Consider the following 115343-nt stretch of genomic DNA (forward strand, 5'->3'; position numbering starts at 1 on the left):
CGGATTGCCGTAGCAGAGCTTGTCCGCCGCGATGCCGAGGCGCACGCACTGGTCGATCTCGCCGACACTGGCGACGTCGAACTCGGCGCCCTCGGCGTCGAGCAGGCTCAGCAACTCGTCGACGGGAGCCGCTTTCACCGCGTACCTGATCCGGGTGCCCTGCTCGCGCTGCGCCGAGACGGCCGCGGCGAGGGTTCGGTAATTGGCACGTACCCGCTCGGGGTAGATGACAAGGTACGGGAATTCGGGCATAGTTGAACTTTCGGTCGGCGGCCGGGAGAGACTATCAGCGGCGCCTACCCAACAACGAATCCGTCAAACATTCGTCATATTGATCATATCGATCAGGTATGACTCAGCCCGCCGCTACCGTGACCTCGTCGAACACCACCTCGCCCGCGGCATCGGATTCCTCGAGGGCCACGATCGCCGTCAGTGCCCAGCCGTGGTCGCCCGCCGGGTCGTCGATCACCTGGCGCACATGCCAGAAACCGGGTCGTTGCTCCACCCGGAACAGTTGTGGGCCGCGCGCGTCGGGGCCGGTGCCGATCGAGTCGTACTCCTCGAAGTAGGGGGCGAACTCCTCGGCCCAGTCGGGACCGCCGAGCTGATCCAGGTCGTACCAGCGTTGCCGCGAGACCAGCTCCACCCGGCGGAACATGGCGTTGCGCACCATGATCCGGAACGCCCGTTCGTTGGCCGTGATCGGGCGCACCTGTTCGGCGCCGAAGGCCACCTGGTCGGTGTCGATCTCGGCGCCCGGGTTGGTGAGCTGCTCCCATTCGTCGAGCAGGCTCGAGTCGACCTGGCGGATCAGTTCGCCGAGCCATTCGGTGAGGTCGTCGAGTTCCTCGGTGCGCGCCGCGTCGGGCACGGTGCGGCGCAGCGCGCGGTAGGCGTCGGCCAGGTAGCGCAGCACCACCCCTTCGGAGCGGGTGAGCTCGTAGAAGGAGATGAGTTCGGCGAAGGTCATGGCGCGCTCGATCATGTCGCGCACCACCGACTTCGGTGACGGCGCGAACTCCGACACCCACGGGTGCCCGGCGCGATAGGTCTCGAACGCGGGCTCGATCAGCTCCGCGAGCGGCTTGGGCCAGGTCACCTCCTCGAGCAGCTCCATGCGCTCCTCGTACTCGATGCCCTCGGCCTTCATCTCGGCAACGGCGGCACCGCGCGCCTTGTGCTGCTGGGCCATCAGCAGCTGGCGTGGATCCTCGAGCGTCGCCTCGATCAGGGAGACGACATCGAGTGTGTAGGTGGGACTTTCGCGGTCGAGCAGCTCGAACGCGGCCAACGCGAACGGCGACAGCGGCTGATCGAGCGCGAAATCCCGTTGCAGGTCGACGGTGAGCCGTGCCATCCGGCCCAAGGCATCGGGCTCGGAGAGTTGTTGCACCACACCGGCATCGCGCAGCGAACGGTAGAGGCGAATGGCGCGCAGGATGTGTTTGCGTTGGGCCGGGCGCGGTTCGTGATTGTCCTCGAGCAGGTGCCGCATGGCGTAGAAGCAGTTGCCCGGCCGGGCGATGACATTGAGCAGCATCGAGTTGGTGACCGCGAACCGCGACACCATCGGTTCGGGTTGCGCGGCGACCAACCGGTCGAAGGTCTCCTCGCTCCACGACACGAAACCCTCGGGCGGCTTGCGACGCTGCACCTTTCGCTGCTTCTTCGGATCGTCGCCCGCCTTGGCGATCAGACGCGCGTTCTCCACCTCGTGCTCGGGCGCCTGCACCACCACGGTGCCCATGGTGTCGAACCCGGCGCGACCGGCGCGTCCGGCGATCTGATGGAACTCGCGGGCCTTGAGCCTGCGGGTGCGCACACCGTCGTATTTGGTCAGACCGGTCAGCAGCACGGTGCGGATCGGCACATTGATCCCGACGCCAAGAGTGTCGGTGCCGCACACCACCTTCAGCAGGCCGTCCTGGGCGAGTTTCTCCACCAGCCTGCGGTACTTGGGCAGCATGCCCGCGTGGTGCACGCCGATGCCGTGGCGGATCAACCGCGACAGGGTCTTGCCGAAGCCGGAGGCGAACCGGAACTCGCCGATCGCGGCGGCGATGGCGTCCTTCTCGGCGCGGGAGGCGAAGTTCACGCTGGTCAGCGCCTGAGCGCGTTCCAGGGCGGCGGCCTGGGTGAAGTGCACCACGTACACGGGGGCCTGATGGGTGGTGACCAGTTCCTCGAGGGTTTCGGTGATGGGGGTGCGCACGTAGGAGAACGTCAGCGGGACCGGGCGTTCGGTGCCCGCGACCACGGCCGTCGGCCTACCGGTGCGCTGTTCGAGGTCGGTGGCGAAGAAGTCGACCTCGCCCAGGGTGGCCGACATCAACAGGAACTGGGCGCGCGGCAGTTCGATGATCGGCACCTGCCACGCCCAGCCCCGATCGGGATCGGCGTAGAAATGGAACTCGTCCATCACCACCTGGCCCACGTCGGCGGCGGCGCCCTCGCGCAACGCCAGATTCGCCAGGATCTCGGCGGTGGCACAGACGATGGGCGCGTCGGCGTTCACCGCGGCGTCACCGGTGACCATGCCGACGTTCTCGGCGCCGAACACCTCGCAGAGCGCGAAGAACTTCTCGCTCACCAGCGCCTTGATGGGTGCGGTGTAGTAGCTGCGTTGCCCGTTGGCCATGGCGAACAGGTGCGCCCCGACCGCCACGAGGGATTTACCGGAGCCGGTCGGGGTCGCGAGAATGACGTTGGAGCCTGACGCCAGCTCCATCAGCGCCTCGTCCTGCGCCGGATACAGGGTGGTGCCCTGCTCGGCGGCCCACAGCGCGAACGACTCGTAGAGCGCGTCGGCGTCGGTACCGGGAATTTCGAGCAGGTCGGTCAGATCCACTCCGACCACCCTAGTGGTCGGGTGCGGCGCGACCGTGCGTCAGTCCCGTCCGGTGTCGTCGTAGCCGCCCTGTTCGGCCAGGAAACGCTCGAACTCCGCGCCGAGCTCCTCGCCGCTCGGTAGCTCGCCGTCACCGGCCAGCAGGCTGGACTGCCTCTCCTGGGCGGTGACGAAGCTGTCGTACTGGCGTTCCAGCGCCGCGACGACCGTCTCCACTTCCTCGTTGCCCGCGATGTGCTCGGCGACCTGCTCGCGCACCCGCGCGGCGGCCTCACCGAGCGCGGCCAGCGGCAGCTCGAGACCGGTGTTGTCGGCGACGCTCTCGAGCAGGGTCTGGGCGGCCTCGGGGTAATCGGTCTGGGCCAGGTAGTGCGGCACGTGCACGGAGAAACCGAGCGATTCGTGGCCGTGCTGGGCCATGCGGAACTCGAGTAGGGACGACGCGCTGCCGGGCACCTGCAGCTCACCGGGCCAGCGCTGGTGCTCCCCGATCAGTGATCGGTCCGAAGAATGCGCGGTGACGCCGAGCGGGCGGGTGTGCGGGATCGCCATCGGAATCGCCGACAGACCGATCGTGCGCCGCACACCGAGCTGTTCGGCCAGCAACCGCACCGCCGTGGTGAACTTCTCCCAGCGCAGATCCGGTTCGAGACCGGCCAGCAGCAGGAACGGGGTGCCCGCCGTGTCGCGCAGCGCCCACAGGTTCAGTTCGGGCTCGGCGTAGTCGGCGAAGTGGTCGGTCTTGAACGTCATGAGGGGGCGACGCGACCGGTAGTCGAGCAGCTCGTCCACATCGAACGACGCGACGAGTTCCGATTCCAGGCTCTCGCGCAGGTGCGTCGTGGCCAGGCGCACCGCGTGACCGGCATCGGTGAAACCTTCCAGCCCGTGCACCAGCACGGGACCGGCGCCGTCGTCCGCGGACAACTGCGGTGCCGGGAACTCCAGTTCGTACATGTGCGACTGGTCATCCATCGCGTTTCTCCTTCCTGCGCGGTCCACCAACGCTCGCGGCGGGGGAGGCTTCTCCATTGTCCCCCATGCGAGCACGACCGACGCACACGGCCGGAGGACGGCTCGTTCTGCTTCCAACAGTCACACCTGTCTCGACATTCCCACCGGCGTGGCGCGCGAGACCCGCTCGCGCCGGTGCGGCACAGTGAAGGGTGTGAACGTGGCGCGTACCTCGCTCAGCAGGGCCGTCGCGGCGACGGCGGGTCGTCGCCGGGTCGCGGCTTGCGCCGTGGTGATGGCGGGTGCGCTGACCGGGTGCGGGGAGCCGGTGAGCGGCATCCCGATCGCGGAGAGCGCCACCTCGATGCATCACGTCGACGCCGCACCCGCTGACCTGCTGCCCGCACCGCACCAGTTCCCGGCCGCCTATCCGGCGGTGGTCCTTCCGCCGCAGGCCGCCGTCGCGGCGGCGGAGGACCTCGACGGTGTCGGGATGGGCGCGACGGTGAGCCCGGTCGAGTGCACGCCGCCGGAGGCCGAGCTCGGCGCCGAGCCGCCCGCGGTGGCGGTCGGCACCGACGAGGCGAGCCGGGCCAGTCTCACCGTCGAGCTGTCGCGGACCACCGAACTGCTGGCCCGGGTGCGTGACCGGTTGCGTGCCTGCGAACAGATCCGGGTGCGCCGGGCAGGCGCGGGAACGACCGTCACCACCGAGGTCTCCGCACACGTTCCGGCAGGTGCCGACGAGGCGATGACCTTGCGGCGCAGGGTGATCCCGGATGTCGGTGGCGTCGGGCTGACGCAGACCATGTACACCTCGGTCGGCCGCGTCGGTGATATCCGGATCACCGTCACCTCGATGACTTTCGGTGCGGCTGAACCCGACAAGGCCGCGGTCGACCAGTTGTTCAGCACGACCGTGAGCACCGTCCGAACGCACTGATCGACCGCTAGCACGCGGCACCGACATCTCCGGGGCGTCGGAACCGGTGTCGGCGATGGTTGTGCACAGATCCACCGGTGTCCACAGGGCAGCGAAAAGCCCAGGTCGCGCGGTCGGTGCCGAGACGGCGGGCGAGGACGCTGAGGCCATGACCTCATCGACCGACCCGATCCGGCGGACCACCCGCACCGGCCCCTTTCCCCGGGCGCTCACCTGTGCCGAAACCGGACCCGGCTACCGGGACCTGCCCACTCCCGCCGTCCGCGTGGACGAGCCAGGTGATCTCATCGCCGCGCTCCCGGCGATGCTCGGCTTCGTTCCCGAACGCTCGCTCGTCGTCGCGGTGCTGCATCCGCACGCCACGGCCGCCGCCGCGATCGACGCGGTGGTGCGGTTCGACCTCGACACCGTCACCGATCCCGACCACTACGAGCACTTCCTCGACTGCCTCGGGTCGATCTGCCTGCGCGAACAGGCCACCGGGGTGTTCGCCGTCCTCGTCGACGACCGACGCCGATCCGTCTCGGCCACCGCCGCGCGGGGCCACGCCCTGCTCGCGGCGATCGGTGCGCAGGGAATCGAGGTCCGTGGGGCGTGGACGGTGCGTGCGATCGCCGCGGGCGCGCGGTACCGCAGTCTGCTCGGAACCGGCGGCGGCCTGGTGGCCGACCCGGATTCCTCGATCGTCTCGCTGTCCCATGTGCTCGACGGCAGGCAGATCCGTCGCTCCCGAGGCGAACTCACCGCGCTCGTCGAACCCGATGAGCAGATGTGCGCGCGGGTGCGTCGCGAGCTCGGGGCGGCCGTCGCCCGCTACCGTGGCGGGCTCGCGACGGCCGGACGGGTGGGGCAGACAGCGGTGTATCAGCGCCGGGCACTGGAGTGGGTGCTGTGGCAGATCGCCGACGCGGCCTCGGGTCCACCCCGCGCCGATCGCGAATTCGCTCGGCTGGCAGCCACTTTGCGCGATCGGGCGGTCCGCGACGCGCTGTACGGGCTCGCGGTCACCGACCACGCCGAGGCCGCCGAAGGACTGTGGGCACAGTTGGCGAGGGCGACCCCGGCGGGGGATCGCGCCGAAGCCGCCGCACTGCTCGGCTTCAGCGCCTACCTGCGCGGGGACGGGCCGTTCGCCGGGATCGCGCTGGCCGCCGCCGTCGACGCCGACGGTGACCATCCGATGGCGGTCCTGTTGGAAACGTCGCTGCAGTCGGGTCTTCGACCCGAACGTCTGCGCACACTGGCCGACTGCGGGCGTCAGATCGCCGCCGACCTCGGGGTCGATCTGGGACCGGTGCGGCCGTGAACGGGCCGCACCGGTCGGCCACCTCAGCGGGCGCTGTGCGCCTTGTCGCCGAGCGACCGCAGGAATTCCCAGGCGTCGGTGACGATCTCGTCGATGTCGTTGTGCTCGGGCGTCCAGCCCAGCTCGGCGATCGCCTGCTCACTCGACGCGATCAGCACCGCCGGGTCACCCGCGCGCCGGGGCGCGTCGACGGCTTCGATGGGCAGGCCGGTGACGCGCTCGCACGCCGAGATCACCTCGCGCACCGAGAAACCGGTGCCCGAACCGAGATTGAGAACGCGGTGCGTTCCCGGCTGCGACGACGCCAGAGCGAGCAGATGCGCCTGCGCCAGATCACGGATGTGGATGTAGTCGCGCACACAGGTGCCGTCCGGCGTCGGCCAGTCGGTGCCGTACACCGAGATGGCCTTGCGGTGACCGAGCGCCACCTGCAACACCAGGGGGATCAAATGGGTTTCCACCACACGGTTCTCGCCGAGCCCGGCGTAGGCACCCGCCACGTTGAAGTAGCGCAGGCTCGTCGCGGCCAGCCCGTAGGCCACCGCGTAGGAGGTGATGGCGTGGTCGATCGCCAGCTTGCTCGCGCCGTAGGGGTTGGTCGGGCGGGTGGGAGACGCCTCGGTGATCGGCACCTGTTCGGGTTCGCCGTAGACCGCCGCGGTCGAGGAGAACACCAGGCGGCCGGTGCCCGTCTCACGCATCGCGTCGAGCAGGGTCAGGGTCTTGGCCACGTTGCCGTGCCAGTACTTGGCCGGTTGTTCCACCGACTCGCCGACCAGCGACTGCGCCGCGAAATGCAGGACACCGTCGAAGGATTCGGCACGCAGCAGCGCCGGGGCCGCCTCGGCGATGTCGCCTTCGACGAAACGCGCGCCCGCCGGGACGCCGTCGGCGTTACCGGTCGACAGGTCGTCGACGACGACCACCTCGTTGCCCTGCTCGAGCAACACCGCGGCGCACACGCCGCCCACATAGCCGGCCCCGCCGGTGACCAGAAGTTTCACGGATCAGACCAGCCTCACCTGGACGGCGTGCGCCATCTCTTCGGACAATTCGAAACCGTGGTGCCCCGGCACCGTGATCAGCACCGCACCCGGCTTGGTCTCCACGGTGACGCGCGCGTCGGGAACCACACCGGCCTCGCGCAATCGCCCGATGACCTCGGGGTCGGTCTGGATGTGCTCGGCCAGCCTGCGGACGACCACCGCGTGCAGCGCGCCGTTGGGCAGGTCGGAGAGGCGGATGAGCTTCTCCTCCACCGGCGGCGGGTCGGCCAGGCCGAGTTCGTCGAGCCCGGGAATGGGGTTGCCGTAGGGCGAGGTGGTCGGGTGGTTGAGCACCTCGATCAGGCGCCGCTCCACCTCCTCGCTCATCACGTGCTCCCAGCGACACGCCTCGGCGTGCACGTTCTGCCAGTCGAGGCCGATGATGTCGACCAGCAACCGCTCGGCGAGGCGGTGCTTGCGCATCACCGCGACCGCCATCGCGCGGCCCTTGTCGGTCAGCTCGAGATGGCGGTCACCCGCGACGAGCAGCAGGCCGTCGCGTTCCATCCGCGCGACCGTCTGGCTCACCGTCGGACCACTCTGCTCGAGTCGCTCGGCGATTCGTGCCCGCAAGGGCACCACGCCCTCTTCCTCGAGGTCGTAGATGGTACGGAGGTACATCTCCGTGGTGTCGACCAGATCTTTCACCTGATAACCCCTTCGTCGGCACGATTCTACCCACGGGCGAACCCCGGTCCGTGCGCTGGACCGGCGGCCCTATTTCTACTGCATGTCAACGTCACACGGGGCCCGCTGCTTCCGGCTAGCGTGGCGAGCATGGTCACTGTGCCACCGAACCGAGCGCCGGGAACTCTCGTGTGGACCGAGCGATTCCTCGGCTACACCTGGAGCCCCGAGCATCCGATGAAACCGGCGCGCCTGCGGTTCACCATGTCGCTGGCCGACAGCCTCGGTCTGCTCGACGGGATCGAACCGCTCGCCCCCGCCGAGGCTACCCAGGGCGAGTTGATGCGCGTGCACAGCAGCGCCTATATCGAGGCGGTTCGCCGCGCCGGTGTGGGCCCGGCCACGCCCGAGGACAGCCTCTACGGCCTGGGAACCGCCGACAATCCGGTCTTCCCGCACATGCACGAGGCGGCGTCGGTGATCGTCGGCGGCACGCTGGCCGCGGCCCGCGAGATCGCGGCGGGCCGGACACGGCGTGCGGTGAGCATCGGCGGGGGGATGCACCACGCCATGCCGGACGCGGCGGCCGGGTTCTGCGTCTACAACGACGCCGCGATCGCCATCTCCTGGTTGTTGGACAACGGATTCGACCGGATCGCGTACGTGGATGTCGATGTCCACCACGGCGACGGTGTGCAGCGCGCCTTCTACGCCGATCCACGGGTTCTCACCGTGTCGCTGCACCAGCACCCGGCGACGCTGTGGCCGAACACGGGCTGGCCGGAGGAGACCGGGCTCGGCAGCGCCGAGGGCACCTCGATCAACCTGCCGCTGCTGCCGGGCACGCGGGATGCGCAGTGGCTGCGCGGTTTTCACGCGGTGGTGCCCGGTGCGATCGCCGCGTTCCGGCCACAGATCATCGTCAGCCAATGCGGGGTGGACACCCATCGTGAGGACCCACTCGCGGACCTGGAGCTGACCGTCGACGGTCAGCGCGCGGCCTTCCTCGCCATGCGCGAGCTGGCCGACCGCCACGCCGAGGGCCGCTGGCTGGCGCTCGGTGGCGGCGGTTACGGGGTGGTGCGGGTGGTGCCGCGCGCGTGGACGCATCTGCTCGCGGCCGCGCTGGATCGGCCGCTGGCACCGGAGACCCCGATTCCCGAGAGCTGGCTCGACCAGGTCCGCGCGGCGGCGCCACGGGTCACCCCGCCGACGACGATGAGCGACGGCGGCGACCCGACCTACCGTCCGTGGGACGGACCGGGCGGCGCCCCCGAGATCGGTGATCCCGACGAGGTCCGGGCCCAGCGTGCGGTCGACACCGCGATCTCGGCCACCCGACGGGCAGGTTTCGCGCTGCTCGGCCTCGACCCGGAGGACCCACGTGACTGAACCACTGCTACCCGACACTCCCGACACCCCGGCGAATCCGCCCGAGCCGCCACCGCAGTTGTTCGGCGATGTGCTCGCGGCCGACGGTGGGGTGGTGCGGATCCGCCCGATCGTGCCCGCCGATGCCGACGCGCTGGCGGACTTCCATGCCCGGCTCTCGGACCGCACCCGCTACCTGCGCTACTTCGGTCCGTATCCCCGGATCTCGCCGAAGGACATGTACCGCACCACCCATGTCGACTATCACGACCGGGTCGGGCTGGTGGCCGTGCTCGGCCCCGCGATCATCGCGGTGGCCCGCTACGAACTGCTCGACCGGCCGGGTCCGCGCGCGGCCGAGGTGGCGTTCGTGGTCGCCGACGAACACCAGGGGCGCGGCCTCGGCTCGATCCTGCTCGAGCATCTGGCGGGCGCCGCGGCCGAGAACGCGGTGGAGACGTTCACCGCCGAGGTCCTGGCCGAGAACGAGGCCATGATCACGGTCTTCCGCGATGCCGGGTACCAGTTGCAGCGCAGCCGCGACGGCTCCGAGGTGCACCTGGAGTTCGCGATCGACCCCACCGAAGCCCTGCGCACCGTGCGTGACGCCCGAGAGGCGGCGTCGGAGGCGCGCAGTGTCGGCAATCTGCTCGCGCCCGGTTCGGTGGCGGTGATCGGCGCCTCGCCGGAAACGACCCGAGTCGGCGGTGCCGTGCTGGCCAACCTGCTTGCCGGGGGATTCGCCGGGCCGGTGTTCCCCGTGAACCCGCACCGCCGGTCGGTGCGCGGGGTACGTGCCTACGCCACCGTCCGCGAGATTCCCGACGAGGTCGATCTCGCCGTGGTTGCGGTGCCGCCCGCCGCGATCGGGTCGGTGCTCGACGACTGTATGGCCAAGGGCGTCAAGGGACTGGTCGTGCTCACCGCCGGATTCGGGGAAACCGGGCCCGCCGGGTTGGCCGCCGAACAGGACCTGGTCGCCGCCGCCCGTGGACACGGGATGCGGGTCGTAGGGCCGAGCGCGCTCGGTATCGCCAACACCGACCCGGCGGTCGGACTCAACGCCACGCTCGCGCCGGTGCTGCCGCAGCGCGGGCGGATCGGCTTCTTCTGCCAATCGGGCCCGCTCGGCGCCGCGATTCTGGCCGAGGCCGCCACCCGCAACCTCGGGGTGTCGACGTTCGTCTCGGCGGGCAACCGCGCCGACGTGTCGGGCAACGACCTGCTGCAGTACTGGGACACCGCCGCCGACACCGAGGTGATCCTGCTCTACCTGGAGAGCTTCGGTAACCCACGGAAGTTCTCCCGCCTCGCCCGGCGGGTGGCCCGCGGCAAACCGATCGTGGCCGTGAGCAGCGGCAGATTGGCCGCCGGTGCCGACATGGATCGCACGGTGGTGCGCGACCTGTTCGCCCAGGCCGGGATCATCCAGGTGGACTCCATCTCCGAACTGTTCGACTGCGCCGCGCTGCTGGCCTGTCAGCCGCTGCCGCGCGGCCCACGCGTGGCGGTCGTCGGCAACAGCGCCGCCCTGAACTGGCTTGCCATCGACGCGGCCACCAGCGAGGGGCTGCGTATCCACCGCCCCGCCACCGCTGTCGATCGCGGCCCCGGCGCCCGACCCACCGAACGCGGACCGAGCGTTGCGCCGCGTCCGAGTGCTCGGCCAACCGAACGCGACACGGGTGGTACACCGATCGGCGTACCACCCGCCGGTGCCCGGCCGACCGAACGTGGCACGGGTGTGGTGCCTGCCGACGCGCCTCGTCGCGGTGCCGGTTCCAGCCGACACGAAGCGGGAGGAAGGGCGGCGGGTGCGACGCGCCCCGGCGGGGGGTCGGCTGATCGCGGACACGGTGGGGTGCCTACCGAGGGGCCGCGTCCGGGCGCTGGATTCGACGCACACGATGGGGCTGGTGGGCCGGTGGATCTGGGGCCGGAGGCGACTCCGGCCGACTACCGGGAGGCAGTGCTCGCGGCATTGCGCAGCGAGGATGTCGATGCGGTGATCGTGGTGGTCGCGCCGCCGGTGCCGGTGTCGATGGGTGGGTTCGCGGACGCGTTGCGGGCGGCCGCGGCCGCGGCACCGGACCGGAACAAGCCCGTGCTGACAACCTTCGTCGCCGAGTCCGGCATCCCCGATCTGCTCGCCGTACGCTCGACCGGCGGAGCGCCCGGTCGCGGGTCCATTCCGTCGTATCCGGACCCGGAACGCGCGGCGAGGGCGCTGGCCAGAGTCGATCGATACGCGCGGTGGCGGGATCGGCCGGTCTCACCGGTGGTGCGCCCGCCCGGTATCGACACCGCCGCGGCGACCGCGCTGGTCGAGCAGTGGTCGGCAGACTCACCCGGACGGTGGCTCACCGACGACGAGGCGGTGCGATTGCTCGAGTGCTACGGCATCGACATCGTCGACTTCCGGGCGGTGCGTGACGCGGACCAGGCGGTGGCCGCGGCCGAGGAGCTGGGTTATCCGGTGGCGGCGAAGGCGACCGGTGAACTGTGGCGACGCAGACCCGATCTGATCGGGATCCGGTTGGATCTGTGGGGGCCCGAGGCAGTCCGCCAGGCGTACACCGATCTGGTCGCGATCTGCGGTGACCCGCTGCTGCACGTGCAGAAGATGGCGACCAAGGGTGTCGGGTGCGTGCTGAGCGTCACCGACGACCCGTCGTTCGGTTCGGTCATCGAGTTCGGCCTGTCCGGCATGATCATGGACCTGCTCGGCGACCGTGCCTACCGCGCGTTGCCGTTGACCGCCGACGAAGCCGCCGCCCTGATCGACGCACCCCGCGCCGCACCACTTCTCTCGCCCGGTCCCGCGGGTCCCGGCGTCGACAAAGCGGCCATCATCGAGCTGGCCCAACGCATTTCGGCCCTCTTCGACGACATCCCTCAGATGCGCGAACTCTCCTGTGATCCCGTCCTGGCCGCACCCGGCTCCGCCGAGATCATCTACGCCCGCGCCCGCATCGGTCCCCAACCCACCCGCTTCGACACCGGCCCCCGCCGCCTCGCATGAGCTTTACGATGCCGACCACCGTGACCCGTCCGACATGCGTTGGGGCGGGTTATGGCCACCGTTTCGACTCCGGCTTCGCCAGCCGGGCGAGCGGCCACAACGGGACCGGCACGTGCTCGGCAATGATTCCGCTCGCTCCGTCACCCCGAGTGGGACGAGTCGCAGATGACATGGTGAACGGACAACGCCGACCGGTTCGCGACCCCGGAGGGGGATGGGAGTCACGGACACCGGTCGGCGTTTCGGAGGACGACCCCTGAGGGCCGTCGGGCTGGGGGCAGCGTCGGCGGTCACCGTCCGCGCGGAAGGCAGCGGCGGGTCTCAGCTCGGCGCCGACAGCGCGCGGTCAGCTCGCGTAGGCGCGCAGGCGGTCGGCGCGCTCACCCTTGCGCAACTTCGACATGACCTCGCGCTCGATCTGACGCACCCGCTCGCGGGACAGGCCGAACAGCTTGCCGATCTGGTCGAGCGTGCGCGGCTGACCGTCGTCGAGGCCGAAGCGCAGGCGGATGACCTGCTGTTCGCGTTCGTCGAGGGTGGCCAGCACGCTGCGGACGTCGTGGTGCAGCAGACCCGCGATCACGGCGCTCTCGGCAGAGGTGGCTTCGGAGTCCTCGATGAAGTCACCGAGCGGGGCCTCCTCGTCGTTGCCGACGGGCATGTCGAGGCTCACCGGGTCGCGGCTGTGGTCGAGCAGGTCGGCGATCTTCTCCACCGGGATGCCCGACTCGTTGGCCAGTTCCGCGTCGGTGGCCTCGCGACCGAGCTGCTGGTGCAGTTCGCGCTTGATCCGGGCGAGCTTGTTCACCTGTTCGACCAGGTGCACGGGCAGCCGGATGGTACGGCTCTGATCGGCCATACCCCGGGTGATCGCCTGGCGGATCCACCAGGTGGCGTAGGTGGAGAACTTGAAGCCCTTGGCGTAGTCGAACTTCTCCATCGCCCGGATGAGGCCGAGGTTGCCCTCCTGGATCAGGTCGAGCAACGGCATGCCGCGGCCGGTGTAGCGCTTGGCCAGCGAAACCACCAGACGCAGGTTGGCTTCGAGCAGGTGCGAGCGGGCGGCTTGCCCCTCGCGGACCAGAACGGCCAGATCGCGTTTGCGGGCGGCCGATAACCGCTTGCCGGTCTCGAGCAGGTGCTGGGCATACAGGCCCGCCTCGATACGCTTGGCCAGCTCGACCTCGTCGGCCGCCGTGAGCAGCGCCGTGCGGCCGATCCCGTTCAGGTACACGCGTACCAGGTCGGCGGCGGGGCTCTGGGCGTCGATATCGGACTCGCTGGGGCGCACTCGAGTAGTGGCGGGGCTTGTCATGACTTGCCTCCTGTCGGTGGTGTCTCACTCCGATCAACGGACCCGACTTACAGAAAGTTCCCGATCCCGCGCGCAATAAACCGCTCTGAGCTGCGGATTCATCCGTGCACGGCTGAGAAGTTCCTGAGAAGGACGCCGTCGTGGAACGCGTGCCCCGTCCGGCGCGGTCTACACCGGCCGAATCAATCCGTGACGGACGAGACCGGCGACCACGCCCAGCGCTCGGGCCGCGAACTCGGGGGTCACCTGCTCGGCTCCGTCGGCGAGCGCGAGCAGTTCGATCAGCTCGTACAACGGCAGGCCGTCGGCTCGCATTCCCGCGACCAGGGCCACCGTCGACTCGTCGACCTCGTGCTGCCAGCGCGGACCGTCGCCGCGGTGCAGTCGTGCCACCTGCTCGGCCCAGCCGTCCTCGCCCGGCAGGTACACCCGTTCCAGTGCGGTCGCCTGGCTCGGCGCGAAACGGGAACGCCAGGCCAGGTTCTCGTCGGCGGCGACCGCGCGCAACCAGGCCGACCGGGCGAAGTAGTCGCCCACCTCGGTCCCGAGCGGGTCGTCGAAACCGTGTGTGAGGTCCTCGGCCAGCAGCTCGGTCGGGCCGTCGATCCTGCGCAGATAGACGAACCCGAAGCCGATGCCGACCACGTCGGCGGCGTCGAAGGCGTCGAGCCAGCGGGTGGCGCGTTCCTGTGCCGCCGGGTCGCGCGGGTCCAGGCCCGCGTCGCGCAACCAGGTGCCCACGTAGAGGCCGGGATCGGCGACGTCGCGTTGCACCACCCAGGCGTCGACACCGTGCGCGGGCAGCCACGACGACACCCGCTGCCGCCAGTCCTGCCCGTCCACGTGCACCCAGGCGGCGAGCATGGCCGCGGTACCGCCGGGTGCGAGCAGTTCGGCGGCCTGCCCGATCACCAGTTCGCTCGCCCCGTCGAGCGCGAGCCCGGAGTCCCGGTAGGTGTGTTCGATGCGGGCGGGCCCGACGACGAACGGCGGATTGGCGACGATCTGATCGAAGCGTCTGCCCGCCACCGGCTCGAACCACGACCCTTCGAGCAGTTCGATCTCGAGTTCGTTGAGCGCCGCGGTGGCTTCGGCCAACCAGAGTGCGCGCGGATTCACATCGGTGGCGGTGATGGTGTCCGCGTACGCGGCCGCGTGTACCGCTTGGACGCCGCACCCGGTGCCCAGATCGAGGACGGTGCCGACCGGGTCGGTGGGGGTGGCCCGCAGCAGCGAGAGCGAGGCGTGGCCGACGCCGAGAACGTGCTCCTCGGTGAGGGTTCGCCGCCGCATCGAGTCGTCGAGGTCGGACAGGATCCAGCGGTTGCCGTGGCCCGCGTCGAGCGGTCGCAGATCGAGGGCGGCGCTCACGCCTTCACCGTTCCTGACGAGCAGCCCGGCCGCGACGGCGTCAACGATGCGCACCGGGGCCAGCGCGGCGGCCACATGGGGTTCGGGCAGCGGGTCGCCGAGCAGCAGCAACCGGATCAGGGTGCCGAGTTCTCCGGCGTCGCGTGCGGCGCGGCGCACCGGCACCGGCTCCGAACGCCCCAGTGCCGCGTGCACATCCGGTCCGAGGGCGTCGACCAGCCCGTCGGCGGTGTAGTCGACCCTGGTCAGCGCCGTGCGCAGAGCCGGGCACAGTGCGGTGAGCAGGGAACCGGTGGTGGTGGGGTTCGTAGGCACCCGACCACTCTGCCAGCCCGGGCGAATCACGGAACCACCCACCCGGAGGGGATGATTCGGGCAGGTCAGGACGGTTTGCGCGAGGTGACGCAGTACGGGATGCCGCTGGGGTCGGTCAGAACGACCCAGAACTCCTCGTCGACGAGTCGGGTGGCGCCCAGTGATTCGTGCCAGCTCGCGACGGCGGACATATCGGTTGCCGCGAAATCGATGTGGGCGCCGGGGTGACGAGGCTCGTCGAGACGTTGCAGCAGGAACCGCAGTGGCTGCCCGGGATCGCGTAGCCGCGTGAACTCCGGCCGCCGCGTCGACTCCGGGGACCACCCGGTGAGCGCCTGCCAGAACGTGGTGTCGGAATCGAGGTCGGTCGGTGCGAGGTCGAGACAGATCTGGTCCAGTGCCGCGACGTTTCCGTCGGGCGCGGTGACGTGTGTCCTCGCCGAGGGCGGGGGCGAGGGGTGCGCGGGCGTGAAGCAGAAGGTCTGCCCCGCAGGCGATTCCAACACGGTGTAGTCGGGATCGACCAGCACGACCTGGGCGCCGAGCGCCGTCGCCTCGGCCACCGCGGCCGGAATGTCGTCCACATCCAGGTCGAGATGGATCCCCCCGTCCCCACCCACCCGCTGCATCTTCACCCAGGCGGGCCCGCTCGACGGCAACAAGGTGACGAATTCCCCGTGCGCCCCGCGCGGCGGCGACACGGTCGACCCGGTCACGGTTGCCCAGAACCGCACACAATCGTCGAAACCGACCGCGGGCCGGTCGATGAACGCCCAGGTCCAACGAATCACGCTGTCTCCCTGTCTGATCGGTAGCCCCGCTCAACACGGTTGTCACGTACTCGCGGGCCTGGCTCCCTTCGCACGGTATGCCGTGCGCGCCACGCTGTCGACCGAGTCGCCGGACCAATTGGCAGGATATCGGCGGAACATGTCACTGCGGCCACTCGTTGAAATCGGGAAGTTGCGTCACACTCATCCGGTGACCGACCTGCGCCCACTCACCGGGGAGAGCCCGACCGAGCCCGAACCGGTGGTAGTCGACCGGGTCGTCGACGAATCGCCCCGACGCCGTCCGCATCCCGCCTGGATCGTCGCGGGCGTCGGCTTCGTGGCGTTGCTCGGTGCGGCGGCGTTCCGGTCGGTGCCCAGTGTGTTGATCCAGCCGCTGCACGACGAGTTCGGTTGGTCGCACGCGACGATCTCGGCGGCCGTCTCGTTGAACATGCTGCTGTACGGCCTGATCTCGCCGTTCGCCGCGGCGCTGATGGACCGCTTCGGCATCCGCCGGGTGGTGTGCGCGGCGCTGGTGCTGATCGCGGCGGGTGCCGGGCTCACGGTGTTCATGACCCAGGCATGGCAACTCGTCGCGACCTGGGGTCTGCTGGTCGGTATCGGCGTCGGGTCGATGTCCATGCCGTTCGTGGCCACGATCACGGGCCGCTGGTTCGTGCGCAGCCGGGGCCTGGTGACGGGCATTCTCACGGCGGCGGGCGCGACCGGACAGCTGGTTTTCCTGCCGCTGGTGTCGGTGCTCGCCCGCGATCACGGCTGGCGCGTGCCGTCGCTGATCGTGGCGGCCGTGGCGCTGTCGGTGGCGCCGCTGGTGTGGTTGTTCGTCCGCGACTACCCCAGCGACGCGGGTGTGCGCGCCTACGGCGCCGGACCGGAGTCGGACGTGGGTGTCCGGCGCCCGGTCGCCGGGGGAGCGGGCCGGGCGCTGCGGGTGCTCGCCACCGCCGCCCGCAGGCCCGGATTCTGGTTGCTCGCAGGTGGTTTCGCCGTGTGCGGCGCCTCGACGAACGGTTTGGTCGGCACCCATTTCGTCACCGCCGCCCACGACCACGGGATGCCGCCGACCACGGCGGCCGGACTGCTGGCGCTGGTCGGCGTCTTCGATGTGGCGGGCACCATCGCCTCGGGCTGGCTGTCGGATCGGGTCGACCCGAGGTATCTGCTGCTCGGCTACTACTCGCTGCGCGGCCTGTCGCTGCTGATCCTGCCGTCCCTGCTCGGTCCGCACACCCAGCCGAGCATGTGGGTGTTCATCGTGTTCTACGGCCTGGACTGGATCGCGACGGTGCCGCCGACGGTGCTGCTGTGCCGGGAACTGTTCGGCGCCGACGGTCCGATCGCCTTCGGCTGGGTCTTCGCCGCCCACCAGGTCGGTGCGGCGATCGCGGCGACCGGTGCGGGCTTCGTCCGCGACCTGAACGGCTCCTACGACCTGGCCTGGTACGTGGCGGGCGGCCTGTGCGGCGCGGCGGCGCTGATGTCGATCCTGATCAGACGGCCCGCCCGCTCACTCGAGGGCCTTGCGTGAGCGTGCCTCGAGGGCGATCTCCTCGCGGCGCCCGTCCCAGCGACTCGGCTCGTCCTTGGTGCGCGGCGGCCGGTCGTTGGCGATCAGTACCGCGACCCACGGCAACGGCACCGACGCCGCGATGATGAGGATCGAGATGAGCGGGTTCTCGAACACGCTGTAGGCGACGGCCGCCAGGATCAGGCACGGGATCCGGAAACCCATGATGAGCATGTAGCGGCGCACCCGGGCGCGATGCTGCTCGTCGAGCGAGGTCGCGGCCTCGGTGATGAGGACCGGGTGCTCCCTCGAATCACGGAAGAACCCCCGGGCGGCACCTGTGCCCGGCAGGTGCACTTCGGGTTCCGGGGTCGGATCACCGGCGCCGGGGGACTCGCCGTTGGACTGCATGCCTCCGAGTCTTCCACTTGCCGTCGCCGGACGCACACGCGGCTGGTCAGCGAGGCGGTGCCCCGATGCGGCATCATGGAAGGCATGAGTACGGACACTCTGGTACGCCCGGAAACCACGACCGACGAGACGACCGGTGACGACGTCCCCAAGTTCTTCCACTACGTGAAGAAGGACCGGATCGCCGAGAGTGCCGTGATGGGCACCATGGTCGTCGCGCTGTGCGGTGAGGTGTTCCCGGTGACCCGTTCGCCCAAGCCGGGTTCGCCGGTCTGCCCCGACTGCAAGAAGGTCTACGACCGCTTGCGCAAGGGCGGCGACTGAGCCGATTCCGCTGACGTCGGCGCCTCGGTGGGGGCGTCGGCGTCTTCGTCGTCGCCGAGCACCTGACTGGTGATCCACTCCTTCACCTGCTCGATGCGGGTGGCGCGCGCGGGCCAGAACTCCTGCACGGCCGCGTTGAACTCCGCGCCGAGGATCACCGCGAAGCCGAGGAAATAGGTGAACAACAGGAACGCGATGGGGGTGGCGAGCGCGCCGTAACTCACCCCGGTGCCGGTGATCCAGGACAGATAGCGGCGCAGCAGGTCGCTGGCGGCCATGAAGAACACCCCCGCGACCAACGCCCCGGCGAACAACCGGTGCCACGGCAGCGACTTGTGCAGCGCGAGTTTGTACAGCGTGGTGAGTCCGACGATGAGCAGCAGACCGACGATCGGGTAGTAGAACGTGTCGATCACGCGCAGCCCCGGTTCGCGCCAGGTGTCGGGCAGTACCCGGCCGATCCGGGTCGGCCCGAGCGCGATCATCGGCAGCAACAACACCGCGGCGACCAGGAACTGCACATACAGCAGCAACGCGAAGATGCGCTGCCACACCGGATGCCGGGCGTCCTGCTGACCGTGCGCCTCGACGATCGCGTCGACGAAGGTCGCCATGGCCGAGGACCCGGCCCACAGCGACAGCACGAAACCGAACGACACCACCGCGCCCCGGCCGCGCCCGAGCACATCGTCGACGGTGGGTTCGATGAGGTCCGACACCACCGACGGGCTGAAGAAGTCCCGGCTGAAGGCGATGATCTTGGCTTCCACGATCTGCACGGTGTCGGGCCCGAACAACCCGCCCACGTAGCCGAGGCTGCCGAGCAGACCGAGCAGCAGCGGCGCCAGCGACAGCGTCTGCCAGAACGCCGCGGCCGCCGACTTGGCGAAAATCGAGTTGTCCCAGCACTTGTGCGCGACCCGAACGACCAGCCGCCACGCCGTCCGCGACCAGGACAGCCACCGCGCGTGTTCGCGCGGATGTTGCCCGCTGGGCACGGGTACGGCTACAGCGCCGCCCCGTCCCGGGGTGGGCGGCGGGTACGCGGCATCGGTCGCGTCGGCCTCGTTGTCGCTCATGTCGCTGTCCAGCATCCCGCACCGATGTCGACCGTGGGGGACGGGACGAGCATCGTGTCGGTGGGTAACAGGTAAATGGCCGGTGACCTCGGCCGGGATGTGACGCCCGTCGCGCACGCCGCGTCGGTGTTGGCGACACGCCCTCCCGGGCGGCTAGGGTCGTCTGCGTGACTGGGTCGGGTGGCGTCGCTGCGGCGAGAGAAGCGGGTACACCGGTCGATTCGGCGGCGGGTGGTGCCTCGGGTGGTTCCCTGCGTGCGTGGCAGCGCCGTGCCCTGACGAAATACCTGGCCACCAGGCCGCGCGACTTCCTCGCGGTGGCCACGCCCGGCGCCGGTAAGACCACCTTCGCGCTGCGGGTTGCCGCCGAGTTGCTGGCTGATCGGACGGTGGACCAGATCACCGTCGTCGCGCCGACCGAGCACCTCAAGCACCAGTGGGCCGCCTCGGCGGCGCGCTCGGGGATCCAGCTCGACTCGCGCTTCTCCAACTCCACCGGCGGCACCTCCGGCGATTACCACGGTGTGGTCGTCACCTACGCGCAGGTCGCCGCGCATCCCACCCGGCACCGTGTGCGCACCGAGAACCGCCGCACCCTGGTGATTCTCGACGAGATCCACCACGCGGGCGACGCCAAATCGTGGGGTGAGGCCACCGAGGAGGCCTTCGGCGACGCCACCCGTCGTCTCGCCCTGACCGGAACGCCGTTCCGCAGCGACGATTCCAAGATCCCCTTCGTCACCTACGAACCCGACGAGTCCGGTTTCCCGAGGTCGCGTGCCGATCACTCCTACGGTTACGCCGACGCTCTCGCCGACGGCGTCGTGCGCCCCGTGGTGTTCCTCGCCTATTCCGGTGACGCGCACTGGCGCGACAGCGCGGGCGAGGAGCACACTGCCCGCCTCGGTGAACCGCTCAGTGCCGAACAGACCGCGCGTGCCTGGCGCACCGCGCTCGACCCCGCCGGTGACTGGATCTCGGCGGTGCTGCGCGCGGCCGACACCCGGCTGCGGCAGCTGCGTTCCTCGGGCATTCCCGACGCGGGCGGCCTGGTCATCGCCACCGATCAGGAACGGGCCCGCGACTACGCCGAACTGCTGGAACACATCTCCGGTGAGCGCCCGGCGCTGGTGCTCTCCGACGACCCGCAGTCCTCGCAGCGCATCGGCGAGTTCGCGAGCAGCACCCAGCCGTGGATGGTCGCGGTGCGCATGGTGTCCGAAGGCGTCGACGTGCCGCGCCTTGCGGTGGGCGTGTACGCCACCAGCGCCTCGACGCCGCTGTACTTCGCCCAGGCCATCGGACGTTTCGTGCGTGCCCGCAGGCCGGGGGAGACCGCGAGCGTGTTTCTGCCGTCGGTGCCGGTCCTGCTCGATCTGGCCGCGCAGCTGGAGTTGCAGCGCGACCACGTGATCGGCAAACCGCACCGCGAGAAGAACGCCCTCGACGACGAACTGCTCACCGAGGCGAACAAGACCAAGGACGAGCCGGGCGAGGAGGAGAAGTCCTTCGTCGCCCTGGCCGCCGACGCCGAACTCGACCAGGTGATCTACGACGGATCCTCGTTCGGGACCGCCACCTTCGCGGGTAGCGACGAGGAAGCCGACTACCTCGGCATCCCCGGCCTGCTCGACGCCGATCAGATGCGCGCACTGCTGCGTGACCGTCAGTCACGTCAGATCTCCGAACGCAGCGCCGCCGTCGCCGCACCGCAACCGGCCGCCGTGGCGGAGCGGGTGGCGACCTCGGACAAGCTGGGTGAGTTGCGTCGCGAACTCAACAGCCTCGTCGCCATGCACCACCACCGCACCGGCAAGCCGCACGGCGTGATCCACGGCGAGCTCCGTCGCGAATGCGGTGGCCCGCCGACGGCTTTGGCCACCGCCGACCAGCTGACGGAACGCATCGCGGCGCTGCGCCGACGGTAGCGGTCCCGCGCGTGGGCGGTGCTCGGCTCGGCGGATCTACGCCGCGCGGGCGGCGTCGAGAATGTCGAGGGCGGAGTCGGCGGCGGCGGTGAGTTCAGCGCGGCTCACGCCGTCTCGGGCCTGGACGGACAGCCCGTAAAGAACTGTGCTGAAGAACGCGGCGAGGGCCGTGGTGTCGGTGCCTGGTTTCAGATCGCCCTCGATCACGCCCCGCGCGAGGCGGGCACCGATGTCGGCCGCCGTGCGTCGACGTGCCTCGGTGAGGAACTCGCGCACCGAGGCATTGCGGGTGGTGTAGGTGGCGCCCGCGAGGACCACCATGCAGCCCTGCGGCAGGCCAGGATCGGTGTACATGGCGATGTTGTCGTGCAGCATCGCCGCGATCGCGGCGTAGGCGGTGGGTTCCTCGCGCAGCGCCCGTGCGGTGCGTGACCCCTCGGCGCGGCCGTAGAGTTCCACGGCTTCCCGGAACAGCGTCTCCTTGTCGCCGAACGCCGCGTAGAGGCTGGGTGAGTTGATGCCCATGGCGGTGGTCAGGTCGTTCATCGATGCGCCCTCGTAGCCGCGTTCCCAGAACACCTCCATGGCTCGACGCAAGGCGAGGTCCCGGTCGAAGGCGCGGGGACGACCACGTTCTGCCATGGGAAACCTTTCTGTGCCGATCGGTAAATATACCGCGACGATGCGGGTCGCGCATTTCTGTGTCGATTGACAAGAAAAACCTTGACGAGGGGTGGCCAGATGCGCTTCGCTCGTTATGTATCGATCACTACAGAATTGGAGCAGCTTCCATGCCGCACAGCACCACCGTCGCCCTGGTGACCGGCGCCAGCCGGGGAATCGGCGCCGCCATCGCCCGCAAACTCGCGTCGACCGGCGCCGATGTGGCGTTCACCTATCAGCGCGACGAGGTCGCCGCGAAGACCGTCGCCGCCGAGATCGAGGCCATGGGCAGGCGCGCTCTGCCGATCCGGGCCGACAGCGCCGACGCCGACGCCGTCGTCGCGGCGGTCGACCGGACCGCGCGCGAACTCGGCGGCCTGCACGTGCTGGTGAACAACGCGGGCATCTTCCCGGCCAAGCCGTACGCGGAGTTCACCCTCGCCGAGATCGATCACGCGCTCGCCGTCCACGCCAGGGCGCCCTTCGTCGCGGGCCAGGCCGCGCTCGCCCATCTCGGCGACGGTGGGCGCATCATCTCCATCGGCTCGAACCTCACCGACCGCGCGCTGTTCGACGGCCTCGCCCTCTACAACCTGAGCAAGTCGGCGCTCAACGGCTACACCAAGGCGCTGGCCAGGGAACTCGGTCCGCGCGGTATCACCGTCAACCTCGTCCAACCCGGCCCCACCGACACCGACATGAACCCGGCCGCCGGTGATCACGCCCACACTCAGCGAGAGTTCAACGCGCTCGGCCGTTTCGGCGCCCCGGACGACATCGCCGACCTGGTCGCCTTCCTGGCTGGACCGTCCGCTCGCACCATCACCGGGGCGATCATCACCGCCGACGGCGGAACCAACGCCTGACTCGGGCACACCGCACCCCCGCCGACGAGCTCGGAAACACCTGAGGACGTGTCAGCTCGTGAGGCTGAAGAAGCGAGCGGGATCGAGGGTGTTCACAGGGGTCCAGGGCGACTCGGCGACGGGCGTCTCCGAGCCGTGAGCGGCATCGAAACAGCCCTGCAATTCCAACGCGAGGCGCGGGTTCTCGTCCACCTGGCGGGCGATCGTGTAGAGCACCGCGAGCACGTGGAGACAGCGCGCGGTGCGCGCGGAGCAGGAGCAATCGGTGCTGACCACGGTGGGGGCGGGGGAGTGGCCCGCGTCGAGCAGGGCGCGGTGCATGTCGTCGGTGACGACGGTGGCATCGGGAATCACCCGCTCGATCGCGGTCACCGCCGCCCGCGACAGCGGCGCCACCTCCACGTGGGCGACGGAGGCCTGTCCGCCGCGATGCAGATGCGCGCGCACCGTGCGACCCTCGATCTCGGTGCGCACCCCGTTGTTGCGGGCGATGCTGCGGGCGCGCGGCAACAACGGTTCGGGACGGGTCTGGCGCAGCGGTTCGGCCAGCCGCACCCAGTCCTTGCCCCACGGGGTGTAGCCGAATTCGTTGTCCGCCATCAGTTCTCTCGCTTCCGTCGCAGGATGTCGACGAGCGCGTCGTCGTCGAGGCGGGCCAGTTCGGCGATGCCCGCGGCATCGGACAGGTCGGTGAGGGCCGACTTGCGGGTGTGCATGGCGGCGATGTGTTCCTCCACCGTCGTCGCACTGGTGAGCGTGGTGACGGTGACCGTGCGCGTCTGCCCGATGCGGTGGGCCCGGTCCGAGGCCTGCGCCTCCACCGCGGGGTTCCACCACCGATCGAAATGGATCACGTCGGCGGCCCGGGTGAGGGTGAGACCGGTACCCGCGGCGCGCAGGCTCAGGACGAGAACCGGTGGGCCCTGCGGTGTTTGGAAGGTGCGAACGATGTCGGCGCGTTGATCGACGTCGAGTCCGCCGTGGAAGAACGGCGCCTCGACGCCGAACTGTTCGGCGAGATGACGCACCAGTAGTTCGCCGGTCTCCCGGTACTGGGTGAAGATCAGGGTCGGGTCACCGGTGTCGAGGTTGATCGCGACGATGTCGGTGCACAGATCGAGTTTGCCTGAGCGCCCGGTCAACTCGCCCAGCTCGCCGGTGACCAATCCCGGATGGTTGCACACCTGTTTGAGGTGGGTGAGTGCCGCGAGCACCCGGCCCTGACGTTGCAGGCCCGAGCCGAAGCCCTCGTCCACGGCGTCGGCGAGCACCGCGTCGTAGACCTTCTCCTGCTCCGGTGTGAGGTCGCACAGCAGGTCGCTGTGGATCTTCGCCGGGAGCGAGGCGGCCACCTGAATCTTCTTGCGGCCCAGCAGCACCGGTTCCACCGCGTCGCGCAACCGCGCGGCCGCGTCGGCCGAGCCGTCCTCGATGGGGCGGACGAACCGGCGCCGGAACTGGGTGCGGTGCGCGAACAATCGGGGCACCGTGAGGTTCAGCAACGCGAACAGTTCGTCGAGATGGTTCTCCACCGGGGTACCAGTCAGCGCGACCCTCGCGTCGGCGGGCACGGCGCGCGCGGCCCGCGACACCTGGGTGCGCGGATTCTTCAACGCCTGTGCTTCGTCGAAGACCACGGTGGCCCACTGTGTTCCGGTGAGGGCCGACCCGTGCAGGCGCAGCGTCGGATATCCGGTGACCACCACCGTCCCCGCGGCGGCGGGTACCGCACCGCCGCGCCACGACACCACCCGCGATCCCGGCGCGAACCGGGCGATCTCGTGCACCCAGTTCCCCACCAGCGAGGTCGGACACACCACGAGCTGGGGCCCGTCGGCGCGACCCCGCAGAAACCCGATCGTCTGCACGGTCTTGCCGAGGCCCATCTCGTCGGCGAGCACCGCCCCGCCGTACGCCGCGACGGTCTCCCGCAACCACCCGACACCACGCACCTGATACGGGCGAAGTGTCGCCTCGAGCATTCCGGCGAGCTCGGAGACCGCGGCCTCGGTCTCCCGGGCCACGCGCAGCGCCCGCGCGGCGGACACCACCGAGGTCCCCACCGCATTGGGCACCGCGTGCGCCGCGATCGGCAGCTCGACCTCCGGCGCGCCCGCCTCGGGGTGCCCACGGTCTTCGCCCGAGGCGCGGGCCTCGTCGAGGAGCAGGCGCCAAGCCAGGGCCGAGGGCGCCAGCTCGGCGACGGGCAGCGCACGCAACTGCGACGACGACACCACCGAGGACGGCACCTCGACGGGCTCGAGCGCGTGTCGCTCGCCGACCGGGAGCGCGAGCGTCAACGTTTCGGCATCCCCGACCCCGGTGGGCGGACGTCCGGCACCGAGCCCACCCCAGGTCCACAGGGCGAACAAATGACGATCGGGCAGATAGGTGGCCTGGATGGCGGGCAGGACATTCTCCTCTGATCGAGCAGTGCGAACAGCCTATTAACGTACACTGTACTGAATTTGTTCCCGACCGCCGGAAGGAAGGAACCGCTTCGTGCCGACCGACGGCAACCCCACCGAGCAGGCCGCCCGGATCGTGCGACTGCTGTGGCGGCACTCCCTGCCCGCCAAGCCCGGTGCTCGCGGCCCCAAACCCGGCCTCACCGTCGACGCGGTGGTCGCCGCGGGCATCGCGCTGGCGGACCGGGAGGGCATCGACAAGCTGACGATCCGCGCGGTGGCCGCCGCCCTCGACGTTCGGGCCATGAGCATCTACACCTACGTGCCGAGCAAGGAGGCGCTGCTGGTGCTGATGGTGGACGCCGTCGCCGCCGAGGACGCGCCGATCCCCGCCGACCTTCCGATCCGCGACCGCATGATCGCCCTCGCCGCCGCCATCCGCGCCGAACTCCTCGCCCATCCGTGGCTGCTCGAGGTGTCGCCGTGGCGTCAGGTCCTCGGCCCGGCGAGGATGCGCCGGTTCGAGAACCAGCTGCGTGCCATCGACGGCGCGGGCCTGTCGGATCTGGCGATGGACCGGGCCATCGCGGTGCTCACCGACTTCGCCACCGGCAACGCCCGCCTCGCCGTCGCCGCGGCGGGCGCGGCCGACCAGCTCAGCGACGCCGACTGGTGGCGGGTCCACGGCCCACTGCTGGCCGAGGTGGTGCCGGTCGACGACTTCCCGCTCGCTTCACGCGTGGGCGCCACGGCTGGCGAGCACTACCAGGCGCCCGCCGACCCCGACGGTGCCTTCGCCTACGGTGTCGCGACGCTGGTCGACGGCATCCTCGCCGACCACGTCTGAGTCCGGATACCACAACAGCGGGCGCCGGAGTCCGGTCGCCCGCTGTCGGGGTTTTCTGTTGTCTGATGTTGTTGTGTTCGGACGCGAGAGGAGTGGTCAGAGAGCGGGAGCCGATTCCGTGTCGATCACGGCTTCGAGCTCGCGCAAGCGGTCCATGTGTTCATTCGCGTGGTGCTGGCAGAAGAGCAACTCGCCACCCGCGGGAAGAACGGCACGCACTCGGGCAGCCGCCCCGCAACGATCGCAACGATCGACCGCGGTCAGTGGGGTGCTGGTCAGGGTTCCTGGCATGACTCCTCCGTCCCGGCTCCCGGCGCTACGTGGCCGTTCGCCTAGGTGTGGGCCCCGTGGTCACTCCACGTGGCTCGCGTCCGCTACTTCCCAGCAGTGGTACGACTACTCTGTCAGACGTTCGGGGTTCAGGCTTTGTTCCCGGAAGTGAATCTTTGTGTTTTCGATAACACGACCTGCGGTTTCGCTGAAAGCGAACACCTGCCGGTCGCCGGTCTCGAGTACCCACCGATCACCCGTGGCGCCGTTTCCCACCTCCTGCTCGATCCCGTCACTCACCGACTGTGTCGCTCGCTGTGGTGTTGCTCGTTACGCCACGAGCCCGATCACCACCGCGCCGCCACACCGCCCACTGTGTGACAGGGTCTTCACCGTCCGAACCTGTTGTCTACCCGGAGATTACCCGTGATATCCGACACTCACACGCTTGTTCACCTGTGTTCTTCCCAAGAGTGGCAACAATTCGCGCACGACGGGCACCGTCGTCCGCCGTCGCTGGCCGAGAGCGGCTTCGTGCACCTGTCCACCCCCGAGCAGGTGCGGCTGCCCGCGAACCGCCTCTTCGCGGGTCGGACGGATCTGGTGTTGCTGTGGCTGGACCCGGCCCGACTCGCGTCGCCGCTGAACTGGGAGCCGGGAGTGCCGGGCGACCCGGAATCGATGCTGTTCCCGCACTTGTACGGACCGCTCCCGGCAGCGGCAGTGCTCGAGGTTTCGCCCTATCTGCCCGGTCCCGACGGCGTGTTCCATACCCCACGCCGACCGGGAGTGGCACAGGACACAGCGCAGCGGTAGACGGGGCTATCGTTGATATGTGAATGTCGATGTCACAGCGCTACCGGGGATCGGAGTGCGCAAGGATTTCGAGGTCAGGTCGGGGCGCCGCGTCGGGGTGGTCGCTCATCGCGACGGTGACATCGATCTGATCGTGTCCAAGCCCGACGACCCCGACGCCATCGCCGCGCAGGTGCCGCTGTCAGTGGACGAGGCCTCGGTGCTCGCCAACCTGCTCGGCGCTCCGCAACTGGTGGCCAAGCTCAACGACGACCACCGCGACCTGCCCGGCATCACCACCCGCCAGCTCGTGCTGCTCGCCGAATCACCGTACGCGGGCCGCACACTCGGCGAGACCGGCATGCGTACCCGCACCAAGACCTCGATCGTGGCCGTGATGCGCGCCGGTCAGCTACACCCCTCACCCGGTCCCGACTTCACCTTCACCGAGGGCGACCTGCTCGTGGTCGTCGGCACGCCGGAAGGCCTTGACGCGGCCGCGAAGATCCTCACGCACGGCTGACGGCCGTGACCGCGCAGGCCCTGGCGCTGCTCGAACTCGGCATCATCTTGTTCGCGCTGGGGATCTGCGGCCGGATCGCGGGCAGGTTCGGGATGTCACCGATCCCGCTGTACCTGCTGGGCGGGCTGGCCTTCGGACGCGGCGGTTTCGTGGAACTGGACGGGGCGATCGAATTCGGTCACGTCGCCAGTGAGATCGGCGTGGTGCTGCTGCTGTTGTTGCTCGGCCTCGAGTACACCGCGCCCGAACTGATGACCGGGCTGCGCCGCTCCTGGACCGCGGGCGTGCTCGACCTGGTCGCCAACGCGGTGCCCGGCGCCGCGGTCGCCCTGATCCTCGGCTGGGGAATCCTCGGTGCCGTGGTGCTCGGCGGCGTCACCTACATCTCGTCCTCGGGCATCGTGGCCAAACTCCTCGACGACCTCGGCCGCCTCGGCAACCGCGAGACGCCGGTGGTGTTGTCCATCCTCGTGTTCGAGGACCTCGCGATGGCGGTGTACCTGCCCATCCTCACCATGATGCTGGCGGGGCTGAGTCTGCTCAGCGGGCTGGTGTCGCTGGCCGTCGCCCTGGCGACGATCACCGTCGTACTGGTGGTGGCGCTGCGGTTCGGACGGGTGGTCTCGGCGGTGCTCGACAGCACCGACCGTGAGGTGTTCCTGCTGCAGCTGATCGGCGCGGCGTTGCTGGTCGCCGGGGCCGCGTCGGCGTTGAACGTGTCGGCGGCGGTCGGCGCGTTCCTGCTCGGTATCGCGATCTCGGGGTCGACCGCGCAGGAGGCGGCGAAACTGCTCGCCCCGCTGCGGGATCTGTTCGCGGCCATCTTCTTCGTTGCCTTCGGGCTGTCCATCGACCCGGCCGCCATCCCGCCGGTGCTCGCGTGGGCGGCGGGTCTGGCCGTGGTCACCACGGCGACCAAGGTGGCCGTGGGCTGGTGGGCCGCGAGCAGGCAGGGCATCGCGCGCGCGGGTCGGGCGCGCGCGGGTGCGGCGCTGGTCGCGCGCGGCGAATTCTCCATCGTCATCGCGGGTCTGGCGGTGAGTTACGGCACCGCCGACCCTCGCCTGGTCGCCCTGGCATCGGCGTACGTGTTGCTGATGGCGGTGCTCGGTCCTGTCCTGGCCCGCGTGATCGAACCAGTGGTCGCGTTCGGTCGAAATCGAACGGGCCGCGGCGAGCTGACTAGTCGATGACGCGGCGCGGCCAGGCACCCGCCACGTCGTAGGCCAGTTCCTCGGTGCGGTATTCGATCTGCTCCTGCGGTCGCACCGGCATCGGCGCCGGTGGTGCGACCGGCGCGACGGTGCGCCCGCGCGGTGCGTGCCGGGAAGTGAGCCACATCCGCGGCAGGGCCTCCTCGTTCTCGATCTCGGTGAGACTCACACTGATCAACACGAGCATGGTGACGATGCTGCTCACCCCGATCAGCGGCGCGAGCAGTTCCATCGCTCCCGCACCCGAGGTCGGCCCCGCATGGTGGCCGGGGTGGGCGCTCATGGCCGCCATGCCGGTGTAGTGCATGCCGGTGACGGCGACACCCATGATCAGCGAGGCGCCGATGGTGGCGAGAAAACCCTTGACGCGCAACGTGAACCACAGCGCGACGATCGAGGCGACCACCGCGATCACCAGCGACAGCATCACGATCATCGCGTCGTAGGACACCGAGGCAGTCGACTTCATCGCGTACATGCCCGCGTAGTGCATGGTGCCCACCCCGAGCCCGGCGATGGTGCCGCCACCCACGAGTGAGCGCAGCGTCGGCTGCGGCTTGTTCACCATGAACAGCCCGATCCCGACGACGACCATCGCCGTGATCGCACTGAGCAGGGTCAGCGGGATGTCGTAGCGGATCTCCGCGCCGCGGATGCTGAATCCGAGCATGGCGATGAAATGCATGACCCAGATACCGGTTCCGCCGATCGCGACGGCGGCACCGACAAGCCAGCCCACGCGCCCCTCGGTGGCGTTGCGGCCACGCGCGGCGCACTGCAGTCCGAGCAGACAGCCGGTGACGGACATGAAATACGCGAGGACAGGAGTGATCCAGCCGTAGCTGAAGTGATGGATGTCGAGCACGCCGCGAAAACCCTCAATGCCGGTACCGCTGACCGGTCGGCGGTAGAACGAAAAGCTGGTCGTGACGATACGGCGAAAAGCTCGAATTCGTAGCCTTCACAGCGCAATCCAGGAGTGTGGGTTTGATCACGAAACGATTACCGCGAGTATTTTGTGGTAAACAGACCGTTCGGAATTCAGCGCGGAGGACAAGAAAGGCCCGGACTCCCTTGTCGGGGTGTCCGGGCCTCGTCTCGCGAACGCCTAGTCGAGGTAGTCGCGCAGCACCTGCGAACGACTCGGGTGGCGCAGCTTGCTCATCGTCTTGGACTCGATCTGGCGGATACGCTCACGCGTGACGCCGTAGACCTGACCGATCTCGTCGAGGGTGCGCGGCTGACCGTCGGTGAGGCCGAAGCGCAACCGCACCACGCCCGCCTCACGCTCGGACAGCGTCTCGAGCACCGACTGCAGCTGATCCTGCAGCAGGGTGAAGCTCACCGCGTCGACCGCGACGACCGCTTCGGAGTCCTCGATGAAGTCACCGAGCTGGCTGTCGCCCTCGTCGCCGATGGTCTGGTCCAGCGAGATGGGCTCCCGCGCGTACTGCTGGATCTCGAGGACCTTCTCCGGCGTGATGTCCATTTCCTTGGCCAGCTCCTCCGGGGTGGGCTCACGGCCCAGGTCCTGGAGCAGCTCGCGCTGGATGCGCCCGAGCTTGTTGATGACCTCGACCATGTGCACCGGGATACGGATGGTGCGGGCCTGGTCGGCCATCGCGCGGGTGATGGCCTGACGGATCCACCACGTGGCGTAGGTCGAGAACTTGTAACCCTTGGTGTAGTCGAACTTCTCGACCGCGCGGATCAGACCGAGGTTGCCCTCCTGGATCAGGTCCAGGAACGCCATGCCACGACCGGTGTAGCGCTTGGCCAGCGACACCACCAGACGCAGGTTGGCCTCGAGCAGGTGGTTCTTGGCCCGGTTGCCGTCGCGCACGATCCAGTTGAAGTCACGGCGCGTGGTCACCGACAGTTTCTCGCCCGCCTCGGCGAACTCGCGCATCTTCTCGGCCGCGAACAGACCGGCCTCGATCCGCTTGGCGAGTTCGACCTCCTCCTCGGCGTTGAGCAGCGCGACCTTGCCGATCTGCTTGAGGTAGGCGCGCACCGAGTCGGCCGAGGCGGTGAGTTCGGCATCCTTGCGCGCTTGCCGCAGCGCCTCGGATTCCTCCTCGTCCCAGACGAAATCGCCGGAGGCCTTGTCCTTCTCGCTCGGCTCGGCGGTGTCGGCGGCATCGGCGGTGTCGTCGGCGACCTCCTCGACGATGACATCACCGTCGGTGAGCTCGTCCTCGGCGACCTCGAGATCACCGAGATCGTCGAGTTCGATCGACTCGTCGTCGAGTTGCTCCTCGCCGCCCTCGGCCGCCGTCGCCTTCTTGGCCGCGGTCTTCTTCGCCGGGGCCTTCTTGGCGGCAGCCTTCTTCGCCGGGGCCTTCTTGGCAGCGGCCTTCTTCGCCGGGGCCTTCTTGGCAGCGGCCTTCTTCGCCGGGGCCTTCTTGGCGGGGGTTACGGCGTCGTCGGCATCGGCGTCGGCCGAGTCGGCGGTCTGACGGGTATTCGTGGCTACCACGTACGCCCTTTCGTGACGGTCTCGTGCGGCGTCACGCCAGAGTGGTTTCCGGCGGAGCGGTCGGTCGGGTTGCACCGGCGGTGCGTCGGTCGGGTGCTCACCGGGTCGATCACCGGCTTGCTCGCGACCGGCTGTGGCCGGAAGGTTTCACCGGCTCACCGCCGGACGTGTTCCATTGTAACGATCCAACCAGGGTACTCACTGCCACGATGCCCTCCAGGCGTTGCGGCGTCGCCGTCGTGCGCTACGGCGCGATGCCTCCGGCGATGGCCATCGCCGCGCCGACGATACCCGCGGTGTTCTTCAACACGGCCGGAATCACCGGAGTTCGGTTGGTGAGCAACGGAATCCACTGCTCGTGATCGCGGCTGATGCCGCCGCCCGCCACGATCACCTTCGGCCAGAAGAGATTCTCGATGTGGATCAGGGCCGTGCTCACCCGTTGTGCCCACTCCGGGTAGGTGAGGCCGTCGCGGTCCTTGATCGAGGCGGCGGCCATGCGCTCGGCCTCCACCCCGCCGATGTCGAGGTGGCCGAGTTCGGAGTTGGGGACCAGGGTGCCGTTGTAGAGCAGCGCCGAACCGATGCCGGTGCCGAAGGTGAGCAGCAGGGTGAGACCGTCCAGGTCGCGGGCGGTGCCGTAGCTGTCCTCGGCGAGTCCCGCCGCGTCGGCGTCGTTGAGCACCGTCACCGTGCGCCCGCCGAGCGCGGCCGAGAACAGGGCACGCGCGTCGGTGCCGATCCAGGCCGGGTCGATGTTGGCGGCCGTGCGGGCGTGCCCGTCGAGCACCACGCACGGCAGCGTGATGCCAACCGGGCCCTGCCAGCCCGCCAGCGCGACGAGTTCGGCCACCGCCGCCGCCACCGCCTCGGGCGTGGCGGGTCTTGGCGTGGCGATCTTGAGCCGCTCGTGGGTGAGCAGACCGGTGTCGAGATCGACCACGGCCCCCTTCACGCCACTTCCCCCGATATCGATGCCGAATGCGTGCCCCCGAGCGGACATGGATGAACCCCTTGCCTGACGCGGTCGATGTGCCTGACAAAGAGTAGCGGTAGTCACCGCTCGCGCGAGTCGACGCGGCATGTGATCCGATGGGGTGGTGGACCCACACACTTCCGTTGCCCCCGGCGCGACCGACGCCGACGAACGACTGCGCGAGCTCGCCGTCGAGCTCGCCGAAACCGCTGCCGCGCATGTGCGTGCCCGCAGACCCCAGGTGTTCGCCGCCGGGGGACCGGTCGACGGTGCCGTGGCGACCAAAGGACACGTCACCGACCCGGTCACCGTCGTCGACACCGAATCCGAACAGCTGATCCGCGACCTGCTCGCCCGACGACGCCCCGGCGACGCGATCCTGGGGGAGGAGGGCGGCGGCGATGTCGGTGCCACCGCGCCCGGCGCCGTCACCTGGGTGGTTGACCCGATCGACGGCACCGTCAACTTCCTCTACGGCCTGCCCGGGTACGCGGTCTCGGTGGCCGCGGTGATCGACGGTGCTCCCGTGGCGGGTGCGGTGGCCGACGTGGCGTCGGCAACCACCTACAGCGCCGTGCGCGGCGGCGGCGCGTTCGCCGTCACCGCCGACGGCACCCGCACGAAACTGTCCTGCGCCCAAGAGGATTCGCTGTCGGTGGCACTGGTCGCCACCGGTTTCGCCTACGGCACCCAGCGGCGCGCCGACCAGGCGAAGCTGCTCACCGAGATCCTGCCGCGAGTCCGCGACATCCGCCGCCTCGGCGCCGCCGCCATGGACCTGTGCCACGTCGCGGCGGGCCACCTCGACGCCTACTACGAGCACGGCCTCAACGCCTGGGACTGGGCGGCGGGCGCCCTCATCGCCGCCGAGGCGGGCGCGGTGGTGCACGTCCCGCCGGTCACCGTCGCCGGTGCCGCGGGCGAACTGACCTTCGTCGCCGCCCCGGGCGTGGCGGAGGACTTCGCCACCCTGCTCACCGAGACCGGCGCGACAACATCCCTACCCGACTGAGCCCGCGGGCATCAGCCGCCCCATGTCCCGGGACTCGGCGGTGCTGGTTTCTCGGCCGCCTCGATCTGGACTGACCGAAGGGTGCGACGAAGGAGTGCCCGTAGGGAGGGAAGATCGAGGCCCCCGGGCCGAGAAACCCGCGGCGCCAGCCGCAAATATCTCAGCACTTCACGGTGCGGGCGGCGTCGAGCAGATCCGGGTCGATGGAGGACGAGCTGGCGCCGGGGGCCAGGTTCTTCAGTGCGCGCAGGACCGCCTCGGCGTCGGCGCTGGGACGCAGCGACTCGCCGAAGGCCAGGCCGAGCACCAGGTCGACCGAGTCGTCGGTGCGTGGGTCCTCGATCAGTTCGGCGCAGGGCGCGACCAGTTGTACCGAGGCGGCGGCGGGTCGGCCGTTCACGCCGTAGCGGATCTGGCCGGTGCAGTTGAGGTCGCCGCTGACGTAGACCGGATCGTTACCGACCTGTGTCCCCGGCGCGCTCGCGAAGCCGAGGTCGCCGAGCGCGGAGGCGATGTTGCCCGCCTGGCCGCTCTTGCCGTTGGCGTTGAAGACGCGCACCTTGGATTCCGACAGCGCCGCCGGATCCACCTCGTCGAGGCGCGAGGGCCCGACCCGGTTGCCCAGCGGGGCGGGTGTCGGCGCGTTGGTCGCGGTCGGTGTGCTCGGCGCGTTGCACGCCATCGGCTCGTTGTTGTCCTCGCGGGTGCGGAACGCCGCCACCCACACGAACAAGCTGACCAGAGCCAGCACGAGGACCATCGCGAGCCACAGCTCGGGGCGCCGTCGCGGAAAGGGTTTGCCGTCGCGATCGGTCGCGCTGCCTTCGGTGATCAGTGAAACCACGCGCTCACTCTACGAGTCCGCCGCCGATGCGCGAGTGCGGGAGGTCTCGGCGAGTTTCCCGGCAGGTGAAGATTCGTCGTCGGTTTGGCCCACGGCGGGGTTTTGATTGCGACATTTGTCGGTGGGTCCGCTATTGTCTGCCCGCCCAGATCGAATAATCACCCGTGAAACGGTGATCGGTCGCGGGAACAACAAGGGCATGTCCTGCGTTAACCGAACGCTGTCGGAGTAGATCGAGCAATGGTCCACCCGATAGTCGTCCGGTGTACGTGTGAGGTGCACCACCGGCGGGGCGGTCGAACGCACCGTCTCCCTGCGGGGACGTGGCAATCGAACTGATCCGGTATTTACGGAGTAAGGACTGAGGGGAAGACGACATGGCAACCGACTATGACGCACCGCGGCGCACCGAATCCGACGAAGTGTCGGAGGATTCGCTCGAGGAGCTGAAGGCCCGCCGCAACGAGGCGCAGTCCGCCGTCGTGGACATCGACGAGACCGATACGGCGGAATCGTTCGAGCTTCCCGGCGCGGACCTGTCCGACGAGGTGCTCAGCGTTCGGGTGGTCCCGAAGCAGGCCGACGAGTTCACCTGCTCGAGCTGTTTCCTCGTGCACCACCGCAGCAGGCTGGCCAGCGAGAAGGGTGGCGAGATGATTTGCATGGACTGCGCCCTCTGAGGCGGTCCACGGCAAGCGGACGGGTCAGCCCGCGCTCGGGAGACCGAGCGCGGCCAGGACCCGGTCGGGTCTGCGCGTGCTGATCAACCAGTACGGCGTCGGGTCGTCCGGGTCGTCGAGCACCAGCAACGCCATCGGCCCGATCCAGGGTCGGTGCTGCACATAGGCGGCGGGGTCGAGCTGACGACCGAGCGCCGCGCTCTTGGCCGTCGGCGCGACGGCCGCGGCCCGCGCGACGAAGCTCACCGGTAGGTGGGCGCGGTCGACGCGCAGTTCGGCGGTTCCGTCGGGCGTGACGGCCACTTCGAGCCGGTGACGGCTCATCCACAACAGAATCCAGACCGGCACCGGGGCGAGCAGCAGGTAGGGCAGCCAGGCCCGTACGCCGGGCGCGCCCATGTGGATCTCGGCGGCGAGCAGCCCCGCGATCGCGAAGCCGACCGGCCACCACCACAGGGGCACCCACAGGCGCTCACGGTAGGGCGAGGCGACGGCGCGAGTGTCGGTGTCGACGGCGTCGGTGGTCGGGGAATGGGACTGGTCGGGCACGGTTCAAGACTAGGCGATCACGGCAGGGTCGCGCCGCACTGGTCCGGCTCCGAGCGCGTAGTCTCGACCGATGTGAACGCACTTGCACCGATTCCGCTGCGGCGGCTCGATCCCGGCATCCCTGTGCCGAAGCGTGCCCATCCGGGTGACGCGGGCGTCGACCTCTGTACCACCGAGGATGTGATCATCGAACCGGGTGAGCGGGTGCTGGTCGGCACCGGGATCGCGCTCGCACTGCCGGTCGGCACCGTCGGCCTGATCCACCCCCGCTCCGGTCTCGCCGCGAAGGCGGGCCTGTCGGTGGTGAACACGCCGGGCACGATCGACGCGGGCTACCGGGGCGAGATCAAGGTGTGCCTGATCAATCACGACCCGCGCACCGCCGTCGAACTGCGCCGGGGTGACCGCATCGCCCAGCTGCTGGTGCAGCGGGTGGAGCTGGTCGAGTTCACCGAGGTCGACGACCTGGACGACACCGCCCGTGGCGCCGGTGGCTACGGGTCGAGCGGCGGGCACGCGAGCCTGACCGGCAAGGAGGCGTAATGGGTCTGTTCGGCAAGAAGAAGCGCGCACCGCGCGAGGACGACGTCTACGACGAGGCCGCCGACTACGGCGACGACTACGCCGCGAGCGACTACGACGATTTCGCCGACTCCGACGACTACGACACCGACGAGTTCCACCGCCCCGACTTCGCGCACCTCGATTTCGACGACGCCCCGACCGACGAGCGCATCTACGGCAACTTCGACCACGCCCCCGACGCCGCCGCGGGGCCGTACGACATCACCGAAGTGACCGACGACATGATCGCGCGGCGCCTCGATCTGGGTTCGGTCGTCATCCCGGTGCCCGACGGCGGGCAGTTGCAGGTGGAGATGAGCCCCGACGGCACCCCGCAGGCGGTGCACCTGGCCACCCAGCACGGCAGGCTGACCGTCGCCGCGTACGCCGCGCCGAAGTCGGCGGGGCAGTGGCGGCTCGTCGCGGCCGACCTGGCCGAGTCGCTGCGCGGCGACGGCGCGAGCGTGGCCATCGAGAAGGGGCCGTGGGGGCGTGAGGTGAAGGCGGTCACCGAGGGCGCCGACCTGCGCTTCATCGGCGTCGACGGGCCGCGCTGGATGATCCGGCTGGTCGCGGCGGGCCCCTCGGGCGCGGTCGACGACCGCAGCCCGCTCATCACCGCCGCCAGGGCCGTGCTGGCCGACGCGGTGGTGCGGCGTGGCAGCGAGCCGCTGCCGGTGCGCGACCCGCTGCCCGTGGTGCTGCCCCAGGAGCTGGCCGAACAGCTCGCCGCGGCCCACCAGCAGCAGGTGCTCGCCCAGCAGCAGGCCTTGGCCGCGCAGGCGGCCGCCGCGCAGACTCCACCACCGTCGGCCCTGCCCCCGAAACTCCCCGACGAACCACGTCGTGGTGCCGACGGCTCGGCTATGCAGCAGCTGGGCCTGAACTAGGCCGTTCCGCCTCCCCGCGTGCTCGGCTCGGATTCAGGTGCGGGCGGAATCGCGTCGGCGGCAAGGCTGAGGTGCCAGGGGCGATGGCCGGTGCCCGGTGAGTTGCCCATGATCGCCGGAATCGGTTGTGCGGGTGTGCTCACCGGGTCGCGGTGGTGCTGGTCGTGAGTGCGTGCAGTTGTGACAACCCGGCGTGTCCCAGGATGGCCGGGTCTGCTCCGAGTGCGTCCAGTGTCACTCGCCCCAGGGTGGCCGCCGGTAGGGTGGCTGCCCACTGTTCGGCGACGGCGATCGGGTGCACGGGGTCGTCGTCGGCGCCGATCACCGCGACCGGCACGGGGCAGGCGGCCAGTTCCTCGACGGTCGGCCAGGAGTAGGCGGCGGCCTCGTCCAGCGCCTGCGGCAGGTCCGGCCACTGGCCGCGCCAGGACTGGGTGAGGGCGTCGGCCAGCCAGCGCGGGCTCGACGCGCGCATGCGGGCGATCACGGCCTCCAGACCGTCGGCGCGAAGTTGCCCGGCGGTTGCCGAGGCGCTGAGCGCGGCGGGACACGAGGTGGTTTCCCGGCCCGTCCAGGCGGGTAATGCTGTGATGACACCGACAACCGCTGCGGGGTGTCCGATGGCCCACTCCAGGGCGATCGCGGCACCAAGCGAGATTCCGGCGGCCACGACCGGTCCGCGTGCGGCGGCGGTGTGCAAAGCCGCGGTACAGCTCGCGATCACGGCTTTCGGGTCGGGTTCGACGGCCCGAAATTCCAGGCCGTGCGCGGCCGAGGCGGGTCCGAACGCACGGGCTGCGAAATCGGCGTCGGAGCCGGTTCCGGGCAGGGCGACCACGGTGACCTGGGGTGGGGTGCGCAACACGGACCGAGCGTAGCGGCCCGGCGTTTGCCCATCTACAGTGGCGTTGAAGGCCAACTAGCGGGAGAAGCGTGCCATGTCGTCATCCACGGGCTCACACAGATCGGGATCGGGCCCGGACTCGGGATATTTTCGTCGACTCGGACGCCGCCTGACGGCCGATATCGATCAGCTCGACGCCGAGGAACTGGCCGAGACCGCCGACGCCTCGGGCGCCCGACGCGCCAAAGACTGTTGTCGCGGCGAGGAAGCCACCATCGTCGGCAGGCTGCGCAGTGTCGAGGCCTGTCCGAAAGCCGCCGGTGCCACCGTGCAGGCCGAGTTCTTCGACGGCACCGACGCCATCACCTTGGTCTGGATCGGACGCAGGCGCATCCCGGGCATCGAACCGGGCAGGCGCATCCTCGTGCGCGGCCGGGTCGGCGATCGCGACGGCCGCAAAGTGATCTTCAACCCCTACTACGAATTGCGCGGGAACAGCTGACGTATGCCCTCCAGCGACGAGTACCGCTCCATCGCGGACCCTGAAGCCACCGTTGCCCTCCCGGTGGTCACCGGCGACCCGGTCGACCCCGAGGTCGACGAGGAGACCGCCGAGGCCGAGCAGACCCTGCTCGAGCAACTCGGCGGCATCAGCGGCCTGATCTATTCCACCCTGCCGGTGCTCGTGTTCGTCCCGGTGAACACCTTCGCCGGGCTCACCGCCGCCATCTGGGCCGCCCTCGGCGTGGCCGCGGGCGTGCTGATCTGGCGGCTCGTCCAGCGCAGCCCCGTGCAGCCCGCCATCTCGGGTTTCCTCGGCGTCGGCGTATGCGCGTTCATCGCCCACCGAGTGGGTGAGGCCAAGGGCTTCTTCCTGTTCGGGATCTACACCAGCCTCGTCTACGCGGGTGTGTTCGCGCTGTCGATCCTGTTCCGCTGGCCGCTGGTCGGGGTGATCTGGGGCGCGCTCAACGGCCACGGCACCGCCTGGCGCACCGATCCCCGGGTGCGCAAGCTCTACGACCTGGCCACCGTCGTGTGGGTCGTCGTGTTCGGTGCCCGCTACCTGGTGCAGTCCCAGCTCTACGACACCGACCACACCACCTGGCTCGCCGTCGCGCGCATCGCGATGGGCTGGCCGTTGACGGCGGTGGCCCTGGTGGTCACGGTGTGGGCGGTACGTCGCGCGGGTCACCTGCCCGCCGACAAGTCCGCTGCCCGAAGGGATTCCGCTTCCGCCTGAGGGTGGGTAGGGGTACCGCCGGAGGTGGGGAACTACCCACCCTGGGGTGCCTGGTTGCCGCCGCCTGTTCGTCGCACGATCAATGCATACCGAATTACGCAGTGATCGTGAGAGGACCGGCGACCATGATGGCAACCGAGCACCGTGCAAGCGCGACTTCCAAGGCCGGCCCGGCGCAGTCGGAGAGCAAGCGCATCGCCGCCGAGCTCGACGCCCTGATCGGTCCCGCCGCGCGCGGCGACCGCGACGCGATCGCCGAGATCCTGCGTCTGGTCCACCCGCTGGTCCGCCGTTACTGCTCGGCGCGGATGGGCGCCACCGGCCACCTCACGGTCACCGCCGACGATGTCACCCAGGAAGTCCTGATCGCCACCGTCGCCGCCATTCCGCGCTACCGCGACCAGGGCAAATCCTTCCTGGCCTTCGTGTACGGCATCGCCGCCAACAAGGTGTCCGACGCCTTCCGCCGCGGCAAGCACACCGCGTATCCGATGGCCGAGATGCCCGACACGGCCAGTGCCGAAGCGGGCCCGGAGGAGTGGGCGCTGGCCTTCGAACGCCGTGCCAGCACCCGCGAACTGATGCAGGTGCTCGCCCCGAATCACCGGGAGGTGCTGATGATGCGGATCGTGCTCGGCTGGAGCGCCGCGCAGACCGCCGAGGCCATCGGCACCAGCCCCGGCGTGGTCCGGGTGATGCAGCACCGCGCGCTCAACAAGTTGCGCGCGCAGCTCGCCGCCGCCTGAGTCTCAGGTCAGGGCCGGATGCCGTGTCCGGCCAGGGTGAGCCGCAGGTCCTCCTCGGCTTCCACCGAGGTGACGAACAGCAGTTCGTCGTCGCCTTCGAACGGGTCGTCGGCCTGGGGCACGATCACCCGGCCGCCGCGCAGGATCGTCACCAGCGCGGTGTCGCGCGGTAGCACCAGGCTGCGCACTGGTTTACCGGCCAGCTGGGTGTCGGCGGGCAGGGTGATCTCGACGAGATTGGCCTGGCCCTGACGCAGGGTCATCAGCCGCACCAGATCACCCACCGACACCGCCTCCTCCACCAGCGAGGCGAGCAGCCGAGGTGTCGACACCGCCACGTCCACACCCCAGGACTCGTCGAAGAGCCATTCGTTGCGCGGATCGTTCACCCGGGCAACCACCCGGCGCACCCCGAACTCGGTCTTGGCCAGCAGACTGTGGACCAGGTTGGCCTTGTCGTCGCCGGTGGCCGCGATCACCACCTCGTAGGTTTCCAGTCCCGCGTTCTCGAGCAGCGACAGCTCGCAGGCGTCGGCGTGCACCCAGACCGCGTCGGGGATCGCGGGCGGGTCGATGTGGTCGAGCTGACGTTCCAGCAGCATCACCCGATGCCCGCCGCGCAGCAGTTCCCTCGCGATCGAGCGCCCCACGGCGCCCGCCCCGGCAATGGCAACCTTCATGTTCAGTCCTCGCTCAGGGGAGCCTTGGCCGCCAGCGCGACCACCTCACCGACACTGCCGGAGGTGGCCGCGACGTACACCACGTCGTCGGCCTGCACCACCGTCTTGGACTCGGGCAGCAGACCCCGGCCGAAGCGCAGCAGGAACGCCACTCGCACGCCGAGGTCGCGTTCGAGGTCGCGCACGGTGCGCCCGAACCAGTCCTCGTGCAGCGTGAGCTGGGTGACGGCCACCGCGCCGGTCGGTTCGCGCCAGGTGGTCGTGGAGTTGTCGCCGATCAGGGTGCGCAGGAATCGGTCGGTGGTCCACGGCACGGTGGCGATGGTCGGGATGCCGAGCCGCTCGTACACCTCGGCGCGTTTGGCGTCGTAGATCCGGGCGACCACGCGTTCCACGCCGAACATCTCCCTGGCCACCCGCGCGGAGATGATGTTGGAGTTGTCGCCCGAGGACACCGCCGCGAAGGCGTCGGCGCGTTCGATGCCCGCGCGGGTCAACACATCACGGTCGAAGCCGACGCCGATCACTTCCTGCCCGGTGAAGCCCTCACCGAGTCGGCGGAAGGCGCTGGGATCACGGTCGATCACCGTGACCTCGTGACCCACCCGGGTCAAGGCGCGGGCCAGCGACGACCCGACGCGCCCACACCCCATGATCACTACGTACACCGTGCACCCTCGTTCCTTGCCGAACCCGTGGCGTCCGGCTTGGACCGTACCCGCCGGAGCTTCCCCCGCCCAGTTTCCCCCTGGCGAGGCGGCGCAAACAACCTCGACACCCCCGGTCGGTTGCCACGTCACGTGAGCGCGAACACATCGATCATCCCGTCTATGCTCAGCCCGGTGTCCAAGTTGACGACGGCGGCCAAACGCGTGCTGCTGGGCAGGCCATTCCGCAGTGACTCGCTCGGCCATACCTTGTTGCCCAAACGGATCGCGCTCCCGGTGTTCGCCTCCGACGCGATGTCCTCGGTGGCCTACGCGCCGGAGGAGATCTTCCTGGTGCTGGCGGCGGCGGGCATCTCCGCGTACATGTACGCACCGTGGGTCGGTCTCGCCGTGGCGGTGGTGATGGCGGTGGTCGTCGCCAGTTACCGGCAGAACGTGCGCGCCTACCCGTCCGGCGGCGGCGACTACGAGGTCGCCACGGTGAATCTCGGCCCGACCGCCGGGCTCACGGTCGGTAGCGCCCTGCTCGTCGACTATGTGCTCACGGTGGCGGTGTCGATCTCGTCGGCCGCCTCGAACATCGGCTCGGCCATTCCGTTCGTCAACACGCACAAGGTGCTGTTCGCGGTCGTCGCCATCGCGGTGCTCACGGCCATCAACCTGCGTGGTGTCCGCGAGTCGGGCACGGCTTTCGCGATTCCCACCTACGCCTTCATCTTCGGCATGTTCGTGATGCTCGGTTGGGGCCTGTTCCGGACCTACGTGCTCGGTGACGACATCCAGGCCGTCTCCGCCGGTTTCGGGCTCCAGGCCGAGGACGAACACCTCTACGGCCTGGCCTTCGCCTTCCTGATCGCGCGCGCGTTCTCCTCCGGCTGTGCGGCGCTGACCGGTGTCGAGGCGATCAGCAACGGCGTGCCCGCTTTCCGTAAGCCCAAGTCGCGCAATGCCGCGACCACCCTGCTGATGCTGGGAACCATCGCCGTCGTGCTGCTGATGGGCATCATCATCCTGGCGCAGAAGATCGGGGTCGTCTACGCCCACGACACCGCGAACCTGATCGGCGCGCCCGCCGATTACCACCAGAAGACGCTGATCGCCCAGATCGCCGAAACCGTCTTCCACGGCTTCCCCATCGGCTTCTTCTTCATCACCATCGTCACCGCCCTGATCCTGGTGCTGGCCGCCAACACCGCGTTCAACGGGTTCCCGGTGCTCGGTTCGATCCTCGCCCAGGACCGCTACCTGCCGCGTCAGCTGCACACCCGGGGCGACCGGCTGGCGTTCTCCAACGGCATCCTGTTCCTCTCCGGCGCCGCCATCGCGTTCGTGGTGCTGTTCGACGCCGAGGTCACCAAGCTGATCCAGCTCTACATCGTCGGTGTGTTCGTGTCCTTCGTGCTCAGCCAGACCGGCATGTTGCGGCACTGGACCCGGTTGTTGCGCAAGGAGACCGACCCGCAGGAGCGGTCGCGGATGAAGCGCTCGCGCGTCATCAACGCCATCGGCCTCACCCTCACCGGCACCGTGTTGGTGATCGTGCTCATCACCAAGTTCTTCGCGGGCGCCTACATCGCCATCATCACGATGGTCGCGATCTTCATCGTGATGAAGCTGATCCACAAGCACTACGACTCGGTGGCCCGCGAACTCGACGAATCCGATTGGGACGGGGTGCTGCCCAGCCGCACCCACTCCATCGTGCTGGTGTCGAAACTGCATCTGCCCACGCGCCGGGCACTGGCCTACGCGCGGGCCACGCGCCCCGACACCCTCGAGGCGGTGACGGTGAACGTCGACGACGCCGACACCCGCAAGCTCGTGCGCGAATGGGAGAACAGCGAGATCAACGTGCCGCTCAAGGTGGTCGAGTCGCCCTATCGCGAGGTCACCAAGCCGGTGCTCGAGTACGTGAAGCGGGTCCGCAAGGACGCGCCGCGCGACGTGGTCACCGTGTTCATCCCCGAGTACGTGGTCGGTCACTGGTGGGAGCAGGTGCTGCACAACCAGTCGGCGTTGCGGTTGAAGGGCCGGTTGCTGTTCGAACCGGGTGTGATGGTGACGAGTGTGCCCTGGCAGTTGTCGTCCTCGACGCGGGCCAAACAGGTGGCGGAGGTGAACGCGCCGGGCTCGGTGCGTCGCGGGTTCGACCGGCCGGAGCGGCGCGAGTGAGCGTGCCCCGGCCGACAACGGAAGTGGGTGTGTGGCTGTGAGTGACTGGCGCGGACAGGAATTCGAGGTGCGCCTCGGTGCGCCCGGGCACGGCGGGTTCTGCGTGGGCCGCCACGAGGGCCGAGTGGTGTTCGTGCGCCACGGTCTACCCGGTGAGTTGGTGCGCGCCCGCGTCACCGAGGACCGTGGTGGTTCGTTCTGTCGGGCCGACGCGGTCGAGATCATCGAGGCCTCCGCCGATCGTGTCCCCGCGACCTGTCCCGTGTCGGGTCCGGGTGGGGCTGGGTGCTGCGATTTCTCCTTCGCGACCCCCGCCGCCCAGCGCGCCCTCAAGGCGACCGTGGTGGCCGAGCAACTGCGCAGGCTGGCCGGGATCGAGCGCGAGATCGAGGTCGAACCGATCGGCGAGGAGGTCGTCGGCGGCTGGCGCACCCGGGTGCGCCTGGTGGTCGACGCGGCCGGTCGCGCGGGTGTGCACCGTTACCGCAGCACCGAGGTGATCCCGGACCTGCGCTGTCCGCAGCCGGTATCGGGCGCACTCGACGGGGTGGCGCAGCGATCGTGGACCCCCGGCGCCGACCTGGTGATCGCCGTGGACGGTGACGGCGTCCGCCACCTCGTCGAGCTGGCTCCGGCCGCCGAGGCGGACCGCCCGGGTACCCGCCCCGCCACCCCGCGCGGCGGGTCCCGAGGACGTGGGCAACGTCCCGCCCGGCACCGAGAATCCGGCCGCCCCGTCGCCGACGACCGTGGCGCGGTCCGTGACCGGGCCGCCGCCCGTAAGTCCGCGACCAACGCGCCGCGCGAGGAATGGGTGCTGGCGGGCAGCGGCCGGGCCGTCGAATACGTGGCGGGCCGCCGCTGGGAACTGTCGGCCACCGGGTTCTGGCAGGCGCATCACGGTGCGGCGCAATGCTATTCGGATCTGGTCGCCGAATGGTCGGGGCTGGAACCTGGCGGTTCGGGCTGGGATCTCTACAGCGGTGTCGGTGTCTTCGCGGCGCGGCTGGGGGAGCAGACCGGGCAGACGGGCGCGGTGTCGGCGGTGGAATCGGCCCGCTCCGCGGTCGCCGACGGTACGGCCGCGTTGCGGGACCTGCCGTGGGTGCGGTTGCGGGCGGGCCGGGTCGAACGCTGGGCTCGCGAGGCCACCTCCACCCCCGACGTGGTCGTCCTCGACCCGCCCCGCGCGGGCGCGGGCAAGGAGGTCGTGGCCGCCGTCGCCGACGCCGACCCCCGCCGTATCGTCCACATCGGTTGCGATCCTGCCTCATTCGCGCGCGACCTGGGGTTGTACCTCGACGCGGGCTACCACCTGGCCGAGTTGCGTGCGTTCGACGCCTTCCCGGCCACTCACCACGTGGAATGCGTCGCCTTACTCGACCGCTGACGCCCGGCGACCGCATCGGATCAACGCCTCCTGAGCTGCCGTGCGCCAGTTCCCGTCGGTTCGTAGGGGAAGGCGCGATGCCGGGCTCGGCGGCTGCTCGACATCTACAGGGCTCGATGTGCGGGTCTGGTCGACATGCACTTGGACCTGATCGACGCCGCTGAACCGGCCGCAGCAGTTCATGTGAGGCGAACTCCGACGGTCGATCCCATGCTGCCCGCTGGACGCGTGGACGCTGCTATTCCAGCGCCCACGTCACCCGGACACTTGCGCCGACCTCGGTCTCGCCGGGGACAACAGGCACCGGTGAACTGCTGCGCGCGAACATGATCGGTGAATCCATCTCGGCGCTCACGTCGTAGGCGCGGGGTGTGGGTGAGGTGTCCTCGGTGATCTGCAGCACCGCGCCCAGACGCACCCCCGCGCGCGCCGCGTACTGCTCGGCCTTGGCGAGCGCGTCGTCGTAGGCGGCGTCGCGGGCCTGGACCAGCAGCGGCGCGGGGTCGGCGATGCCCCGGGTGAGTCCGCCCAGCCGGACGTCGTCGCCGCCCGCGTTCACCGCGGCGGCCACGGTCTCGGCGGGTTCGGCACCGCTGCCCTCGCGCAGCGCGATGCTGAGACCCGTTGAGGCGAGGTAGCCGACGATCTCGTTGCGGCCGTTGTCGGTGTAGACGGTCTCGGTGCGCACACTGAGCCCGCTGGTCGCCATGTCGCTGTCGCGCACCCCGGCCGTGCGCAACGCCGCGACCACCGCGTTCACCCGTTGTCCCGCCCGGTCGTAGGCGCCCGCCACCGTGGCGGCGCGTGACTCCACCGTCAGGGTGACGCGGATCAGGTCGGGGACCGCGCGCACCGTGCCGCGTCCGAAGGTGGTGGTGCTCGGCCGCGTGGATCGTTCGCTCACCGGTGCTCCTGTCGGTCGGGGACTGTTGTGCTGCCCAACGTCTCGCGGCGCCCTCGGGTTCCGCGCCCGGTCACTGCGTGCCGGAGATGGTGCGCACCGTGGCTTCCATCTGGGCGTACGCACCGGCCGCGAGCCGTTGCAGCAGGGCGAGTTTGAGCTTCGGACGCACCTCGGTGAGCGAATCGAACACCGCCGGGCTCAGCACCGCCACCCGCACCGGTGTCTCGGCGATCACCGCGTTGACGAACGGCTTGCCCACCAGCATGGGAACCTCGCCGAACGACATCCCCGCCGACAGCGTCACCAACCGGTGTATCCGCCCGTCGGTGCCGGGAAAGGTGAGCCGCACCCGCCCGTCCAGGATCAGATACAGCCCCGACCGCTGGTCGCCACGTTCGGCGATCGTCTCGCCTCGGGCGAAGGTTCGCGCGCCGAAATCGGCGGCGAGCCGGGCGCGATCCTCGGGGTCGAGTGCGGCAAGCAGCGGGTGCTCGTCGAGGGCGATCGAGGTGGTCTCGCCGGTTCCCGGCGGGCGGTGCCGCGCGAGCACGACGTCCTCGCACCATTCGGTGGCCGTGTCGCGATCGATGAACACCCGTCCGCGCGGATCGTCGGCCCGCAGGCTCGACACGTCGTGCCCGAGCTTGGCGTCGGGATCGACCAGAGCCACCCGCACACCGGCGGGTGCGAGTTCGGCCTGCAGCGAGTCGAGCATCTCGCGTGCCACCACGCTCACCTCGCCGACCCGGCGCACATCGATGGCCAGCGCGTCGAGCTCCGCCGCGGCCGCCTCGATCGCGCGGATCGCGCGTTCGGCACCGGAGAACAGCAGGTCGCCGTGCAGTTCGTAGACGCGGGCGCGGTCACCGTGCGCGGCGAGCACGGCGGCATCGTCGGGGGAGCGGCGCATCCGCGAGGGCAGCTCCGACACCGAGTGCTCGGCGCGGATGGCGGTGCGCGCGGAGCGGGTCACGTGACAGAAGTGCAGTTCGAGCCGCCGCGACAGCTCCCGGCAGGCGGCCACCCCGCGCACACTGTTGCCGTGGGCGTCCAGGCGCGGCGAGTACACCGCGATGCCGAGTTGGCCGGGCAGCACGGCGATGATCCCGCCACCCACTCCGCTCTTGGCGGGCAGCCCCACCGTGGTCACCCAGTCGCCCGCCGCGTTGTACATGCCGCAGGTGGTCATCACACTGAGCACCCGTTCGGTCAGTGCCGTCGACAACGCCCGCTCGTGGGTGGTCGGGTTCATGCCGTTGTCGGCCAGTGTCGCGGCCATCACCGCCAGGTCGGCACACGTCACCTCGATCGAGCATTGGCGGAAGTAGCGGTCGACGACGGCGTCGGGGTCGACGTCGATGATCCCGACCGAACGCAGCATGTAGCCGATCGCCCGATTGCGGTATCCGGTACGCGCTTCCGACTGGTACACGGCATCGTTCACCCGCAGCTCCCGTCCGGCGAAGCGCGAGTAGCAGTTCCGCACACGCTCGAATTCGTCGGGCCCCTTGATCAGCGAGGCGGCGGTGATCGCCCCGGAGTTGATCATCGGGTTGCTCGGGCGCTGGGTGTCGGGTTCGAGCGCGATCTCGTTGAACGGTTCGCCCGAGGGTTCCACATCGATGTGGCGGGCGACTTCGTCGAGTCCGCGGTCGGCCAGGGCGAGGGCGTAGGTGAACGGTTTGGAGATCGACTGGATGGTGAACCCGGCATCGGTGTCGCCGACCCGGTGGACCAGCCCGTCGGCGGTGGCCAGGCACAGCCCGAACGAGTCAGGGGCGACGGCGGCGAGTTCGGGGATGTAGTCGGCGGGCGCGCCGGAGGTGTCGTCTCGGCAGGCCGCGTACACCTCGTCGAGAATGCCCGCGACCACCCCGGGATCGATCCTGCTCGGTTCGGCCACAGCGTCACTGTAGGGGGCATTGACAGGGGTTCCGTGGTCGACGCGCGGAGAGACTGTGCTCACAGGTCGAGCCGGTCGGGCGGGGGTGCGCCCGCTGGTCGGCGGGTGGTCGGGACTACCGTCGGCAGTGCACGACACCGGACGGGGGCTTTCGCCCGTCGCCCGGCCAAATACACTGGGCGGATCAATCGGAAGTCCGGAGGGAGCGAGTTCAGGTGGGAGTGCTGTCGCGGGTGGATTCACCCGAAGATCTGCGCCGGCTGAGCGTGCCGCAGCTGCGGGAACTGGCGGACGAGATCCGCGAGTTCCTCGTGGCGAAGGTCGCCGCCACCGGTGGTCATCTCGGCCCCAACCTCGGTGTGGTCGAGCTGACCATCGCCCTGCACCGGATCTTCGACTCCCCGGCCGACCCGTTGATCTTCGACACCGGCCACCAGGCCTACGTGCACAAGATCCTCACCGGCCGCAAGGACCGCTTCGACACCCTGCGCATGCGCGACGGCCTGTCCGGCTACCCCAGTCGGTCCGAGAGCGAGCACGACTGGGTGGAGTCCTCGCACGCCTCGGCCGCCCTGTCCTACGCCGACGGCCTGGCCAAGGCGTTCTCGCTCACCGACCAGAGCCGCACCGTGGTGGCCGTCGTCGGTGACGGCGCGCTCACCGGCGGCATGTGCTGGGAGGCGCTCAACAACATCGCCGGTGCCGACCGCCCGGTGGTGGTCGTGGTCAACGACAACGGCCGCTCCTACGCCCCGACCATCGGTGGCCTCGCCGACCGGCTCACCGCCCTGCGCACCCAGCCCGCCTACGAACACGCCCTCGACACCGGGAAACGTCTGCTGAAAAGCATTCCGGCCGTGGGTGATTCGGCGTACTCGATGGTGCACGCGCTCAAGGCCGGGATCAAGGACGCGGTGAGCCCGCAGGAACTGTTCGGCGATCTCGGCATGAAGTACGTCGGCCCCGTCGACGGCCACGACCTGGTGGCGCTCGAGGCGGCCATGCGCCGCGCCAAGGACTTCGGCGGCCCGGTCGTGGTGCACGTGGTCACCCGCAAGGGCAACGGCTACGAGCACGCCGAGAACCATGTCGCCGACCAGATGCACGCCTGCGACCCGATCGACCCGCTCACCGGCCGCCCCCTGGCGGGCAAGAAGGCCAAGGGCTGGACGGCGGTGTTCTCCGAGGAGCTCATCGAGCACGCCGCGCGCCGCGACGACATCGTCGCCATCACCGCCGCCATGCCCGGTCCCACCGGTCTGGCCGCTTTCGGTGAGCGCTTCCCCGAGCGCATGTTCGACGTCGGCATCGCCGAGCAGCACGCCATGACCTCCGCCGCGGGTCTCGCGCTCGGCGGCATGCACCCCGTGGTCGCCATCTACGCCACCTTCCTCAACCGTGCCTTCGACCAGTTGCTGATGGATGTGGCGCTGCTGAAGCAGCCCGTCACCGTCGTGCTGGACCGGGCGGGCATCACCGGCCCCGACGGTGCCAGCCACAACGGCATGTGGGACTTCTCGCTGCTCGGCATCATCCCCGGCATCCGCGTGGCGGCCCCTCGCGACGGCGCCACCCTGCGTGAGGAACTCACCGAGGCGCTCGCCGTCACCGACGGCCCCACGGTGCTGCGTTTCCCGAAAGGCACTGTCGCCGAAGACATCACCGCCGTCGAACGACTCGACGGTCTCGACATCCTGCGCCTGGCCGTCCCCGGCTCGGCCCAGTCCCAGCACGGCGACGTCCTGCTCGTCGCCGTGGGCCCCTTCGCCGACACCGCCATGCGCGTCGCCGAAAACCTCGCCCCCCACGGCATCTCGGTCACCGTGGTCGACCCGCGCTGGGTCCTCCCCATCTCGGACACCCTCGTGAAACTCGCCGAGAACTACCGCCTGGTCGTGACCCTCGAAGACGGCGGCCTACACGGCGGCATCGGCTCCACCCTCTCCGCCCACCTCCGCGCCGCGGGCCTCGACATCCCCACCCGAGACCTCGGCGTCCCCCAACAATTCCTCGACCACGCCTCCCGCCCCCAAATCCTCGAGGACCTGGGCCTGACCCCCGAAGCCATCACCCAACGCATCACCGCCTGGCTCGGCACTCACTGAATCTGCGCGAGGCGGCGCTGGTGCCCCAAATCCCACATGTTTGGTGTCCGATCTGCCGGTTCCTGGTGTGTTCGGACGCCGAGTTATGGTGTAGCGTTGATGCATGGCGCGTATGAGTGTTGATGTCAACGAAGAGTGGCTCGAGGCTGCCCAGGAAGTGCTTGGGACGCCGACCAAGGTCGCGACCATCAACGAGGCATTGCGCGCTTTCGCTGTCCGGAAGCAGGCCGAGGCGATTGTCGACGCGTTCGACAGCGTCGAGGTGGACGTTGCGGACTCCGCCCAGGGGTGGCGGACCGGTGGGCGGGATCTAGCACGGCTGGCTGAGGATGTCCGACGCGACAACGTCGCCTGATGGCGCCCCCGGTCTATCTCGCCGACACGTCTGTTTTCGTACTCCGTGCACGTCATCAAGTCGTTCGGCAGCGGTTCGCCGATCTGCTGACGAATGGTCGGCTCGCCGCCTGCCAGATGACTGCTCTCGAGTACCTCAACAATGCACCAGACCCCGCCGGATACGAAACCCTCTGGGGTGCCCTGCATTCCATGCGCTGGGTCGACGTTACGACCGAGTCGATGGATCGCGCGCTGGAAGTGCACCGTGAACTCGCCAAGCACAGCCATCATCGCAATTTCAAGTTGCCGGACCTGATCATCGCCGCGGCAGCCGAACTCGACGGGGCCACGGTTCTGCACTACGACACCGACTTCGACCGAATCGCCGAAATCACGGGCCAACCGTGCGAGTGGGTGGCGGAGCGGGGATCCCTCTGAACTCGCTCCATACGTGCACTGGTATCCCTGCCGCGCAGTTGGACTCGCGGCAGGGACTGATCTACCGGTAAGAAGGCTCGTTGTCCTCGCGGTGGATCGCCAGGGTGGTCTTCATCAGGCGGATCAGTGATTGGCGGGCGTCGGTGAGGTCGCCGGGGCGGGCTTCGACCACCGAACCGCGCTGGGTCACCAGGTAGCGTCCGTCGGGGAAGTCCATCACGTGGAATCCCTGGCCGGGTTGGGGGCGGTTGTCGACCGCCGCGCCGGGGTAACCGGCCAGGTAGACCAGTGTCGACCGGGTGCGGCCGAAGAACGCCTCCGCCTTTTCCTGTGGGGTGCGGCGGTCGGCCGCCCACGGGTCGTAGGGGGTTTCCTCCTCGAGGTCGTTGGTGTTCATGGAGAACACGTCCGCGCGGGCGGCGTCGGTGCGGGGCAGGCGGGCCAGCAGTTTGTCGGGGAGTTGGTCGATGTCGAGCATGCTCATCCGGATGTCGCCGCCGTCACGGTCCATCGGTACCCGCTGCTGTTCCACCAGCACCGCCGAGCGGTCACGCACGGCGGCGAAGGACCGCAGCTTCTCACCCTCGCCGTAACCGGCCAGTTCGAATCGCGCTTCCGGGTCGAGCAGCAACCGCACCGCCCCGTCCAGCGACTCGTCGAACATCGGGACTATCCGCTGCGCCTCCTCCTGCCAGAGTCGGTCGTAATCGGCGACGGTCTCGGCGTCGGAATGCGTCTGCAACGGGTAGGGCAGCACGTCGCGGTCGGCCGCGCGCCACAGCACGGTGAATCCGAGCGCACTGAACTGCCACTGTTTGCCGCTCATTCGCCGATCACCGGTGGCACCGTCTTGACCCGCTGGTCCTCAGCGAGGCCGGTCAACTCCTCGCCGTTCTGCTGGTTGATCAGGTAGTCCTTCGTCTTGGATTCGTTGTCGTCGTCGCCCTTGCCGCGCGCGCCGCCACCACCCATGGCGCCCATGCCTGGCATCCCCGCGCGACCGGATGTGCCCGCACCCGAACCGGCACTCGCACCGGACTTTCCAGCGGTCGCGCCACCCGGGGTACCGGGCATGGATGTACCCGCTCCCGGTACGCCACTGCCCGGCGAGGAGCCGCCCGGTGACCCGGTGCCGGGCGAACCGCCGGTGCCGGTTGGCAGCGTCGATCCCGGTGTCCCGGCCGGGGACGTGGGATTCTCCAGCGTGTTCTGTGGCGTCACCGCGGCGGGCTCTTCGGTCTCCGGCGTGCTGGTGTCACCGGTGTCCTCGTCGTCGGACGGGTCTTCGGTCGTCGGCTCTTCGGTCGTGGGTTCCTCGGTGGTGGGCAGCTCGGTCGTCGGATTCTGCGTCGTCGGTGTGTCGGTGGACGGTTTGCCCGTGGTCGAGCCCGGATCGCCGTTGTTGCCACCGGGATTCGCACCTGGATCGACCGGGTTGTACGGCTGCGGAACCAGCGGCACATCCTCGTCCGCTTTCCGAACCGCCTGGTAGAAAACACCTTCGACCAATTCGGCCGCTTCGGTCTTCGCGGTGTCGGCGTTGTGCGTGTTCATCTTCCAGGTGGGGCCGGGAATCCAGCTCGCGACACCGCTGATGAACGACCCGTCGTGCGGCTTGGCGCGGTCTTTGGTCACCTGCATGGCCGACTGTACGAGCTTCACCTTCTCGGCCATCATCTGCGCGGAGGTCAGCAGGTTGCTCGATTTGCTGACATAGTCCGCGATACCGGCACCCGCGCTGGCTGCCGCACCACCCGTCCACTTCTCCGCGATCGCCTTCTGGATCTCGGAGTCGTACGTCTTCAAACCGGTTTCGAGCCTGTTGCGCAGTGTCTCCCAGCGGGTGTGCAGCGCGCTGACATCGGTGATCGACATGGCGGAGACACGGTCGTACAGGTCGTCCATATTGCGTGGATCCTTGTAGGAACCTTCGGTGACCTGAGGCTTCTGGTATTGACCGTCGAAAACGGAGCTCAATTCGGTGAGCCGGTTGCGGGCGATGGTGGCGTCAGGGCTCTCGTCCATCGAGCGCGTAGGTTTGCTGCCGTCGGCGTAGTCCTTCAACTGGAAGTAGGTCGAAACAACCGGCACCGACCGTCCCACTGCTTCTAGGAACGACATCACTTACCTCCGGCGGGAATGTTGTTGCCCAGTGCATTCGTGTCCGCAGCCCCCGATTCGTCCTGGCTCTCGTACTTCTTCACCGAGATGTCGATGGTGTCGCGGATCAGGGTGAGGACTTCGATGTGCTCTTGGAACGCGGTGTTGAAATCGCGTTCTCCGCCAACGGCTTTCATGCCGAGCATCTTGGCCAGCTCGTCCGCGCAGTCGAATCGGCCGAGGCCGGAGACAGTCGCCAGCGACTGCAGGTCGTTTTTCAACTGGTTGAACAAGTTGATCTGATTGTTGCTCGCATCTCGGCAACTCGTTGCCACTGACGGGTCCAAGTACAGGCGACCTGCCTTAGCCTCCTCGTTCAGATACTGCCAGCGGGACTTCTCATCAGACGGAGCCACCGCACCCCCTTACTCGTCGCGACTTCTATTTGGGAAAAAGTGGAACAATCGCCTCCGCGATCGGCTGCAACCTTTCACACGGTGGAACGGTCTTCGCCTGGACGCCCGTGTTCAGAAGGTCCAGCTGAGCGAGCCCGCTCGCAGTCGAAAATGCGATTGAGCAATCTTCATCTGCGTCGTAGTGGCTTTGCCGGAACTGCACACCACTACGCCCACCGATCACGACATCCTTGAATTCGATGTTGGTGGGTTTCGCTCTCACTTCAGCGATCGTGTGAATCGTCGAGTAGACGCCGATGCCCCAGCCAGACGGGAACTCCGCGTCATCCCAGCGACAGATCTTCCAACCCGGCTCCTCGACCCCGAGGATCCCCGACCGCTTCGAACCGACACCCAACCCCAGCCCAGTCAACGTCGAGTCCGGGATCTGCGTACACGGATCCCACAGCGCCGCCGTAGCCGCCGCCGTATCCGTACTCGGCTGCGCAGTACCCGTCTCGGTACCGGAACACCCGCCCACCGCCAGCACTCCGCACATCAGGCCGACCACCATCGCCGATTGTCGCCGCACGAGCATCCTCCGTCTCCCCGATCGCCCGAGCCGCAGCCCAGCCATACCGAACCAATCCCACGCGGCGCCCGATCGCTCCCCGCATCCGGGCCGCTCTGTCGTCGCGCCTAGCCTACGACACCGTCGCGCCGAGAACACCCGGCGTTCCGGTCGTCGTGATCGGTCCCGGCACAGCACTGCGTCATCAGGGTTGGACGCAGCGAAGCCCTGTGCGGTTCCATCGTTTTCGTCACCCGAAGATCGGCCTTCCGATCGGCTACGCTCGGCAACTGGCACTGCGTGCCGCAACCCGGAGCGGGCGCATTCGCGCTGTTGCGGGTCGTTCTGGTTCGACACCGGATGGTCGACGGGCTCGGGAGTGCCCACCATGCGGAGTGCACATGAGGGGTGGGACGTCCGATGACGAGTGCCGACGGCGCGGGGGAACTGAATGTCGACCCGGGCACGATCAGAACTCACGCCACCAACTTGTCCTCGGCGGGCTCCGGGCTGACCCAAGCGCTGGAAGCGGCGCAGGCGGTATCGGCACCGTCGGACGCGTTCGGCCAGCTCTGCGCCTTTCTCGGTCCGCTGTTCGTCGACGCGGTGGAGACCGACGGCATCGAGGCGATCCAGGCCGCGATCACCGCCTTCGGTGACACGAGCGCCAACCTGACCGCCGTCGCCGACGCGTTCACCACCCGCGACACCACCCATGCCGCGGCGTTGAAGAACCTCGACGTCTGATGACGAATCCGCTCATCGCGGCCAAGGAGGACACCACCACCTGGTCGTCGGGTATCAGTCTGGTCAGTTCGGTCAACGACTTGTCGGCGGCGATCTCGGGAGGTTCCTGGATCGAGACCGGACTCGGGGTGGTCGGTCTGGCCGCCGAAGCCGCCGTTCTCGTCGTCGACCCGCTCGGCACGCTCGCCGGGTACGGCGTCGGCTGGTTGATCGAGCACTGCGAACCGCTCCAGGACGCTCTGGACTGGATCGCCGGTGATCCCGCCCAGATCGAGGCCTACGCCAAGACGTGGGACAACGTCGCCACGCGCATCAGCGAGGTGGCGACCGCCCAGAGCGCCGCGGTGACCGCCGACCTGGGGGAGTGGACGGGCGCCACCGCCACCGCCTACAGGAGCGCAGCCACCAACACCACCAACCTGCTCACCGCCGCCAACGGCGCGGCGACCGCCGCGGCGTCGGCGATCCGAATGGCCGGTGGCATCGTGTCGGCGGTTCGTGAGGTCGTGCGCGATCTGGTCGCCCAGACCGTCGGTCGCCTGGCGGTGTGGGCGGCGGAAGCGGTCTTCACAGCCGGACTGGCCACCCCGCTGGTCGCGGTCCAGGCCACCGCCTACATCGCCAAGACGGTGGCGATGATCGCGAAGCTGTTCAGCAAACTCGCCAAGACGATGGCGAATCTGAAACCGCTGCTGAAGCAGTTGAAGTCGGCCTTCGGTGACATCGCGAAGGCTTTCAAGAAGACACCGTCGAAGACCTCGAAGAACGGCGACGACACCCCCGTCACCAGCCCGGCCAACACCGCAAAGCCGACCGACCCCGCGACGACGAAATCACCCGACCAACCGACCAATCCGGCGAACTCGCCGGACACCGCCGCGAAGACCCCCGAGAACTCGGCTACTCCCGACACCACGAAACCCGCCGGTACCCCCACCGACACCAGCAAACTCACCGACCAATCCCCGGCCGGGAAACCGGATCTGAACAAGACCGCCAAACAGACCAACGACTGTGGTGACCCGGTCGACGCCGCCACCGGCGAGTTCCTGCTCCCGGAAACAGATGTCGACCTGCCGGGAGTGCTGGCGTTGGTGCTGACACGTCGACACCGTTCGTCGTATCGGATGGGTCGCTGGTTCGGCCCGTCCTGGGCGGCGACTCTGGACATGCGGGTGATCGCCGATCAGGTCGGGGTCAGGTTCATCGGTCCGGACGGTGAGCTGTGGCAATTCCCGCACACCGCGCCCGGCGTTCCGGTTCGCCCGGTACACAGCGGTATTCGCGCGACGATGACGCGCACCGACACCGGCGGCTATTCGGTCCACGACCCGGAGCGCGAACTCACCTGGAATTTCCGGCCGAACCCGGTCCTCGGCGGGTGGGACACCCAGCATGGCGAGTACGCGATCACCGAGGTCGTCGACCACCACGACAATCGGATCACCTTCCACTACAACGCCGTCGGCCAACCTGTCGAGGTGACGCACTCCGGGGGATACCGGGTGCGTGTCGACACCACCGGCGACCGGGTGACCGGTCTGACCGTGCTCGGCGACACCGAGACGGTTGTTCGCGAATTCGGCTACACCGCAGGCGATCTGACCACCGTCACCAACGGTGTCGCAGCGAGCACGACCTACCGCTACGACGACCATCGCATGGTGTCGTGGCGTGACTCGCGCGGCACCGAGTTGCACAACACCTACGACCGTTCCGGTCGGGTGGTGAAACAGGTAGGCACCGACGGCATCATGTCCGCCACCTTCGCCTACGAAGAGCTCCCCGAGTTCCGTCGCACCCGAACCCTGCACACGAACTCCCTCGGCCACACCACCGTCTACGAGTTCGACGAAGACCTCTGCCTGCGCACGACGATCGACCCGCGCGGCGCGACCTCGATCACCGACTTCAACGAATTCCGTCAACCGGTCCGTCACGTCGACCCGTACGCCAACATCACCACCTACCTCTACAACGCCGACGGCGACCTGATCCTGCTGCGGCGCCCCGACCAGCGAGCCATCACCATCGACTACGCGGCCCCGCGCCGCCCCGCCACGATCACCGACGTCGACGGCACCGCTCTCACCCGCACCTACGACACCGACGGCAATCCGGCGACCGTCACCGACGCCGACGGCATCACCACCTCCTACACCCACCATCCGTGCGGCGCACCGGCTTCGATCACCCTCTCGACCGGCGCCATCACCCGCATCGACGTGGATGCCGCCGGTCTTCCGATCCGCGTCACCGAACCCGGCAACGTGGTCACCACCGTCGAGCGCGACGCCTTCGGTCGCCCCGTGGTGGTCACCGACCCGCTCGGCAACAGCAGCACCTACACGTATTCGGCCGAGGGCAAGACGCTGTCCCACACCGACCCCGACGGCGCCACCCAGTCCTGGACTTACGACGGTGAAGGCAACCTCCTCACCCACACCAACGAGATCGGTGCCGTCACCCGCTACACCTACGGCACCTTCGACGTGGTCCGCACGCGCGAATCCCCGGACGGCGGCGTCACCTCCTACACCCACGACACCGAACGTCGCCTCACTTCGGTCACCAATCCCCTGGGCGACACCTGGACCTACGAATACGACCCGTCCGGGAACGTCCGCACCGAAACCGACTACAACGGCTCGGTCACCACCACCGAATACGACCTGCTCCACCGCGCGTCCATCGTCACGACGCCGACCGGTGTCCAGCACCGGCACAGTTACGACGTCCTCGGCCGGTTCACCGGCGTCAGCACCGATACCGGCGAATGGATCAGCCGCACCTACACGCCCACCGGCCAGCTCGCCGCCACCCGAAACGGTCTGAACGACAAGACGATCCATTCGCTCACCTTCGACCACACGCCCGCCGGACGACTGCTGGCCCAACACGTCGACGGACGCACCAGCACCTACACCCACGACACTCACGGCCTCCGAATCGGCTACCGCACGCCGAGCGGCGCCGCCGTGGCCTACGAGCGCACCCCCACCGGGCAGGTCACCGCCCTCACCACCCAGGGCCACCGATTCGCCTTCACCCACGACGCCCTCGGCCGCCAGAACAGCTGGCACAGCGCGGGAATCGGCCAACACAACACCTACAGCCCCAACGGCTACACCCTCAGCCGCGAACTCGTGCAGCTGAACCCCCGCACCAGCACCCCCACACAACTGCTCGAACGCGACGAATATGCCTGGCGGGCCGACGGTTACATCACCAACCACACCACCAGAACCGCCACCGGCCACTACCGCCGCGACTACACCCTCGACGTCCTCGGCCGTATCACCCACATCACCACCCCCACCGGTGTCACCGAGCAGTACGGCTACGACGCCCTCTCGAACCTGACCACCGTCGACCTACCCTCTGCCCCCGAACTCGGTCCCGCAGCCGAACCCACCCCTGGTCCCGAATCTCACGAGTCCGCACCCGACTCACGCTTCGAATACCGCAACAACCTGCTGATCCGCGCCGGCCGAACCCGCTACCACTACGACGCCGCAGGCCGCCTGATCCGCAAGGAGAAAACCCGCCTCTCCCGCAAACCAGCCATCTGGCACTACCGCTACAACGCCTTCGACCAACTCATCGAAGTAACCACCCCCGACACCACAACCTGGACCTACACCTACGACCCCTTCGGCCGCCGCACCACCAAACACCACCAACCCACCCAAACCCACACAACCTTCACCTGGGACGGCCCCCACCTCACAGAACAAACAACCACCACCCCCACCACCACCCGAACCCACACCTGGACCAACCACCCCACCACCCACGTCCCCCTCACCCAGTCGGTCGACGACCAATTCTGGGCAATAGTCACCAACCTCCAAGGCCAACCCACCCACCTAGCCGACCCCACCACCGGCACGCTCACCTCAACAGCGACCACCACCCTCTGGGGCCAAACCATCTGGACCGGCCCCGAAACCCCCCACCGCTTCCAAGGCCAACAACACGACCCCGAAACCGGCCTGAATTACAACTTTCATCGCTATTACGATCCCGAAACCGGCAGGTATCTTACCCAAGACCCGCTGGGGTTGCGACCGGCGCCTAATCCCAACTCTTACCCGCGTAACCCAATATCATGGGTCGATCCGTTAGGGTTGGCATGTAGGGAGTACATCAACACATATAATGGCGATGGTGGTATTATCGCAAAATTGACGGAGGATGGGATCCTGTCCCTGGTTATAGAGCGGGGGGCTGGAACGCCTAGCGGGCGCGACATGTTTTCTGAAATGGTGGAGCATTTCGGAAGGGAAAACATTACCGGCATCGATGCGAAGTGGGTTACCTCCATGCCGACAAATCTTGAGCATTTCAATAGATCTATTCGTGAGGGATTGAGTATCGAGGAAGCGGCTCTGGGCTCCTTTACCGGAAAGCGGGCGACGGAGCTTGGCTTCACTAACGTAGAGGTCACGAAGCGGGTAGGGGAGCCGGGTGCATACACTGACGTGGAGGTCTCGTTCAGGTGAGCGTGAATAAGATTGACGAGAAATCTATCGCCGTGCGTCGGATGATTGATTCGGAATGTAGCTTTGAGGAGATTTTAGGATATTTGAATTCGGATGATTCATTTGAACTGTCCGGCTTCCGGTTGATTGCTGTGCTGTCTACTGCGTGTGGGGTCTCATTCACGATCATCCGTGACCGGATTCTGCCCTTCTTCTCCGCCGAGATGAACGTCGATGGGGAAATGGAGGAGATTGAAAGTGAATGGCAACATATCTGCCATCTCGGGCGTAATCAGTATTAGGCATTCCATTTGTCTGGACTTATTTCGCGCGGTTGTCCGCTTTGGGAGAGTCGGATATTGTCAGTCGTGGAATTCCATAAGTTTCTAGCGGAGGTAGCGGGTAGCGGCTCGCTACTTGGCCTCAAACGGGGGGGGTACCCGTGGGGGATGTAGACCGCGTCATGCGTAACGCTCGCTATTATGAGGAAGTTCATCGAAGAGATGCCTGGATGCGCCGAACATCTGATGTTCGAGTTGGACTGGCGGGCGACATTGATCTCCAGCATTTCCCGAAGGGACTCATTTGTGGTCCTACTGGACGGCGTTGTATGTCAAGGAGTCTTAGAACGGGGTATCGCGTACGATTCGGGAAGAATTATTGACCTGTGTCACGGCAGATATCCGAGTGCTCTCGATTGGGAATTAAATCGGCAAAATTGTCACTGAAGGCCGTGCCTGGCCGGTGCGAAAGACTTGGATGGCATGTAGTAGGTGAATGCGGACCGACCGTGGAGATCTCTGGTCGCTCCGGATCTAGAGTTCTTCACGCGCCTAGCGGGCTGGGTTACGCAAACTCCAGCACAAAAGTGGGGCACCCGCGCAGTACTTTGTTGCACAGTTCGATAGAACGAAGGGGGAGCTTGTTACTGCATCTAAGCCTAACTCGGGGCAGCTTGCTGCAATGGCAATTTTGAAAGGGTGGTACTGAGGACGGGAGAAGCTTTGATGGCGAGAAGACATCCGAATGCGCCTTTTGTAACAACAACGATTTATTCGGCCAGCCCCGAAGAGGAGACGTTCCGTCGTGTGACGGAAATTCTCGCCGATCTCGGAAGTTCGACTGGTTCTGTCAGATATGCGCCGTACGACGTTGGATTTGTAGGAGATTTGCCCACGCCAATGGATGTGAGTGGGAAAATGGAGTCGAACTCCGACGGTCCCACAGTTGCGCGTCGACCGATCGAGGAACTATTTCAATTGCCCAAGTTCGGGCCGGCCGTGTGTGAATATACGCGGCGCTGGGGGAGTGTCGACCGGTTCCCGGTGGCTGTAAATTTCTCGGCCGAAGAACTCGGGATGCCAGTCGATTATCTCGACAAGGGGCAACTATTGCTTGCTGGAAAGCGGCAGAAGTTTACCAGGCAAGTGCTTCGCCGCATGTCGGACATACCGGGTGGACTTTATGGTTCGGTAGATATTGAGCAGCCGGTGCCGACTCCTCATGCGTTATCGTCGGTGCCCCTGCCGTTGGAACTGTTTGTCTCCAATAGGTTACTATCAGTTGGTGTCCAGAATAGGTTGGAGGACCTGTATTCGTCTGTCGGCGGAACGCTGACACTATGGGATAATGGCTCCTTCTATACACCATTTCCCAATGTGCGGGATCGCAACCTCCGGCGCAGACCTGACTTGCGAGACTTGGCCAAGGCTGTTACAGCGGTTGTTGCTGCGGCTATCGAATCGTCCGGTAACCCCTGAGTTTGGAATTCGGATAGAGCGCAAATGGGCTGCCTAGGCGTGGCAATGAAGCGGATACTTCGCGACTAAAGGGAGGTAACAGTTGACAATCGGGAATCTGTATGGGGCGCGACCTGGTCGGCTCCCGAAGATTCTGATCAGGCTGTCCCGGGCCGATTGGTATTCGCCGCTTCAAATGGACCGCGCGACCAGGCGTAGGGCTGCTAGCGATTGAGGAGCACTTCCAGTACGACAGCGAGAGTCTGCGTTGGGGCTGCAGCCGGGTTGGATGGAGGTAAACATGAAATTTGGAGAGGCATTATCTGAAATTGGCGAATCGGAGCTGGAAACTATTCAACGGTGCAATGCGTTATTCGCACGCTCGGATGCGGTATCGATCCTGCGTAACGCATTGAAATCAGGAGCTCCAGAAAGGTGGGGCGCTCTCGTTGCACTCAGATATGCACCGCGATCTGTGCTTATTGAGTTGTTTTCAGACTTATTTCAGATCTCGCTGGAAACAAATGACCAGGTTGGAATGGCGCACGAAATAATGTTTCGACTAGGGCGTGAAACCCTCGACAAGGAACTGTCGAAACACGTGATGGAACTGATGAATCGGGATCATCTCACGTGGGAAGAGTTTCGTCGGGTGTGCGCGCTACTCGACAAACTCGGATATCCGGACTTGATTCGAATTGTGATCGCGAGGGCCTCCGAATCCGAGGATCCTGACATAGCGGAGGTTGTCGAGGACTATGGGAATCTGTGAAGATGGTCGTAATCGCATGGCACGGCGGTCGATGGAGGCTGACGTTCGGGCGATTCTGGCCGATCAGTGGTAAGGCATCGTCGGAACCGTCTCAGTTGGGTAGCCGCGTTCACGCGCAGATCTCCCTGTTGGGAGGTGCGGACCTGGAGGTTCCCGGCTCGGGAAGAGGCTCCCCGAGGGGCAGACTTCGCGGCTCGCTGAGTCTTGCTTCACCCCTCGCGGGGCGTCAGCGCCTTGGTCAGTGCCGGGACGGCAAGAGTGCGCTGCCATGGTCGCGCACCACCCGCACGCAGGAACTCCTCGATCGCCGTGGAAAGCTCGTCGGGTGTGCCCACGTTCTTGTAGTCGGGCAATCCGTCCCAACACAGGCGACGCACCAGATCGGGGGAGAGCAGGTTTTCCACCGGGATCGAATGCTGGGTGGAGAGCTCGCCCATGGCGTTGCGGGCGGTGGTGAGGCGGGCGGCGGCGACGGGGTCGCGGCGTTCCCAGCGGTTGACGGGGGGTGGGCCGTCGAAGGGGAGGGTGAGGGGTGGGAGTTGTTTGTCGGGGAGGGCGCGGGCGCGGTCTACGGCGGCGAGCCAGTCGCGGGAGTAGCGGCGTTGGCGGGGGCCGCCGAAGACGGGGAGGGTGCGCAGTTGGGCGATGGTGCGGGGGTCGTTGGTCGCGGCGGCGACGATGGCGGAGTCGGGGAGGATGCGGGAGGGGGCGACGTCGCGGGCGCGGGCGAGTTCGTCGCGGGTGGTCCACAGTTCGCGGACGACGGCGAGTTGGCGGGGGCGGCGCAGGGTGTGGATGCCGGAGGTGCGGCGCCAGCGGTCGGCCTTGGGGGTGGGTGGGTCCATGGTGCGGACGTGTTCGAATTCCTCTGCGGCCCAGTCGATTTTGCCCTGGGTGGTGAGGTCGTCGGCGACGGTGTCGCGGAGTTCGAGCAGGAGTTCCACGTCGAGGGCGGCGTAGTTGAGCCACTCGTCGGGTAGGGGGCGGGTGGACCAGTCGGCGGCGCCGTGGCCTTTGCGCAGGGAACGGCCGAGCAGGTTCTCCACCATGGCGGCGAGGCCGACGCGTTCGTAACCGGCGAGGCGGCCGCCGAGTTCGGTGTCGAAGAGGCGGGCGGGGCGCAGGCCCAGTTCGGCGAGGCCGGGGAGGTCCTGGTCGGCGGAGTGCAGCACCCATTCGAGGTCGTTGATCGCTTCGGCCAGGGGGGTGAGCGCGTCGGTGACGGGGATGGGGTCGATCAGGAAGGTGCCCGCGCCTTCGCGGCGCAGCTGGATCAGGTAGGCGCGCGCGGAGTAGCGGAAACCGGACGCGCGTTCGGCGTCGACGGCCAGCGGGCCGGTGCCCGAGGTGAGGGATTTGGCGGCCGCGGCGACCTCGTCGGGGGTGGCCAGCACGGGTGGAACCCCCTCGGCGGGGGCGAGCAGGGGCTCTGCTGCGGTTGGTTCCTCGGCGACCGACATAAACGTGAACTCTACGTGGCGATCAGGGTCTGTCGGTGTGGGTATAGGAGTCCGGCCGTAAATGCGTGATTCCGGCGGGCGGCAACCCGGCGGCGAAGGCGAGCACCTCGCAGAACGCCTCCACGTGACGGCGCATCTCGGTGTTCATCGCCGTCCAGGACGCCCGCAGCTCCAATTGGTGGGCGCGCGGGGGGCCTGCGATGTCGCCGTAACGCACCGAACTGGTGGCGGTGACGGTGCCGCCGAGGGCGGTGAACGGTTCACCGCGCGACTCGAGGGAGTCGACCAGCCAGCTCCACGCGACCTCGGGGAGCAGGGGGTCGGCGGCGAGGTCGGCGTCGATGTCGGCCTGGATGTAGGCGACCAGCCGGAACACTCCGTGCCAGGCCTCGTCCCCGTCGGGGTCGTGGAGCAGGATCAGCCTGCCGAACGCGTCGCCCTCGGAGTCGGTCGGCACGACGGGGCTGTCGGGGTGCACGACCTCCGCCCCGAGCGCATAGGAGAACGGCGCCAAGCGCTGTGGTGGGCGGATAGGCGCCAGTTCGATTCGAGGGTGCACGGTTGCGGTGCCCATCGCATCGACCGCCGCCCGGAAAGAAGCAGGCTCGCGGGGCGTTCCCCCGGTCGGTGCGGCGCCGTCGCGGATGTCGAGCGGTGTCACGAGGGAAACCGTAGACGGTGGGTGTGCGGGGCGTGCGGAGGCGCGCCGCCCACGACGGGCCGGTCGAGGGTGCGTTGCGGAGGGTGCATTCTGCGGCGCCTCGCGATGCGCGATGTGCGATGAAAGAGAGCGGCGGGTTGGAACGTGCCTCGTCGCGCGACGGCAGCACCATCGAGGTGGGGCCGACGGAGATCCAGGTCGAACTCCGCGACCTCACCCCGCAACGGCGAGTAGGTTCGCCCGCCTAGGATCATCGTGGTGAGCACCTACACCCGCCGCCGGTTGACCGATGCCCCTTTCCTGGCCGCCGCCACCGGCGCGACGCCGAGCAGGCGACCGGTCTGGTTCATGCGTCAGGCAGGCCGTTCGCTGCCCGAGTACCGGGAGCTGCGCAAGGGCATCGGCATGCTCGAGTCGTGCTTCGACCCGGAGCTGGTGTGTGAGATCACCATGCAGCCGATCCGCCGTCACGGGGTGGACGCGGCAATCCTGTTCTCCGACATCGTCGTTCCGCTCAAGGCCGCGGGTATCGACCTCGACATCGTGCCCGGTGTCGGCCCGGTGATCGCTTCCCCGGTGCGCACCGAGGCCGACGTGCGCGCCCTGCCGAGGTTGCGTCCGGAGGAAGTCGGCGCGGTCACCTCGGGCGTGCGGCTGCTCACCGACGCGCTCGGAGACACCCCGCTCATCGGTTTCGCCGGTGCGCCGTTCACGCTGGCCTCCTACCTGGTTGAGGGCGGACCGAGCAAGCAGCACGAACGCACCAAGGCGATGATGCACGCCGACCCGAAGACCTGGCACGCGCTGCTCGGCACCCTCACCGACATCACCATCGCCTTCCTGCAGGCCCAGCTCGCCGCCGGTGTCGACGCGGTGCAGCTGTTCGATTCGTGGGCAGGTGCGCTGTCGCTGGCCGACTACCGCGAGTTCGTGCTGCCGCATTCGGAGCGGGTGTTCGCCGAGATCGCCGACGCGGGTGTGCCGCGCATCCACTTCGGTGTCGGCACCGGCGAGCTGCTCGGCGCGATGGGTGAGGCCGGTGCCGACGTGGTCGGCGTCGACTGGCGGGTGCCGCTCACCGAGGCCGTGCGCCGGGTCGGTGCGGGGAAGGGCCTGCAGGGCAACCTGGACCCGGCCATCCTGTTCGCCGGGTTCGACGCCGTGGAGGCGGAAGCGCGGCGCATCGTCGCGGAGGCGGACGAGGCGATCACGTTGGGCGCGACCGGTCACATCTTCAACCTGGGTCACGGGGTGCTGCCGGATACCGATCCCGGTGTGCTGACAGCGCTGGTCGAATTGGTCCACTCGCTGTAGGCAGGGCTACCGCGCACGCACCTGGGGTAGCCCACAGCCGAGGTACCCCGCCCTCGTCGGCAGCGAGAGCTGAGTGGTCAGCCGATGCCTTGACAACGGTACGGACCCCACATCGTGCGAATCGGTGGATCACGAGGCGGGTGGCGGCGTGACACAGCCGACACAGTACGGACGCGTCTCGTCGGCATGCTGGCCCCACAGCTACGGTCGGGGGATGCGGATCGCGGTTGTCGGGGGCGGAATCAGCGGGCTCGTCGCGGCGTACCGGCTGCGTCAGCACCTGGGTGGTGGTGCCGACATCGTCGTGCTCGAGCAGCGCGCGCGGGTCGGCGGGGTGTTGCACACCGGTGAATTGGCCGGGGAGCCAGTGGATCTCGGTGCGGAGGCGTTCGTCGGACGGCGGCCCGAAGTGATCGAGTTGATGGGCGAACTCGGCCTCGACGATCAACTGGTGCGACCCGCCGGGAAACGGCCGTTGGTGTGGGCGGGGGAGCGCGCGCACCCGCTGCCGGGGCGCACGCTGATGGGTATCCCGTCCGATGCCGAATCGCTGCGCGGACTCGTCGACGACGACACCCTGCGGCGCGTGGCGACCGAGCCGCAGCGGCCACTGCGCTGGGAACCCGGCTCGGACGTCGACGTGCAGTCGCTGGTTGCCGAACGGTTCGGCCGACAGGTCGTCGAACGCAGTGTCGACCCGCTGCTCGGGGGCGTTTACGCGGGGATCAGCGCGTCGATCGGCCTCCGTGCGGCCCTGCCCACGCTCGCCGCCGCCCTCGACGACGGCGCACCGAACCTCACCGACGCGGTGCGCGAGGCGATGCCCGCGCCCAGCTCCGCACCGGTCTTCGGGGGACTCCGCGACGGGTACGGCGTCCTGCTCGCCGCACTGACCGAGGCGTCGGGGGCCCGCCTCGCGCCCGAGCTGACCGCGACACGGCTGGCGCGGTCGCCGCGGGGATGGGTGGTCGATCCGATCGGCGCCGTCGATGCGGTCGTGCTCGCGACACCCGCCCCGGTCACCGCCCGGTTGTTGCACTACGTCGCGCCCGACGTGGCTGCCCTCGTGGGCGGGATCGAACTGTCGTCGTCGGCGCTCGTCGCGATGGCGTTGCCGAAAGACACCGCCCTGCCGGACAATTCGGGGATTCTCGTCGCCACCGGAGAACCCTTGCGGGCCAAGGCTTTCACTCTGTCGAGCCGCAAATGGCCGCATCTCGCCGCGCGCGATGTCGCCCTCGTGCGCGCTTCGTTCGGCCGCTTCGGGGACGAGAAACCCCTCACCTGGACCGACGACGAACTGATCTGCGCCGCCGTCGAGGACCTGAGCACGGTCACCGGTGCGACGATCACCCCGTCCGCCGCCGTCGTCCAGCGCTGGCCCGGTGGCCTGCCCCAATACGCACCCGGCCACACCACGCGGATCGACGCCGTCGAAGCCGCGATCGCCCCGCTCGACGGTCTCGCCCTCGCCGGTGCCTACCTGCACGGTGTCGGCGTCCCGGCGTGCGTCGCCACGGGCACCGCTGCCGCGGCACGCATCGCGCGCGGCCTGCCCTGACGACCCGACCGGGCGTTCACCGCCGGCGGGGCAGCCCGGTGGTCGGTTGGCACCGCCGAACACCCGGCCGAACACATCAGGTCGGGGATCAGGAGGTGACCCTTCTGCGCGGTTGCCGCCGGTGCCTCGGCGAATCAAGACCTCCTCTGGTGGCGTTCGGCTCTCGGCCGTTGCTCACGCGAGAGCGTGGTGATCAATCGTCCAGCCGCCGACGCTCGCGCCTAGTGGTGCTGGGCGATATTGATGACGTTCCCGTCGGGTGCGCGGACGAAGAACCGGGTGATACCCCAGGATTCGGTGGTCAGGGGGTGGACGATCTCGAATCCTCGCCGCTGCGCCTCGGCCAGAGCGGCCTCGATATCATCGACCTTGACAGTCACCACCGGGTTCTGCGGTGCGCTCGCGTCCCGGGTGACGACCTGCAGGTGCGCGCCTGTCTCGGGCGAGGTGAACTGTGCGACCCAACCGAGGTTGAATTCCTCGTCGTCGAGGCCGAGATAGTCCGCGTAAAAGCTTCTGGCAGCGTCGATATCGTCGACGGCCAAGTCGGCGACCACACTGATGACGCGCATGAGATACTCCACGGGTTGTCGGTCAGCGCGACGCTACGCCGCACGAGGGCGCGAGGCGATACGAGCCCGGCAATCCCCGCACGCCTGTCACGGCGTGTCGTCCACGTACCGCGATAGCCTTCCTGCATGATCGCCCGCTGTGACCAAAGCCGCTGAGCAGCGAACACTGATCCTCGACCCCGATCTCGGCCCCGTCGAACTGCACGCGGGAGCGGCGACCACCGTGACCGGCGTCTTCGGCAGCGACGAATCCTCGCCGTGGCGTGCGATCCGGCCCGACCAGGACTGATCCCGGACGCCGCCCGAAATCCGCGCAGTGGCACCATGGATTCATGGCGCGACTCGACTACCAGGCCCTCAATTCCACCATCCGGTACCTGATGTTCTCGGTGTTCCAGGTCCAACCGGGCGTGCTCGGTGACGACCGGGCGGCGGCGATCAAGGAGGCGCGGACCTTCTTCGACGGGCTCGCCGACAAGGGCGTCGTGCTGCGCGGTATCTACGATGTGGCCGGGTTGCGTGCCGACGCCGATTTCATGCTGTGGACCCACGCCGAACGGGTCGAGGATCTGCAGGCCGCCTACGCCGACTTCCGGCGCACCACCGAACTGGGCAAGGCCAGCGCACCGGTGTGGAGCAATGTGGCCGTGCACCGCCCGGCCGAGTTCAACAAGAGCCACATCCCGGCGTTCCTGGCCGGTGAGGACCCGGGCAACTACATCTGCGTGTACCCGTTCGTGCGGTCCTACGAGTGGTACCTGCTGCCCGACGAGGAACGCCGCAAGATGCTCGCCGACCACGGCAAGGCCGCCCGCGGCTACCCGGACGTGCGGGCCAACACGGTGAGCTCGATGGCGCTGGGCGACTACGAGTGGATCCTCGCGTTCGAGGCCCCCGAACTGCACCGCATCGTCGACCTGATGCGCGACCTGCGCGCCACCGAGGCCCGCCTGCACGTGCGCGAGGAGATCCCGTTCTTCACCGGCCCCCGCGTCGAGGTCGAGCAGCTGATCAACGCCTTGCCGTAGGCACTACTCTTTCGGCTCCAGCTTGAGCGCGATGGAGTTGATGCAGTAGCGCTGGTCGGTGGGGGTGGGGTAGCCCTCGCCCTCGAAGACGTGGCCGAGGTGACTGTGGCAGTTGGCGCACAGCACCTCGACCCGGCGCATGCCGAGCGAGTCGTCGGGGCGCAGGATCACGGCGTCGGAGTCGGCGGGGTCGAAGAACGACGGCCAGCCGCAGTGCGAGTCGAATTTCTCTGTGCTGCGGAACAATTCGGCCCCGCACGCCCGGCAGGCGTAGACACCCTCGGTCTTGGTGTCGGTGTATTCGCCGACGAAGGGTCGCTCGGTGGCGGCCTCGCGCAGCACGGCGTATTCCTCGGGGTTCAGTTTGGCCCGCCACTCCTGCGGCGTCAGCTGGATGCGCGGCGCGGGCAACGAGGTATCGGAACTCATCACTCCACGCTAATGGTTTCGCGCCGCGCGCGCCGAAACGCTACTTCAGAGCGGGTTCGCGTTCCTCGATCGGCGTCACCGGATCGTCGCGGTCAGGGGCTGGGGCCGGCGTCGGCTTCTCCTCGACACCGTCGCGCGAGTCCGGTGCCTTCGCCATCCAGGCCGGGTCGATACCGAACTGCAGCCTGCCTTCGCGGCGGGCGGCCAGGTAGCGATCGCCGAGCACACAGAACACCACGACGAGCAGCAGGCCCCAGCCGAAGGTGACCCGCAGGTACTCGAGGTTGCGACCGATACTCTGCCAGCGGTCCGACAGCCACTTGTCGTAGGTCATGAACCCGAAGATCGCCAGCCACGCGGGCCAGTTGCGCAGCACGGAATTGCGCAGCACCACCGTCATCAGGAACGGGAACAGCATCATCGAGTAGTACATCTGGCCCAGCGAGAGCAGCAGGAACGACGCGGTGAGCAGCACCCCGGAGAAGGTGGTGACGAAGAACAGCTCGTCGTCGCGGTAGTAGCGCCACAGCAGCCACAGCGACACCGCGACAATCCCGGCCATCAGGCCCTGCGTCACCAGGACCAGCCAGTGCGGCAGACCGTAGTACGCGGCATTGCCGCCGATCGAGCTGTTGAAGTAATCGCGGGTCTTCATCAGGTACGGCAGCACCTCGGTGAAGAATTTCTCGGGATCGGCCGACAGCGGCCAGGCGATCGCGGTGAGCGTCACCGGCACACCGATCGCGGTGACGAACACCTTCCACTGCCCGCGCACCGCCGCGACGAGCAGCAGCGGCGCCAGCGTCGGCTTCACCGCGATACTCAATCCGAGCGCCACACCCGCCCACAGGTCGCGGCGCTGCAGTAAGAGGTGGATGAACACCAGCTCCGCCAGCAGCAGGCAACCGTTGACATTGGTGAAGACCAGCGTGTTGACGACGGTCTCGGAGGTGAACATCGCCAGCAGCAGCGCGGGCGCGGCCACCGAACCGAGACCGAACTTGAACAGCCGCAGCAGCAGGTACCAGGCGAGCAGGATCGCGACGGCGTTGAGCCCGATGAACAGCCAGCGCGACAACTCGTACTCGATGGCCGCCACGGGCGCGATCAGCAGCGTCCCGCTCGGGTAGTAGAGGTAGTGCGGGTCGACCGAGGAGAAATCGGCCGTGTACAGCGGCCTGCCGTTCAGAAACTCGAACGAGGCGTTGTACACCGGGCGATAGTCGTCGGTGACGAAACCGTTGATCGCCTTGATGAAGACACGGTTCAGCACCGTCATGACCGCGAAGGGCCACAATGCGAACTTCATCACCTCGGCGGCGGTGCGAGCGGTGCGGGGCTCGAGCTGTCGGAACAACACTGGGGCACGGTACACCGGATCGGGTTGCGATGGTGTCGCCGGACCCGTCCGACGCGCCGGAACGCGCCGGTCGGGTGCCGGTCAGGCGGGGCAGGCGCCGCCGTCGGCGGGCAGTTTCCCCTCCGCCAGGTAGGCGTTGACCGCCTGCTGTGCGCACCCGGAATGCGCCACGACCGGATGCCCCCAACCCTGCCAGGTCATGGTGGCGTGCCGGGCGCCCGCCGCGCCGAGCGCACCGGTGACCGAGGCGGCCGCACCGCCGACGACGGGATCGGCGACACCGGCGAACACCAGCACGGGCAGCGCCAAGTCGGCGGGCAGCGGCGGCGCGGTGGAGACGGGCCAGGCCGAGCACACCATCAGTCCGATCGCGGCGGTGCGACCGAAAACCGGATATTTGCCGGTCCAGGTGTCGGCCAGTTCGCGGGCCCGATCGGGGGTGGGCGGTTGCTGGCTGTCGGTGCACCGGTTCACGAACTCGCCGTCGGACGAGATCGCGGCCGCCTCTCGCCCGACCAGCGCGGCCAGGGGACCTCGATCGCCCCGGTCGGCGGCGGCGAGGATGTCGGCCAGGGCGGTGACCCGGCCCGCCTGGTCGCCGCGCGGGCTCGACAGGAAACCGGTGAGTGCCGTCGACAGGTCAGCGGCACTGATCTCGCCCAGCCCGCCGGAACTCGCCTTGGTCATCAATGCCACAACGGCGGCGCGTGGATCGGGGCCGAGCGCGCAGTTGGCCGCCTTGCAACGCTGGGCGAACGCGGTGAGCGCGGCCTCGGCGCCGGTGACACGGGCCTCGGCCACGGTCGCGGCGTCGGCACCGACCGGTTCCGGCGCGTCGAGGACGAGCCGGGCCAGGTGGTCGCCGTAACGGCGCGCGTAGCTGAGCGCGACCTTGCCGCCGTTGCCCGCGCCGAGCAGGTTGATCTTGTCGACCTGCCACTGTTTGCGCAGCTGCTCGATGTCGTCGGCGGCGTGCGGTGCGTCGAAGGTGCCCTCGTAGGGCTGCAGGAAATCGCGGCAGGCGATGGTGGCGTCCTGACTGAGACCGGCCACCGCCCCGACCTGGTCGGCATTGCCAACCCCGGTCTGCCCGAGATCGGTCAGCACGGCGCGCAATTGGGCCGGAATGCAGTCGATGGGCTGGGAGGCGCCGATGCCGCGCCGATCGACCGCGACGATCGGCTGCGCGGTGAGCAGCGCCCGATTGGGGCCGATGGCCAGACCGGCCAGGGTCGAGGCCGAGGACCGGTCGGCACCGGAGGTCAGCACCAGCGGGGCCACATCGGTGGGTGTCTGGGGCAGCCGGGCCCGCAGGGCACCCGCGCGGAAGGTGCCGAGCACGGTGCCCGCGGTGTCGATCGGCGTCGAGAAGTCGGCGCATTCGAGCACGAGTCCGGCGGGCACGTCGCCGAAGGCCAGTGAGCTGATCGTCGACTCGGTGCAGTCGCGCCACGTGAGGTCGGACTTGGGGACTTCGGCCTTGCCGAGATCCTCGGCGGCGGGCGCTTCGGTCGCCGCACCACCGGCGCCCGGTCGTTCCACCGCGACGACGGGCCGATCCGAGGGTCCGGCCCCGCAGCCCGCGAGCAAGATCGACAGTGTCGCGGCCGTCACCGCGGCCCGAGTCAAGCGCATGGCTACACCCTGCCAGGTTCGGCGCCGGGTTTCACCGACGGGCCCAGCGGGCCAGTACGGTGCCGTCGTCGTCGAGCACCAACTGCTTGCGCGTCATCGCGGTACCGAATTGCTTCGCCGACAGCGAGATTCGCCCGCCCGCCCCGCCGACCAGCAGCGGCGCGGTGGTCAGACACAGTTCGTCGACCAGATCGGCCGCGGCCAGCTGACCGAACAGGTGCGGTCCGCCCTCGCACAGCACCCGCAGCAGTTCGCGCTCGGTGAGCGGCCGCAGCAGCGCCGAGGGGGTGATCGCGAACTCCGCGGCGATCACCACCTCGGCGCCCGCGTCCTCGAGCGCGTCGACGCGGTCCTTGTCGGCCTGGGCGGTGGTGAGGATCAGCGGTGGGGTTCGCGCGTCGGTGAACAGGCGCGCCGTCGGATCGAGGTTCGCGTTGCCCGAGACCACGGCGATCGGCGGTGGGCTGCCGTCCGCGCTGCCGCCGACCCCGTGCCGGTAGTGCGTTCGCCGATGCTCGGCATCGGTACGCGCGCCGCCGTAGTCCTCGACGCGGACCGTGCCCGCACCGACCAGGATCACATCGGCGAGTTCACGCAGCAGCTTGAACACCAGCTTGTCGGCGGGGGTCGCCAGCCCCTTGGTCACCCCGTCGACGGCGAGCGCCCCGTCGATGCTGCTGACGAAGTTGGCCCGCACCCACGGCCGCTCCAGATGCCTCGGGTACGCATAGGCCCTGGCCAGTGCGTCGGCGTCGAGATCTGCGAGCTGGGTCACATTAGGGATACGCTGCATAGGTACCGATGCAACCACGTCCGTACGATTCGCACATGCAAGAACGCCTCGTCGATCGCCACCCGGAGGTCCCGGCCGACCAGCTCGTCGCCCAGATGGTGCCCCCGCCCATGTTCGACGAGGTCAGCTTCGCCTCCTACATTCCCGACCCCAAGGAACCCAGCCAGGCCGCCGCAGTGCGCAAGGCCGAGGAATTCGCCGGTCAGGTCGCCAAGATCCACAAGGCCGCGTCGAAGAAGAGCCTCTTCGGCAAGAAGAAGGCCGTCACCGGTGCGGGTCTGTACCTCGACGGCGGTTTCGGTGTCGGCAAGACCCACCTGCTCGCCTCGATCTTCCACAGCGCGCCCGCCCCGAAGTCGTTCGGCACCTTCGGTGAGCTGACCAACCTGGTCGGCGCCCTCGGCTTCGTCAACGCCGTGGAGCGCCTGTCCGCCAACAGCCTGCTGTGCATCGACGAGTTCGAACTCGACGACCCGGGCGACACCACGATGGTCTCGCGCCTGCTCACCGAGCTGTCCGCCGCGGGTGTCTCCATCGCGGCCACTTCCAACACGCTCCCGAGTCAGCTCGGCGAGGGTCGGTTCGCCGCGCAGGACTTCCTGCGTGAGATCAAGAAACTCGGCTCCATCTTCGAACCGGTGCGCGTCGACGGCCCCGACTACCGACACCGCGACCTGCCGCCCGCCCCCGAGCCCACCTCGCCCGAGGTGCTGGCCGAACGCGCCGCCGCCACACCGGGTTCCACCCTCGACGACTACGACGCGCTGTTGAAGCACCTGAGCACGCTGCATCCGTCGAAGTACGGCGCGCTCATCAACGGGGTCACCTCGGTGTTCGTCTCCGGTGTGCACCCGGTGACCGATCAGGCCGTCGCGCTGCGCATCGTTGTCCTCGCCGACCGCCTCTACGACGCGAGCATCCCGGTCACCGTGTCCGGCGCCAAGCTCGACGAGATCTTCTCCCAGGAGATGCTCGACGGCGGTTACCGCAAGAAGTACCTGCGCGCGATCTCGCGCCTGCTCGCGCTGTCGCGGTTCGAGGCCGCTACCACGTAGGGGTCACAGCGTCCGTTCGAAGACGAAATCGTCGAGCACCCGGCTGCCGACGGTCATCGTCTTGGTGCCGACCCGCACGAACCCGTGCTTGCCGTAGAACCGCTGCGCGCGTTCGTTGTCCTGGTTGACCCCGAGCCACACCGCGTCGGCCCCGCCCGCCCGCGCGGTGTCGACGGCGGCGTCCATGAGCGCGGTGGACACCCCGGTGCCCTGGTGGCCCGGCAGCACGTACATCTTGCTCAGCTCGACCACCGCACCCGGGCTGACCTGTGCGTCGATGTCCGGGTCGGTCGGCCTGCCCGCGACCAGCATGGCGTAACCGACGATCTCGTCGCCGTCGACCGCCTTGAGGACGGTGCGGTCCGGATCGGAGAGGTACTCGCCGAACCGGTCGCCCGAGAGCATCTCGGTCAGGAAGGCCTCGATGTCGGCGGGGGTGGCCTGTGGGGGACAGGCAAGCGGGAAGGTCACGGTGGCCACATCGCTGAGTGCCTCGGCGTCCCAGAGTCCGGCCCGGTCGACGACGACGGAGCTGTTGGTCATCGTTCCAGTACAGCACGGGCGTGCCGGTGGTAGACAGCACTGCCTGTCCCGCGGCGGTGGCACCGTGACGGCGGTCCCGAGTACTCTCCTGGCCATGACTAGCGGTAGCCGCATCGGGATCGTCGGTGCGGGAGTTGCGGGATTGGCTTGCGCGAAGGTGTTGAGTCAGGCGGGGTTCCCGGTCGAGATCTTCGACCGAGCCCCTGATGTGGGCGGTGTGTGGAGCGCCACCCGCCGCTACCCGGGCCTGCGCTCGCAGAACAGCAAGCACACCGACCACTTCAGCGACCACCCGATGCCGGAGGACTACCCACGCTGGCCCGACGGCCAGCAGATGCAGGCCTACCTCGCCGGGTACGCGCAGAAATTCGGTCTCACCGGACACCTGCGGCTGCGCACCGAGGTGGTCGCCGCCGACCCGGTCGACAGCGGCTGGTTGCTCGAGATCCGCGACGAGATGGGTGTGCACCGCAGCACCTGCGATCACCTGATCGTCGCCAACGGTGTGTACAGCGACCCGGTGATGCCGAACCTGCCCGGCGCCGCCGCCTTCCGTGCCGCGGGCGGACAGCTGTGCCATGTCTCGCAGTTCCACGACGCCGAGCTGGCGCGCGACCGCTCGGTGGTCGTCGTCGGTTACGGCAAGTCGGCCTGCGATGTGGCCGAGGCCGTGAGTCACCTCGCCGACGAGACCAGCGTGATCGCCCGCCGACTCACCTGGAAGCTACCGCGCAAGTTCGGTTTCGGCACCGACTACGAACGTCTGCTGCTCACCCGCGCGGGTGAGGCGCACTTCCCCTCCCGGTTCGGCCACCGCGCCGAACGCCTGCTCGACCGGCTCGCCCTGCGCGAAGCCAATCTCGACCTGCTGCAGGAACGGGTGACGCGCAAGCTGCGGTTGCGCGAACTGGGCCTGGTCCCTGAAGGCTCACTGGCCGACATGGCGACCAGCAGCGCCGCGCTTGCCACCGAGGGGTTCTACGACCAGGTGGAGGCGGGCCGTATCGCCGTACACCGCGACGCCGAGATCGTGGAACTCATCGGCGGGCAGCACGGACCGGCGGTGCGGTTGTCCGACGGCACCCTGAAACTGGCCGAGATCGTGGTGTGCGCCACCGGATATCGCCAGGAGGTCCCGTTCCTCACCCCGTTCGTGCGCCGCTCGCTCACCGACGAGGCGGGCGACTTCCGGCTCTACCGCCACATCCTGCCCGTCGAGGTCCCCAACCTCAGCTTCGCCGGGTACAACAGCTCCAATATCAGCGCGCTGAGTGCCGAGGTCGGTGCGCACTGGATCGCGGGCCTGCTCACCGGTGCCTTCGTTCCGCCGGTCGCCGAGCTGATGAACAACGACATCGATGAGCGCCTCGCCTGGTCGCGGGCCCGCAGCAACGGTGTCCACGCGCACGGCGCGTCGGTGATCCCGTTCTCGCTTGGCAATATCGACGAGATGCTCGACGATCTCGGCACCCCGTTGTCGCTGTCGGCCCGGCTCGGGCAGTGGGTGCGCCCCGTGCGTCCCGCGACATACCGGACGGTGCTGCGCAACCGGAACGCCGCCCCGGCGCCGACGCCCGTCGCGGTGGTCGAGGGATAACCGACACGCGGTGCGGCCGCTTGGTGACGAACCGGGCGTTGGTGATAATCCTCGCGTGGAAGCGCTGGATCTGAACCTGCTGCCCGCCTTGGACGCGCTGCTCGACACCAACAGCGTCACCGAGGCGGCCCGGCGTCTGCACACCTCCACCTCGGCGATGAGCCGCACCCTCACCCGGCTGCGTGAGGTGTTCGGCGACCCGCTGCTTGTACGCTCCGGCAGGCATCTCGTCCCGACACCGCGCGCGCTGGAACTGCGCCGGGACGTGGCCGCGCTGGTCGAGGCGAGCCGGGTGTTGCTCACCGCGCACGAGGGCGGCGGCGTGGGCAGGCAGCGGGATTTCGTCGTGCGCGTGGGTGACGCGGTGGCCGCGCGGCTGGCGGGTCCGCTGCTCGGTGCCGTCGGGGCACAACTGCCCGGTGTGACGGTGCGCCTGCTGGCCGCCGATCCCGCCGACACCGCCGTCGCCCTGCGTGACGGACTGGTCGACATCGAAGTGGGCGTGCTCGGGCGCACCGACCCGGAAACGGTGGTGCAGCGGCTGATCACCGACCGCTGGGTGGGAGTGGCCGCCGCCGACCACCCCTTCGCCGTCGACCGGCCAACCGTCGCCGCCTACGCCTCCGCGCGCCACCTGGAGGTCTCACCCACCGGCCGCACCCACAGCCCCATCGACGACCGTCTCGCGCTGCACGGTCGCACCCGTCGCGTCGTCGCGACCGTCGCCGACCTGGCGACGGCCCTGTTCACGGTGGCGACCACCGACCTGATCTGCCCGGCCCCGGCGGCGCTGTCGCGCCCCGCCTGTCAGGCGCTGGATCTGGCCACCTTCGAGATCCCGCTGCCGCTGCCCGCCCCGGTCGTCGCCATGGCGTGGCATCCGCGCAACACCGCCGACGCGGGCCACCGCGCCGTGCGCGAACTCGTCGCGACCGTGCTGCGTGACGCACCGGAGGCGCCCGCCGTGCGCTCGGTCGGCCTCGCGGTCTAGCCGAGATCCTGGGTCGGCGGTCCGAAGACGTCGCGGCGGCCCGGCGGCAGGCCCGCGGAACGCTTGAGTTCGTCCAGCATGGCCTGCAATTTGTCGACGTGCGCGGCCGATTCGAGGTCGAAGGCGCGGTAGGTGCCGGTCACGGTGATGCCTGCCGGGTCGGTGTCCGTAGGGATCGGGGCGGGGCCGAGCTTGTCCTCGACGCTCGACGGGGTGGGCACGGCGGGTAGATCGACCGCGGGCGTGCCGGGTCGGCCGTGTCGGGTGCCCACTTCGTTGTCCGCGTTGGTGAATCGCACGGTGGGCTGCGGATCGACCGCTTCGTTCGCCTGGGTCGGGTATCGGTCCGTGTCGTCGTCGCGCGGGGCGTGTTGTCCGAATGCCGAGGCGGTCTCGTCGGCGCTGTGACCGCGCGGTCGGTCGAATCGGCTGCCGGGAGCGGTCACCTCGTCGCTCGAGTCGTCGAACGACGGTTCGGCCTCACCCATCGGCGGAGCCGCGTCGGCGGGCGGCGGGACGACCAGCCGGGCCGGGGCGCTGGATGTTTCGGCGTTGCGGGGCGTGAAATCGGTGAAGACGGACTCGCCGCGCTGCGCGGAGTCGGTGGTGAAGCCGTTGCGGGCGTGGCCGTTGCGCGCGGAACTGGGCAGGGTCGTCTCCACGTCGTCGTCGAAGGACCACTGGATGCCGTTGGCGTTCCCGTTCTTCGGCGCGGGCGCGGACCCGCCGCCGAATCCGTTGAAGGCCGCGCCGTTCGTCGCTTCCCTGGCAGCGGCCACCTGAATGTCCTCGCGGGAGGCGAAGCCCGCACGGTCCGGCTCGCGCCCGCCCGCATGGCCCTCGGCCCGGACGTCTGCCAAATCACTCGGAGCTCCGTGGTGTGTGTTCTCCGAACCGCCGACCCGCTCATCGACCGCGTTGCCGGTGTCGGAGGTGCTGTGCCGCAGGTCTTCCCGCGCGGCGGGTTGTTCGACGGGGTACGGCTCACCGTTGCGCCGGGTGCCGGACCCGTTGCGCTGAGCCTGCGGGTCCACTTCGTTGGGTGACCAGGTCACGTTGCCCGAGATGGTGTGGCGTTCGGTGCCTCGGATCTCGGCGGCCTTGCTCACCGGCCGGGCGCGCTCGACCGCCGCGGCGCCGCGCTCCGCGCTGGAGGTGCTGTCCTCCACCCGGCTCGACTCACCGGACGAATCCGGGAGCGGGACAGCACGATTCGCGGTGAGACCGACTCCTTCGGCCGCGATGTCGTCGGCCACGCCGCGCCGGTCCGGCTGCGCGGGCAGTCGGCCGCTCACCCGCTGCGCGTACGAGACGACCTCGCCCGCAGGGGTTTCCGGAGCATGAGCCCCGTTCACCTGCGGTGAAACGCCGTTGACCCGATTCGTCCGCAGGGTGCCGTCGGATACCGCTGTCGACCCGTCCTCGGCCGCACCGGGAGTCGACAACCGCACGGTCGGTCGCGGTGCCGCGTCCTCGCGCGCACCGTTGCGCGCGCGGGGCGCCTGCGGCTCGGGATCACCGAGGCCCGACGTCTGGACCGCGAGAGCGGCCGTCTCGTCCCCGGACGCGGCCCGACCACGTTCGGCCGCAACGACAGTCTGGGGTTCGGTGGTGGCCCGGGGGACCGGAGCGGCGGTGATGGGCCAGGTGGGGTCGCCGAGGTGGTCGGGGACCGAACGGGTCGACTGACGGCGTTCCAGCGGCGGCCGGGCGGCCTCTTCGTGGGCGGCGGCCCTTTCGGCGGCCTCACGGACTTCACGTCTGCTGCGTCCCCGGGTGGGCGGTGGCGCCGGATCGTCGCCACCGTCGAGGGCGTCGAGCCTGGCACTGAGCCGGGAAATGTCCTGTGACGCATGGAAAGCCCAGGCTTCGAGGCGGCGGATACGCAGTTGGTCGGGCACGTCCTCGTCGTCACCGGGGAAGCCGGGAACCTCCTCGGCGACCCGCGCGGCGACGACATCGAGCTTCTCGCTGACCTCACGCAGCGCCGCGGCGATACTCGCCAGCATCGACCCGATGGTTTCGTCGTGCTCAGCGTGGTTCATGCACACCCTACTTCCGGTGGACGGCGAGCGTGCCCGCCTCGGCCGCTGCGATCATATCCACCGGTGCCCGCCGACGTCGTGTAGTGATCCTCGGTCGGTGCGCCAGGCGACGCGCCGAACCTTTTCGTAATCGGGACGAAAAGGACCGGCAACCCGGCCGGTCTGTGTATCGAATTGATCAAGATCTTCGCCGGTCGGTGCGACGTTGGCACAATGAAAGGGCTTGATATACAAGCAATGTCGCCGTTGTGATCTCGATCACGGCACGGCGACGCACCCGAGTGCGGGTCAAGGGGGCTGGCGGCGTGTCGGCGCCTACGGGAACCTGAGTGCAGGCGTGGGCGCGGGCGCACGACAGGCCCCGGTGGGTAGGGAGTGATGGTGTGAGGACGAAGCGGCGAAGCGACACCCAGGTGGTGTGCGGACGGCGAGCGCTGCTCGACGAACTCGGGATCTCCGAGGGCGGTCGTCGCGCGGCACCCGAACGCACCGGATACGGCTGCGGTTGCCCTGATTGTGTTGCGACGCAATGGAATACTCAGCGGCTCGAGCACTGGATCTGCGGCAGACTCACGGCGGCGGGCGCCGACGAGGCGCAAGTGGACGCCCAAGTGGGTGATATCCCCGTCGACATCTTCTGGCGCCGTGGCGAGCGGCGCGGCGTGGTCGAGGTGCGCAGCGGCCCCCTCGACATCACCGCCGCCCGCGCCCACCGTGAACGCCTGCGCGAAGCGGGCATCGACGACGTGCTGTGGGTGGTGCCACGCGGATACTGGGTGCCGCTGGTGCCCGCGGTCGGTATCGCCGACTTCGCGCCCGCCGGTGCGGAGTACCGCATCGACCAGGGCGTGCTCAGCGCGGGAGAGTCCGGCTTCGCCGCGCCGGTGCGGGCAGGCTGGGCACTGCGGGAGTTCCTCGCGGGCTGGGTGGCGGACGACATCGCCTGGGGTCATGTGGATGTGATGAACGGAGGGTGGGCCGAAGTGGGCACCTGGGAGAAGCACACGGCGGCGCAGGCCGCGATGATCGAACGTCAGCGCAGTCAATTGCGCGACCAGCGGGTGGAACTCGCGGTGTCACGGCAGGCCGTGCGCGACAAGCAGCGCTTGGTGACCCGACTGCACCACCGGATCGAACGCGCGGCCGCGGCCGCCGACGCCCACGCCATCACGCTGGCCGGGTTGCGCAGCGAACTGGTCGCCCAGCAGCGGACCGCGGCGGGCCTGCGCGCCACGATCACCCGGATGGACCGCACCCTGGATCAGTGGCAGTGGCTCACCTGCTGCGCGATGCTGCTGGTCGTCGCGGTGCTGGCCGGGGCGATGGTGATGCGCTGAGCCGCATCGGGAGTCGTTCGAACCGCCAGTCGTTGCGCAGCACGAGCGCGGCCAGATCGAGCAGATCCAGGCCGGTCTCGGCGAGCACGGCGGTCAGAGCGAGCCGGTCGTAGGGACCGGTGGCCAGGTCGGCGGCGATGCGCTGTTCGGCGGCCGCGTCGACGGTGCGGGTGCGCAATTGTTCGGTGCCGATCGCGCTGCCGGTCCAGGTGAGCGCGCCCCAACCGCGTTCGTGTGCGTGGGCCCGGGTCAGCTCGGCCTGGAGCCGGTTGTGCTGGAACATGATCCGGCCCAGCGGCACCACGTCGATCAGTACCGTCCGTCCGTCGGTGAGCCGGGCGGCGACCGAGGGGTGGTACACGTGGTCCTCGCCCGCGAAACGGTAGGTGAGGGCGGCGGGTTCCTCCTGGAACGCCGCGACGGCCGGGCTGGCGTCGAGCGTGCGCAGCAGACGGGCGACGAGCGCCGAGTCGTAGGCGACCTCGCGTCCGGCCTTGGCCAGATAGAACCGGCCGCGCCCGTCGTCGTCGGCGTCGGCCACCCGCGCCGAGGCGGTGGGTAGCGGCGCGGGGGAGCCGTCGGGCCAGTCGGTGCCCGCGAGGACGGTGTCCAGGTCGTCGACGACGTCCTCCGGGCTGTGCAGTTTGGCGAGAATGCTGGCGGTCTTCTTCTGCCAGCCCAGGATTCGCTGCATCACATATCCGGCCACGCGCCGGGCGTCGGTCTGGTCGTGCCCGGCCAGGCGCAGCTTCAGGTACGACCATTCCATGGCGGCCAGGTCGGTGTCGGTCGCGTAGGTCTCGGCGAGCAGGGTGCGCACCAGGCGCAGATCGCCCGCCTCCGTCGGGTATCGGTGCGCGAACACGTCGATGCGGCGGTGGTCGGAGCGGGCGGCCTCGCGCAGGATACGCCCGATCGCCTTGGTGTAGAGCTGACGGGCCCGGTCGCGGGCGAGATCGTAGCGGGCGCCGACGCGGGTGAGGGTTTCCGGGCGCTGCCCGCCGATACCGAGGCGCAGCCCGACCACCCGCGCCTCCCGCGCGGCGCGTTCGGCGTGGTCGACGAGCAGTTCGCCGACCAGCTCGTCGAGCTCCTCCAACGCGAATGAGACGTCGGTGGCGATGTCGTGGCCCGGTTCTCTCATGATCGCGTCAGCGTAGCGGCGAACACCGACAATGTTGTGTCACAGCGACGTCAGGTACTCGCTGTAGAACAGGCACAGCCCGGTCGCCGACGCGATGCCCGCCAGCACCCAGAACCGGATGATGACCGTCGTCTCGGGCCAGTTGTCGAGTTCGAAGTGGTGGTGGAACGGTGCCATCCGGAACAGGCGGGTGTGGGTGGTGCGGAAGACCACGATCTGCAGCACCACGGACATGATCTCGGCGACGAACAGTCCACCGAGCACCACCGCGAGCAGTTCGGTGTGGCTGGTGATCGAGAGCCCCGCCAGCAGACCGCCGAGGCCGAGGGAGCCGGTGTCGCCCATGAAGATCTTGGCGGGCGCGGCGTTCCACCACAGGAACCCGACGCAGGCCGCCGCGCCCGCCGCGCTCACCATCGCCAGGTCGAGGGGGTCGCGGACCGTGTAGCAGGCGCGACCGGGGGTGATCTCGCAGGAGTGGTCGTACTGCCACAGGGTGATCACCACGTACGCGCCGAGGGTGAGGGTCATCGACCCGGCGGCGAGCCCGTCGAGCCCGTCGGTGATGTTGACCGCGTTCGACCACGCGACCACCAGCAGCACGACGAACAGCACGAAGAACAGCGACGCGAAGGTGATGGTCGGGATGTCGCGCACGTACGACAGGTTGCGGCCCGCCGGGGTGAGGCCGGTGGCGCCGGGGAACCGCAGCACCAGCACCGCGAACACGACCGCCGCCGAGATCTGGCCGAGGTATTTGCCCGCCGCGGTGAGCCCGAGATTGCGGTGTTTGCGCAGTTTGATCGAGTCGTCGAGGAAGCCGACCACGCCCAGCGCCGAGGCGAGCAGCAGCACCAGAACGCCCGACGCGCTGGGACCCGGTGCGTCCCACAGTGTTCCGATCAGGTGCGAGCCCAGGTACCCGCCCCACACGCCCGCCCCGATCGCGAGACCGCCCATCGTCGGTGTGCCGCGTTTGGTGTGGTGGCTGGCGGGCCCGTCGATGCGGATCTCCTGCCCGAAGCCGCGCCGGGCGAATACCCGGATGAGCACCGGGGTGAGGGTGATGGTGATGAACAGGGCGGTGCCCGCCGACAACAGGATCTGTCTCACTGCGCCTCCATTCACCTGTCCCGCCAACCGCTGCGGCCCGGGCGGCGCCGTGCCGATCCTAGGGGAGCCGCCCAGGTCGCGGCGCGGGAGTGATCGGGGTTACATGCCTGGATACAGCAAGAAGGCCCCGGGAAACCCGGGGCCTTCTTGTGGTGCGCGATACTGGGATTGAACCAGTGACCTCTTCCGTGTCAGGGAAGCGCTCTCCCGCTGAGCTAATCGCGCGAGGTGGAGACGGGAATCGAACCCGTGTGCACGGCTTTGCAGGCCGTTGCCTCACCACTCGGCCACTCCACCGCGCAAAGGAGGATGGCATATTGCTATTGCCTAACCTACCTCTCGAGCGGATGACGGGATTCGAACCCGCGACCCTCACCTTGGCAAGGTGATGCGCTACCACTGCGCTACATCCGCATTCACACATCCAGAGGAGCTCGTCCCGGGGGCCTTGCTGCTCTCCGTGGTGCGATGAGAACATTAGCCGACGCGCGGCGAAGACTACAAATCGGCTGGTCAAACGGCATAAATGTGAATTACACGTGTGTTGTCCGAGTCCGCACGGGTAACCGGCGGCTGAATTCGGGTGGCCTGTCCGACCATGCGCCACCGCACCCGCGCGCCGACCGGCCCGAGGCGCCCCGAACTTCCCGTTCACAAGGCGATTTGGTGTCTCCCGGGTACCCCGTGCTAATGTTTCGTCTCGTTCGAGAGGCCGCACAAACAGCCCCTCGCAACCACCCCGGTCCTATAGCTCAGCGGGAGAGCGTCCGCCTCACACGCGGAAGGTCGCTGGTTCGAAACCAGCTAGGACCACCACAAAAAGTGCCGATCATTGCCGTAGAGGCGATGACCGGCACTTTTGCGTTATACGTGCACTAGCGCTGCGTGTGAGCGCGTGAGTACTGCCCACCCGGCCTCGGAGACGCGCGCCAGCGTCGTTGATTGGTGATTTGCATCACTGTGGCGGCAAGTTTCGCGATCATCCGTCGGATGGTGTCAATCCGGACAAGGAGTGCGTTTACTGCGGGGGTGAGGTGTTCCTGGCTGCGGTTGTGTTTCGGCGGGCGTCACGGGTGATCCGAATTGCTTGACCGAACATGCCCGCCGCAGTGATCAGCATTGCCAAGGACGGAACCCGGGTGAACAGGCTGGGCGCTACATCGAACACAGCGAGTACGCCGAGCAGCCCCACCAGCAATTGCAACGAGAACAACCCACCCGCCACAAATTGGGCCCGCTCTCGACGCATCGTGTCGGACAGCCTCGAGTGGTGCGCGGTGGCCGTGGCACCGTTCGCCAGCACCATGGTCGAGTCAGGCGCGGGTGTCGTTTCGGACTGCCAGAAGCGGGGGAATGCCTGGAGACCGCCTGTGAGGACCAGTACCGCGATACCGAACCCGATCGGCTTCCAACCGTCTGCAACTCCAGGCCGCGCCTCGGTGTGGGAACCCGGGACGGCGAGAGTCAGCCCCTGCGGGACCTCCAGGTCGGTAATAGCCTCGTGCACAGTTCTTCTCGCTGCCGCCGCATCGATGCCGGGCTCCATCTCGACCGGCATCAGGGCCGCACCGGTGTCGTGGTTGAACAGGTTTCCCCGGGGCGCGTCCACCGATCGGACTCCAGGGATCTTACGCAACTGCACGTAGATCGGGCCGATATCCGCAGTGGTGAGCGTTCGTGCCGACGACGACTCGATCAGCACGGCGACCTGCACATTGGTGGGAAACCCCGCTGCGGCCAACTGCGCGTCGACCGAATCACTCGACGAACTCGAACCACTCTGCGAGAGACCGAGTCCACCGGCCACGATCAGCGAGATGCCGCCCAGGATTCCCACCACGGCAACGATCATTCGAAAAGTCTTCACGCGTCCCCCGCCACATCAGCTCCGACAACGTCAGAGTCTAGTCAGCTGTTCGTCCACAGTTCGTGCGCGAGATCGATAACCCATGGCATCTGGCATCGCCCGTCGGTCCTGGCCGGGCCGGTCGGCGGGATCAGCGACAGTCGCGTGCTCACGGCCGGTCCGTGTCGTCGTGTCACCGCCCCGCGAGGATGCCGCCGGAAACGTCGAGGTAGGCACCAATGATCCAGCGTGCCGAATGCACTGTGATCTGTCCCATGGCGGCTTTGCTGATCGCATCTACCCGGGAAGGATCTTGATCTCTCAGGACTGGATTTCTGTCGCGAGGCGGACGAGTTCGGCCACCGCCCTGGACCTGCTGTGTGGTGGCCAGGAAATGACCGTCGTGACCGACGGAGCGTCCGACACCGGCACCGTCGCGTACGCATCACCCAGTTGGGCCCGCAGCGACTCCGGCACCAGCGCACACGCCCGACCGAGCCCGATCAGCTGGACCAGCTGGCTATAATTGCCGACCTGCGGGCCCGGACCGTCCGGAAAACTCCCATCCCGTCGCCGCCAGCGCACCAGCGGCAGATCCGGTAGCGCGGCGACCTCCGCCATCGACAAACCAGAACGAGCTGCCGCGGGATGCCCCGAGGGCAGCACGATGACCTGCCGCTCGGTGCACAGCTCCTCGGTGTCGAATCCGGACGTGGAATCGAACGGCCGATGCAGCAGGGCGAGGTCGGCGGACCCGTTGCGCAACAAGGTCTCCGGTTCCCCCGGTCCACACAGCACCACTTCGACGGGGACGGCACCTGGCTCGGCGGCGTACGCAGCCAACAGCGTCGACAACAGCTCGCTCGACGCTCCGGCCTTGGCGGCCAGCACGACACCCGGCCGGTCCACCGCGGCGCGGACAGTGCGCCGCTCGGCGGCCTCGACCGCGTCGAGCGCGACCCGCGCCTCCCGCAACAACACCGCCCCGGCCTCGGTCAACACGACCGCGCGCGGGGTACGCCGCAACAACACGGCGCCCAACCGCCGCTCGAGCCGCTGAATCGCCCGCGACAGCGGCGGCTGCGCCATGACGAGGCGTCGCGCCGCCCGTCCGAAGTGCAACTCCTCGGCGACAGCGACGAAGTAGCGCAACTCCCGGGTCTCCACGACCACCACCGTATCCGGTTACCACCAGGGACGATACCCCTGCGGTATCGCTGCCGACCCAGTCGGTATTGGCCGCGCCATCCGACGTCGTCGCAGCATCGAGGCGCGGTCACCACGACTGGTGGTCGTGTCACGGAAACAGGGAGAAACGATGGTCGACGTCGCAGTGATCTACTACAGCCGGACCGGCGGCATCAAAGGGCTGGCGACGGCCGCCGCCGAAGGCGCCGCCCACGCGGGTGCCGACGTGCGCCTGCTCGTGGCCGAGGAAGCGCACAACGACGACATGGAGTGGGCCGACGTCGTCCTGTTCGGGACGCCGAGCCACTACGGCACGATCGCCGCGGGACTCAAGGCGTTCATCGACGGCACCGGCGACCTGTGGCGAGCCGGTCGCCTCGCCGACAAGGTGTACGGAGCCTTCGTCTCCAGTGCCAGCACGCACGGCGGTCAGGAGACCACCCTGTCGACCTTCACGACGATCTTCGCCCACTGGGGCGGGATCATCGTGCCGCCCGGCTTCACCGCCTCGGTACCTGTCGCCGAACAGATGCGGTCGGGCAACCCGCACGGAGCCGGGCACGTGGCCGGTTTCGGCGATCCGCCCACGGAATTCGCCCTGGAGGCCGCCCGCTACCAGGCTGGGCGCGCGGTCAGGGTGGCCGCTCAGCTGACGACGACCGGCATCGCAGCGCAATGAAGGGCCGGTAGCCATCTCGATGCTGTCGTCACCGTGCGTTCGCCGGTGATCGGCTCGCCCGGACGGTGGGGGCGCCGTGGTCGCCGACTCGGCACACGCATCGTTCCGGGCGACCACCGACGAGCGCGGGTCGAGGTGAATACGCCGTACCGGCCGGTAGGGGCCGGTTCGCTATCCGCCGTGGCGGTCGCGGCGGCCCGGCGGCGGTCGTGCGAATTCCGTACGGATTGCCCGAATCCGGCCGGGATGCGACCGCGCCATGCCGAGGATTCCGAGATCTGTTTGCTGGAAGTGTGCTGTGTGTATCCTTTGCCCGTCCTGATCGGCAGAGGCGAGCGGGTATCCGTTCGGCTCAGGAGAGTCGGAGGTTTGTGCGCACATGGTTTCGCATCGCTCGGTTCCGCGTCCGGCGGTACTCACGCCCGGCGCTGCGACAACGCTGTACCGTCCCCTGCTGTTCGACGCGTCGAGTCCGGACGGACTCCGCGACCTGGAAGCGTTGGCGGCGTCGGGTGCCGTCGACGCGGTGCACGACACGATCGAAGAACAGCTCGACGAACTGATCCGCAGCGCGGACCCCTCGATCGCGCACTCCGCGGACTCACTGGCCACCGCACGTCACCGGATCGGTGGTGGGATCCCGCTGTGGCAGTGGGGAACCTGGGTGTTCTACCCGTGGAGCGGTCGACTGGTGCATGTGCTGCCACGTGAGGATTTCCAGCTGCTGCGAACCGATCGCAATCGCACCAAGATCGACCGGGCGCAGCAGCGTGACCTGCGGGGCCGTCGGATCGGGGTGGTCGGGCTCTCGGTGGGCAACAGCGCGGCCGTGACCCTGGCGATGGAAGGGGTCGGCGGATCGTTCCGGTTGGCCGACTTCGACACGGTCGGGCTGTCGAATCTGAACCGACTGCGGGCCGGAGTGGACGATCTGGGTGTCGCCAAAGCCGCACTGGCGGCACGGCAGATGTACGAGATCGACCCCTACCTCGACATCGAGATCTTCACCGGCGGGTTGACCGAGGAATCGATCGGCCCCTTCTTCGACGGAGCCGACGGCGGCGAACCGCTGGATCTGCTTGTCGAGGAATGCGACACGGTGTGGGCGAAGGTCGCCGCCCGGGAGTACGCGCGCGGCCGAGGGATCCCGGTCCTGATGGACGCCAACGATCGTGGCCTGCTCGACGTGGAGCGTTTCGATCTCGAACCCGACCGTCCGCTGCTCCACGGCCGTATCGGTGCGGCGACCTCGGCCGATGTCGCGCGGATGAATCGAGGCGAACTGCTCACATTACTGCTCACCATGGTCGACGAAGAGCGCCTCAGCCCCGCGATGCGCCACGCCATCGGTGCGATCGGCACCACCCTGTCGAGCTGGCCGCAACTCGCGTCCGGGGTGATGCTCGGGGGTGCGCTGGTGGCGGACACGGCGCGCCGGATCCTGCTCGGCGAACTGATCCCGTCCGGACGAACCTATGTCGACCTCGACGAACTCGTCCCGGCGCTGGATCGACAGCTCTCGCCGGAATTCGCGCGGGTGATGGAGGCGGCCCGGTGACGATCGATGTGCGCAATGTGGAACTGCTCGGCGCGCGACTGCGATTGCGGGAGCTGCGGGCCGAGGATCTCGACGTCTACCAGCGGATCTTCACCGACCCGGAACTGACGCGCTACATGGGCACCGACAGCATGGGCGTCCAGGCGGCCGCCGCGTCGTTCGACGCCGCCGTGCGCTCCCGAGGGGAGGCGCCGCGGCGCAAGTACACCCTGGCGATCACCGCGCCGGGGGAGGACACCATGGTCGGCACGATCGGGCTGTTGGTCGAGGACTACGGCAGCAACGCGATGATCGGCGGCCTGGTCGTCGTGCCGGAAGGGTCGCTGCGGGCGGGCGGCATCGAGGCGGGCAGACTCATGGCCGCCTTCGCGTTCGGGCCGCTCGGGATCCACCGGGTGTGGGCGGGACACCGGCACGATCACCCGGTGATGGACACGGTGATGGCGGGAGTGGGCTTGACACCGGAAGCGCGGCTGCGGCAGCTCTACCGGACCCAGGGCCGGTGGCGGGACGTGTGCACCTATGCCGCGTTGCGACCGGAATGGGCTGCGACAGCGACCGCCGCCGAACGTCGGATCCTCGCCTCGCGGCCCGCCGAGGCACGGGAGCACGCCGTCGCCGGTCGGTGAAAACCATTGCGCGACCTTGCCGAATCGGGCTCCGGACTCGCCGCGGCGCGATAGCATCGCCGACAACAGGCCCCGTGCAATCACCCTTGCCCGAATTGCCACCACCCGATGCGCGCAGCGGCCGGCGACGGGAGGGACTCCACCGCCGGCGAGGATCCGAAGTGGAGATCACCGATGGCAGTGCTGATCGACTCCGACTACTTCACGCCCGCGGACCGGCGGGAAGCGGTCACCGCCATCCTGCAGGAAGCCGACATCGGGGCGAATCTGCGGATGTGGGATTCGCCCGCCGAAGTGGTCAGCAGGCACCAGGCCTGGGTGCTCGGTCCGATCGCGCTCACCCGCTCCGAGGTGTCCGGTCACCAGGTCTGGCGCACGCGGCGGCACGAACGGATCACGCCGAGCGACACATTGACGGTCACGGTGCAGAACGGGCAGGTCCGCAGGCACGAACAATTCGGAGCACAGACGCTGATCGAACCCGGTGCCTGCGAAGTGATCGACCTGGCGACCACCTTCGCCTCGGGCTGGCACGGGCTCGGTGGAACGCTGTGCCTGCAGCTTTCGCGTGAGCGCCTCGGTATCTCCGCGGAAACAGTTGTCGGCGCGCACGGTCGGCTGGCGGCGTCGCCGCTGTATCCCATGGTCACGGCGCAGATCCAGCATCTCGTGCGGATCGCCGACGAGCTCGAAACCGATCCGGCGGCCGCCTCGGTGGGCGAGTCCTGCCTGGAAATGGTTCGGGCGCTCCTGATCTCGGCGGCGGGGCGCGGGCCGGGTGACGGCGGCGCCATCCCCGAGCAATTACTCATCGAGCAGATCCTCGGGTATGTGCGGACACACCTGTCCGATTCGACCATGAAGATCCCCGAGATCGCCGCCGCCAACAACATCTCGGTCCGGCACCTGTACAAGGTGTGCGCCCAGTCCGGGATCAGTCTCGAGCAGTGGATCATCGAGCAGCGCCTGGTCCGGGCTCGCGACATGCTGGTCGACAAGGGCTATGCTCACCGTTCGATCGGCGCGGTGGCCGGTGCCGTCGGCTTCCGTGACGCCGCGCATTTCGCCCGGCGATTCCGCGAGGCGTTCGGCATGACGCCACGTGATTGGCGCCGCAGCGCCACCGATCCGGACAACTCGCCGAAGTAGTCGAGACGGCGGCCGAGTGCACGCACGTTTGTGCGTGCACAGTCAGTGGCCGTGCAGTCACAGACTCCTTCGCGGGTGGATTCCCCGATACCTTTCGAATGTGGCTGCGCGAGACAGCATTAGGAGTACGAGTGTTCGCTGATGGACACCCGTGCCGATGCGGTCCGTGCCGAGGGCATCGAGAGAGAGGGGAGACCATGTCGGCGATCGGCAAAGCGATTCGGGCGGCAAGGATGGCCTCCGGTTTCACCCAGGCGGAGTTGGCCGACTGGATCGGAATCGCGGACGGGAATCAGATCAGCCGTTGGGAACGTGGTGTGGTGACACCGAGTGCCGACAATGTCGGCGAGTTGTCGAGAGTTCTCGGGGTACGACTCGACAACTCGGTCGGCGACGCGGTGTCGTGCTGATCTGACCGCCGGTGCGTCGGCTCGGATCGAGCCGACGCACCGGTGAGTGTTTCGTCCGAGGCTACGAGGTGACCTGGGAGCTCAAGTAGTTCAGCAGGATCCGGACATCGTCGTCGTAGTCGATATGGGCGCGGGAGGCGTAGAAGTTGGCCATGTCGGCGCCTTGGCGGGCCAGTTGGAGGAGTTCGTCGGCGGTGGTGGGGTCCGCGAGACTGAGCAGGGTTCGAGTGGTCGCCGGAAGATCGGCGCGGATGCCTCCGGCGACGGGACCGAGCACGGAACCCGTGAGGTCGGCGCCGGTGGCAGCCACGGAAGCCAGCTCGGCGGCGGCGCCGACAGGGTCGTCACGGTCCAGGAATTCGACCGCACGCCAGAGGCCTTCCTGCAAGCGCCCGGCCCTGTCGGCCACGCTCAGCAGATCTATCCGCGCGAAGGCGTCGGCGATGACACCGATACCCGCGCTCCGGCCGGTCGGGTCCACAGCGGCGGCCGCGCGGATGACCTGAGCGACCAGGACGCGGTCCACCTCCGTGGCGGCCTCGACCAAGGGGGACAACGCCGCGTTCACAGCGTTCGCGGTCCGGTGCGCACCGCGAATATCACCCGCCGAGACCAACTCCGGGAGGCGGGTCAGGTTGTCCAGAATGGTCGGCAGGTTCGCCGCGGTGGCGGTCCAGCCCGCACCCATGGTGACCGCCTGGGCGATCAGGCTGCCCGAATCCACCGTGGCGGGAACGTAGTCGGCGATCGGGGTGGCGTCACCGCTCAACACCCGACCGACCACGGCGAGGAACGGTGACGTGGCGGCATCGAGAGAGCAGTACAGGTCGCCGTCGGCACACAACGTGCGGACGCGCTCGGTCAACGCGCCGAAATCCCGGTCACGCGATCCGGCGATGCCGTAACCGGGCTGCGGATCACCCAAGGAGAGCGTGGTATTCGGATCGCGATGCGGATCCGCCAGCAGCCCGACACCCACCACCCGATCGGCCTCGACAGGGCCGTCGCCGTGGCCGATCTCGGTGGCGAGATCACCGATACCGTCCGCACCCTGGCTGTATCCGGCCAGAATCACCCGCGTCGAATCGCACAGCCCACGAAGAATGCGATCCACACGGGACTCGAGGGTGCTCAGCGACTCCGCGTAGCTCAAGCCCAGATCGAAAGCGCTTGCGGCATACGGGACGTAGAGCACCGTGATGTCATCGCCGTATTGCTGACGCAGGCCGTCACCGACGGGCCGCAACATCCCCACGGGAACCTCGGGATCGGCGTCCGGAGTGGTCTCCCACGTCCCCGGCGCGAGAAGAGCCGTGTACGGGGTGCACGGCGGGGCATCGACCGTGTCCGCGCGCACTACGCCGACCGTCGCGGACCCGACCGCGATCATCGTGGCGACCACTGTCGCGGTGGATCTCGACAACCTGTTCATCGTCCAATTCCTCTGTTGCCGAAGGGGATTCGAGACGGTGCTGAATCACGCCGAACTGTTGTGACCAATTCTCGCCACCCGAGCGGGTTTACGGCGACGCTTTCAGACACAGTTTTATTTCAGATTGTGTCGTCGGGGTGCCGCTGTCAGCGCTCGGCCAACCTGAGCAGCGCGGCACGCAGGTCGGTGCGGGGGGCGTCGGCGTCGAGTTCCTGCAGGGCGGTTTCGGCGATCGCCGCGATGAGCAGGACGGCGACCGAGTGCGGGTCGGGCCAACCGATCGCGGTCAGATCCTCGGCGGCGATGTCGGCGGCCAGGGCGTTGCGGCGCGCGACTTCGCCACCCAGACCCGCATCGGTACGTGCCTGGACCAGTAGGGCTTTGGTCGCCGGGTCCGCCAGGCAGCCGTCGAGATACACCTCGATCCCGGCGCGCAGACGTTCGACGCCCGGCGGCACGTCGGCGATGGCGGCCCGGACCCCGGCGAAGAGAGTGTCGTGGAACTCGCGATGCACGGCGAGCAGGAACTCGTCACGGCTCGGCCAGTGCTGGTAGAAACTGCCCTTGGCCATGCCGGCACCGGCGGTGATGGCGTTGACCGACACCTTGCTCAGGTTCTCGCTGCCCAGCAGAACGCGGCCCGCGTCCAGCAGGGCACGTCGCCCCGGTTCGGGAGATCTCATCGGTTCACCTCGCTGTGGGCACGCAGAAACGGCGTCACCGTATCGAGGAACAGTCGCGGTGCCTCGCAGAAAGGTTCGTGGCGGGTCGGCAACACCGCGACCTCGGCGTCCGGCAGCGCTTCGGCGAGACCGTGACGATTGAGGGGGAGCGGGTTGATCGGATCGTTGCGGCCCCACACGACCTGGACGGGGCGGTCGATGGGCAACGGACCGTTCGCGGTCAGATCGAGATCGGGATCGGCGATGGTCGCCCACAACCGTCGGTACACCGCCAGGCGATCCGCGTTGTCGCGTACCGCGCGCGCACGTTCGAGAACCGGACGCACCGATCCGCGATCGGGCGGGCCGAGGTAGAGGCGTGCGGCTGGGCCAACCGTGCGCGCGGCGACCGCACCCGCCGACATGAATCGAGCCATCGCCCGCACGATGATTCCGTGCGGCACGAACCCGGCGGGCTGCACGAGAACAGCGGCCCGCACATGCTCGGGTTCGCGTTCGGCCAGCCGCGCGGCGGCGTAACCGCCGACACTGTTGCCGATCACGACGACTTGCCCGAAACCGTGCTCGACGCGCAGCACGTCGAGCACGCGGCTCGCGATCACCGGCAGCGCCGACGTGCGCAGCGCCGAGGGGTCGGTCACCGGCGAATCGCCGAACCCCGGCCAATCGAGCGCGGCCACCGGCCAGCGTTCGCCCAACGTCGGCGTGACAGCGGCGAAATCCCGGTGGTCCCCGGGATTGGCGTGCAGGAGAAGCAATCCTGTTCCCGACCCGGGATCCCGTCCACTGAGGTGCACGGCCACTGTGCCGTAGTCGGTCTCGATCGCCACCCGCATGTTCCACTCCGATCGCTCTGCTTCGAGAATAGGCATGACCGACCGGTCGGTCAACGCGAGATGCACGGGGAGGCGGAGGGTTTCGTCGGCTGTCAGCCGTGCAGGAATTTGTGGACGAGCATCACCGCCATGGAACCTTCGCCGACAGCGGCGGCGACCCGGTGGCCGGTGAAGGCGCGGACGTCGCCTGCCGCGAAGACGCCCGGAACGGTGGTTTCCAGGTGCAGGGGTGGGCGTCGCAGGGGCCAGCGGCGCGAGTCGTCGGCGATGTCGGGGCCGGTGAGCAGGTAGCCGTGGGTGTCGCGGGCGAAAGCGGGGCCGAGCCAGGCGGTGGCGGGATCGGCGCCGATGAAGGCGAACACCCAGGTGGCGGGGACTTGCTCCAGCTCACCGGTACTCCGGTCGCGCAGGGTGAGTTGTGCGAGATGGGTCTCGCCCGCTGCCGCGGCGATCTCGGTGTCGGTGCGGACCTCGATGCGTGGGTTCGCGCGGATCTGCTCGACGAGATAGGCCGACATCTCGGCGGCGAGGGAAGGTCCGCGAACCAGCATGATCACCCGGGTCGCGGTTTCGGCGAAGTAGATCGCCGCCTGCCCGGCCGAGTTCGCCCCACCGACGATGTACACCACCGACCCGGTGCACAGCGGGGCTTCGGTGAGCGCCGAGAAGTAGTACACCCCGCGCCCGGCGAATTGCTCGATACCCGGTGCGTCGAGGGTGCGGAAGGTGGCGCCGGTCGCGACGATCACCGATCTCGCCGACACCGCGAGGCCGCCCGAGCAGCGCACGGTGAAACCGTTCGCGGTGACCGCCAGTTGTTCCGCGGCGGAACTGATCACCAGCTCGGCGCCGAATTTTCCCGCCTGCCGCCGAGCCCGGTCGGTGAGCTGGGCGCCGGAGATGCCGTCGGGAAAGCCGAGATAGTTCTCGATGCGGGAACTGAGTCCGGCCTGCCCGCCGATCGCCCACCGCTCGAGCGCGACTGTGCGCAGCCCCTCCGACGCACCGTAGACGGCGGCCGCCATGCCCGCCGGTCCGCCGCCGACGATCACCAGGTCGTAGTCGTCCGAACTGGGCGCCGTGTGCAGGCCGACCCATCGCGCGAGCTGTGCCTCGTCGGTGGGCCGCAGGGCCCGGCCGTCGGAGTCGATCAGGACGGGGGTCTCCCCGGTGTCGAAGCCGTGCGCGGTCAGCAGCCGCCGCCCCTCGGGGTCGTCGGGCCGAACCCAGCGGCAGTCGATGTCGTTGCGCCGGAGGAAGGTGCGGATCGCCGCGCAGGCGGGTGACCACAGGTCGCCGACGACGGTCAGCGCCGGTGTTCCTGGCTCGTCTGGCGAGGTAGGGGCCATTTCTCGAGGGTAGTCCCGGGGTGTGCCGGTGCGGCCGATCCAACCAACACCCGTCGCTTCGATGACGTCGGCATCACAGAACAGCCGAGATCGGGTATCGAACTCCGCTCGGTGAGCACATCGACGTTTGCCCGAAGTTCGCGGTATCGCCGGTGGATTCGGCCGGTCCGCGCACTGACGGGGCTTCCAGCAGTATGAACAAGGGTTGTTCGAGGCATCCGAAGGTCTCGTTTTCGGTGTCACCGGAATTTGCCGGGCTCGACTACTGTGCAGGAACCGATCTGCTCCTTCTGCAGCCGAGGTGGGACATGACGAAACCGGGATCAGGATCGAATCTGCCCGACCGGGGCGTGGGTGACGTCTTGACGCCGCCGTCGGGTAGCCGCAAGCTCGGCCCGGCGGACCACCTCGTACAGCCGCAGGGTGACATCGAGATCAAGACGCCGAACACGGTTCCGGTCGACTCCCGCAGGGTCACCGTGAACCCGGTGAACGAACCCGTCGACACCGAGGACGCCGCCCACACGGCGATGCGGTCCAAGATCAAGCGATTCGTCCTCACCGTGGTGATCATCGCCGCGCTCGGCGGTGCGCTGTTCGGCTACGACACCGGCGTCATCTCCGGTGTGCTCGTGTACCTGACCCCCGATTTCGGGCTGAGCCCCACCCAGGTCGGTGTCATCACCAGTTCGCTGCTCGTCGGCGCCGCCATCGGATCGTTGACCGGTGGCTGGATGGCCGACAGGTTCGGGCGGCGGATGACCTTGCTGTTCGCCGCCGCGCTGTTCTTCGTCGGCGCGTTGGCCCAGGCGGTGAGCCCGAACCCGACGTTCATGATCGTCACCCGGCTGCTGCTCGGGGTGGCGGTCGGTACGGCGTCGCTGGTCGTGCCGATGTACGTCTCCGAGATCGCGCCCGCCACCTACCGCGGCCGCCTGGTGTCGATGAACAGCCTGATGATCGCTTCGGGGCAGTTGCTCGCCTACATCATCAACGCGCTGCTCGCGCCGACCGCGAACTGGCGCCTGATGCTGGCCATGGCCGCGATTCCGGCGATCGCGCTGTTCGCGGGCATGCTGTTCATGCCCGACTCGCCCCGCTGGTACCTGAAGCAGGGTCGCGAGGACGACGCGCGAAAAGTGCTGCGACGCTCGTACTTCCCGGAGAACGTCGAACCGACGATCACCGCGATCGAGCAGGCCGACCAGGCCGACCGCGCGGTGAAGGCGAGCCTGCGCGATCAGCTGCGCAAGCCCAAGGTGCGTGCCCTGTTCTGGACCGGCGTGGGGTTGGCGCTCATCCAGCAGTTCGTCGGTGTCAACACCGTTGTCTACTACGCGCCGTCCACGCTCACCCAGGCCGGGCTCGGCGACTCCAGTGCGGTCACGTCCTCCATCGGCATCGGGGTCGGCGCGGTGCTCGGTGTGATGACCGGCATGAGCCTGGTCGATCGGATCGGCAGGCGCCCGACGATGTTCATCGGTATGGCGGTGATGATCGTCGCCCTGGTGGCCATGGCCGCGGCCGAACGTCTGCTGCCGAACGAACCGGCCTCCGGGTACATCCTGCTGGCGATGATGATCGTCTACATCGGCTCGTTCCAGGTCGGTGTGGGTGTGCCGACCTGGTTGCTGCTGTCGGAGATCTTCCCGGCGCCGATCCGGTCGGTGGCCATGTCGATCACCACGTTCCTGGTGTGGGCGGGCAACTTCGTCGTGTCGCTGGTGTTCCCGCCGCTCGGTGATCTGTGGGGCCCGTCGACGATGTTCCTGATCTTCGCCGTGATCGGTGTCGTGTCGGTGATCTTCTGCTACCGGCGGGTGCCCGAGACGAAAGGTGTTTCGCTGGAACAGATCACGGCGGTCGCCGAGAGCTGAGCGTCCGGCTCGGCCGCTGCTCGCGCTTGTCGAGTGGCCTCGGATTGTGCATACTCGGCTGATGACCACTAGTGGAAAGGGCGTCCTCCGCCCGGGCCGTTGAGCCCCTCGCCGGTTCTCGTACCGGCTTCCTCCTTACTGGATTCCCGTCTCGACATGTGGGCACGGGTACGCGAATTCGCTGTTCCGCCGACCATGATCAACCTGGCCACCACGCGTCGCGCGGTCGGTGACTTGGCGGGTGCCTGTGCCGCCGCGCACGTCGATGTCGACATCGATCTGGGTGCGCTGGCGCGTGGGCACGGCCGCGAACTCGTCGCGCGAGTCCACGACGACCTGCGGCACCTGGCCCCGGATCTGCTGCGCTGGCACCTGCCGAGAGTCGCGCCCGACGGCTTGCTCCGGCCGGGCCTGACGATGACACTGGCCCGATATCCGAGCGAAAGCCCCGGTGCTGGACAAGGATTCGTGCACCTGGTCGTGCGCACGGCACCCGCATGGGCCGATGCCGGGCAGCGCGTCAGCCTCGCGGTGTGGGACGGTGGCACCGGCGCCACGCATTCGCACCCGCATCCGCGACCGAATCGTCGCTACCGGCTCGACCTGCACCGCCACCTGTGGGACGCCCGGCGTGCGGGGGAACTGGCCCGCCGTTGCGGAGGTCTTTCGACGCTCATCGGACCAAGTGCCGCAACGGAATTCGTCGCAGGTGAAACTGCCGAATCGTTCGCGGATCCCGTTCCGGCGCACTGCGCGGTCGAGCGATGGGCCGAGGAAGCAGCCCTGCTGCTGAGCGCCGAGCGGGGTACGTCGCACACCGATGCGGCGCTGGTCGCCGTCAGATTAGGGGCGCGACGGCAGCGGGTGATCGAGGTGGTTCGCCAGCCCCCGGCGTCTTCGCCCGGCGCGGTGCCGCCTGGGCAAGGCCGCACCCCGGCACCGCGATTCGTGGCCGACTACCCGCGCGGTGCGCTGACGGCCCTGCCGATCCTGCCCGATGCCGCCACCTGGACACTGCCCGACCTGGAGCTGTTGCGCGCGGGTGCCATCACCGTCGACCGGCTCCATCCCCTCGTCGCCGAGTCGCTCGCCCCGGACGGGACTCGCCCACTCACCCGATCGGGGAACGCGCCCCGGCAGGCGCACATCGTCGAATGCCGAGGCGAGGTCCATCGGATCGGTGTCGTGAACGGCGTGCTCAGCGCTCTCGATCACGACCCGGCCGAGATCAGACGGGAGGAACTCCTGGTCGCGCTGACCGGTGTCGCGCTGCCGTGCCTGCGGGTCATCGACGAGGCGCATCGTCGGCCCGACTGGATCAGCGGCGTGCGTGAACGTCTCGACCACGGCGACACCGAGGGAGCCCTGGCCGTCGTCGAGGGCCTGCTCGGAACCGGTGCCGAGCTGCGGGACGGACCGCTGCGCGACGCCCTCGCCGCGGCGGCCGACCGTCGGGTCACCTACGGCCGGTACCGATCCGAGACCGCCACCCACGACGCGCCCCGTCACGTCGCCGACCGTCTGCGCCGGGCCGGGCTCCGCTACGGGCACGACCGCAAGCTGCTCCAGCGCCTGGCCCGGCACGAGAACCGCCGCCGCGTCGTCTCCTGAGCCTGCCCCGTCGGGCACGCATCCGATTCCTCCCACACCCGAGGTGATTCATGACTGTGCACTTTTCCGATCTGTCCCCCCGATTCGCCGCCATGCCCGCGGACCCGCCCGGTCCGGCCGAACTGCGAGAATCCCGGCCGCACAACGCCACCCAGCTCGACGTCGCCGACGAACTCCTGACCCTGCTCGGCCGCACCACCACCGAAGCCCGCCGCAACCCGCAACTCGAGGCGCTCACGCTCGCCGTCGCGGCCGACCTGCCGGTGCTGCTGTGGGGTGAACCCGGGATCGGCAAGACCGCCGCGCTCACTCAGCTCGCCGACTCCCTCGACCTGCCGCTCACCACGGTGATCGCGAGTGTGCACGAGCCGTCGGACTTCTCGGGTCTACCGATCCCCGGCGCCGACCCGGCCGTCGACGGAGTCCCGATGGCACCGCCGGACTGGGCGGTGCGGCTCGCGCACACCGGACGCGGTCTGCTGTTCCTGGACGAACTGTCCACCGCGCCACCGGCCGTGCAGGCGGCGTTGCTGCGCCTGGTGCTCGAACGGCGGGTCGGCGCGTTGCGACTGCCCCCGGGAGTGCGCATCGTCGCGGCCGCCAACCCGAGGTCCTCCGCCGCCGACGGATGGGAACTCAGCCCGCCGCTGGCCAACCGGTTCGTGCACCTGCGATGGACCCATGATCCGGACGTGGTCGTTCGCGGTCTCGGGGGAACCTGGCCCGAGGCGACCCTGCCGCGCCTCGACCCCGACGAGCTCCCGGCGGCCGTCGCTTTCGCTCGCAGATCGGTGTGCGCCCTGCTCACCGCGCGCCCCACCCTCGCCCATCAGCTGCCGACCACCGAAACCCGGCGTGGTGGGGCGTGGGCCTCCCCGCGCAGCTGGGAGATGACGATGCGGCTGATCGCGTTCGCCACCGCGGCCGGTGCCGACCGTGAGGTGCTCGCGCAGCTGATCCGAGGCACCGTCGGCGACGGACCCGGCTTCGAACTGCTCACCACCATGGACCGGATGGACCTGCCCGACCCCGAAACCCTGCTCGCCGACCCGTCCGCCGCCGACCTGCCCGAGCGCGGCGATCTACGGCAGGTGGTGCTGGACGGCGTCGTCGCGGCGGTCCGGCGCAACCCGGATCGGTCCAGATGGGACGCCGCCTGGGCACTGCTGGTGCGGGCCGTCCGGACGGGCGCCCCAGATCTGGTCGTCGTGCCCGCCACCACCCTGGCCGCCCTGCGCCGTGACGACTGGGTGGTACCCGCCGCGATCGAGGAACTCGCCGGTGTGGTGTCGATCTCGCGACGCGCGGATCAGGCGGCGGCCCGCGTCGCGGCGAAGGCGGCCCGATGAGCATGGACATCGACAAGCTCTACGCGGCTCGCCTGCACGCCGTGCGGGCCAGGCCCTACCTGGCGACCGCGCTGTTCGCGCTGCACCTCGTCGAATCGCGGCAGGTACCGACCATGGGTGTGGACCGGTACTGGCGGTGTTATGTCGCACCGGGTTTCGTCGACCGCACACCGGTCGAGGAACTGGCATCGGTGCTCGTCCACGAGGTCTCACACCTGCTGCGCGAACACCACGACCGCAGCCGACGTTTCGCGCGCGCACACGATCTGGACGGACCGGCCGAGCAACTGCGCCGCAATATCGCCGCCGACGCCGAGATCAACGACGACGCCTTCGGCGACGGCCTCGTCGTGCCCGAGGGGGCGGTCACGCCCGCACGGCTCGGCCTGGCCGAGGGGAAACCGATGGAGGTGTACCTGCGCCAGTTCCGGCTCGGCCGCCGGACCGAGGACATGGCCTGGCTCGACTGCGGCAGCGGTGCCGACGGGACGGACCGCTCCTGGGACCTCGGGCCCGATGGTGCCGCCGGGCTCGACACCCAGGAACGCGACGCGGTGCGTTTCCGTGTCGCCCAGGCCATCATCGGCCGTCCCGGCGACGCGCCAGCGGGCTGGCGACGCTGGGCCGACGACGCGCTGCACCCACCGCAGCCCTGGCGTGATCTGCTCGGTGCCGCATTGCGCTCGGCGGCGACCGCGGCCGGTACGGGCGCCGACTACCGCTACGGGCGACCGGCCAGGCGCGCGGCGAGCCTGCCCGGCGTGGTGTTGCCGAGTTTGCGTCGCACACCACCCCGAGTGGGGGTGATCATCGATACCTCGGGATCGGTCAGCGATGACGAATTGGGCAGTGCCCTGCTGGAAGTCGCGGCGATCACCCGTGCCCTCGGTGGCCGTCACGACCTGCTGACCGTGTGGTCGTGCGACGCGGCCGCCCGCATCGCCGACCCCCTGTGCCGCGCGGAGGGAATCACGTTGATCGGCGGCGGTGGCACCGACCTGCGGGCCGGTTTCACCCGGGCGCTGCGGACCCGACCGGACGTTGTCGTCGCACTGACCGACGGACAGACACCGTGGCCGTCGGCCCGCCCGTCCTGTCGCACCGTCGTCGGCCTGTTCCGTCGCGAGCGCACTGTGTCCGAACACGACCCGTACTACGCGCCCGACCGTCCGCCCGCCTGGGCGAGAGTGGTCCAGATCGGCTGAGGTTGCCGAGTCGTCGCCCAGCAGCCACATGCGCTGTGGCACACATCACAGTTGCGTCGCAATTCGGTCCAGAACCTTTTCACGAGCTTGGGTAAGTCTTTACTATTGATCCGGCCCGTTTCCGAGGGCTCTTCTCACAGCTCAGTTTCTGTTGCCAGTGCATGTTCGACCGATGAACCGGACGCCTCGCCGCGCCCGGCGAAGGAGAATGATGGCTACCGACAATGGTTCGGGCGTTGTGAATTCTACGCTGCCGCACGCTGTTACGGCCGTCCATCGGGCGGTGACCGGACCGGGCATTCGTGCGCGCACCGGGTGCGCGGGGTCGGCATCCGCCGGTGGCCGGGTTGGGTAGTTCGGCACACTGATAGCGAATTGCTGTGGGCCACAACACTATGGCCGCCCGATTATGGCCACTCCCACTGTTGTTGCGGCACACTGGCTTTGCCAAGTCTTTACCAATAGATTGATCGCCTGTGCCATTCCTTCCCGGTTCACCGTCGCACCGGGGTTCCCTGCGTGAAGGAGAGACATGTCCGTAGAACACGATCTCGCCCCGCCGCCGCCGGCCGAGGTCGCACCCCTGCCCGACAAGCCGTCCCCCGCACCGCGGTGGCAGAACCTGCTGCGTCACGACCTGCCCGCCTCCATCGTCGTCTTCCTCGTCGCGCTGCCGTTGTCGCTCGGCATCGCGGTCGCCTCCGGCGCACCGGTCGCCGCCGGACTCGTCGCCGCCGTGATCGGCGGTGTCGTCGCCGGATCGCTGGGCGGGTCGGTCCTGCAGGTCAGCGGCCCCGCCGCCGGACTCACTGTCGTCGTTGCCGAGTCGATTACCCAGTTCGGCTGGCGGACAACCTGTTTCATCGTCGCTGCGGCCGGTGTGCTGCAGATCCTGTTCGGGCTCAGCCGGATCGCGCGCGCGGCGCTGGCCGTGGCGCCCGTCGTGGTACACGCCATGCTCGCCGGTATCGGCATCACCATCGCGTTGCAGCAGATCCACGTGCTGCTCGGTGGTTCCTCGCACAGCAGCGCCTGGCGCAATCTCGTCGAACTGCCCGGTCAACTGCTGTCGGTACACGGTGGCGGTGCCCTGGTCGGTGCCGTGGTGATCGCGGTGATGCTCGGCTGGAAGTACGTCCCACCGGCATTGCGCGCGGTGCCCGGCCCACTCGTCGCGGTGGTCGTCGGCACCCTGATCTCGTTCCTGTTCACCGACGTCGACCGCATCGTCCTCGACGGCTCGATCTTCGACGCCATGCAACTGCCGCAACTGCCCTCGGGTGACTGGGCCGCCGTGGCCATGATGGTGCTCACCATCGCGCTCATCGCCAGCGTGGAGAGCCTGCTCTCCGCCGTCGCGGTCGACAAACTGCACACCGGCCCGCGCACCGATTTCGACCGGGAACTCATCGGTCAGGGTTCGGCGAACGTGCTCTCCGGTCTGGTCGGTGGACTCCCGATCACCGGCGTGATCGTGCGCAGCTCCGCCAATGTGGCCGCGGGCGCGCGCTCGCGCGCCTCGGCCATCATGCACGGCGTCTGGGTGCTGGTGTTCTCCGTCGCGCTGGTCGGCCTGGTCGAGCAGATCCCGATGGCGGCACTGGCCGGTCTGCTCATCGTCATCGGCATCCAGCTGGTGAAGATCGCCCACATCCGGTCGGCCAAGCGCACCGGTGACCTGCTGATCTACCTCGTCACGGTGCTCGGCGTCGTCTTCCTCAACCTGCTCGAGGGTGTGCTGCTCGGACTCGGCCTGGCCTTCGCGCTGCTGCTGTGGCGGGTGGTGCGGGTGCAGGTGAGCGCGGTGCCGGTGGGAGCGCGCTGGCTGGTCCGGATCGACGGATCCTGCACTTTCCTCGCGCTGCCCAAGCTGTCGTCGGAACTGGCCAAGGTGCCCGCCGGTGCCGAGGTGACGGTGGAGATGACCGTCGACTTCCTCGACCACGCCGCCTTCGAGGCCATCGAAGAGTGGCAACGTCAGCTGGAGAGTTCCGGTGGCCGCGTCGATTTCGTGGAGATCGGCAGTGCGCGGATGGCCGGTGCCGACGCGGCGCCGCCCGCCCGTGGATTCGGGCGGCAGGTGTGGGACGAGTTCCTCGGACCGTGGCGCCACCGCACGTCCGGTGGCGACGCGCTGCGGGCCGGGGTGTCGGCCTTCCATCGCAGCCACGCCCACGTGGTCCGGCCGCACCTGGACGGGCTGCGCGACCGGCAGGATCCCGACTCGTTCTTCCTCACCTGCGCGGATTCGCGGATCGTGCCCAATGTGATCACCTCCAGCGGGCCCGGTGACCTGTTCACCGTGCGCAACGTGGGCAATCTGGTGCCGATCACCGGCGACCACTCCGTCGAGGCGGCGCTGGCGTTCGCGCTCGAGGAACTGGCCGTGCGCTCGGTGGTCGTCTGTGGGCACTCCGCCTGCGGGGCGATGAAGGCGGTCTACACCGGTGCCGACGCCGAGGGCGGTCTGAGTTCCTGGCTCGCCCACGCCGAGGCCAGCCTCGAGCGGTTCCGCTCCGGTCATCCGGTGGTCCGCGCGGCCAGGGCTGCGGGTTTCGACGAGGTCGACCAGCTCAGCATGGTGAATGTGGCGGTGCAGGTCGAAACGCTTGGCAAGCACCCGGCGGTGCGTCGCGCGGTCACCGAACGCGGACTCGTCGTGTCGGGGCTGTTCTTCGACATCGCCGGTGCGCGGGTGCTCGAGGTGACCGCCGACGGCGTGCGCGCCATCGACGGCGACATCGGCATCGGGCTGTGACCGCTCGGCGGTCGGCTCGTTAGGCTGGGACGATGACCAGCGAGCCGACCGCCGACCGCGCCGAATCCGACACCGTGGCCACCGCTTCCGGCTCGTCCGGACGGTGGGACGCGGTGAAGGATCGTGCGCGCGCCTTCCGGGAAGGCATCGCCGCCCGCCCTATCCTGAACGCCGGTTACCGCGTCGCCGTCGGCGTGATCGGTGGATTGGTGTTGCTCGTCGGGATCATCACGATCCCCTACCCGGGACCGGGCTGGGCGCTCGTCTTCGCCGGGTTCGGCATCCTGGCCACCGAGTTCATGTGGGCGCACCACACCCTCACCTGGGTGCGTGGCAAGTACCGGATCGTCATGGACTGGTACACCTCACGCGGCTGGGTGATCAAGACGCTCGGCGCGGTCGCCACCTTCGCCCTCGTCGTGGTGACGTTGTGGCTGCTCGGCACTTATTCGATGGTCGGCGGGTGGATCGGAGTCGATTGGCCATGGTTGCGCAGTCCCCTGATGTCGTGAGCACGGCCCCCGGCCGAGCACTCACCGATCCGGCCTGGCTCTCGGCGCGGATCACCGAGATGAGCCGCTCGTGGGGCACCGAGACGCCACGCGTCGGCGCCACCCTGTGGTGGTGCATGGTCGCCTCGGCACTGGTCGAGCCCATCACCTGCGCCTACGCGAAGGGCTACCCCGCGCCCCTGGCCGTACTCGACGAATTCGACTGCGAGATCCGCCCCGACGGCGGCGTGGAGCGGGTGCGGTTCCGGTCCTTCGCGCAGGTCACCTCCGGTGATGCCGCGTTCCCGACCCGCGCCGCGGATTGCGCGGGCGCCGCTCTGTACGAGACGCTGGCGGCCGTGATTCCCCAGGTGGCTGCGGTCTCCGGGGCGCGAGCGCCCGCCCTGTGGGCGATCGTCACCGACGCCATCGGTAACCGTGCCCTCGACGCGGGCGACCGCGCCGCCGGAGAACAACTCGCCGCCGAGATCGGTTCCCGGCTGCTCTCCCCCCGTTTCGTCACCCTCGGCACCCGCACCTTCGTCAAACGGATCTCGTGCTGCCTGGTCTACGAGGTCCCCACCTGCACCATGTGCACCAGCTGCCCCAAGCGCCCGCCCGCCGAGCGCACCGCCCTGTTGTCGAAGGCCTGAATCGGCCACCTCGGGACGTCGTCCGCGCCCGGCTGGGGTCGGGGGAGCGGGGAGCCCGAGTCGCGGGGAGACGAGGAAGGCTTTCCCAGTAGAGTTGGGCGCGGTGCGGGGATGGCCCGCACCACTGTGGGGTCCGTCCCGCAGAACGCGACGTCAAGGAGAGCATTCCCGTGACCACCTCTGCACCGATCAGCCCAGTCGCGCTCGTCACCGTGCCGGCCGGGACTACCGCGGGCGCGGCGGTGCGGGAAGCGGGTCTGCCGACCAAGGGGCCCGACACCATCGTGGTCGTGCGCGACGCCGAGGGCGCGCTCAAGGACCTGTCCTGGGTTCCCACCGAAGACGCCGAGGTCGAGCCGGTCGCCGCGAACACCGAGGACGGTCGCAGCGTGATCCGGCACTCGGCCGCGCACGTGCTCGCCCAGGCGGTGCAGCAGGAGTTCCCCGAGGCCAAGCTCGGCATCGGCCCGCCGATCAAGGACGGCTTCTACTACGACTTCCGCGTCGAGAAGCCGTTCACGCCCGAGGATCTGGCCAAGCTGGAATCCCGGATGAAGAAGATCGTCAAAGGCGCGCAACGCTTTTCGCGCCGCGTCGTCGACGTGGAGGACGCACGCGTCGAGCTGGCCGGTGAGCCGTTCAAGCTCGAACTCATCAGCGACAAGTCCGGCATCGACGACCCGGAGATCATGGAGGTCGGCGGCAACGAGCTGACCATCTACGACAACCTGGACCCGCGCACCGGCGAGAAGCTGTGGGGCGACCTGTGCCGTGGCCCGCACATCCCCACCACCAAGTTCATCCCCGCCTTCAAACTCACCCGCTCCTCGGCCGCGTACTGGCGTGGCGACCAGGACCGGGAGGATCTGCAGCGCATCTACGGCACCGCCTGGGAATCGACCGAGGCGATGGACGAGTACCTGCACCTGCTGGCCGAGGCCGAACGCCGCGACCACCGCAAACTTGGCCTCGAACTCGACCTGTTCTCCTTCCCCGACGAGCTCGGCTCGGGCCTGCCGGTGTTCCACCCCAAGGGCGGCATCATCCGCAAGGAGATGGAGGAGTACTCGCGTCAGCGCCACATCGACGCGGGCTACGAGTTCGTCAACACCCCGCACATCACCAAGGGCGCGCTGTTCGAGACCTCCGGCCACCTGGACTGGTACCGCGACGGCATGTTCCCGGCCATGCACCTGGACGCCGAACTCAACGACGACGGCACCGTGCGCAAGCCAGGCCAGGACTACTACGTCAAGCCGATGAACTGCCCGATGCACAACCTGATCTTCCGGGCGCGTGGTCGGTCCTACCGTGAGCTGCCGCTGCGCATGTTCGAGTTCGGGTCGGTGTACCGCTACGAGAAGTCCGGCGTGATCCACGGCCTGACCCGCGTGCGTGGCATGACCCAGGACGACGCCCACATCTACTGCACCAAAGAGCAGATGCACGGCGAACTCACCACCACCTTGAACTTCGTGCTGTCGCTGCTCAAGGACTACGGCCTCGACGACTTCTACCTGGAGCTGTCGACCAAGGACCCGAAGAAGTTCGTCGGCTCCGACGAGCTGTGGGAAGAGGCCACCGAGACCCTGTCGAAGGTGGCGTCGGCCTCGGGCCTGGAACTGGTCCCCGATCCGGGCGGCGCCGCGTTCTACGGCCCGAAGATCTCGGTGCAGGCCAAGGACGCCCTCGGCCGCACCTGGCAGATGTCGACCATTCAGCTCGACTTCAACCTGCCCGAGCGGTTCAACCTCGAATACACCGCCTCCGACGGCACCAAGCAGCGTCCGGTGATGATCCACCGCGCCCTGTTCGGTTCCATCGAGCGGTTCTTCGGTGTGCTCACCGAGCACTACGCGGGGGCGTTCCCCGCCTGGCTGTCGCCCGTGCAGGTGGTCGGCATTCCCGTGGCGGAAAACTTCGCCCCGCACCTCGATTCGGTGATCGAGCAGCTGACCGACGCCGGTGTGCGCGCCCAGGTGGACCGCAGCGACGACCGCATGCAGAAGAAGATCTTCAACCAGACCGCGCAGAAGGTGCCGTTCATGCTGCTGGCCGGTGCCCGCGACGTGGAATCCGACGCGGTGAGCTTCCGCTTCCGCGACGGTACCCAGGTCAACGGGGTGCCGGTCGCCGACGCGGTCGCGACCATCGTGGCCTGGGTCGGCAATCGGGAGAACGCCTCGCCGACCGCGGAGGGTTTCGAGATCGTCAAGGCGCGGGCGTGAGTGGTCGGCGCTCGGAGGAGGCAGCATGAGCGAGCAGGTCGAGGCGTCGGCGGGTTCCATCGTCGACGCGGGGGCGGGCAGGCCCGACCGGTTGCAGCGGATCTGGACGCCCTACCGGATGTCCTACATCACCGGTGAGGTGAAGCCCAAGGACGCCACCGGGCACCCGTTCACCGACATTCCCAAGATGCCCGACGAGGACGGTCTCATCATCGCCCGCGGCGAGCACGTGTACGCCGTACTCAACTTGTACCCGTACAACCCGGGACACATGATGGTGGTGCCGTACCGCCGGGTAGCCGACCTGGAGGACCTCACGCCCGCCGAGAGCGCGGAACTGATGGCGTTCACCCAGCAGGCCATCCGCGTGATGAAACGGGTCTCACGGCCCGCCGGATTCAACGTGGGACTCAACCTGGGCGGGGTGGCCGGTGGTTCGCTCGCCGACCACCTGCACCAGCACATCGTTCCGCGCTGGGGCGGGGACGCGAACTTCATCACCGTGGTCGGCGGGGTGAAGGTGATGCCTCAGTTGTTGCGCGAGACGCGGCAGCTGCTGGCGGAGGCGTGGGAGGCGTAGATGTGGGATCAGCGCGAAGCCGCGCACAGCGCATCCGATCGGGTGCGGGTGCCCCGCACGGCGCAGGAGGAATAACACCGTGCTCAGCTTCTTCGGGCGGCAGACGTTTGCCAAAGCGACTGCGCCGCTGGGCAAAGCGCTCGTCAAGACCGGGCTCACCCCCGACACGATGACCCTGATCGGCACCGCCGCGACGATTGTCGCGGCGGTGACGCTGTTTCCCAGCGGTCACCTGTTCTGGGGGACGATGGTCATCTGGCTGTTCGTCATGTTCGACATGCTCGACGGTGCGATGGCTCGGGCCCGTGGCGGCGGAACGAAGTACGGCGCGGTGCTCGACGCCACCTGCGATCGGGTGGCCGACGGCGCGATCTTCGCGGGACTGGCCTGGTGGGCGGTGTACCACGAGCAGAGCAGGCAACTGTTCGTCGCCACGTTGATCGTGCTGGTCACCTCGCAGGTGATCTCGTACGCGAAGGCACGCGCCGAGGCCAGCGGGCTCTCGGCCGACGGCGGGATCATCGAACGGCCCGACCGTTTGGTGATCGTGCTCGTCGGTGCCGGGCTCACCGGGATCGGCGGGCACTGGGGGATCGGCTGGCTCACCTGGGCGGTGTACGTGGCCATGTGGGTACTTGCCGTGCTCAGCACCGTCACCGTGTTCCAACGGGTGCTCGCGGTGCGCAACTCGCCGGGCGCGCGCACCGTGATCCCGCCGCAGCAGGCGGAGGCGTCATGACGATCGGTGAACGCCTCGGCGATCTCGGCTACGCGGCGGGCTGGCGACTGGTTCGTTCGGCGCCGGAACCGTTGGCGCGCAAAGTCTTCGACCTCGGCGCCGACCGGGCAGCCAAGGGTGGGGGACCGGTGCAGTTGCGCCGCAACCTCGCCCGCGTTCTCGGTGTCGCCCCCGCCGAGGTCCCCGACGACCTGATCCGGGCGAGTATGCGCTCCTACGCCAGGTACTGGCGTGAGGCGTTCCGCTTGCCGAGCATGGACCACACCACCATCGACTACTACGTCGCCGGGCTGGAACATCTCGACGCCGCCCTGGACGAGGGGCGTGGTGTCATCTTCGTGCTGCCGCACTCCGGCAACTGGGACATGGCCGGGGTGTGGCTGGTGCAGCACTACGACACCTTCACCACCGTCGCCGAGCGGTTGAAACCCGAGTCGCTGTTCGAGCGGTTCGTCGCCTACCGCGAAAGCCTCGGGTTCGAGGTGTTCCCCCTCACCGGCGGAGAGCAGCCACCGTTCGTCGCGCTCGCCGAACGCCTGCGGCAGAACCGGATCGTGTGTCTGATGGGTGAGCGCGACCTCACCGGCCGCGGCGTGCCCGTCGAGTTCTTCGGCGAACGCACCTGGATGCCCGCCGGTGCGGCGAAACTGGCCATCGAGACCGGGGCCGCGCTCATGCCGGTGCACGGATGGTTCACCACCGAACCCGACGGCACCGAAGGGTGGGGCCTGAAAACCGAAGCGCCCCTCGATGTCTCGGGTGGCGTCGCGGCGGCGACCCAGGCGCTGGCCGACCGGTTCGCCGCGAACATCGCCGAACACCCCGCCGATTGGCACATGCTGCAACCGCTGTGGGAAGCCGACCTCTCCCCGGAACGGCTGGCGCGGATCGCCGCCGGCCGGACAGGGGGGACGCGGTGAAGATCGGCATGGTCTGCCCGTACTCGTTCGACGTACCCGGCGGCGTGCAGGCCCACGTGGTCGAGTTGGCGCGGGTGTTCCTCGAGCGCGGGCACCGGGTGAGTGTGCTCGCCCCCGCGTCCGACGACACGCCGCTGCCCGACTTCGTCGTCTCGGCCGGTCGTGCCGTCGCCATTCCCTACAACGGGTCGGTGGCGCGGTTGTCGTTCGGGCCGATGGCCTACACCCGCATCCGCCGCTGGATCGACAGCAACGACTTCGACGTGCTGCACATCCACGAACCCAACGCGCCGAGCCTGTCGATGCTCGCGCTCAAGATCGCCGAAGGTCCCATCGTGGCGACCTTCCACACCTCGACGACGAAGTCGTTGGTGCTCAGCACCTTTCAGGGCGTGCTCCGCCCGTACCACGAGAAGATCAGCGGCCGGATCGCCGTCTCGGAGCTGGCCAGGCGCTGGCAGGTCGAGGCGCTCGGGTCGGACGCGGTGGAGATCCCCAACGGGGTCGACGTGTCGGCGTTCGCGCGCGGCCCGCTGCTCGACGGCTACCCGCGCGTGGGTCGGACGGTGCTGTTCCTCGGCCGTTACGACGAACCACGCAAGGGCATGGATGTGCTGCTCGCGGCGCTCCCAGCGCTCGTCGAACGCCATCCCGACGTCGAGATTCTGATCGTCGGGCGCGGCGACGAGGACAGGTTGCGCCGCGAGGCCGGGCCGAACGCCGGGCACCTGCGCTTCCTCGGGCAGGTCTCCGACGCCGAGAAGGCCGCCGCGCTGCGCAGCGCCGACGTGTACGTGGCGCCGAACCTGGGCGGGGAGAGCTTCGGCATCATCCTCATCGAGGCCATGGCGGCCGGAACCCCGGTGGTGGCCAGCGAACTCGACGCCTTCCGCCGCGTGCTGCGCGACGGCAGCGCCGGACTGCTCACCCCCGTCGGTGACTCGGCCGCGCTCGCCGAGGCCATCGACACCCTGCTGACCGACGACGACACCCGCGACCAACTGGTGCGCACCGCCACCCAGGTGGTCGCCGCCTACGACTGGCCGGTGGTCGCCGAACAGATCCTGCGAGTGTACGAGACCGTCACCGTCGGCGACAACAGGGTGCGGGCCGCCGGATGATCACCTTCTCCGCGACCGCCGTTCTCGTCCTCGGACTGGTCGCCCTGTTCGTGCTCGCGCTCGGCGTGTGGGCGGCCTCCACCGCCAACCGGCTCGACCGACTGCACGTGCGTTCGGACCGGTCCTGGCAGGCGCTCGATGCCGCGCTGGCCCGGCGCGCGGTGGTCGCGCGCGCGGTCGCCATGGCCATCGCGGGCCCGGCGACCACCGATCCGCCCCGGGCGGAACGGGCCGCCCAGCTGGCCTCGCTGGCCGACTGGGCCGAACGCGCCGACCGAGGCGAGCGCGAGACCATCGAGAACCAGCTCTCCGCCGCGTTATCGACGATCGATATCGGCCAGCTGCGCCCGCAGCTCGTCGCCGAACTCGCCGATGCCGAGGCCAGGGTGCTCATCGCGCGCCGGTTCCACAACGACGCCGTGCGCGACACCCTCGCCCTGCGCACCCGTCGACCGGTGCGCTGGCTGCACCTGGGCGGCACCGCCCCGCTGCCGACCTATTTCGAGATCACCGAACGCGCCACACCGGCCGCCGCCACCGGGCTCGAGGTGCACACCACCCGCACCTCGGCGCGCGTGGTGCTGCTCGACGAACAGGATCGTGTGCTGCTGCTGCGCGGGCACGATCCGATGGTGCCCGAGGTGGCGTTCTGGTTCACCGTCGGCGGCGGAGTGGAACCAGGGGAGAGCCTGCGGGAGACCGCGGTCCGCGAGGTGTACGAGGAGACCGGGCAGCGGATCGACCCGGCCGCGTTGCGCGGGCCGCTGTGGCGGCGGGTCGCGGTGTTCCCGTTCAACGGTGAACTCATCCGCTCCGAGGAACTGTTCTTCACCCTGCGCGCCCCCGGATTCGACTGGCGTCCCGCCGACCTCACCGCGCTGGAACGGCGGACCATCACCGACCACCGGTGGTGCACACCCGCCGACATCCGTGCTCTCGACGCCACCGGCGAGGCGGTGTACCCGTACCACCTCGACGAGTTGCTCGCCGAGGCGATCGGCGCCGCGAGCGCCGACACCGAACCGGTGGTCCGCTCCATCCGCTGAGTGTGTGTCGCCTCACCCCATGTGCTCGGCGGGCGGTCCAGATGCGGCGGTCGGCGGCATCGGCCCAGGTCGGCACCAGTCCAGTGGGCTTCGACTGGCTATGAACCCCGATTCGGGGGGCACCTAGAATCGGGGAGACCACACAGTCTGCCCGTCAGGTGCACATGACCCAGGAGAATGCCGTGACTACGCCCGAGACCACCTCAACCGTCGGCACCGCCCGCGTGAAGCGCGGCATGGCCGAGATGCTCAAGGGCGGTGTGATCATGGACGTGGTCACCCCGGAGCAGGCCAAGATCGCCGAGGACGCCGGTGCCGTCGCGGTCATGGCGCTCGAGCGGGTGCCCGCCGACATCCGCGCCCAGGGTGGCGTGTCCCGGATGAGCGACCCGGACATGATCGACGGCATCATCTCCGCCGTATCCATCCCCGTGATGGCCAAGGCCCGCATCGGTCACTTCGTGGAGGCGCAGATCCTGCAGAGCCTCGGCGTCGACTACATCGACGAGTCCGAGGTGCTCACCCCCGCCGACTACGCCAACCACATCGACAAGTGGAACTTCACTGTCCCCTTCGTCTGTGGCGCCACCAACCTGGGTGAGGCACTGCGCCGCATCACCGAGGGCGCGGCCATGATCCGCTCCAAGGGCGAGGCGGGCACCGGCGACGTCTCCAACGCCACCACCCACATGCGCACCATCCGCGCCGAGATCCGCCGCCTGACCTCCCTGTCCGAAGACGAGCTGTTCGTCGCCGCCAAGGAACTCCAGGCCCCCTACGAGCTGGTCCGCGAGGTCGCCCAGACCGGCAAGCTCCCCGTCGTGATGTTCACCGCCGGTGGCATCGCCACCCCCGCCGACGCCGCGATGATGATGCAGCTCGGCGCCGAGGGCGTCTTCGTCGGCTCCGGCATCTTCAAGTCCGGCAACCCCGAACAGCGCGCCGCCGCCATCGTCAAGGCCACCACCTTCTACGACGACCCCGACGTCCTGGCCAAGGTCTCGCGCGGCCTTGGCGAGGCCATGGTCGGCATCAACGTCGAGGAGATCCCCCAGCCCCACCGCCTCGCCGAGCGCGGCTGGTGAGCTGAGACCACCGACCATCCAGGTCTTCGGGCGGGCGTCGTGCGTGTGCACGGCGCCCGCTGTCGTCTGCGCTCAGCGCACAGCCGTTCTGGTGACGGCATCGAGCGTTCGTTGATGTAGGAGGCCTGAAAGGGGCTGGGGATGTTGATGTCTCGCGCCTTTGTCGGTTGCTGACGATAGATTGCCTATCAGACCGACGAGAAGGAGAACGGTGAAGGCTGTCGACTCGCACCTGCTCACCCTGCTCAAGGCGAGCAGCCAGTTCATCGTGCCGATCTACCAGCGGCTGTACTCATGGCAAGAGGGGGAGTGTGCCCAGCTGTGGGCTGATGTCATCCGGGCCGGGTCTACCCCCGCACTCGGATCGCACTTCACGGGATCCATCGTCTATGTCGCCAAGGAGCAGTCCACCAACACCTCGGCCGACCCTGACCTGATTATCGACGGCCAGCAGCGGGTGACCACGGTGACTCTCATCCTTGCGGCCCTGGCCGATCGACTCGACAAGTTGCCGCCGGATCAACGCGAGCCGTGGGACGGGTTCTCGCCCAAGAAGATTCGGAACAGATTCCTGCTGAACGACGACGAGGACGGTGAGCGTCAGTTCAAGCTGATCCTGTCCCAGAGCGACAAGCAGGCGCTGATCGCGATCCTGCAGGGTGCGCCCCCGCCCGCTGACGCGATCACTCGGGTCACCGAGAACTACGAGTTCTTCCGGCGCAAGCTCGCGGAGCCGGGTCTCGACTTGGCAGTCGTCAGCAAAGGACTCGACAAGCTCGTCGTGGTCGACGTGAAGCTCGAGCGCGGGGTGGACAACCCCCAGCTCGTGTTCGAGGCGATGAACTCCACCGGCAAGAAGCTGTCGCAGGCCGACCTGATCCGCAACTACGTCCTGATGGACCTGCCGCCGAAGCAGCAGGAGAAGCTGTACACAGCCTACTGGCGTCCCATGGAGCTCGAGTTCGCCGGAGCGGACGAGAGCCAGTTCGACGAGTTCGTCCGCCACTACCTGACGATCAAGAGCGGCGAGATCCCGCGTCTGGACGACATTTACGATGCCTTCAAGGACCACGCGGCCAGGTTCACGACGACAGATGACACGATCCAGTCGCTCGTCGTCGAACTGCGTCAGTACGCCCGGCGCTACGTGGCGATGGCGCTGGGCAAGGAGAGCGACCCGAAGTTGCTCCGAGCCTTCAAGGACCTGGACCAGATCAAGGCCGACGTCGTGTACCCGTTCCTGCTCGAGGTCTACACCGACTACGACCTCGAGATCCTGACACGGGAAGACGTGCTGCAGATCGTCGACCTCGTCACGTCCTACATCTTCCGTCGCGCGGTCTGCCGCATCCCCACCAACTCCCTGAACAAGACCTTCGCCGGCTTCAGCGCCGCAGTACGCAAGGATCGCTACCTCGATAGCGTCAGGGCTCAGTTCCTCAGCATGAAGAGCTACCGAAGGTTTCCGAGCGACGCCGAGTTCGAGGCGGGCCTCGGGAACAACGACCTCTACAACTTCCGCCGCCGCTCCTACTTCCTGCGCATGCTGGAAAACTTCGGCAGAAAGGAGCACGTGACGATCGAGAACTACACGATCGAGCACATCCTGCCGCAGAACGAGAACCTCTCGGCCGACTGGCGCAGCGCACTCGGTGACAACTGGCAGGAGGTCCAGGCGAAGTACCTGCACACTCTGGGCAACCTGACGTTGACCGGTTACAACTCCGAGTACTCCGACCACCCGTTCGAGAAGAAGCGCGACATGGCGGGCGGGTTCAGGGACAGCCCCCTGCGGCTCAACAAGGGTTTGGGGCAACTCGCAAGCTGGAACGCCGACGAGATCCGAGCGCGAGCCGCGCGGCTCGCAGGCGACGCCCTCGAAATCTGGACCCGTCCCGAACTCCCGGCCGAGACCCTCGCGGAGTTCGAAGGCAAGCGTGCTGAGTCCGACTTCACCATCGAGGACCACCCGCATCTGCTTCCACAACCCAGGCGCTCGCTGTTCGAGAACTTCAGCGCCGAGGTCTTGGCCCTCGACCCTGGCATCACCCAGCAGTTCCTCAAGCTCTACGTCGCCTTCAAGGCCGAGACCAACTTCGTCGATGTCGTCCCGCAGAAGGCAAGGATGAGGCTGAGTCTGAACATCCCGATAGAATCGCTGCGCGATGAGCGCGGCTTGGCCTGGGACGTCAGCGGCAAGGGGCACTGGGGTAACGGCCCTACCGAAGTCGGGCTGGACGAGGACACGGACCTCGGCTATGTCATCGGTCTGGTCCGCCAGGCGTTGGAGTTCCAGATGGGTTGAGCACTGCGAGCCGCGCTTGTCCGAACATGGCTGGTAATTCCTTCGGATATGAGCGATCCCGTGGGTCCTATCCTTCGGTCGAGCCTGTTCCTGGCGGTACACGGTCCAGGGCGTCCCCGAAGTCCTCGGCGTATCCGAGCAGCAGGAGACGCTGGGTCGGTAGCGACTCGGCCAACTCCGCCCAGCACGTGGCCTCTGGGCAGCCGTAGAGGTCGGTCAGATCCGCGATCAGCGCCGTGACCTGTTTCGGAGTGGGTGGCGTCGGACGGTCGAATCCGAGCAGTGTGGCGCCGAGACCGGTGAATCGGTAGCCGTGGTCGGCCATCCGCCGGACGACGGCGTGGTTGGCGAAAATGTCCCGATCAGCGGTGAAGTAGCCGTTCGGGATTCCCGCGATCGCGAGATCGTCGCGGGCGACCGGTACTCGCTGGATCAGGACGACATCGTCGAGCACCACGTCGGGTGTGCGGTTCATGGCGGCGAGTGCGTCCAGGTCGTAACTCGAAACCGTCGAAGTCCCGTGCAGCGTCGACCACTCGATCTGCCGGTCCGGGTCGTCGAGGAGCGCGGCGATCCGGCCTGTCGACGCGTTGTCGTACCGGTGTACCGCGGCGGGATCGTCGTCGTCGGGCTCCTCATCCCAGTCGTCGTCGCGGAGCGCGAGGGTGGCGTGCATGCTCGTGTACGCGCACTGATACGGGTCGTCGAGCGTGCAAACGATGCGATCGCCGGGATGCCGGGCGCGAGCCGCGTCGAGCGCGTCGAGGACTTCCGCGAATCCGGTGACGTCGTCCAGCTGAGCAATGGTGTTGGAATCGAGCCGATCGCGTCGCACGGGGTCGTGGTGCCCGAAGAGGGTGGTCTTCATCGGGTCATCCTCACACGCTCGAATCCGGTACAGCACAAGGCAATCGGGTGGGCGCCGCACCGCACGTCGGCGGCCGCCACTATGGACGCTCGACAACGTCGTCGCCGTCCAGCCACTCCAGGTCCGTCCTGCCCAGTCCCGCGGCGATCGCGGTCGCCGTTTCCTTCCAGGACGTCAGTTCGGCGATCGCGAGGTGCGGCTGGTCGGTGGAGAACGAGGCGCGGGCTGCGTCCACGAGGTTCTGCGCGCAGGTGTCTCGGTCGGCGGGTGAGAGTGCGAGCATCCATGGGAATGCCTTGGACATGCGCTCGGCGAGTGAGCCGTTGTCGTCGAGGGTGACGGTGATGAGCTGCGCGGCGAACTCGAGCAGGCGCGCGCGCCCCTCGGCCTCGCGTTGCGACATCAGCACCAGCGCCTCGCCGTCGCGGCGGGTCACCGTGACGGGGTGATTCTCGGCCTCGGCGAAGACCTCTCGAAGCGCTGCCGATCGGACGTACCGTACAGTCGGTACGTGACCGTGCTCGACTTCTTCTTGCTGGTCGTCGCGGGATTCTTCACCGGGTTGATCGGGTTCGTCACCGGGATGGCGTCGATCGTGTCTTATCCGGCGTTGCTGGCCGTCGGGTTGCCGCCGGTGACGGCGAATGTGACCAATACCGTGGCGATGGTGGCCGTGGGGGTGGGGGCTACCGCCAATTCGGGGCGCGAACTCACGGGGCGGGGGCGCACGCTCGTGTGGTGGGCGGGGTTGTCGGCGCTGGGTGGACTGCTCGGGGCGCTCGCCTTGCTGGTGGCGCCCGAGGGCACCTTCGAGGTGGTGGTGCCGTTCCTGGTCGCGGCGGCGTCGATCGCATTGCTGGTGCAACCGGTGGTGCGCAAGCACGTGGGCGAACTCAGTGCGCCGTGGATCGTACCGCTGGGGATCCTGCTGATCTCGGTGTACGGCGGGTACTTCGGGGCCGGTGCGGGCGTGATCTACCTGTCGATGATGCTGCTGTGCACCTCCGAATCCGTGTGGAGCGCATCGGTTCTCAAGAGTTTCCTGCTCGGCATCGCCAATCTGGTCGCGGCTCTGGGTTTCGCGATGTTCGGGCCGGTGCACTGGTTCGCGGCGCTCGGCCTCGCGATC

General features: G+C 68.5%; 105 protein-coding genes, 4 tRNA genes and 1 pseudogene (2 of these 110 cut by a window edge). 60 read left to right on the top strand and 50 right to left on the bottom strand.

From position 1 onward, the window contains the following. From NC7_RS07940 to NC7_RS07950, 3 genes are all read right to left on the bottom strand, one after another. Nucleotides 1-252, bottom strand: the start of a protein-coding gene (locus tag NC7_RS07940; RefSeq protein ID WP_067980858.1) for a type III PLP-dependent enzyme. It extends 864 nt beyond the left edge of the window; the window shows 252 of its 1116 coding nt (coding positions 1-252); it begins with the start codon at nucleotides 250-252; the stop codon falls past the left edge of the window. 103 nt (nucleotides 253-355) lie between these two features. After that, nucleotides 356-2851 carry a DEAD/DEAH box helicase gene (locus tag NC7_RS07945; RefSeq protein ID WP_067980860.1) on the bottom strand — a complete coding sequence of 832 codons (2496 nt, stop codon included), beginning with the start codon at nucleotides 2849-2851 and terminating at the stop codon, nucleotides 356-358. Nucleotides 2852-2890: 39 nt separating this feature from the next. Beyond that, entirely contained in the window at nucleotides 2891-3826 is a 936-nt protein-coding gene (locus NC7_RS07950) for a proteasome assembly chaperone family protein (protein WP_067980862.1), read from the bottom strand. Between the two features lie 193 nt (nucleotides 3827-4019). Between NC7_RS07950 and NC7_RS07955 the strand changes: the two genes are divergently transcribed. Further along, nucleotides 4020-4748 carry a sensor domain-containing protein gene (locus NC7_RS07955; RefSeq protein WP_236573358.1) on the top strand — a complete coding sequence of 243 codons (729 nt, stop codon included), beginning with the start codon at nucleotides 4020-4022 and terminating at the stop codon, nucleotides 4746-4748. A gap of 148 nt (nucleotides 4749-4896) precedes the next feature. Continuing rightward, entirely contained in the window at nucleotides 4897-6054 is a 1158-nt protein-coding gene (locus NC7_RS07960) for a DUF4192 domain-containing protein (RefSeq protein WP_067980865.1), read from the top strand. Nucleotides 6055-6077: 23 nt separating this feature from the next. Here the strand turns inward: NC7_RS07960 and galE are convergent, their stop codons facing one another. Both galE and NC7_RS07970 read right to left on the bottom strand, forming a co-directional pair. After that, complete coding sequence (gene galE, locus NC7_RS07965; protein WP_067980866.1) at nucleotides 6078-7058, bottom strand: UDP-glucose 4-epimerase GalE; 981 nt, start codon at nucleotides 7056-7058, stop codon at nucleotides 6078-6080. 3 nt (nucleotides 7059-7061) lie between these two features. Beyond that, nucleotides 7062-7748, bottom strand: coding sequence for an iron-dependent transcriptional repressor DtxR (locus tag NC7_RS07970; protein ID WP_067980868.1), 687 nt, complete (start codon nucleotides 7746-7748; stop codon nucleotides 7062-7064). Between the two features lie 129 nt (nucleotides 7749-7877). Here NC7_RS07970 and NC7_RS07975 point away from each other — a divergent pair, with 129 nt between their 5' ends. Together NC7_RS07975 and NC7_RS30070 are read left to right on the top strand one after the other, a co-directional pair. Next, nucleotides 7878-9119, top strand: coding sequence for an acetoin utilization protein AcuC (locus NC7_RS07975; RefSeq protein WP_067980870.1), 1242 nt, complete (start codon nucleotides 7878-7880; stop codon nucleotides 9117-9119). Beyond that, on the top strand, nucleotides 9112-12120 hold the full coding sequence (locus NC7_RS30070; RefSeq protein WP_084458144.1) for a bifunctional acetate--CoA ligase family protein/GNAT family N-acetyltransferase: 3009 nt from the start codon (nucleotides 9112-9114) through the stop codon (nucleotides 12118-12120). Before NC7_RS07975 ends, NC7_RS30070 begins: the two co-directional genes overlap by 8 nt. 346 nt (nucleotides 12121-12466) lie before the next feature. Here NC7_RS30070 and NC7_RS07985 read toward each other — a convergent pair whose 3' ends face one another. From NC7_RS07985 to NC7_RS07995, 3 genes are all read right to left on the bottom strand, one after another. Continuing rightward, nucleotides 12467-13435, bottom strand: coding sequence for a sigma-70 family RNA polymerase sigma factor (locus NC7_RS07985; protein WP_067492821.1), 969 nt, complete (start codon nucleotides 13433-13435; stop codon nucleotides 12467-12469). A gap of 168 nt (nucleotides 13436-13603) precedes the next feature. Further along, nucleotides 13604-15121 (bottom strand): DUF7782 domain-containing protein, encoded by a 1518-nt coding sequence (locus tag NC7_RS07990; RefSeq protein ID WP_067981268.1) that lies wholly within the window; start codon nucleotides 15119-15121, stop codon nucleotides 13604-13606. Nucleotides 15122-15186: 65 nt separating this feature from the next. Further along, nucleotides 15187-15912 (bottom strand): VOC family protein, encoded by a 726-nt coding sequence (locus NC7_RS07995; protein ID WP_067980872.1) that lies wholly within the window; start codon nucleotides 15910-15912, stop codon nucleotides 15187-15189. A 190-nt stretch (nucleotides 15913-16102) separates the two neighbouring features. On the opposite strand from NC7_RS07995, the gene NC7_RS08000 reads away from it, so the two are divergent. Then, the gene (locus tag NC7_RS08000; protein WP_373861231.1) at nucleotides 16103-17443 is read left to right on the top strand and encodes an MFS transporter; all 1341 of its coding nucleotides are present in this window, start codon (nucleotides 16103-16105) and stop codon (nucleotides 17441-17443) included. On the opposite strand, the gene NC7_RS08005 is transcribed toward NC7_RS08000, so the two are convergent. Then, nucleotides 17423-17833 (bottom strand): DUF3099 domain-containing protein, encoded by a 411-nt coding sequence (locus tag NC7_RS08005; protein ID WP_084458146.1) that lies wholly within the window; start codon nucleotides 17831-17833, stop codon nucleotides 17423-17425. The genes NC7_RS08000 and NC7_RS08005 overlap by 21 nt on opposite strands. An 84-nt stretch (nucleotides 17834-17917) precedes the next feature. Here NC7_RS08005 and NC7_RS08010 point away from each other — a divergent pair, with 84 nt between their 5' ends. Next, nucleotides 17918-18157, top strand: a complete 240-nt coding sequence (locus tag NC7_RS08010; RefSeq protein ID WP_067980875.1) for a DUF3039 domain-containing protein — start codon at nucleotides 17918-17920, stop codon at nucleotides 18155-18157. On the opposite strand, the gene NC7_RS08015 is transcribed toward NC7_RS08010, so the two are convergent. Beyond that, a complete protein-coding gene (locus tag NC7_RS08015; protein WP_373861236.1) occupies nucleotides 18127-19089 on the bottom strand; it encodes a YihY/virulence factor BrkB family protein in 963 nt (320 codons plus the stop codon). The two genes, NC7_RS08010 and NC7_RS08015, sit on opposite strands and share 31 nt — an antisense overlap. A gap of 398 nt (nucleotides 19090-19487) precedes the next feature. On the opposite strand from NC7_RS08015, the gene NC7_RS08020 reads away from it, so the two are divergent. Beyond that, nucleotides 19488-21164, top strand: coding sequence for a DEAD/DEAH box helicase (locus NC7_RS08020; RefSeq protein ID WP_067981272.1), 1677 nt, complete (start codon nucleotides 19488-19490; stop codon nucleotides 21162-21164). A gap of 36 nt (nucleotides 21165-21200) precedes the next feature. On the opposite strand, the gene NC7_RS08025 is transcribed toward NC7_RS08020, so the two are convergent. Then, nucleotides 21201-21806 (bottom strand): TetR/AcrR family transcriptional regulator, encoded by a 606-nt coding sequence (locus NC7_RS08025; protein ID WP_067980877.1) that lies wholly within the window; start codon nucleotides 21804-21806, stop codon nucleotides 21201-21203. A gap of 149 nt (nucleotides 21807-21955) precedes the next feature. Here NC7_RS08025 and NC7_RS08030 point away from each other — a divergent pair, with 149 nt between their 5' ends. Then, nucleotides 21956-22693 (top strand): SDR family NAD(P)-dependent oxidoreductase, encoded by a 738-nt coding sequence (locus NC7_RS08030; protein WP_067980879.1) that lies wholly within the window; start codon nucleotides 21956-21958, stop codon nucleotides 22691-22693. A 51-nt stretch (nucleotides 22694-22744) separates the two neighbouring features. Here NC7_RS08030 and NC7_RS08035 read toward each other — a convergent pair whose 3' ends face one another. Beyond that, entirely contained in the window at nucleotides 22745-23293 is a 549-nt protein-coding gene (locus NC7_RS08035; RefSeq protein ID WP_067980881.1) for a hypothetical protein, read from the bottom strand. Beyond that, a complete protein-coding gene (locus NC7_RS08040) occupies nucleotides 23293-25065 on the bottom strand; it encodes a DEAD/DEAH box helicase (protein WP_067980882.1) in 1773 nt (590 codons plus the stop codon). The genes NC7_RS08035 and NC7_RS08040 overlap by 1 nt, the downstream gene beginning before the upstream one ends. 130 nt (nucleotides 25066-25195) lie before the next feature. Between NC7_RS08040 and NC7_RS08045 the strand changes: the two genes are divergently transcribed. After that, on the top strand, nucleotides 25196-25948 hold the full coding sequence (locus NC7_RS08045; protein WP_067980884.1) for a TetR/AcrR family transcriptional regulator: 753 nt from the start codon (nucleotides 25196-25198) through the stop codon (nucleotides 25946-25948). 96 nt (nucleotides 25949-26044) lie between these two features. On the opposite strand, the gene NC7_RS30075 is transcribed toward NC7_RS08045, so the two are convergent. Further along, nucleotides 26045-26239, bottom strand: coding sequence for a DUF7455 domain-containing protein (locus NC7_RS30075; protein WP_029903635.1), 195 nt, complete (start codon nucleotides 26237-26239; stop codon nucleotides 26045-26047). 405 nt (nucleotides 26240-26644) lie between these two features. Here NC7_RS30075 and NC7_RS08055 point away from each other — a divergent pair, with 405 nt between their 5' ends. Genes NC7_RS08055 through NC7_RS08065 form a run of 3 tightly spaced genes read left to right on the top strand, consistent with a single transcriptional unit; the run spans nucleotide 26645 to nucleotide 28729 of the window. After that, nucleotides 26645-27034 carry a DUF952 domain-containing protein gene (locus tag NC7_RS08055; protein WP_084458148.1) on the top strand — a complete coding sequence of 130 codons (390 nt, stop codon included), beginning with the start codon at nucleotides 26645-26647 and terminating at the stop codon, nucleotides 27032-27034. Nucleotides 27035-27053: 19 nt separating this feature from the next. Next, nucleotides 27054-27536, top strand: coding sequence for a cation:proton antiporter regulatory subunit (locus tag NC7_RS08060; RefSeq protein WP_067980886.1), 483 nt, complete (start codon nucleotides 27054-27056; stop codon nucleotides 27534-27536). Between the two features lie 5 nt (nucleotides 27537-27541). Beyond that, nucleotides 27542-28729 (top strand): cation:proton antiporter, encoded by a 1188-nt coding sequence (locus tag NC7_RS08065; protein WP_067980888.1) that lies wholly within the window; start codon nucleotides 27542-27544, stop codon nucleotides 28727-28729. Here the strand turns inward: NC7_RS08065 and NC7_RS08070 are convergent. The 3 genes from NC7_RS08070 to ppgK all read right to left on the bottom strand — a co-directional run bounded on the left by NC7_RS08070 (nucleotide 28719) and on the right by ppgK (nucleotide 32232). Beyond that, nucleotides 28719-29615, bottom strand: a complete 897-nt coding sequence (locus NC7_RS08070; RefSeq protein WP_084458150.1) for an MHYT domain-containing protein — start codon at nucleotides 29613-29615, stop codon at nucleotides 28719-28721. The two genes, NC7_RS08065 and NC7_RS08070, sit on opposite strands and share 11 nt — an antisense overlap. Before the next feature lie 243 nt (nucleotides 29616-29858). Continuing rightward, complete coding sequence (locus tag NC7_RS08075) at nucleotides 29859-31229, bottom strand: RNA polymerase sigma factor (protein ID WP_067981274.1); 1371 nt, start codon at nucleotides 31227-31229, stop codon at nucleotides 29859-29861. A gap of 244 nt (nucleotides 31230-31473) precedes the next feature. Further along, on the bottom strand, nucleotides 31474-32232 hold the full coding sequence (gene ppgK, locus NC7_RS08080) for a polyphosphate--glucose phosphotransferase (RefSeq protein ID WP_067980890.1): 759 nt from the start codon (nucleotides 32230-32232) through the stop codon (nucleotides 31474-31476). A 97-nt stretch (nucleotides 32233-32329) separates the two neighbouring features. On the opposite strand from ppgK, the gene NC7_RS08085 reads away from it, so the two are divergent. Then, nucleotides 32330-33217: an inositol monophosphatase family protein gene (locus tag NC7_RS08085; protein ID WP_084458152.1), complete on the top strand. Its 888-nt coding sequence runs from the start codon at nucleotides 32330-32332 to the stop codon at nucleotides 33215-33217. 160 nt (nucleotides 33218-33377) lie between these two features. Here the strand turns inward: NC7_RS08085 and cei are convergent, their stop codons facing one another. After that, nucleotides 33378-34061: an envelope integrity protein Cei gene (gene cei, locus NC7_RS08090; RefSeq protein ID WP_067980894.1), complete on the bottom strand. Its 684-nt coding sequence runs from the start codon at nucleotides 34059-34061 to the stop codon at nucleotides 33378-33380. A gap of 377 nt (nucleotides 34062-34438) precedes the next feature. Between cei and NC7_RS08095 the strand changes: the two genes are divergently transcribed. Next, nucleotides 34439-34741: a DUF4193 domain-containing protein gene (locus NC7_RS08095; RefSeq protein ID WP_067492847.1), complete on the top strand. Its 303-nt coding sequence runs from the start codon at nucleotides 34439-34441 to the stop codon at nucleotides 34739-34741. A gap of 24 nt (nucleotides 34742-34765) precedes the next feature. Here the strand turns inward: NC7_RS08095 and NC7_RS08100 are convergent, their stop codons facing one another. Further along, nucleotides 34766-35290 (bottom strand): DUF3093 domain-containing protein, encoded by a 525-nt coding sequence (locus NC7_RS08100; protein WP_067980896.1) that lies wholly within the window; start codon nucleotides 35288-35290, stop codon nucleotides 34766-34768. A 72-nt stretch (nucleotides 35291-35362) separates the two neighbouring features. Here NC7_RS08100 and dut point away from each other — a divergent pair, with 72 nt between their 5' ends. Both dut and NC7_RS08110 read left to right on the top strand, forming a co-directional pair. Beyond that, a complete protein-coding gene (dut, locus tag NC7_RS08105; RefSeq protein ID WP_067980898.1) occupies nucleotides 35363-35833 on the top strand; it encodes a dUTP diphosphatase in 471 nt (156 codons plus the stop codon). Nucleotides 35834-35838: 5 nt separating this feature from the next. Next, nucleotides 35839-36744: a DUF3710 domain-containing protein gene (locus NC7_RS08110; protein WP_373861237.1), complete on the top strand. Its 906-nt coding sequence runs from the start codon at nucleotides 35839-35841 to the stop codon at nucleotides 36742-36744. Nucleotides 36745-36883: 139 nt separating this feature from the next. Here the strand turns inward: NC7_RS08110 and NC7_RS08115 are convergent, their stop codons facing one another. Continuing rightward, nucleotides 36884-37609 carry an alpha/beta fold hydrolase gene (locus NC7_RS08115; RefSeq protein ID WP_067980904.1) on the bottom strand — a complete coding sequence of 242 codons (726 nt, stop codon included), beginning with the start codon at nucleotides 37607-37609 and terminating at the stop codon, nucleotides 36884-36886. Nucleotides 37610-37682: 73 nt separating this feature from the next. On the opposite strand from NC7_RS08115, the gene NC7_RS08120 reads away from it, so the two are divergent. From NC7_RS08120 to NC7_RS08130, 3 genes are all read left to right on the top strand, one after another. Continuing rightward, nucleotides 37683-38090 carry an OB-fold nucleic acid binding domain-containing protein gene (locus tag NC7_RS08120; RefSeq protein WP_067980905.1) on the top strand — a complete coding sequence of 136 codons (408 nt, stop codon included), beginning with the start codon at nucleotides 37683-37685 and terminating at the stop codon, nucleotides 38088-38090. A gap of 3 nt (nucleotides 38091-38093) precedes the next feature. Then, nucleotides 38094-38831: a DUF3159 domain-containing protein gene (locus NC7_RS08125; protein WP_067980907.1), complete on the top strand. Its 738-nt coding sequence runs from the start codon at nucleotides 38094-38096 to the stop codon at nucleotides 38829-38831. 128 nt (nucleotides 38832-38959) lie between these two features. After that, entirely contained in the window at nucleotides 38960-39577 is a 618-nt protein-coding gene (locus NC7_RS08130; RefSeq protein ID WP_084458272.1) for a sigma-70 family RNA polymerase sigma factor, read from the top strand. Nucleotides 39578-39585: 8 nt separating this feature from the next. Here NC7_RS08130 and NC7_RS08135 read toward each other — a convergent pair whose 3' ends face one another. Then, on the bottom strand, nucleotides 39586-40257 hold the full coding sequence (locus NC7_RS08135) for a potassium channel family protein (RefSeq protein ID WP_067980909.1): 672 nt from the start codon (nucleotides 40255-40257) through the stop codon (nucleotides 39586-39588). A 2-nt stretch (nucleotides 40258-40259) separates the two neighbouring features. Continuing rightward, nucleotides 40260-40925 (bottom strand): potassium channel family protein, encoded by a 666-nt coding sequence (locus NC7_RS08140; protein ID WP_067980911.1) that lies wholly within the window; start codon nucleotides 40923-40925, stop codon nucleotides 40260-40262. 174 nt (nucleotides 40926-41099) lie between these two features. Here NC7_RS08140 and NC7_RS08145 point away from each other — a divergent pair, with 174 nt between their 5' ends. Further along, complete coding sequence (locus NC7_RS08145; RefSeq protein ID WP_067981276.1) at nucleotides 41100-43097, top strand: APC family permease; 1998 nt, start codon at nucleotides 41100-41102, stop codon at nucleotides 43095-43097. 37 nt (nucleotides 43098-43134) lie between these two features. Continuing rightward, nucleotides 43135-44487, top strand: a complete 1353-nt coding sequence (locus NC7_RS08150; RefSeq protein ID WP_067980913.1) for a class I SAM-dependent RNA methyltransferase — start codon at nucleotides 43135-43137, stop codon at nucleotides 44485-44487. 238 nt (nucleotides 44488-44725) lie between these two features. Here NC7_RS08150 and NC7_RS08155 read toward each other — a convergent pair whose 3' ends face one another. Continuing rightward, entirely contained in the window at nucleotides 44726-45391 is a 666-nt protein-coding gene (locus tag NC7_RS08155) for an SIMPL domain-containing protein (protein WP_067980914.1), read from the bottom strand. Nucleotides 45392-45461: 70 nt separating this feature from the next. Beyond that, nucleotides 45462-47294, bottom strand: a complete 1833-nt coding sequence (glsA, locus tag NC7_RS08160; RefSeq protein ID WP_084458154.1) for a glutaminase A — start codon at nucleotides 47292-47294, stop codon at nucleotides 45462-45464. 215 nt (nucleotides 47295-47509) lie between these two features. On the opposite strand from glsA, the gene dxs reads away from it, so the two are divergent. The 3 genes from dxs to NC7_RS08175 all read left to right on the top strand — a co-directional run bounded on the left by dxs (nucleotide 47510) and on the right by NC7_RS08175 (nucleotide 50173). Further along, nucleotides 47510-49399: a 1-deoxy-D-xylulose-5-phosphate synthase gene (dxs, locus tag NC7_RS08165; protein ID WP_067980918.1), complete on the top strand. Its 1890-nt coding sequence runs from the start codon at nucleotides 47510-47512 to the stop codon at nucleotides 49397-49399. A gap of 103 nt (nucleotides 49400-49502) precedes the next feature. Further along, complete coding sequence (locus NC7_RS08170; protein ID WP_067980920.1) at nucleotides 49503-49754, top strand: type II toxin-antitoxin system VapB family antitoxin; 252 nt, start codon at nucleotides 49503-49505, stop codon at nucleotides 49752-49754. Further along, nucleotides 49754-50173, top strand: a complete 420-nt coding sequence (locus NC7_RS08175; RefSeq protein ID WP_201449870.1) for a PIN domain nuclease — start codon at nucleotides 49754-49756, stop codon at nucleotides 50171-50173. Before NC7_RS08170 ends, NC7_RS08175 begins: the two co-directional genes overlap by 1 nt. A 61-nt stretch (nucleotides 50174-50234) precedes the next feature. Here the strand turns inward: NC7_RS08175 and NC7_RS08180 are convergent, their stop codons facing one another. Genes NC7_RS08180 through NC7_RS29510 form a run of 4 tightly spaced genes read right to left on the bottom strand, consistent with a single transcriptional unit; the run spans nucleotide 50235 to nucleotide 53266 of the window. Beyond that, complete coding sequence (locus NC7_RS08180) at nucleotides 50235-50999, bottom strand: ESX secretion-associated protein EspG (RefSeq protein ID WP_067980924.1); 765 nt, start codon at nucleotides 50997-50999, stop codon at nucleotides 50235-50237. Continuing rightward, a complete protein-coding gene (locus NC7_RS08185; protein ID WP_157101888.1) occupies nucleotides 50996-52264 on the bottom strand; it encodes a hypothetical protein in 1269 nt (422 codons plus the stop codon). Before NC7_RS08185 ends, NC7_RS08180 begins: the two co-directional genes overlap by 4 nt. A gap of 29 nt (nucleotides 52265-52293) precedes the next feature. Beyond that, nucleotides 52294-52689, bottom strand: a complete 396-nt coding sequence (locus tag NC7_RS08190; protein ID WP_157101889.1) for a hypothetical protein — start codon at nucleotides 52687-52689, stop codon at nucleotides 52294-52296. Nucleotides 52690-52714: 25 nt separating this feature from the next. After that, nucleotides 52715-53266 (bottom strand): DUF3558 domain-containing protein, encoded by a 552-nt coding sequence (locus NC7_RS29510; protein WP_159372859.1) that lies wholly within the window; start codon nucleotides 53264-53266, stop codon nucleotides 52715-52717. Between the two features lie 393 nt (nucleotides 53267-53659). Here NC7_RS29510 and NC7_RS08200 point away from each other — a divergent pair, with 393 nt between their 5' ends. From NC7_RS08200 to NC7_RS29010, 5 genes are all read left to right on the top strand, one after another. Beyond that, on the top strand, nucleotides 53660-53986 hold the full coding sequence (locus NC7_RS08200) for a type VII secretion target (protein WP_067980932.1): 327 nt from the start codon (nucleotides 53660-53662) through the stop codon (nucleotides 53984-53986). Further along, nucleotides 53986-58491: a DUF6531 domain-containing protein gene (locus NC7_RS08205; protein WP_067980933.1), complete on the top strand. Its 4506-nt coding sequence runs from the start codon at nucleotides 53986-53988 to the stop codon at nucleotides 58489-58491. Before NC7_RS08200 ends, NC7_RS08205 begins: the two co-directional genes overlap by 1 nt. Beyond that, entirely contained in the window at nucleotides 58488-58772 is a 285-nt protein-coding gene (locus NC7_RS08210; protein ID WP_067980935.1) for a hypothetical protein, read from the top strand. The genes NC7_RS08205 and NC7_RS08210 overlap by 4 nt, the downstream gene beginning before the upstream one ends. A gap of 705 nt (nucleotides 58773-59477) precedes the next feature. Continuing rightward, entirely contained in the window at nucleotides 59478-60230 is a 753-nt protein-coding gene (locus NC7_RS29005) for a hypothetical protein (RefSeq protein WP_157101890.1), read from the top strand. A 280-nt stretch (nucleotides 60231-60510) separates the two neighbouring features. Next, a complete protein-coding gene (locus NC7_RS29010; RefSeq protein WP_157101891.1) occupies nucleotides 60511-60981 on the top strand; it encodes a hypothetical protein in 471 nt (156 codons plus the stop codon). Between the two features lie 209 nt (nucleotides 60982-61190). Here the strand turns inward: NC7_RS29010 and NC7_RS08220 are convergent, their stop codons facing one another. Together NC7_RS08220 and NC7_RS08225 are read right to left on the bottom strand one after the other, a co-directional pair. Further along, nucleotides 61191-62441, bottom strand: a complete 1251-nt coding sequence (locus NC7_RS08220) for an HRDC domain-containing protein (protein WP_067980938.1) — start codon at nucleotides 62439-62441, stop codon at nucleotides 61191-61193. 22 nt (nucleotides 62442-62463) lie between these two features. Continuing rightward, on the bottom strand, nucleotides 62464-63015 hold the full coding sequence (locus NC7_RS08225) for a DUF3000 domain-containing protein (RefSeq protein WP_067980940.1): 552 nt from the start codon (nucleotides 63013-63015) through the stop codon (nucleotides 62464-62466). Between the two features lie 206 nt (nucleotides 63016-63221). Here NC7_RS08225 and NC7_RS30080 point away from each other — a divergent pair, with 206 nt between their 5' ends. The 3 genes from NC7_RS30080 (at nucleotide 63222) to NC7_RS08235 (ending at nucleotide 65977) form a co-directional block, all read left to right on the top strand. Further along, the gene (locus NC7_RS30080; RefSeq protein WP_255285044.1) at nucleotides 63222-63350 is read left to right on the top strand and encodes a hypothetical protein; all 129 of its coding nucleotides are present in this window, start codon (nucleotides 63222-63224) and stop codon (nucleotides 63348-63350) included. A 10-nt stretch (nucleotides 63351-63360) separates the two neighbouring features. Then, nucleotides 63361-64416: a uroporphyrinogen decarboxylase gene (hemE, locus tag NC7_RS08230; protein WP_373861232.1), complete on the top strand. Its 1056-nt coding sequence runs from the start codon at nucleotides 63361-63363 to the stop codon at nucleotides 64414-64416. 214 nt (nucleotides 64417-64630) lie between these two features. Beyond that, nucleotides 64631-65977 carry a protoporphyrinogen oxidase gene (locus NC7_RS08235; RefSeq protein ID WP_067980943.1) on the top strand — a complete coding sequence of 449 codons (1347 nt, stop codon included), beginning with the start codon at nucleotides 64631-64633 and terminating at the stop codon, nucleotides 65975-65977. A gap of 221 nt (nucleotides 65978-66198) precedes the next feature. Here NC7_RS08235 and NC7_RS08240 read toward each other — a convergent pair whose 3' ends face one another. Next, nucleotides 66199-66549, bottom strand: a complete 351-nt coding sequence (locus NC7_RS08240; RefSeq protein WP_067981277.1) for a VOC family protein — start codon at nucleotides 66547-66549, stop codon at nucleotides 66199-66201. 139 nt (nucleotides 66550-66688) lie between these two features. Here NC7_RS08240 and NC7_RS29015 point away from each other — a divergent pair, with 139 nt between their 5' ends. Both NC7_RS29015 and hemQ read left to right on the top strand, forming a co-directional pair. Continuing rightward, complete coding sequence (locus NC7_RS29015) at nucleotides 66689-66838, top strand: hypothetical protein (protein WP_157101892.1); 150 nt, start codon at nucleotides 66689-66691, stop codon at nucleotides 66836-66838. Nucleotides 66839-66881: 43 nt separating this feature from the next. Beyond that, entirely contained in the window at nucleotides 66882-67577 is a 696-nt protein-coding gene (gene hemQ, locus NC7_RS08245) for a hydrogen peroxide-dependent heme synthase (RefSeq protein WP_067980945.1), read from the top strand. A gap of 3 nt (nucleotides 67578-67580) precedes the next feature. Here the strand turns inward: hemQ and msrB are convergent, their stop codons facing one another. The 4 genes from msrB to NC7_RS08265 all read right to left on the bottom strand — a co-directional run bounded on the left by msrB (nucleotide 67581) and on the right by NC7_RS08265 (nucleotide 71794). Further along, a complete protein-coding gene (gene msrB / locus NC7_RS08250) occupies nucleotides 67581-68006 on the bottom strand; it encodes a peptide-methionine (R)-S-oxide reductase MsrB (RefSeq protein WP_067980946.1) in 426 nt (141 codons plus the stop codon). Between the two features lie 40 nt (nucleotides 68007-68046). Then, a complete protein-coding gene (locus tag NC7_RS08255; RefSeq protein ID WP_174550207.1) occupies nucleotides 68047-69366 on the bottom strand; it encodes a glycosyltransferase family 87 protein in 1320 nt (439 codons plus the stop codon). Nucleotides 69367-69447: 81 nt separating this feature from the next. Further along, nucleotides 69448-71001, bottom strand: coding sequence for an alpha/beta hydrolase (locus NC7_RS08260; protein ID WP_067980947.1), 1554 nt, complete (start codon nucleotides 70999-71001; stop codon nucleotides 69448-69450). Nucleotides 71002-71032: 31 nt separating this feature from the next. Further along, nucleotides 71033-71794 carry a pyrimidine reductase family protein gene (locus tag NC7_RS08265; protein ID WP_067980948.1) on the bottom strand — a complete coding sequence of 254 codons (762 nt, stop codon included), beginning with the start codon at nucleotides 71792-71794 and terminating at the stop codon, nucleotides 71033-71035. Nucleotides 71795-71829: 35 nt separating this feature from the next. Here NC7_RS08265 and zapE point away from each other — a divergent pair, with 35 nt between their 5' ends. After that, nucleotides 71830-72849, top strand: coding sequence for a cell division protein ZapE (zapE, locus tag NC7_RS08270; protein ID WP_067980949.1), 1020 nt, complete (start codon nucleotides 71830-71832; stop codon nucleotides 72847-72849). 3 nt (nucleotides 72850-72852) lie between these two features. On the opposite strand, the gene NC7_RS08275 is transcribed toward zapE, so the two are convergent. Further along, nucleotides 72853-73392, bottom strand: a complete 540-nt coding sequence (locus NC7_RS08275; protein ID WP_067980950.1) for a GNAT family N-acetyltransferase — start codon at nucleotides 73390-73392, stop codon at nucleotides 72853-72855. Between the two features lie 94 nt (nucleotides 73393-73486). Between NC7_RS08275 and NC7_RS08280 the strand changes: the two genes are divergently transcribed. Beyond that, on the top strand, nucleotides 73487-74989 hold the full coding sequence (locus tag NC7_RS08280; protein ID WP_084458162.1) for a flavin-containing monooxygenase: 1503 nt from the start codon (nucleotides 73487-73489) through the stop codon (nucleotides 74987-74989). Between the two features lie 55 nt (nucleotides 74990-75044). After that, entirely contained in the window at nucleotides 75045-75980 is a 936-nt protein-coding gene (locus NC7_RS08285) for a LysR family transcriptional regulator (RefSeq protein ID WP_067980951.1), read from the top strand. Here the strand turns inward: NC7_RS08285 and NC7_RS08290 are convergent. Beyond that, nucleotides 75977-78025 carry a hypothetical protein gene (locus tag NC7_RS08290; RefSeq protein WP_067980952.1) on the bottom strand — a complete coding sequence of 683 codons (2049 nt, stop codon included), beginning with the start codon at nucleotides 78023-78025 and terminating at the stop codon, nucleotides 75977-75979. The genes NC7_RS08285 and NC7_RS08290 overlap by 4 nt on opposite strands. A 383-nt stretch (nucleotides 78026-78408) precedes the next feature. Here NC7_RS08290 and NC7_RS08295 point away from each other — a divergent pair, with 383 nt between their 5' ends. Beyond that, nucleotides 78409-79362, top strand: a complete 954-nt coding sequence (locus NC7_RS08295) for a hypothetical protein (protein WP_236573357.1) — start codon at nucleotides 78409-78411, stop codon at nucleotides 79360-79362. Here the strand turns inward: NC7_RS08295 and NC7_RS08300 are convergent. The 5 genes from NC7_RS08300 to NC7_RS08320 all read right to left on the bottom strand — a co-directional run bounded on the left by NC7_RS08300 (nucleotide 79301) and on the right by NC7_RS08320 (nucleotide 82033). Then, the gene (locus NC7_RS08300; RefSeq protein WP_067980954.1) at nucleotides 79301-80506 is read right to left on the bottom strand and encodes a sigma-70 family RNA polymerase sigma factor; all 1206 of its coding nucleotides are present in this window, start codon (nucleotides 80504-80506) and stop codon (nucleotides 79301-79303) included. The two genes, NC7_RS08295 and NC7_RS08300, sit on opposite strands and share 62 nt — an antisense overlap. Nucleotides 80507-80545: 39 nt before the next feature. After that, entirely contained in the window at nucleotides 80546-81619 is a 1074-nt protein-coding gene (mraY, locus tag NC7_RS08305) for a phospho-N-acetylmuramoyl-pentapeptide-transferase (protein WP_067980955.1), read from the bottom strand. Nucleotides 81620-81769: 150 nt separating this feature from the next. Continuing rightward, nucleotides 81770-81844 (bottom strand) — tRNA-Val (locus NC7_RS08310). A gap of 1 nt (nucleotide 81845) precedes the next feature. Then, nucleotides 81846-81916, bottom strand: a tRNA-Cys gene (locus NC7_RS08315). Between the two features lie 45 nt (nucleotides 81917-81961). Next, nucleotides 81962-82033 (bottom strand) — tRNA-Gly (locus NC7_RS08320). A 327-nt stretch (nucleotides 82034-82360) separates the two neighbouring features. Here NC7_RS08320 and NC7_RS08325 point away from each other — a divergent pair. Continuing rightward, a tRNA-Val gene (locus NC7_RS08325) sits at nucleotides 82361-82435 on the top strand. Nucleotides 82436-82637: 202 nt separating this feature from the next. On the opposite strand, the gene NC7_RS08330 is transcribed toward NC7_RS08325, so the two are convergent. Both NC7_RS08330 and NC7_RS08335 read right to left on the bottom strand, forming a co-directional pair. Continuing rightward, nucleotides 82638-83471 (bottom strand): hypothetical protein, encoded by an 834-nt coding sequence (locus NC7_RS08330; protein WP_157101893.1) that lies wholly within the window; start codon nucleotides 83469-83471, stop codon nucleotides 82638-82640. Nucleotides 83472-83786: 315 nt separating this feature from the next. Continuing rightward, nucleotides 83787-84632 (bottom strand): LysR family transcriptional regulator, encoded by an 846-nt coding sequence (locus NC7_RS08335; protein WP_067981279.1) that lies wholly within the window; start codon nucleotides 84630-84632, stop codon nucleotides 83787-83789. A gap of 151 nt (nucleotides 84633-84783) precedes the next feature. Between NC7_RS08335 and NC7_RS08340 the strand changes: the two genes are divergently transcribed. The 5 genes from NC7_RS08340 (at nucleotide 84784) to NC7_RS08360 (ending at nucleotide 89078) form a co-directional block, all read left to right on the top strand. Next, nucleotides 84784-85332: a flavodoxin family protein gene (locus NC7_RS08340; RefSeq protein ID WP_067981280.1), complete on the top strand. Its 549-nt coding sequence runs from the start codon at nucleotides 84784-84786 to the stop codon at nucleotides 85330-85332. A gap of 379 nt (nucleotides 85333-85711) precedes the next feature. Further along, nucleotides 85712-86890, top strand: coding sequence for a ThiF family adenylyltransferase (locus tag NC7_RS08345; protein ID WP_084458164.1), 1179 nt, complete (start codon nucleotides 85712-85714; stop codon nucleotides 86888-86890). Further along, a complete protein-coding gene (locus tag NC7_RS08350) occupies nucleotides 86887-87519 on the top strand; it encodes a GNAT family N-acetyltransferase (protein ID WP_067980957.1) in 633 nt (210 codons plus the stop codon). The genes NC7_RS08345 and NC7_RS08350 overlap by 4 nt, the downstream gene beginning before the upstream one ends. Before the next feature lie 174 nt (nucleotides 87520-87693). After that, complete coding sequence (locus NC7_RS08355; protein ID WP_067980958.1) at nucleotides 87694-88668, top strand: helix-turn-helix domain-containing protein; 975 nt, start codon at nucleotides 87694-87696, stop codon at nucleotides 88666-88668. 197 nt (nucleotides 88669-88865) lie between these two features. After that, nucleotides 88866-89078, top strand: coding sequence for a helix-turn-helix domain-containing protein (locus NC7_RS08360; RefSeq protein WP_067980959.1), 213 nt, complete (start codon nucleotides 88866-88868; stop codon nucleotides 89076-89078). 61 nt (nucleotides 89079-89139) lie between these two features. Here the strand turns inward: NC7_RS08360 and NC7_RS08365 are convergent, their stop codons facing one another. The 4 genes from NC7_RS08365 to NC7_RS08380 all read right to left on the bottom strand — a co-directional run bounded on the left by NC7_RS08365 (nucleotide 89140) and on the right by NC7_RS08380 (nucleotide 93378). Then, complete coding sequence (locus NC7_RS08365; RefSeq protein WP_084458171.1) at nucleotides 89140-90510, bottom strand: cutinase family protein; 1371 nt, start codon at nucleotides 90508-90510, stop codon at nucleotides 89140-89142. A 146-nt stretch (nucleotides 90511-90656) separates the two neighbouring features. Further along, nucleotides 90657-91193 carry a TetR/AcrR family transcriptional regulator gene (locus tag NC7_RS08370; RefSeq protein WP_067980961.1) on the bottom strand — a complete coding sequence of 179 codons (537 nt, stop codon included), beginning with the start codon at nucleotides 91191-91193 and terminating at the stop codon, nucleotides 90657-90659. Next, complete coding sequence (locus tag NC7_RS08375; RefSeq protein ID WP_159372858.1) at nucleotides 91190-92029, bottom strand: alpha/beta fold hydrolase; 840 nt, start codon at nucleotides 92027-92029, stop codon at nucleotides 91190-91192. Before NC7_RS08375 ends, NC7_RS08370 begins: the two co-directional genes overlap by 4 nt. A 92-nt stretch (nucleotides 92030-92121) precedes the next feature. Next, on the bottom strand, nucleotides 92122-93378 hold the full coding sequence (locus NC7_RS08380) for an NAD(P)/FAD-dependent oxidoreductase (protein WP_067980963.1): 1257 nt from the start codon (nucleotides 93376-93378) through the stop codon (nucleotides 92122-92124). Nucleotides 93379-93686: 308 nt separating this feature from the next. Here NC7_RS08380 and NC7_RS08385 point away from each other — a divergent pair, with 308 nt between their 5' ends. From NC7_RS08385 to NC7_RS08455, 15 genes are all read left to right on the top strand, one after another. Then, nucleotides 93687-95255 carry a sugar porter family MFS transporter gene (locus NC7_RS08385; RefSeq protein WP_084458173.1) on the top strand — a complete coding sequence of 523 codons (1569 nt, stop codon included), beginning with the start codon at nucleotides 93687-93689 and terminating at the stop codon, nucleotides 95253-95255. A gap of 156 nt (nucleotides 95256-95411) precedes the next feature. Then, a complete protein-coding gene (locus tag NC7_RS08390; RefSeq protein WP_084458175.1) occupies nucleotides 95412-96866 on the top strand; it encodes a hypothetical protein in 1455 nt (484 codons plus the stop codon). A 92-nt stretch (nucleotides 96867-96958) separates the two neighbouring features. Then, nucleotides 96959-98215, top strand: coding sequence for an AAA family ATPase (locus NC7_RS08395; RefSeq protein ID WP_067981283.1), 1257 nt, complete (start codon nucleotides 96959-96961; stop codon nucleotides 98213-98215). After that, nucleotides 98212-99420, top strand: coding sequence for a vWA domain-containing protein (locus NC7_RS08400; RefSeq protein WP_067980964.1), 1209 nt, complete (start codon nucleotides 98212-98214; stop codon nucleotides 99418-99420). Before NC7_RS08395 ends, NC7_RS08400 begins: the two co-directional genes overlap by 4 nt. A 532-nt stretch (nucleotides 99421-99952) precedes the next feature. Further along, complete coding sequence (locus NC7_RS08405) at nucleotides 99953-102178, top strand: SulP family inorganic anion transporter (RefSeq protein ID WP_067980965.1); 2226 nt, start codon at nucleotides 99953-99955, stop codon at nucleotides 102176-102178. A 32-nt stretch (nucleotides 102179-102210) separates the two neighbouring features. After that, nucleotides 102211-102690 (top strand): TIGR02611 family protein, encoded by a 480-nt coding sequence (locus NC7_RS08410; RefSeq protein ID WP_084458177.1) that lies wholly within the window; start codon nucleotides 102211-102213, stop codon nucleotides 102688-102690. After that, entirely contained in the window at nucleotides 102687-103322 is a 636-nt protein-coding gene (locus NC7_RS08415) for a (2Fe-2S)-binding protein (protein ID WP_067980966.1), read from the top strand. Before NC7_RS08410 ends, NC7_RS08415 begins: the two co-directional genes overlap by 4 nt. Nucleotides 103323-103492: 170 nt before the next feature. Continuing rightward, a complete protein-coding gene (gene thrS, locus NC7_RS08420) occupies nucleotides 103493-105550 on the top strand; it encodes a threonine--tRNA ligase (protein ID WP_067980967.1) in 2058 nt (685 codons plus the stop codon). Nucleotides 105551-105575: 25 nt separating this feature from the next. Further along, entirely contained in the window at nucleotides 105576-106130 is a 555-nt protein-coding gene (locus NC7_RS08425) for an ATP adenylyltransferase (RefSeq protein ID WP_067980968.1), read from the top strand. Nucleotides 106131-106209: 79 nt separating this feature from the next. Continuing rightward, nucleotides 106210-106869, top strand: a complete 660-nt coding sequence (gene pgsA / locus NC7_RS08430; protein WP_067980969.1) for a phosphatidylinositol phosphate synthase — start codon at nucleotides 106210-106212, stop codon at nucleotides 106867-106869. After that, nucleotides 106866-107789: a phosphatidylinositol mannoside acyltransferase gene (locus NC7_RS08435; RefSeq protein ID WP_067980970.1), complete on the top strand. Its 924-nt coding sequence runs from the start codon at nucleotides 106866-106868 to the stop codon at nucleotides 107787-107789. Before pgsA ends, NC7_RS08435 begins: the two co-directional genes overlap by 4 nt. Then, entirely contained in the window at nucleotides 107786-108910 is a 1125-nt protein-coding gene (locus tag NC7_RS08440) for a glycosyltransferase family 4 protein (RefSeq protein WP_067980971.1), read from the top strand. The genes NC7_RS08435 and NC7_RS08440 overlap by 4 nt, the downstream gene beginning before the upstream one ends. Further along, nucleotides 108910-109956, top strand: a complete 1047-nt coding sequence (locus NC7_RS08445) for an NUDIX hydrolase (RefSeq protein WP_067981285.1) — start codon at nucleotides 108910-108912, stop codon at nucleotides 109954-109956. The genes NC7_RS08440 and NC7_RS08445 overlap by 1 nt, the downstream gene beginning before the upstream one ends. Nucleotides 109957-110120: 164 nt before the next feature. Continuing rightward, nucleotides 110121-111041 carry a pyridoxal 5'-phosphate synthase lyase subunit PdxS gene (gene pdxS, locus NC7_RS08450; RefSeq protein WP_174550208.1) on the top strand — a complete coding sequence of 307 codons (921 nt, stop codon included), beginning with the start codon at nucleotides 110121-110123 and terminating at the stop codon, nucleotides 111039-111041. A 211-nt stretch (nucleotides 111042-111252) separates the two neighbouring features. Further along, nucleotides 111253-113346 (top strand): DUF262 and DUF1524 domain-containing protein, encoded by a 2094-nt coding sequence (locus NC7_RS08455; protein WP_067980972.1) that lies wholly within the window; start codon nucleotides 111253-111255, stop codon nucleotides 113344-113346. Between the two features lie 67 nt (nucleotides 113347-113413). Here NC7_RS08455 and NC7_RS08460 read toward each other — a convergent pair whose 3' ends face one another. Both NC7_RS08460 and NC7_RS08465 read right to left on the bottom strand, forming a co-directional pair. Further along, nucleotides 113414-114214 carry a hypothetical protein gene (locus NC7_RS08460; protein ID WP_067980973.1) on the bottom strand — a complete coding sequence of 267 codons (801 nt, stop codon included), beginning with the start codon at nucleotides 114212-114214 and terminating at the stop codon, nucleotides 113414-113416. A gap of 79 nt (nucleotides 114215-114293) precedes the next feature. After that, nucleotides 114294-114686 (bottom strand): annotated as a pseudogene (locus NC7_RS08465) (prevent-host-death protein); the annotation flags it as partial. 39 nt (nucleotides 114687-114725) lie between these two features. Between NC7_RS08465 and NC7_RS08470 the strand changes: the two are divergent. After that, on the top strand, nucleotides 114726-115343 hold the 5' portion of the coding sequence (locus NC7_RS08470) for a sulfite exporter TauE/SafE family protein (RefSeq protein ID WP_067981286.1). 117 nt of this gene lie beyond the right edge of the window; the window shows 618 of its 735 coding nt (coding positions 1-618); its start codon is at nucleotides 114726-114728; the stop codon falls past the right edge of the window.

The sequence above is a fragment of the Nocardia caishijiensis NBRC 108228 genome (assembly GCF_001612825.1).
GTDB lineage: Bacteria > Actinomycetota > Actinomycetes > Mycobacteriales > Mycobacteriaceae > Nocardia > Nocardia caishijiensis.

What these genes read in the sequence shown, in the direction of transcription:
- NC7_RS08265 (WP_067980948.1), bottom strand. Translation starts at nt 71,794, where the DNA reads ATGCAGCGTATCCCTAATGTGACCCAGCTCGCAGATCTCGACGCCGAC.
- NC7_RS08170 (WP_067980920.1), top strand. Translation starts at nt 49,503, where the DNA reads ATGGCGCGTATGAGTGTTGATGTCAACGAAGAGTGGCTCGAGGCTGCC.
- NC7_RS08125 (WP_067980907.1), top strand. Translation starts at nt 38,094, where the DNA reads ATGCCCTCCAGCGACGAGTACCGCTCCATCGCGGACCCTGAAGCCACC.
- NC7_RS08395 (WP_067981283.1), top strand. Translation starts at nt 96,959, where the DNA reads ATGCCCGCGGACCCGCCCGGTCCGGCCGAACTGCGAGAATCCCGGCCG.
- NC7_RS08330 (WP_157101893.1), bottom strand. Translation starts at nt 83,471, where the DNA reads ATGATCGTTGCCGTGGTGGGAATCCTGGGCGGCATCTCGCTGATCGTG.
- NC7_RS08375 (WP_159372858.1), bottom strand. Translation starts at nt 92,029, where the DNA reads ATGCGGGTGGCGATCGAGACCGACTACGGCACAGTGGCCGTGCACCTC.
- NC7_RS08385 (WP_084458173.1), top strand. Translation starts at nt 93,687, where the DNA reads ATGACGAAACCGGGATCAGGATCGAATCTGCCCGACCGGGGCGTGGGT.
- NC7_RS29010 (WP_157101891.1), top strand. Translation starts at nt 60,511, where the DNA reads ATGAAATTTGGAGAGGCATTATCTGAAATTGGCGAATCGGAGCTGGAA.
- NC7_RS08260 (WP_067980947.1), bottom strand. Translation starts at nt 71,001, where the DNA reads ATGCGCTTGACTCGGGCCGCGGTGACGGCCGCGACACTGTCGATCTTG.
- NC7_RS08425 (WP_067980968.1), top strand. Translation starts at nt 105,576, where the DNA reads ATGAGCGAGCAGGTCGAGGCGTCGGCGGGTTCCATCGTCGACGCGGGG.
- NC7_RS08340 (WP_067981280.1), top strand. Translation starts at nt 84,784, where the DNA reads ATGGTCGACGTCGCAGTGATCTACTACAGCCGGACCGGCGGCATCAAA.
- NC7_RS07975 (WP_067980870.1), top strand. Translation starts at nt 7,878, where the DNA reads ATGGTCACTGTGCCACCGAACCGAGCGCCGGGAACTCTCGTGTGGACC.
- NC7_RS08205 (WP_067980933.1), top strand. Translation starts at nt 53,986, where the DNA reads ATGACGAATCCGCTCATCGCGGCCAAGGAGGACACCACCACCTGGTCG.
- NC7_RS08025 (WP_067980877.1), bottom strand. Translation starts at nt 21,806, where the DNA reads ATGGCAGAACGTGGTCGTCCCCGCGCCTTCGACCGGGACCTCGCCTTG.
- NC7_RS08120 (WP_067980905.1), top strand. Translation starts at nt 37,683, where the DNA reads ATGTCGTCATCCACGGGCTCACACAGATCGGGATCGGGCCCGGACTCG.
- NC7_RS08035 (WP_067980881.1), bottom strand. Translation starts at nt 23,293, where the DNA reads ATGGCGGACAACGAATTCGGCTACACCCCGTGGGGCAAGGACTGGGTG.
- NC7_RS30080 (WP_255285044.1), top strand. Translation starts at nt 63,222, where the DNA reads ATGAAAGAGAGCGGCGGGTTGGAACGTGCCTCGTCGCGCGACGGCAGC.
- NC7_RS08275 (WP_067980950.1), bottom strand. Translation starts at nt 73,392, where the DNA reads ATGACCAACAGCTCCGTCGTCGTCGACCGGGCCGGACTCTGGGACGCC.
- NC7_RS08405 (WP_067980965.1), top strand. Translation starts at nt 99,953, where the DNA reads ATGTCCGTAGAACACGATCTCGCCCCGCCGCCGCCGGCCGAGGTCGCA.
- NC7_RS08030 (WP_067980879.1), top strand. Translation starts at nt 21,956, where the DNA reads ATGCCGCACAGCACCACCGTCGCCCTGGTGACCGGCGCCAGCCGGGGA.
- hemQ (WP_067980945.1), top strand. Translation starts at nt 66,882, where the DNA reads ATGGCGCGACTCGACTACCAGGCCCTCAATTCCACCATCCGGTACCTG.
- NC7_RS08220 (WP_067980938.1), bottom strand. Translation starts at nt 62,441, where the DNA reads ATGTCGGTCGCCGAGGAACCAACCGCAGCAGAGCCCCTGCTCGCCCCC.
- NC7_RS08290 (WP_067980952.1), bottom strand. Translation starts at nt 78,025, where the DNA reads ATGAACCACGCTGAGCACGACGAAACCATCGGGTCGATGCTGGCGAGT.
- NC7_RS08390 (WP_084458175.1), top strand. Translation starts at nt 95,412, where the DNA reads ATGTGGGCACGGGTACGCGAATTCGCTGTTCCGCCGACCATGATCAAC.
- NC7_RS08235 (WP_067980943.1), top strand. Translation starts at nt 64,631, where the DNA reads ATGCGGATCGCGGTTGTCGGGGGCGGAATCAGCGGGCTCGTCGCGGCG.
- pdxS (WP_174550208.1), top strand. Translation starts at nt 110,121, where the DNA reads ATGACCCAGGAGAATGCCGTGACTACGCCCGAGACCACCTCAACCGTC.
- NC7_RS08005 (WP_084458146.1), bottom strand. Translation starts at nt 17,833, where the DNA reads ATGCAGTCCAACGGCGAGTCCCCCGGCGCCGGTGATCCGACCCCGGAA.
- NC7_RS07960 (WP_067980865.1), top strand. Translation starts at nt 4,897, where the DNA reads ATGACCTCATCGACCGACCCGATCCGGCGGACCACCCGCACCGGCCCC.
- NC7_RS29510 (WP_159372859.1), bottom strand. Translation starts at nt 53,266, where the DNA reads ATGCTCGTGCGGCGACAATCGGCGATGGTGGTCGGCCTGATGTGCGGA.
- NC7_RS08410 (WP_084458177.1), top strand. Translation starts at nt 102,211, where the DNA reads ATGACCAGCGAGCCGACCGCCGACCGCGCCGAATCCGACACCGTGGCC.
- NC7_RS08010 (WP_067980875.1), top strand. Translation starts at nt 17,918, where the DNA reads ATGAGTACGGACACTCTGGTACGCCCGGAAACCACGACCGACGAGACG.
- NC7_RS08365 (WP_084458171.1), bottom strand. Translation starts at nt 90,510, where the DNA reads ATGAACAGGTTGTCGAGATCCACCGCGACAGTGGTCGCCACGATGATC.
- NC7_RS08370 (WP_067980961.1), bottom strand. Translation starts at nt 91,193, where the DNA reads ATGAGATCTCCCGAACCGGGGCGACGTGCCCTGCTGGACGCGGGCCGC.
- NC7_RS30075 (WP_029903635.1), bottom strand. Translation starts at nt 26,239, where the DNA reads ATGCCAGGAACCCTGACCAGCACCCCACTGACCGCGGTCGATCGTTGC.
- NC7_RS08300 (WP_067980954.1), bottom strand. Translation starts at nt 80,506, where the DNA reads ATGAGAGAACCGGGCCACGACATCGCCACCGACGTCTCATTCGCGTTG.
- NC7_RS08240 (WP_067981277.1), bottom strand. Translation starts at nt 66,549, where the DNA reads ATGCGCGTCATCAGTGTGGTCGCCGACTTGGCCGTCGACGATATCGAC.
- NC7_RS29005 (WP_157101890.1), top strand. Translation starts at nt 59,478, where the DNA reads ATGGCGAGAAGACATCCGAATGCGCCTTTTGTAACAACAACGATTTAT.
- zapE (WP_067980949.1), top strand. Translation starts at nt 71,830, where the DNA reads ATGCAAGAACGCCTCGTCGATCGCCACCCGGAGGTCCCGGCCGACCAG.
- NC7_RS08460 (WP_067980973.1), bottom strand. Translation starts at nt 114,214, where the DNA reads ATGAAGACCACCCTCTTCGGGCACCACGACCCCGTGCGACGCGATCGG.
- NC7_RS08280 (WP_084458162.1), top strand. Translation starts at nt 73,487, where the DNA reads ATGACTAGCGGTAGCCGCATCGGGATCGTCGGTGCGGGAGTTGCGGGA.
- NC7_RS08435 (WP_067980970.1), top strand. Translation starts at nt 106,866, where the DNA reads ATGACGATCGGTGAACGCCTCGGCGATCTCGGCTACGCGGCGGGCTGG.
- ppgK (WP_067980890.1), bottom strand. Translation starts at nt 32,232, where the DNA reads ATGTCCGCTCGGGGGCACGCATTCGGCATCGATATCGGGGGAAGTGGC.
- NC7_RS07950 (WP_067980862.1), bottom strand. Translation starts at nt 3,826, where the DNA reads ATGGATGACCAGTCGCACATGTACGAACTGGAGTTCCCGGCACCGCAG.
- NC7_RS08095 (WP_067492847.1), top strand. Translation starts at nt 34,439, where the DNA reads ATGGCAACCGACTATGACGCACCGCGGCGCACCGAATCCGACGAAGTG.
- NC7_RS08175 (WP_201449870.1), top strand. Translation starts at nt 49,754, where the DNA reads ATGGCGCCCCCGGTCTATCTCGCCGACACGTCTGTTTTCGTACTCCGT.
- NC7_RS08355 (WP_067980958.1), top strand. Translation starts at nt 87,694, where the DNA reads ATGGCAGTGCTGATCGACTCCGACTACTTCACGCCCGCGGACCGGCGG.
- NC7_RS08130 (WP_084458272.1), top strand. Translation starts at nt 38,960, where the DNA reads ATGGCAACCGAGCACCGTGCAAGCGCGACTTCCAAGGCCGGCCCGGCG.
- NC7_RS08380 (WP_067980963.1), bottom strand. Translation starts at nt 93,378, where the DNA reads ATGGCCCCTACCTCGCCAGACGAGCCAGGAACACCGGCGCTGACCGTC.
- msrB (WP_067980946.1), bottom strand. Translation starts at nt 68,006, where the DNA reads ATGAGTTCCGATACCTCGTTGCCCGCGCCGCGCATCCAGCTGACGCCG.
- NC7_RS08400 (WP_067980964.1), top strand. Translation starts at nt 98,212, where the DNA reads ATGAGCATGGACATCGACAAGCTCTACGCGGCTCGCCTGCACGCCGTG.
- NC7_RS08135 (WP_067980909.1), bottom strand. Translation starts at nt 40,257, where the DNA reads ATGAAGGTTGCCATTGCCGGGGCGGGCGCCGTGGGGCGCTCGATCGCG.
- NC7_RS07985 (WP_067492821.1), bottom strand. Translation starts at nt 13,435, where the DNA reads ATGACAAGCCCCGCCACTACTCGAGTGCGCCCCAGCGAGTCCGATATC.
- NC7_RS08345 (WP_084458164.1), top strand. Translation starts at nt 85,712, where the DNA reads ATGGTTTCGCATCGCTCGGTTCCGCGTCCGGCGGTACTCACGCCCGGC.
- NC7_RS08225 (WP_067980940.1), bottom strand. Translation starts at nt 63,015, where the DNA reads ATGGGCACCGCAACCGTGCACCCTCGAATCGAACTGGCGCCTATCCGC.
- NC7_RS08180 (WP_067980924.1), bottom strand. Translation starts at nt 50,999, where the DNA reads ATGAGCGGCAAACAGTGGCAGTTCAGTGCGCTCGGATTCACCGTGCTG.
- NC7_RS08200 (WP_067980932.1), top strand. Translation starts at nt 53,660, where the DNA reads ATGACGAGTGCCGACGGCGCGGGGGAACTGAATGTCGACCCGGGCACG.
- NC7_RS08360 (WP_067980959.1), top strand. Translation starts at nt 88,866, where the DNA reads ATGTCGGCGATCGGCAAAGCGATTCGGGCGGCAAGGATGGCCTCCGGT.